We start from the raw sequence: 113454 nt of genomic DNA on the forward strand, positions 1-113454 counted from the left end.
AAGGCGGGTTTTTTATTGTCCGCACCATGCGAGTCGCCACGCCGGCATGTTGAACAACATCCGGGACTGGACGAGCTGCGTGGTCGGGCTCGTTTCCCTTTATCTCACCTTGAAGGGCCGCAGCCCTCGCCGCCGGCGTTGCCGGCGCGAGCGCTTTCGCTCGTTCAAAGGGTTCGGGATCGAGTGGACGAGCTTCGACCGCGACGACCGCCAATCCTAAAGCCGCGCCCTCCCCGCAGGGCTAAGCCTTCTTGAAAAGCGCTTTGCGGGACGAGGATTGCGCATGGGCCATTACTATATGATAATGTCTTTTATCACATACGTTAAAAGTGATTCGCCATGTCTGGCTTTTCGCCTTTTGTCATCAAGGCTCTCGTTGATGTCATCACCGGCGGGGCGGGCAACGACTCGACGCCGCCAGTCGGGGTCTATCGTTCAGGCCCGAAGATCGAACAGTTTTTCCTCGACTGTGGTCTCGACATGCGCATCGGCGCGACTTCGCGCGTACCAGCAACCACAGAATTCCTGCGGCAAGTCGCGCGCGGAGAAAACGGGGATGCAGTCTTGACCCGAGTTTTGCACCGGGTTGCTGATCCTCACGATTATTTGGCCGAACCGGAGAAGGCTCACGCCGTCGTCGAACATCTCAATAGGGCTCTTGAGGCGGATGGCTTCGCTCTGACGATTGTAGGAGGCAAGTCTCAGCTCGTCACGCGGCAAGCGTCAGGAGCCATTGTGGCCGCGATCATTGAAAAGACGACGCTGCTCGATTTCGATACGGTACAGCGCGATATCGCCCGGGCACAGCAGGGGTTGACCGATGATCCCGAGGACACAGTAACGGCGGCCTGTTCGCTGATCGAGTCCGTCTGCCGTTCGATTTTGATCGAACTGAATCTGCCCCTACCTCCGAAGAAAGATATTGATGGGCTGATTCGCGCCGTCCAAGAGCCATTGGGCTTGTCGCCCGGCAAAACCGATCTTCCTTCCGACATAGAAGCGGACGTTCGTCAGGTTCTCAGCGGCCTGACATCTGTCGCCAAGGGTATAGGCGCGCTGCGCACTCATGCCGGTGACGCGCATGGCCGTGAAAAGGGATTTAGGCGACTTGATGCTCGCATTGCCCGTTTGTCAGTCAACGCCGCTGGTTCCCTCGCATTGTTTCTGATCGAGACTTGGGAGCACCGCCAGAAGCGAGCATTGCCTTTGCGCGAGGTTGCATGAACCAGCTTGCCGCCTTCACCGACCGTGTGTCCCCGTCCTCATCGCCGCCGACGGTGTGCGCGCCTCCTACCGCTTCTTTGAATTCTTCACCGCCAACATCCGCAACCCGAATACGCGCCGCGCCTATGCGCGCGCGGCGGTCGAATTCCTCGACTGGCTTCAGGCGAAGGGCGTGACGCGGCTCGCGGCCATCGAGAGCGCGCATGTCGCCGCCTATGTCGAAGAGCTGCAAAGGGCGCGATCCGCGCCGACCGCGAAATTGCGCCTGGCGGCCTTGCGTCATTTGTTCGATTGGATGGTGATCGGCCAGATCATGCCGGTCAATCCCGCCGCCGCCGTGCGCGGGCCGCGCCATATCGTGCGGCGCGGCAAGACGTCGGTGCTCGATCCGGCCGAGGCGTGCCAGCTCATCGACGCGATCGACGCCTCGACCGTCATAGGCCTCCGCGACCGCGCGCTCATCGGGCTCATGGTCTATTCCTTCGCTCGCATCGGTGCGGCGATCGGCATGCGCGTCGAAGACGCATACCCGCAGAACCGGCGGCTCTGGGTGCGGCTGCACGAAAAGGGCGGCAAAGAGCACGCCATGCCGTGCCATCACAATTTAGAGGCCTACCTGCATGAATATCTCGACGGCGCGGGCCTCGCAGCCGATCCGAAGGCGCTCTTGTTCCAGAGCTACAGCCGGGCGACCGGCCAGCTGACCGGCAATCCCCTGCCCCAAGCGAACGCCTATGCGATGATCCAGAGACGCGCCAAGGCCGCAGGCGTCACGACGCGCGTTGGCAATCACACGTTCCGGGCGACGGGCGTCACCGCCTATCTCAAGAACGGCGGCACGCTCGAACGCGCCGCGCAGATGGCGAACCATGCAAGCACGCGCACGACGCAGCTCTATGACCGCCGCGCGGAAGAAGTCACGCTCGACGAGGTGGAAAGGATTTTGATTTGAGAGCTGAATCGGGCGATTGCGGAGGCTCACCACGCATCAAAAGTGCGTCGCACTTTTGAGATTATCGACGATCCCGACGTGTGTTCGGAGCAACTAAACCGGCCGCCAGTGATCAGGATTCTTCTTGTTATTCAAATGGCGGACGCGGGCCACATGCGGCTTATGGCCGTTTTGTTTTGCCCAATCGATCGCCTCTTTTTGGGTCTTGAAAGTGGCAAGGACATGATCCGCGTGGTCTTCAACGACATAATCAGTGATTGCACTTCCTTCTGGCCTACCCTTAGGGCGAGCCTCCACATAAACAGTCGTCATCGCCAATCCTTTAAAATTGAATCATAAAAATGTAGGGCCTCTCGATAGAGAGTGAACCCGCGTCTGGGAATTTTCAAGCGCAGCAAGGAGCGGCGTCCAAACCAAGGTTCCATATTGCCGCGTTATGCGAATGCGCGCCGTTAACTTTCGGTTGCGAAGCCGCGTAATGTTTTCAACTCCGGTCGTCGATAGCCGTGAGCGGACATGCTGCATCGGGGGCAGAAGACGACATTCAAACCACCCCCGCGACGGTCGCCGAAGATCGGTTCCTTGCGGCGCGGCTTGGGCCGCCTACCGCTCCGGCCCGAGCGCGCTCTCATGCCAGCGGCCGAGGAGCCAGGCCGACAGCGCCGAAAGCGCCGCGAAAATCGCGATTCCGGCGAGCGAGATCAGGGCGAGCCCCGCGAACATGCGCGGGATGTTCAGCCGGTAGCCTGCCTCCATGATCCGGAAGGCGAGCCCCGCGCCTTGGCCCGCGGCGCCGGCGGCGAGCTCGGCGACGATCGCGCCGATGAGCGCGAGGCCGCCGCCGATCCGCAAGCCCCCGAGGAAATAGGGCAGGGCCGAGGGCAGGCGCAAAAGCAGGAGCGTCCGCCATCGCGAGGCGCGATAAAGCTCGAACAGATCGACGAGGTTTCGATCGGCCGAGGCGAGTCCGAGCGCCGTGTTCGACAGGATGGGAAAAAAAGCGGCCAGAAAGGCGCAGACGAGCACCGCCGTCGCGGGTTCGAGATAGATCAGGAGCAGAGGCGCGATGGCGACAATCGGCGTGACCTGGAGGACGACCGCGACGGGCAGGAAGGACCGCTCGATCCATTTCCATTGCGCGAAAAGAAGCGCGAGCCCGACGCCGCCGAGCACGGCGGCGGCGAGCGCGGCGAAGGTGACCTTCAGCGTTTCAAACAGCGCCGGCAGGAGGATCGCGCGGTCGGCCGCCAGAGTCTCGAGAACGAGAATAGGCGACGGCAGGATATAGGGCGGCACGTCGTCGAGGCGGACGAAGGCTTCCCAGCCGGCGAGAAGGGCGAGCATGACGAGCGCCGGCGGGCCATAGCGCAGAGCCCATTGTGGCGCGGGCGTCAAAGATCTTCTCCATGAACGGCGTCCCGCAACGCCCCGGCGGCGCGCTTGCAGGTTGCGGCATAGGCCGCGCTCACGCGATAGGCCTCGTCGCGCGCGGCCGCGTTGTCGACGCCGATCTCAGCGGTGATCCGGCCGGGCCGCGCGGCCATCACTACGATGCGGCTGGAAAGATAGGCGCTCTCATAGACCGAATGGGTGACGAAGACGATGGTCGCCCCGAGCTCTTCTTGCAGCCGCAGCAGATCGTCGTTGAGGCGAAAGCGGGCGATCTCGTCGAGCGCGGCGAAGGGCTCGTCCATCAGCAAGAGCAAGGGGCGCAGCACGAGCGCGCGCGCGATGGAGACGCGCATGCGCATGCCGCCGGAAAGCTCGCGCGGATAAGCGGCGGCGAAATCGGCGAGCCCGACAAGGCTAAGCGCCTCCTCGACGGAGGGAGCGGCCGTCCGCCGGCTCTGGCCCTGAAGGCGCAACGGAAGGAAGACATTGTCGAAGGCGCTCGCCCAGGGCATGAGCGTCGGCTCCTGAAATACGAAGCCGATCTCCGCGCCGAGATTGTCGAAGGCGCGGGTCAGGACGCCGCCGGATGGCGCGTCGAGGCCGGCGATCAGCCGCAGGATCGTCGATTTGCCGCAGCCCGAAGGGCCGAGCAGCGTCAGGAATTCGCCGGCGCGAATGTCGAGATCGACGCCTTCGAGCGCGCGCGTTCCATTGGCGTAGGTCTTGCCGATCCCGCGCAGGGCGACGAGCGTTTGCGGTCTTGTCATCTCCAGCATGGCAGGATCGCCTCGCCGGTTGCGAGCGCCAATCTCACGGGCGCGGCCGCAGTTCGAGGCCGACGCCCTTGTTCACGAATTGCAGCGTGTAGGCCCGCTTGTAGTCGAGGTCGGGCTTGAAAAGGCCGGCCGCGGCCATCTTGGCGAAGAAGCTCTGCATTCGCGCGTCGGCCATGGCGCCGACGCCATGCTCGAGCGAATCGCCCGAGTCGACAATGCCATAGTCTTTCAGCTTGGCGACCGAATAGGCCAGCTGCCCTTCGGTAATGTCCGGGTTGTCGCGCCGGATGAGCGCATTGGCCTTCGTGTTGTCGCCGTAGATGTAATTATACCAGCCGATGATGGAGGCATCGACGAAGCGACGCACGAGATCCGGGTTCTTCTCGATCAGGTCGCGCCGCGCCTCGATTGTGGTCGAATAGGAATCATAGCCGTAGTCGGCGAGAAGGAAGACATTGGGCTTGAACTTGCCCTGACGCTCCACCTCATAGGGCTCGGAGGTGGCGTAGCCCTCCTCGATCGAGCCCTTGTCCGCGATGAAGGGGCCGGAATTGAAACTATAGGGCTTGATGTTCTCTTCCTTAAACCCGTAGGCCGTCCTCAGCCATTGATAGACCGAGACGATCGCGTCGCGGCCGACAAAGGCCCTCGCCTTCGGCAGGTCCTCGAACCGGTCGAGGCCGGCGCCGGGATGGGACATGAAGATGAACGGGTCCTTCTGGAACATGGATGCGACGACGACGATCGGCACATCCCGCGCTGCGGCGTCAAAAGCCTGGATCATGTTGGCGCCGAGATTGAACTCGATCTTGCCCGCGGCGAGCAGAAGCTTGTTGTTGGTCTGCGGGCCGCCTTGCAGGATCGTGACGTCGAGCCCGAATTTTTCATAAGTGCCGTCGGCCAGCGCCTGATAAAAGCCGCCATGCTCGGCCTCGGCGAGCCAATTGGTCGCGAAAGTCACCTTGTCGAGGGCGACGGCAGGCGAGGCGACGATGGCGAGCGCCGCGAAGAAAAGGGCGATGCTGGGTTTCAACGAAAATCCCTCAACGGGCTGAATTTCTTGTGCCTGGGTTGGCTCGAACTATAGCAGGCTTCTCAGAAGAAGGGGGAAGTTTCGGGATGCGTAAAGTGCACTATAGCGGGTTGGGGCAAAGACTCGGCCATGTCCCTACTTTTTGCCCGTCTCCTTGTGTCCTATCCAGCGGTCTGCGATTCAAGACGCCGGCGTTTAACAAAGAAAAATTTCCAATTGGACGCGCGCTCCACTCGGTCGATTCTACGGGCCTGTACTTCTTATGAATATTGATCTATTAATCAGAAAGAATTGCAATGAATACTTTAACAAGCCCTTTTTCAATTGAGATATTTCCATCGAATGGGAAGCGCTACAAGTCGATTAGCAACTTGTCGTGGGAGAACATTCCTAGTTTTGCGATCCTAACCGGCAAGAATGGCTCAGGCAAAACGCAACTGCTTGAGGTGCTCGCCCATCTATTCAGTGGGACCGTTCCGCCCAATCTACCCCATCTGCCGTTAGAGGTGCGCGTCACAGGTGTCATCTATAGTCCGGATGAAATCGGATATGTGCCAAGCGCCGGACGTTTTTCTGGAGGCACGCCTACTTCGCTTGCGAACATAGCTTCCTACCGTCAACAGGCTTTACAGCAGGCGGCTCAAATTTCTAGCTACAGGCATGACATCGCGTCGACGGTTCGCGCGCAAAAGATAAACAAGCTTCTTGCCAGATCCGCCGTCGGTCCGACAAATGCGAATATGACATCCACTACGAACTCTGACAACTTTGAGTTCGCGATCAGTGATATTGATATCACCACTGGCCTATGCCAGCTATTCGTGGCTCATCGGATCAAGATTCTCGAGAGTCTGGAGCGTAACGAGCCGGGCATTGGACCTGACGGCAAGCCGCTTGGCCCCCCTCCATGGCAAGTTGTAAATGAATCGTTGACGGCGGCGGGCTTTCCTTATGAGATGATCTCGCCCGAACGTACGCCACTCCTAAGCAATTACGAACTCCGCCTAAAGGATCGGAAGACTGGCGATGAAATTGGCGCTATCGATCTTTCATCAGGCGAGAAGGTGTTGCTCCAGCTTGTACTTTGGTTGTTTACTGCTGGAAGAGAAGGGCTTTTTCCTAAACTGTTGTTGCTCGATGAACCTGACGCGCATCTGCACCCATCGATGACTACGCAGTTTCTCGATGTGATCTCGGAAGTTCTTGTAAATAAATATGGCGTACGAGTGATCATGACCACCCATTCGCCATCGACCGTTGCGCTCGCCCCAGCTGGTTCGGTCTTTCAGCTCGAGCGAGGAGCGACCTCGATCGCCAAGGTCGAAGTCCGCGCAGACATTGTGTCGGTACTGACTGCTGGTTTGGTCACCGTCTCGCGAGCAACGAAATTCTGTTTTGTCGAGGACGAAGCGGATGTTGAGTTCTACGAAACAATTCGTGACATTTTGGTTGATTATGGACCCAGTCAAGATCCAATGGCGCTTCAGCCTTCCCCATCGATCGCCTTTATTCCTGTGTCCGTTGGAGCAGGAACGACGAAGGTGGCAGGTGGATCAACAGTTGTTACAAAGTGGGTTAATAAGTTGGATACTGATCCACTCGACCGGACTTTCTTTGGGATCATTGACCGTGATATCTCCAATTTATCCTCCGGGCGTGTCTACGCGATCGGCCGCTACAGCTTTGAAAATTATCTCCTTGATCCGCTCGTGCTCTTTGCGCTTTTGCTTGAAGAACGCAAGGCACCAACTATACCGGGTGTAACAATTAGTTCGGGAGACGAGCATCTTTTACGTTTACAGAAACAACCGGACTTGCAGGCAATCGCGGACAAGATCTGCGATGTGATGGTAGCCAAACAGCCGAGCCTCGCAACGACTGAGACAACAACTGTCACCTACAGTATCGGATTGAGCGTCCAAATACCAAAATGGGTTGTCGATCATCGTGGCCACGACCTATTGCCCATCGCCCAAGACGCCTTCGGCGGACAACGCATCGTCAACCGGCTCAGACTGCAGAAAGCCATGAGGCGCTGTAGGCTCGTTCCAAAAGAGCTAGCGGGCCTGCTTACTACCATTCAGATGGCGTAGATACAGCTACTTATTTGGCGAGGGCATCGATTACACATCTTGACCTCATCCCGCCGGCGGCGGCGCGACGAGGCCCTCGCGCAGGCCGAGATAGAGAAGCTCAATGTCGGAGCGCACCCCGAGCTTCTGCTTGATGAGCGAATGATAGTTCGCCACCGTCTTTGGGCTCAAGTTGAGCGCCGTCGCGATCTCGGCCGGGGGGCTCGCGTCGAGCAGCAGGCGCAAGATCTCGAATTCGCGGGGCGACAGGGCGTTCAGCGCCGAAGCGTCGCCGTCGAGCCGGCGCAGGGCGAGTTCCTGGCTGACGTCCGGCGAGATCGCCTTGCGTCCGGCGAAAACATCGCGGATCGCCTCCGCCAGCAACAGCGGATTGCTGCTCTTGGTGATGTAGCCTCTCGCGCCGGCCTGGAAGGCGTGCATCGCGTAGATCGCGTCGGCATGCATGGTGAAGACGACGATCCGCGCTGAGGCGTCCCAGGCGCGGATCTGCCCGATGAGGTCTATGCCGCCGCGCCCCGGCATGGAGACGTCGACGACTGCGACGTCCGGCTGAACCTCCTTATAGAGCCGATAGGCGGTTTTGCTGTCGGTTGCCTCCGCCGCGACCTCTATGCCCGCCTGTTTCTCCAGAAGGCGACGATAGCCTTGCAACACGATGGCGTGATCGTCGACGAGGATGACTTTGATCGGCGCCATCACGCGTCTCCTTGCGCGGCGGCGATCGGAAGCGTTACGGCGAGCCTGGCGCCGCCTGACGCGCCGCCGCAAAACTCCATGCGGCCCTTGAAGATCGCGACCCTTTCGCTGATCCCTGCGAGGCCTGATCCAACCCCGACTCTATCGTCCGGGGCGAGGCCTCGTCCGTCATCCTCGACGGTCAGCCGAACGGCGCCCTTGGTCGATGGATCTGGCTCGTCCGCAAGCCGCTCGAGAGTGAGATCGACATTGCGGGCGCTTGCATGCCTCGCGGCGTTGGTCACGCCTTCCTGCGCGATGCGAAAAAGGGTGATGGCCAAGGCGTCGGGCAAATCATGTAAATCGCCACGATCCGTAAAGGCGAAGCGGGTCGTCGTCCCCAAGCGGCCGTTCCAGCCGGCGACGAGATCTCTGAGGCTCGCGACGAGGCCGAGTTCGTCGACAATGGCCGGGCGCAGTCTCGCCATCGTGTTGCGCAGCTCGTTCATCATCTTCATGGCGATCTGCGACAGGCTTGCGGCCTCCGGCATCAGCTCCGGGCATACGGCTTTAGCGGTCGCCCCGACGGAACCGGCGATCGCGTTGATCGCCGCCAGATTTTGCCCGAATTCATCATGGAGCTCGCGGGCCAAGTGGCGGCGCTCCTCCTCCTGAGCGACGGCGAGGCGGCGCGCGAGCTCCTCCCGTTCGGCCATGGCCGCTTCGAGGCGCGCGGCCATGCGATTGATCACATCGCCGATCCGCTGCAACTCTACGAGCGGGACTTGCGGAAGCCTGTAGGACAAGTCGCCGGCGCCGAGCCGATCTATGCCCGCCTGCATGGCCAGGGTCGGCCGCAAGGCGCGATCGATGGCGAAATAGACGACGACGCTCAGGAGCGCGATCGAGCCGACCGTCACCGACATGATCCGCCGCGTTTCGCTCCAGGCGCGCGTCTCGCCAAGCATGGGGTCGAGCGAGACTTCCACGGTCGCCGCAACGCCGCCGCGAGGTTCGATTGCTCGCCTCAGTGGGCCTAGGGGTGCGAAAAGCGTGCGGTAGAGCGTCGAGAACCACCGTGGCGTGGCGGCGTCGGAAGCGCCTACGCCGAGGCAGGTGGCATAGACTTGCTGGCGGTCGGCGTTCTCGAAGCGGATGCAAGATCCTTCGTCGATCAGCCTGTCCGCTATGAAGCTCCAATCCGGCAATCTTTCATCGCGATCAAATCCGGTTTGGAAGCTGATCGGCTGCAAACCGAGCTTGCCGGCGATAAGCTCCATCTTCGTCTCGAGGCCGTGGCTGAGCTCCATCCGCGTCTCCATGATGACGAATGTCGCGGCGGCCACGGCGCAAGCGAGCGCGCCCAGCGCAACCCTAAGCATGACGAAAACCTTGAGGTTGAGCAGACGGGCGGTCCTCATTGCGAGCCTCGAGCGCGGCGATTTTTTTAAAAAGGAGGAACATCGGCGTCGAGAAAGGTCGCAGCTTCCCGATTGCGGGTAAAGCATGTGCAAGGAGGGTCGGGAAATTTTCCCAAGTCCTGCCGGGACCGCATCCGATGCAGGCTCGGCGGTCGGCCCCTATTCTTTATCGGATCGAGGCGCCTTCGCTTTGATTTTCGTCGCTCGACCCGGCCACGCATAAGGCGATCCAATGCGCATGAAGCAACCCATCACGAAGAAGTTGAGCGCGCCCGCAGAGAAAGTTTGGGAGGCGATCAGCCGGATCGGACGGCTGGAGGTGTGGTTTCCTATCATCGCGACATGCGCCGTGGAAGGAGACGGCATAGGCGCTCGTCGGAGGATGACGACGCAAGACGGGGGTGAGATAACAGACATTATAGAAGAGATAGATCCGGCGAAAAGGCGACTCACTTATCTGCGAGCGACATCGCCATTTCCCGTGACATTTTATCGAGGAACGGTTGAAGTCTTCGATTCGTTTGACTTGCAGGCGGTCGTGGCCTGGACCATCGACTTCGAGTCCGCTCCTCAAGACGCCGCCGCTGTCGCCGAATTGGTGAAGGGAGCGATCGGCTCCGGTCTCGACGGGATGGAAAGGGACCTGCAGGCGGAGGCGGCCTCCCTAGAAAGGGGCTGAGGCGGGAGGCCAAGATTTTCGCGTGCTCACGCTTCGATCGGCGCGCGCGTCGCGCCACGCTGTCGACGCCCCTATCCACATATTCTTTGGCGCTTTAGGATCAAATCATGAAAACTCATCCATCGGCGGCGCCTCGTTGGAGTTGGCGGCTCATTGGAGCGGGCGCGCTCCTTGCCGCGTCGCTTGCGCCTCTCGCGGCGTCGCCCGAGCCGCAGCCGCGAATTAAGCTCGCGGTCTTCGACGTCGAGCTCGATGATTTCTCGGCGGGCGGTCCGCTCGCGGGCGAAAGTCCGAAAGAGACCGAGATGCTGCGCCACGCCACTGCGCTCGCGCGCGAGCGGCTTGCGCAATCCGGCCTTTTCGAGACCGTCGATGGGAGCGCTTCGACCAATGAAATGGTCAAATCGCACTGGCTGCGAAAGTGCAACGCATGCGAGGCGGCGATCGCGCGCGACCTCGGCGCGGACATGTCGTTCCTCGCCTTTTTTCGCAAGGTGAGCGTGATGGAGCAATATCTGGAATTTCGCATCCGGGACGCACGGACCGGCGAGCTCATGAATGTCTCGAAGACGGATCTGCGCGGCGAAACCGAGGAGTCGTGGAGCAGGGCTATGACCTGGCTGATCCGATATCAGTTGGTGGAGCCTGAACTCGCGCGGCGCAATCGCGAGCCGTCGCGCTGAGGGCGAGCCCGAGATGGATATGAACGCCGATGCAATCGGTGTTATAGCGCCGTCGGCGCCAGATAGTGGATCTTCCACGCTGCCACGAAGGATGACGCCATGCCGCCCACACGATTCTGGGCCGAGATGACCTGGACGGATTTCCAGGATGAGGACATGGCCAATGTCATCGCCGTCCTGCCCGTCGCCGCGATCGAGCAGCATGGGCCGCATTTGCCGCTCGGCGTCGATACATTCATCATGGAAGGCTATATCGCCAAGGTGATCGAGCGCCTGCCGGACGATCTGCGGGTCCTGTTCTTGCCCGTCCAGACCTGCGGCTGCTCGATCGAGCATCGGGATTTTCCAGGCGCGCTCAGCCTGTCGGCGAAGACGACCCTCCGCGTTTGGACGGAGCTTGGCGAATGCGTCCATCGCGCCGGCTGCCGCAAGCTCGTTTTGCTCAATTCGCATGGCGGCAATAGCGCCATCCTCAGCATTATCGCGCATGATCTTCGCGCCAGGCTCGGCATGCTCGTCGTGACGGCGTCCTGGAGTCGGTTCGGCGCGCCGGACGGGCTTTTTCCTGCGAAGGAGCTAACCCATGGCATTCATGCCGGCGACGTAGAGACCTCATTGATGCTCAGCTTCCGGCCCGACTTGGTGCGCCGCGACCGGGCGGAGAGTTTCGCCTCCGAAAGCCTGGCGATCGAGGGCGAGTTCAACTGGCTTCGCGCCGGCAGGCCGACGGGCTTCGGCTGGATGTCGCAGGATCTGTCGGCCTCGGGCGCCATGGGAGACGCCGCTGCGGCCGACGCGGAAAAAGGCGAGGCCTGCGCCGATTATGGCGCGACTGCTTTCGTCGAGCTGCTTCAGGATATTGACGGATTCGACCTCACAAGGCTCAAGGACGGGCCGCTTCGAGAGTAAGGCTCGCCGGAGTCCTTCGGATATTCGATCCCGTAGTCTGATGGCGCATTCTTATCCCGAGAAAGGAAGGATGCGTTCTGGGCAGGCGCGCTGCTTTGGAAGCGGCGCCGAGAACTGCAATGGCGCAACTGAAGTTTTCTTGAGCAATATCGCCGCTTCCTTGGCCTCGCGACAATCTTTTGCTACAGCCGCCCCTCACTCGAGGCACGCTTATTCAGACGTCGATAGAGCGTGCTGCGGTGGACTCCAAGCCGACGCGCGGCCTCGCTAAAATTGCCTTCGCACGTATCTACCGTGGCCCTCATGGCGGCATGCGCGGCGTCCCGCAATTTATGCTCGGCGAGATGCGCCGAAGGTCCATGACAGCGATCCTGCCAATCCCAAGGACAATCGGTCGGTCGGGCGTGACAATCCAACGGCAGATTCATGATCCCGTAGTAGCTGCCGCCGTCGACGCCGATAAGTTTGGTCGGCTGAGACATGTTGTTTGGAGCGGTTTCGAACAATTCCTCGAATGTCGTCGCGTCCAGGGCGCTCCAATCTCGTTGCACGAACGACAAGCCGCGACGGTTGGCCGCGATGAGGCGTTGGCGGTCGTCAAAGACCAGCAGGCCTTCTCGGGTTGCGCCGATCACAGCGGGATCGGTATGGAAACGCAGGACCGTGTAATTGTGAAAAGCGCCGCCGTTGAAAAAACGGTGCTCGATCTGCTCTACGGAGAGACGGATGAGGCCAAGCGCGTGGAGATGCGTCATGCTCGAGTGCGCCGACAAGTCGAGCGCGCCGATGACGACGCCGCGCGGATCGACGATGGGCATAGCGGCGCATGTGAGAACTTGGTGGCTCTCGAAGAAATGCTCTTTGCCGTGTAAGGTGACCGGTCGGCGTTCCGCCAGCGCTGTTCCGATCGCGTTTGTGCCGGCGGAGGTTTCGCTCCAAAGGGCGCCTGGCCGCAATGCGACCTCCGCCGCCTGTCCTGCGAAGGAAACGTCGCCAATCGTGTCGAGAACTATGCCTTGCGCATTGGTGAGAATCACAATGGCGCTTGTATCCCGCGCCTCGCCGTTTAGCGCGTCAAGCTCCGGTCGACAAAGGCGCCTGAGCTGACTGTAGCGTTCCAGCAACGCGTTTAGCTCTTGCTTGTTCGGCAGCTCGATGCCGGGCAGCCGACTTTGATCGAGCCCGAATTCGACACATCGCAGCCAGGATCTTAAGATAAGCTGGTTAACCTCATCGACAGGCAATTCGCCGCGTTCAAAGAATTTGGCGCGGGTCTCTTGCGTAATTGAAGCAGCAACCTCGTGCATTTCGCGCCATCATTTTTGCATGTTCACAAGAATTTTTGGCGCCGAGGGTCGTCGCCTAAAACTATTATCAAGAATTCGACGGACGCCAACTTTCAACTACGCTAATTGTCGCAGGGTCATAGCTCGCCAATTGACGCATTATTCGCGGCGTTTGTCGGTTCATTCAACGTAAGGCAAGTTTTATGCCTTCCGCTTACTGTCCCGGGCGTCAGAAGGTGAAAGTCGTTCCTAGGACCAGAGCATCCGAGCTTATGCCTTCCCCGATCAAATTGTGCGAAACTGAGTGGATATATTCGCTCTGCAGCGTGACCCAATCGCTGAACTGGTATCGGACAAAGCCAATCGCGGAGGCGTTCGATGCGACAAGCGTTCCGTCGCCGTGATAGCGCGGGTAATCGATGGCGTTCGCGTGAAGATAGCTGACGCCGTAACTGCCGCCGATGGTCAGACGTTCGAACAGCGTGTAAGCGGCTTCGGCATAGAAGCCGGACGATGCGCGTCGCTCGCCATCGATGCTGACGCCGTCGAAATAGAGGGCCGTCGTGCCGAGGCCGACGCCATAATATCCATAGGCGACGAATGTTGCTGGCCCGAAGTCCAACCTTGCGCCGCCGTCGACTGCCCAAGCGCGCACGGCCGCGCCTCTCGGCAACAGCACAGCGTCGTCAGCCTCGACGCGATGTTGCTGCGTGAGCCCATCGGTCCAGGCCGTCAGCTTCACATCCGGCGCGAGCCGGCCGACATATTTCACGCGCGCCTGAAATCCCGGCTGATCATGCCCGGTCAATGTGCCGGAATAGGGCGCGGCGCCCCATGGCGACTCAAACGAGCCGGCGTTGTTGAACTCCTGGTAAGGCGAGAAGGCGCCGACCGAGAATGTGACACCGTAGAAGTTCGGCGAGGTGTAGGAGACCTGCGGAATCCAGTCGGCATAGACATATCCGAAGCCGATCCGGCCTAGGCTGGTGTTGGCGGGGCTCGCGTTTCCTGCGATAGTGCCGGTCCCGAAGAGCGTGAAGTCGTTGAGAATTGCGTCGGAACCGAACAGCCCGATGTCGCGGCCGATCTTGACCGTTCCGATATCTGGCGTTCCGATCGTTCCGAAGACTTGGCGCACGTCTGCGCCCGGCGTGCCCATCGCGACCGAGGTCCCCGAGCTGTTGCCGTTGAGAAGGCCGACGTTAACGTTGTTGCCGCCGGTGTAGAGGCCTAGAGTGAAGCCAATGTTATATCCAGACTGAACGGTGGCGATGTTCAGCACCAATGAGCTCGGGAGCAGGCCGGAGCGAATTGAAGCTGAGTTGTTTATGGTGCTTCCGCCGGAGAGCCCGCCGCCCACCGCGACATTCCCGCCTCTCTGCTTGAATTGTTCCGCGCCGAAAAAGACGAGCTGACCCTGAAGCCCAACGTCGACGTCTCCGATACGGACGCCGATCCCTTTGTCTGCGCGTGTGACGAAGCGGTCGTATGGCGCGGCGCTAGGCTTGTCGCCCTTCGACGCGGGGCCGTCGGACTTGGCGACGGCTTGCTGGACGGCGTGCTGGGCAAGTTCGGCGGCATGACGCCGCTTCAGCTCTTGATACTCGCTCTTCGTCAGAATTCCCTTCGTCCGAAGCTGGTCAAGCAGCCGCTCGGTCGTATCGCCGCGCGCCGGCGCGGGGTAGAAAAAGGCGATGGCGATGGCCGTTGCCGGGATCAAGCCAACCGTCTTCCGACGAGCGCGGCGGTCAATGAAGTCGCTCGACGGCTTTCTTGTGACGTCCGACCTTGCCGCGTCGCCACTTTGCATTGGCATGAGAGGGCTCCTTGGGAAAGCCCCGGCCGCGTGCAGAGCCCATGGCCGGGGAAGTGACAAGTGAGATGAAGTCCGCTCACCAACGACCCAGCGGCACGGGTCATCCCGGAAGGGGATGCAGCGGGCGGCCGCGCGACGCCTGTTTAGGCGGGCGTTGGTCGCATCGTTTCGGCGGAAAAGGCGGCTCGGAATGAGCGCCGTCGGGCGTGGGATCTGAACGATCGTCAGCCGGTGAGATAAATCCGCGACATCAACTGGTGCTCCCTGGGCTGCAAGCGTGAGCTCCGCCTTCCGCAATTGGAAGCATTAGCCGTGGTTGGATGTCCGGCATCAATTGGAAACGACAGGAAATATCTATCTAATGGGGAGTATCTGTAAAATAAGACATCAAACGTTTGAGTGTCTTGTGGCAGAGTGCGACATCTAGTTTTGGGTTGTCGCAAATTACAACAGCGCGGCAATATGTCTCATACTAAATAATGCTATATAGTGTCGCGGTTCTATTACTCAGAGTGGAATGAAGACGCAATACCGCTTTGCGCTTTGGCTCATCCTGTTCCAGACGCCAGCGCCTTCTCAAAGCGCAAGGCGGGAGCGCCGTCCTGATAGTAATCGTTGATCATCGCAAAGCCGCGATAGCCGTTCAGCTGGTAGAGCTTGATCGCGGGGGCGTTGTCTATGCGCACCTCGAGGCGTAGCGCCAGCGCGCCGCGCGCCTTCGCCACGCGTTCGCTCTCCGCGAGCAACAGGCGGCCGAGTCCGCAGCCATGCGCGCTGGGATCTAGAGCGAGCGAGAAGAGCCGCGCGCGCGTGGAGTTCCGGCGAAAGGACACGAGGCTGTAGCCGATGACGTGAGCGTCGCTTTCGAGCACGAGCAGGATCGCGGTCCCCGACGTGAGATAATAGCGCAAATTGCGGCGCGAAAGCTGGTCGCAATCGAAGACCGCGGCCTCGATCGCCAGAATGGCGGCGAGATCTTCGAGCCGCGCCGGCCGAATCCGAGGCGATGCGCTTGGGCCTATTCGGCGCGCCACGGAAAGGTCCAGGTCTCCGTCAAGGCGCGCGATCCGGTTCGCAGAAAGGCCCGAAGATCGGTCGATTGGCCGGGCTCCAACTGGACGTCTATGGCGGCGCGAAAGCCGTTGATATGGGGATTTGGCGCGAGGAAGGAGCGCAGGATCTTGCCTTGGCTTGTCGAGGGGACGACCTCCACCAGGGAAGGGTCGAGCGCGTAATAGGCGAGATCGCCGCCGGTGAAATCGATGATGAAGCGGCGCGAGCCGGGCGCGATCGGCTCGGACGAGCCGAGTGCGGCCGCGGTCGTCTGATAGGTGTTGAGCGCGCGCCCATTGGGCGAGAGCCTTGCAGAATCGATGGTCGCAGTCAGCCTATAGGCGTAACCGTAGGGCTTATTCGGCTCGGGCGCGTCCTTGGGCAGGAACGAGGCGACGATATTGTCGTTGGTCTCATGCTCGGTCGGAAGCTCGACGAGCTCGATCCTGCCCTCTCCCCAGCTTCCTCTCGGCTCGACGAAATAGCCGGGCCGCATCTCATAGGCGAGGTCGAGGTCCTGGTAATGCTCGAATTCGCGATCTCGTTGCAAGAGTCCGAACCCGCGAATATTCGGATCGAGAAAGGTCGAGACCTCCGGCTGCGGCGGGTTGCGCAGGGGCCTCCAGATCCATTCGCCGGTGACGGAATGGATCAAGAGCCCGTCGGAATCATGTAATTCAGGACGGAAATCCTCGTTGAATCGGTGGTCGTTCTCGCCGATGAAAAACATCGAGGTGAGCGGCGCGAGGCCGAATTTGACGTTCGGCTTGCGCGGAAACAGCGTCGCGGAGATTTCGGCGGCCGTATCGACGCCGGGGTAGAGGTCGAAGCGGAAGGCGCCGGTCGTAGCCTCGCTGTCGAGCAGCCCGTAAATCGTCGCCCGATCAGCGCCGGACTCGGGCGCGTCGATCCAGAATTCGCGAAAGAAAGGAAACTCCTCCGTCGTGGTCCCTGCGCCGATCGCCAGCGCGCGGGCGGACATGCCATAGCGCTGATCGCGGCCGAGCAGGCGGAAATAGCTCGCGCCGAGAAAGGCGATCACCTCGTCGAACACTTTCGGCGAGTTCAACGGATAATGGAGGCGAAAGCCGGCGAAGCCGAGATTGACCGGCAAGGGCTTGTCGAGCTTGGTGCGGCCGTAGTCGAAGAGGTTGGCGGAATAAGGGATCGGCGTCGGGATGCCGTCGCGGATCGTGTTGATCGTGACAGGGCGTCGGTAGAGATGGCCGAGATGAAATAATTGCAGGCGGAACCGGCTGCCGTTTCCGGCGAGAAAGGCCTTGTCCGGGCGAAACCGCAAATCCCGCCAGGCGTCGAAGTCGAGTCTGTTCAAACCGTCCGGGAGCGCCGGCGCGGCGGCCTCGAAACGGGCGGCGGCGAGGTCGCGAGCGCGGCGCACCACATCGTCGAAGTCGAATTTGGGCGTCGCTGGGTCGGGTGGCGGGGGCGTGAGTTTCGACGGCTGAGCCGATGCAGAGCCGAGGCTCGACGCCATGGCGCCGCCCGATGCGACAAGGCCTTGAACGAGCATGCGGCGGTTCAGGTCGATCATGAGCTTGCACAAGGAATGAGAGAGGAAGAGCGGGAGGCTATCGGCGTTATGGGTTTTTCGCGACGGAGGCAAGGCGCGGCGACTAGGCGGCGGCGATCATCGCCTTTCGGCTTCGTGTCGACTGAGTGAGCTTGCGCCGCCCGGGGGCTTGTCCGGGCTGTCGCAGCCTTTTACGCGCAAAAATCCACGGCGCTTTCTTTAAACGAGCTTCGACAACCAGAGCTTAAACGCGACTTCTATTTTTACATTATGGAAAAAGCATGAAGCGCCTGGAGTTGGCGCTTCGCGCTTCCTCTCATCTTGGCGCAAGGTGAGCGAACCGCCGATTGTCGGCCCATCCATGTTGCCGATCTGACACAGGCAGTCGAGTTCGGGAGCGGCAAGTCGATTGCCCTCAAAAAATGCTTGAAAAGCGCGCCGAATCGCATATCTCTCGGTCTGCCCAATTTCGCACGTGCCTGTGGTCGTGTGTCGGTTGGTGGGGATCCGGACAAGAGGCCGGTCAACCGCCTGAAAAAAGGACCGACAGCCGGAGGCGAACCGGCGAACCCCGCCAAACGGGGGACGCGACTTAAAGCAACGACGGACCGGGCTTTTTCGTCTCTGTCGGCCTCCAAAGCCGACTTACCGAAGAGGCTTGTCTTTCTTGCCGGGCGTGCGGAAGGGGAACCAATCCCATTCCAAGCGAAGGCCATGAACGCTTTGAACCGCGGAATTCCGCGTGTTCACGGTGGGCATGTCCAACGGCGCAGCATCTGACCGCGCGCGGTCCTCGAGGCTTTGGCTTCGTGGAAACGATCGTGGTCGCGGATGGCGGGTCAACTGTCGCGGTCGCGTCTCCACAGCGCGGGCGTCGCTTAGCATCGCCATTCACCCCGAAGCTTATTCGTCTTGGCGCGGAAGTCCGCGCCCTTCGAAGGGATGCCGCGATGACTGATCGCATCTTGGAGTTTCTCCGCAATCGCCGTGAAGATGGGCCCTGCCTGGTGGTCGATCTCGAGGTCGTGCGCGATAATTACGCGGCCTTCGCGAGGGCGCTTCCGGACACGCGCGTTTTTTACGCCGTGAAGGCCAATCCCGACCCGCGCGTGCTCGAGCTTTTGGCGGCTCTCGGCTCTTGCTTCGACACCGCTTCGGTGGTCGAGATCGAGCAGGCGTTGGCGGCGGGCGCATCGCCGGACCGCATCAGCTTCGGCAATACGATCAAGAAGGAGCGCGACATCGCGCGCGCCTATGCGCTCGGCGTGCGGCTGTTCGCCGTCGACTGCGAGGCCGAGGTCGAGAAGATCGCCCGCGCTGCGCCGGGATCGAAGGTTTTCTGTCGCATGCTTTGTGGTGGGGCAGGCGCCGAATGGCCGTTGTCGCGTAAGTTCGGCTGCGCCGTCGAGATGGCGCCGCGCGTTCTCGAACATGCGCATCGGCTGGGCCTCGTCGCCTTCGGGCTGTCGTTCCACGTCGGCTCGCAACAGCGCAATCCCTACATGTGGGACGCCGCCTTGAAGGCGTCGGCTGCGATCTTTCGCGATCTCGCGGATCGCGGCATCGTGCTGCAGATGGTCAATCTCGGCGGCGGCTTTCCGACGCGCTATCTGAAGAGCGTGCCGGCGGTGAAGGCTTATGCGCAGGCGATCCTTCGCTCGCTGCACAAGCATTTCGGCAATCATATCCCTGAGACGATCATCGAGCCCGGCCGCGGCATGGTCGGCAATGCCGGAGTCATCGAGGCCGAGGTCGTGCTGATCTCCCGCAAGTCGGACGATGATGAGGTGAAATGGGTCTATCTCGACATCGGCAAGTTCAATGGACTCGCCGAGACGATGGACGAGATGATCCGCTATCCGATCAGGACGGCTTTCGACGGCGATGAGACCGCGCCTTGCGTCCTCGCTGGCCCGAGTTGCGACTCGGTCGACGTGCTCTACGAGAAGGAGCCTTATTTCCTTCCGATCAGTCTCGAGATTGGCTCGAAAGTGCTGATCGAGGGGACGGGCGCCTATACGACGACCTATTCTTCGGTCGGCTTCAACGGATTTCCGCCGCTGAAATCCTATGTGATCTGACCAGCCGCGTAAGGCTGGAGGTCGGGGTCGGGCGCCGTCCTTAGGCGCCCGATTTTTCGTCGTTGGACCAGCACGGAGCGAAGCTCCACTGCCCCATTTCTTGTCCCGGACGGCCGGCGTTGTCTCGATATTCGAGACCGCGCGCGGTGCGAGGGTCGTCGCGCATCCCGGCCCAGCGGCCGGCGGAGGCTCAGATGACCTTTCTCTTGAATGACATGCAAACCCTGTCGCCGATCGGGTTCCAACCTTTCGTCGCGCCCGAGATCGAAATCGTCGATGAGGGGCAATGCGATATTTTCGCGCGGGAAAGCCTTCTTGACGCAGCGTTCGGTCCGGCGCGCTTCGATAAGACGGCTCAGCGCCTGCGCGACGGGCGCTTGCCGGCGCCCGGCCTTGCGCTTGCTGCGAAGGCGGCTGGCGCACTGGTCGGCACCCTGCGGCTTTGGCCCGTCGACGCCGGCGGGGTCCAGGCTTTGCTTCTCGGTCCGCTCGCGGTCGCCAAGACATGCCGCTCGCGCGGCATTGGCCGCAAGCTCATGGCCGAGGGCTTGTTCCGCGCCTTCGCCGCGGGCCACAAGGCGATTTTGCTCGTGGGCGACGCGCCTTATTATGAGCCTTTCGGTTTCGCGCGCCGCCACACCTTGGGACTCGCTCTTCCGGGTCCGGTGGACGAGGCGCGCTTCCTTGGACTCGAGCTCGAGACGGGCGCTTTGACAAACGCCAGTGGCCTGGTCAAAGCCGCTGGGGCTTTCGATTTTTCGGCGCATCGAGTGGAGACCGAGTTCCTCTACGCCGCGTGAGCCGCGCTCGACCTCCGGCGCGGCGCTGGATCAGAAATGGCGCCGCCGCGCCTGCGTCGCTCTGACGTCACAAAATAAGACAAAGCAATGAACTGGAGCGCCGCCCGATCCAACGTTCGGGACGGCCTCCAGCGGCTCCATTCGCCTTTTTCATTGGCTCTGGCGAAGCCGCCCCCCAACTCGATCTATTGGAGATGAATCAATGTCGCAGCAATGGCCCGTGCATGGCGCAATCACCGGCCCGATCGTCCTGATCGGCTTCGGCTCGATCGGGCGCGGCGTGCTGCCGCTGATCGAGCGCCATTTCACCTTCGACAAATCGCGCTTCACGGTCATCGATCCCGAGGACAAGGACCGTCATCTTCTCGATGAGCGGGGCATCGCCTTCATCAAGCAGGCCGTCACGCGCGAAAATTTCGTCGATCTTCTGAAGCCATTGCTCACCACGGGCGGCGGCCAGCCCTTCATCGTCAACCTTTCGGTCGATGTCTCTTCCGCCGCGGTCATGCGTCTCGCTCATGAAGTCGGCGCGCTCTATGTCGACACCGTCGCCGAGCCTTGGCTCGGATTCTACACCGATACGCGCCTCACCTTGTCTGAGCGCTCGAACTACGCGCTGCGCGAGGGCGTGCTCGATGTTCGCCGCGCGCTCGGCAAAGGCCCGACGGCCATTTCTTGCTGCGGGGCCAATCCGGGCATGGTCTCCTGGTTCGTCAAACAGGCGCTCTTGAATGTCGCCGCCGATTGCGGGATCGACGCAGGCTCCCCCCAAACGCGGGAGGATTGGGCGCGGCTCGCGCATAAGGTCGGCGTCAAGGGCATTCATATCGCCGAGCGCGACACCCAACGCGCCAAGTCGCCGAAACCCATGGGGGTTTTCGTCAACACATGGTCGGTCGAAGGTTTTGTCTCGGAAGGCCTGCAGCCGGCCGAACTCGGCTGGGGCACGCATGAAAAGCATCTGCCGCCGGAAGGCAAGCGGCATCCTTTTGGGCCGGATTGCGCGATCTATCTGATGCGACCGGGCGCGGGTACCCGCGTGCGCTCCTGGACGCCGACCGCGCAGGCTCAGCATGGCTGGCTGATCACCCATAATGAGGCGATTTCCATCGCCGATTATTTCACCCTGCGCGAGGGCGGCGAACTGATCTATCGTCCGACCTGCCATTACGCCTATCGGCCGGCCGACGACGCCGTCCTTTCGCTCGACGAGATGGCCGGCGCGCAATGGCAAGTCCAGCCGAAGGCGCATATTCTCGACGAGAATGAGATCGTCGATGGAATCGACGAACTCGGCGTCCTTCTCTATGGCCACGCCAAGAACGCCTATTGGTATGGCTCGCAGCTCTCCATTGAGGAGACGCGCCGCATCGCGCCCTATCAGAATGCGACCGGGCTGCAGGTCACGTCCGCGGTTCTCGCTGGCATGGTTTGGGCTTTGGAAAACCCCGAGGCCGGAGTCGTCGAGGCCGACGAGATCGACTTCCGCCGCTGCCTGGAGGTCCAGACTCCCTATCTCGGGCCCGTCATCGGCCAATATACGGATTGGACGCCGATCAAGGATCGCGCGGTCCTGTTCCCCGAGGACATCGACGTGGAAGATCCGTGGCAGTTCAAGAATGTGATCGTGCGGTAGTGCATCATGCCGAAAAATTGCAGAGTTTTCGGACCAACATGATGAGTTGAAGGACGCGCGCCCGCTCATGCCGTGGACCCATTCACGGCATGGCTCGAAAAGGGCTCAGCGCTCCTCGAGCCAATCCTTCAGCTCCAGGAGATCGATCGCGCGCAGGGCTGTTTGCTGCAGAATGCAGTCGCCCGCGAGCGGACCTTGGATCGTCCCGTTGGGGAAAAGCTTTCGCGGCCATGCGCAGGCGAGGTCGCGGAACTCGATCCAGGCGAGCTGCGCATCCGTGAGATAGGCGCGGATCTCGTCGCTCTTCGCTAGATTTCTCGCGTCATAATAGGATTTGTTCAAAAGCTCGTCCCAGATCGTGATTTCCCGCGCGTCGCAATCGACCATCCCCGCTGTGCTGGCGCCAGCCGGGGTTTGTCGGCAAGGCTCCGCGACCTTCCCGATGCATTTACGTCGATCCGCGGCTAGCTCAGATTCGGCTAGGCAGCGCTCAATGATCGATTTTTCCGCGATGGTCGGATCCGGCCGATAGGCGTCGTCGGCGATCGCAAAGGCCGAGGAAGCGACGAGACAGGCTAAGGGGAAATGAACTTTCGCCATGGCGCGCGTCTCCGCGATCCCATGAAAAACCGTGCGACGAACGGCTATTCCGCCGCGAGCTTCGTCAAAGCCGGATCAGCGCGAAACTGGTCGAGCAGCATTTGCTCCTCCGCCTTGGCCGCTTCCAGATGCTTGGCCTTTACATGGCCGAAACCCCGGATCTTGTCCGGGATCGAGGCCAGCGCGACCGCGCTCGCATAATTGTCGCCAGATAGATTCGCAACAATTTCCTCGAGCAAAATTTGGTAGTCGACAATTAGCTTTCGCTCGATTCGACGTTCGCCCGAATAGGCGAAGAGGTCGAATGGGGTGCCGCGCAGGCCTTTCAGTCTGGCGAGCAGTTTGAACGCCCGCATCATCCAGGGTCCGAAGCTCGCCTTTAAGGGTTCGCCCTTTGCGTTCGTCCGGCCGAGGATTGGCGGCGCCAGATGGAACTCGAGCTCGAGTTCGCCGTCGAATGTCGCTTCGAGCTGGCGGACGAAGGCGCTGTCCGCATAGAGCCGCGCGACTTCATATTCGTCCTTGACCGCCATCAGCTTGAAAAGATTCCGCGCGACGGCCTTCGTGAGCGCCTCGCGGCCGTGCGTTAGCGCGCTCTCGGCCTCGGCGACCCGCGAAAGCAGGCGTCGATAGCGTTCGGCATAGGCGGCGTCTTGATAGGCGACGAGAAAACGGGCGCGGCGATCAATCAGCTCGGAAAGCGACTGCGGCTCGTTCCGCTCCGACTCTGGACGCCGCAAAGGCGCGACAATAGCGTCCACGGCGGTCGAGTCAGCGGCCATGCGCCGTCCCCAAAGGAAGGCCTGCTTGTTCATCTCGACGGCTTCGCCATTGAGCTCCAGCGCCCTCAAGATAGAGGCCTCGGCGAGCGGCACGGCGCCCTGCTGCCAAGCGTGGCCGAGCATGAACATATTGGCCGCGATGGAATTGCCCAGCAGCGCCGAGGCTATGCCGGTCGCGTCGATGAAGCGCGCGGACTCGCCCGCGGCCAGCCGGATCGCCCGCGAAAGAGATTCCGACGGCAAGGAATAGTCGGGGTTGTGCGTGAATTCGCCGGGGAAGATCTCGGCGGCGTTCACGACGACGGCCGTTTCGTTTTTGCGGATCGCGGCGAGAATGGTTTTCGAGCCGGAGACGACGAGATCGCAGCCGAGGACGAGGTCGGCCTCGCCGGCGGCGACCCTGATTGCATGAATGTCTTCGGGTTTGGCGGCGATCTTCACATGGCTAAAGACCGCGCCGCCTTTTTGCGCGAGTCCCGCCATATCGACCGTGCCGCAGCCTTTGCCTTCGAGATGCGCCGCCATGGCGAGTATGGCGCCGATCGTCACGACGCCCGTGCCGCCGACCCCCGTCACCAAGATCCCATAGGGGCGCGCGCCGATCGAGCGGATCGAAGGCTGCGGCAGGGCCGGAAAATCATGGTCCTTAGCGATGACCGCCTGTTTTGGCTTGGCGCCATGGACGGTCACAAGCGCCGGACAAAACCCCTCGAGACAGGAAAAATCCTTGTTGCAGCTCGATTGATCGATGACGCGCTTGCGGCCGAACTCGGTTTCGAGCGGTTGGATCGAGACGCAATTCGATTTGATTCCGCAATCGCCGCAGCCCTCACAGACGCGCTCATTGATGAAGACGCGCCGGTCGGGGTCCGGAAACTCGCCTCTTTTGCGGCGGCGGCGCTTTTCAGCGGCGCAGGTCTGGTCATAGATCAGAACGGTGACGCCGGAGACCGCGGCGAGCTCGCGCTGCGTCTCGTCGAGGTCCTCGCGATGGCGAATGTCGAGCCCTTCGGGCCAGTCGAGGCCGGTATGATATTTCTGCGGCTCGTCCGTCACGACGACAATGCGGCGGACGCCTTCGGCCGCGACCTGGCGCGCGATCTTGTCCACGGTGAGGCCGCCGTCGAGCCTTTGTCCGCCGGTCATCGCGACGACCTCGTTGAAGAGGATTTTGTAGGTAATGTCGACTCCGGCGGCGCAAGCGAAACGGATGGCGAGCAGGCCCGAGTGATTATAGGTGCCGTCGCCGAGATTTTGGATGACGTGCCGGCGTTTCGAGAAGGGCGCCTCGCCGACCCAATTCGCGCCCTCGCCGCCCATCTGCGTATAGCCTTCGGTGGCGCGGTCCATCATTTGCGCCATGTAATGGCAACCGATCCCCGCATAGGCGCGCATGCCTTCCGGCACTTTGGTCGAGGCGTTGTGCGGGCAGCCCGAGCAGAAATAGGGCGTGCGCACCGCGATGTCGGCGCTCGCGGCGAGATCGGCCTGCGCGCGCTCGAGCTTGCGCAGTCTCTGCTCAAGCGCTTCGTTCTGCGTGAAACGCAAGATGCGGCGGCCGATCGCGATCGCAATGTCATTGGCGTCGAGCGAGCCGGTGACCGGGAAGAGCCAGCGGCCTTGCTCGTCCTTCTTGCCGATGCAGACCGGCTGGCTCGGCGAGCCGTATAGCTCCTCGCGCAGCTGAAGCTCGATCAGCGAGCGTTTCTCCTCGACCACGATGATCAGCTCGAGCCCGCGCGCGAATTCGCGCAAGGCGGTCGGCTCGAGCGGCCAAGTGCAGCCGATCTTGAGAAGCCGAAGCCCGAACGCGTTGGCTTTGACCTCGTCAATGCCGAGATCGTCCATCGCCTGACGAACGTCGAGATAGGATTTGCCGGCCGCGATCACCCCGATCCTGGCATGCGCGCCGCCGGATGTGACGATCCGGTTCAAGCGATTGGCGCGCAGCCAAGCGAGCATGGCGTCGCGCTTGTAGTTTTGTAGGCGCTTTTCCTGCTCGAGCACGCTGTCGCGGGCCCGAATATTGAGACCGCCGGGCGGCATTGCGAAATCGAGGCGCGCGCGCATCGCCGCGCGCGCGAAGGAGACGTCGATCGACGCCGTCGATTCAATCGTGTCCTTCAGAAATTTGAGGCCGACCCAGGCGCCGGTGAAACGGCTCATGGCGAAGCCATAGAGCCCGAAGTCGATAATCTCCTGCACGCCGGCTGGGGAAAGAATCGGCATCATCACGTCGACGAAGGTGAATTCCGATTGATGCGCGGTCGTGGAGGATTCCGCTGTGTGGTCGTCGCCCATCAGGGCGAGCACGCCGCCATGCTTCGACGCGCCGGCGAGATTCACATGGCGGAAGACGTCGCCGGATCGATCGACGCCCGGCCCCTTGCCGTACCAAAGCGAGAAGACGCCGTCGAAGCGGCCCTCGCCGCGCATCTCCGCCTGTTGCGCCCCCCAGATGGCGGTCGCCGCGAGATCCTCGTTGAGGCCGGGCTGAAACCGAATGTCGTTGGCGTCGAAGACGCGTTTGGCGCGATGGAAATTATGATCGAGTCCGCCGAGCGGCGAGCCGGGATAGCCGGAAATAAAGCCGGCCGTATTGAGCCCCGCTTGACGGTCGATCTCTTTTTGCATGAGGAGGAGTCGGACGATCGCCTGCGGCCCGGAGACGAAAATGCGCTCCTTGGTCAGGTCGTACTTGTCGTCGAGCGTGACGGATTTGAGGGCCTCGAAGAGGTCGAGCGGGCCTTTGACCACGTCCGCCATCGTTCATGCCTCCTGCCGGGCGCGGGGCCACGGCTCTGCGGCCTCGTCCGCCGCATTCATTGGTATAAGCCGGCTAGGCTCGCTTTCCAAGGCTTGGCCCGGTTTTCCACCGCTCATGCGGAAAGACCGGCGCGGCCGCCCTTCGCGTGCTGGTGCAGGAGCGCTTGACGCGCCAAGTAACGCGAGATGCTCCGAGAATTGCTTCCTGGAGCGCGACCAGATCAAATCGACGTCATGGGTCAACAAGAAAGCAGCTCATAAACAAAGAGATGGAGCATGCCATGATCCAAGGAGGCGATCAACTTACTCTGAACGCGCTAATTGCCGACGCAGCTCGGATAGGGCGGCCCTTCGCCCTGCGTCACGCTGCACAACTTGATGGGTTGAAGCTTTTTGAGCCTATCATCCCATATAGAGCGGTCCAATGTTAACGGTAATTTCGACGCAGGTCCGCGCTGCGCCCATTGCACTGTGTAATAATCTTTTTCACCTTTGATGGTTATGATGAGAGCGGTCTCGCTATGCGGATGATTTGCTGCGGGAGCCGTTCCGCAACTCGCGACCACGACGAACGCGTCATAATCGCCGAGCTCGATCGCGCCCAGATCTAGAAGCTTAAACGAGCTAGGGCATGCCTTTTCGAAACCGTCGGCCATTGCAAAAGCGAGCGCTCGCGGCGACGCCTGCGGATTGGACGCCATGTCCTTCATTCCAGTGTCCGTAAGCATCTCGGTCCAAATCTCCGCCGATTCGCCCTCAGGCACGAACTCATGAATAAAAAAACTGCCGTTTTGGGTGAGATCTTCGAAAACCGGTTTGAAGCCCTTTGGGAAAGAACGGACGACCAGCTGGCTGAAAATCGGCGTCACCTGCGTGATCGTGTGGCCCTCTCGCCTCAATTTTTCGATCTCGCCTTCCGACGCCTTTTCAGCGCCGTAAGCGGAAGCGGCCCATGCGGCGTAGCCAGCTAGGGCCAAGACCTTAAAATTAAAGAACAAACGCCTATCCATAGGTGTCGAGGGAAAATCCCGCCAAAGAAATCTGCGGAAATTTATTGCGCCGGCTCGAAAAGCTTCATGCGCCGGTAGGCGTATTCAGGAATCTCGCTAGAAGCCTCCGCCGCGACGTCGGCCACTTTGCCGTGATGCGGCGAGAGATGGCACACGGGGTCGGCCTCACGCGCGTCGCCGGCGAGCGCGAGCGCCTGGCAGCGGCAGCCGCCGTAGTCAATGGTCTGACGATCGCAGGAGCGGCAAGGCTCGCGCATCCAATCGGTTCCGCGAAAGGCGTTGAACGCCGGCGAGTTGAACCAGATGTCTTCGAGCGAGCGCTCCCGCACGTTCCAGAATTCGAGGCCGGGAATCGTCTCCGCCGCATGGCAGGGAAGCGCCTTGCCGGAGGGCGTGACATTCAAGCCGCGCTTGCCCCAGCCGCCCATGCAGGCCTTGGGATAGCGCGCGTGATAATCCGGAATCACATGGTCGATCACGATGACTCCCGCATAAGTCTTGCGGAGCGCTTCGACCTCGGCGATGGCGGTTTCCGCCTGCGCCGCCGTCGGCATGAGCGCGGCGCGATTGATCATGGCCCAGCCGTAATATTGCGTGTGCGCGACCTCGACCCGGCGCGCCCCGAGCGCCACGGCGAGCTCCACCATCTTGCCGGCGCGCTGGACATTCGCGCGATGAATGACCGCGTTGACGGTGAGCGGCAGGCCGGCGCGGGCGATCCAAGCTGCGGCGGACTGCTTGCGCGCGAAGGCGCCTTCATAGCCGGCGATGCGGTCGGCGGACCCCGCCTCGGAATCCTGGATCGAGAGCTGAGCGTGGTCCAGTCCCGCTTCAGCGAGCGCATTGACAAGCGCCTCGGTGAGGCCGACGCCGGACGTGATCAGATTGGTGTAGAGGCCGACTTTGGCGCAATGCGCGACGATCTCGACGAGATCTCGCCGGGCTGCGGGCTCGCCGCCGGACAGATGGGCGTGGAGCACGCCGAGGGCCGCCGCTTGCGAAAAAACATCTTTCCAGATCGCCGTATCGAGCTCGTCCGAGCGCGGCTCTAGAGCCGGCGGGTTGGAGCAATAGGGACATCCGAGCGGGCAGCGATGCGTCAATTCGGCCAGCAGGCCGACCGGCGCTGGGATGCGTTTCGCGTCGGCGTTCATAGGTCCACCATCCTCTTGGCGGCGAGGTCGTCGAGCAGCGCGCGGACATCCGCCTCGACCCGCGCGCGGTCGGCCGAAAAAGTCGCGGCCAGATCGTCGACGATCGCATCGAAGGTGGCCTCGCCGTCGCAGCGCTGCAAGATGGCGACGGCGATAGCGTCGGCCTTGACCACGCGCTCGGGGGCGAGCAAAAGCCATTCGCCGCGCGTCTCGTCATGCTTCAGCCTCACCCCTCTGGGAAGTCGGGGCTTGGACGGAGCGGCCTCGCGAATTGGCTCATTCATGCGGCTTTGATCCTAACGCGCGATTTGAAATCGCGCCATGCTGGACAGGTCCGAAGGATGAATCCTGTCTTTAAAGGCCATTCCTCGCCGCCGTCCAATCGCAAATCGAGCCGCACGGAGAGGCTCCGGCGGCTCGAAGGAAATGCTGGCGCGGTCTTGCTGCGTGAAGATCGGGTTTGAGGGGACGCGGCGGAGATCTCGCTCGCGACCCTTGCCGGCCATGGGCCGGCGCCGAATTCGCACGGGCTCCGGAAGGACCCGGCCGCGCCGGACTATTCAGGCCCAGCCGTTAGATTTCGGCGGAGGCGTAGCTCGTCACTTCCATGCCGATGCAAACTTCAACGATGATGGGGGTCGTCCAAGCCATATTACCCTCTGTCTTTGATCAGTGTTGCGAATTGCCGGGCGCTTTTCGTTTCCATACCCTGAACGGATCGTGCCCGTTCGGGGCCGGAGACTAGCACCAAGCTTCGCGCGGCGCCATGGCTTTTTTTGCGCGATTTGACGCGCAGCCGCGATCTAGCGCAGCCCCCGATCGGAGAATTAAATTCTTGCTTTCAAGGAACAATCCGCTTCGGCGTGACGACGCTTGCGATTCAAATCAAAGCCAGCTGCGTTCGGCTGCTGTCTTTGCTTCGTAGCTTTCAATTTTCTTGGCCTTTTCCATGGTCAAGCCGATGTCGTCGAGGCCGTTCATGAGGCAATGCTTGCGGAACGGGTCGATGTCGAATCGAATGACCCCGCCATCGGGGCCGCGAATCTCCTGAGATTCGAGATCGATTGAGAGCGTGGCATTGGCGCCGCGCGCGGCGTCGTCCATGAGCTTGACGAGATTTTCGCGCGAGACCTTGATCGGCAGGATGCCGTTCTTGAAGCAATTATTGTAAAAAATATCGGCGAAGCTCGTCGAGATAACGCAGCGAATGCCGAAATCGAGCAGCGCCCAGGGCGCATGTTCGCGCGACGAGCCGCAGCCGAAATTATCCTCGGCGACGAGAATTTTGGCGTTGCGATAGGCCGGCTTGTTCAGGACGAAATCGGGGTTCTCGGAGCCGTCGTCCTTGTAGCGCATCTCGGAGAAAAGGCCTGCGCCGAGGCCCGTCCGCTTGATCGTCTTCAAGAATTGCTTCGGGATGATCATGTCGGTGTCGATATTGGTGATCCCGAGAGGCGCGGCGACGCCGGTGAGCGACGTGAATTTTTCCATTTGGGCGGGGTTCCAGGTCTTAGGAGCGTCGCCGTCGAGCAGCTACGAGACGCTTGTATTGCCAGATTGGCCGAGATCACCATGCTTTTGGACGGAAAGGTCCACAAACATGCAATGTGATCGGGTTTTGAAGACGAAAGCGGGCTTTTACGCCGCCGAGCGCGTGTTCTAGCAAGTGCGCCGACCCGGAGCAAATGAAGCCGACCCGGCCGAACGAAGACGTCCGGCCGGGATGAGCGCGAGCTTTGGGGTCGACCTTGTTCGGCTCGATCGATGGGTTGCGATCCGGTCAGGTGGGTAGCGCCCCACCGTCGGAGCAAATCGATCCACCAGCTTATTGATTTTATGGGCTGGCCGACCCCAACGCTCGAAAACCGAGCGTCGGGGTTTGACCACTATCGACGGACCAATTCGCCGCCTGCGGGCTGGAGGTCGATTTCGATCTTTTCGACCCTTCCGGTGAAGGCGAAGGGCGTTTCGTAGCTCTGCGAAACGGCGGAGCCGCTGTCCTTGCCGACGTCGAAGGGCTCGGTGATGGCGCTGCCGAAGCTGCCGAATTTGCTGAAACGCCTTTGCGCGACCTCGACCCCGTCGACAAAGAGGCGTCCGGTTCCGGGAGCGTTTTTCGGCGCCAGCAGAGGCGGCAGCCCCGAAGCCGGCCGAGGATCGGCCTCGAAGACGAAATCGATGCGCGCCTTGCCCAATGGCAAAGGTTGCGCCGATTCCAGGGTCTCGTGGATCTTGCCGAAAGTGTTCGCTTCATAGATGAGCTTGCCGTCCTTCACGAACAGGCTATAGCCGCCATAACGCCCGCCTTGCGCGACGATCACCCCTTCGACCGGCCCTTCCGACGCATCGATATAAGCGGTCAGCCGATGCGAGCGTCCGCCGACGTCGGGCACGGCATGGCCCGGCAAGCGCTCGACCCCAGAGAGATAGACGAAATGCGATTTTCCGGCGACTGGCGAAGGCGCTCCCACGGGCAGGGGCACCAAGGGGTAGACCCCATTGCGGCGAGCCTCCCAGTCGAATTCGGCCTTGAGTTCCCGCAGCTTCTCGGGGAATTTCTCGGCGAGGTCATGCGCCTCGCTGAAATCCTCGGCGACATTGTAAAGCTCCCAGCGATCATTCTCGAAACCGCCGCGGAACACTTTTGAGATGTCGGTGAATAATTCCCAAGGCGCATAGTGCCGCGCGCCGGCCACCCAGCCGTCCTTGTAGATCGCGCGATTGCCGAAGATCTCGAAATATTGCTTCGTGTGCAGGCTCTTCGCCGCCGGGTCCGCAAAGCTCGCGACCAGGCTCTTTCCCTCGAGCGGAATTTGCGCCGCGCCGTCGACCTTGTCGGGAAAGACAATTCCGGCGGCCTCGTAGATCGTCGGCGCGACGTCGTTGACATGGCTGAATTGGCTGCGAACGATGTCGGCGTTTTTCGTGTGGCCGGGCCAGGAGATCACCAGTCCGTCGCGCGTGCCGCCGAAATGCGAGGCGATCTGCTTCATCCATTGAAACGGCGCCGTCGTGGCCCAGGACCAGCCGGCGGCATAGTGATTGTCGTAGAGCGGGCTGCCGAGATCGGACAGATGCGAGAGCATCTCCGGAGCCTCGTCTCGCGAGCCGGTCAGCGTCGCGAAATTCGCGTCGGACCCTTCGAGGCCGCCTTCGGCGCTGCCGCCATTGTCGCCGACCACATAGATGACAAGCGTATTGTCCGCCTTGCCGGAGTCGGCGATCGAGCGCAACAAGCGGCCCACTTCATAATCCGTCTGAGAGAGGAAAGCCGAGTAGACTTCCATTTGATGCGCGTAGAGCTTCTTCTGATCGGCGGTCAACGAATCCCACGCCGGCAGGCCGTCGGGCCGAGGGGTCAGCTCCGTATTGGCCGGAATGACGCCGAGCTTCTTTTGGCGGGCGAAAGTCTCCTCGCGCAATCGGTCCCAGCCCTGGTCGAACTGGCCGCTATATTTGGCGATCCATTCCTTGGGCACATGGTGCGGCGCGTGCGTCGCGCCTGTCGCGAAATAAAGGAAGAAAGGCTTTTCGCTCGCGACCGCGTCATGCTGATGCAGCCAATGAATGGCGTCGTCGACGAGATCGGTTGTGAGGTGATAGCCCTGCTCGGGTTTTTTCGGCGCATCGACCGGCGTCGTGTTGCGATAAAGGGTCGGCTCCCACTGGCTCGTCTCGCCGAACATGAAGCCGTAATAATATTCAAATCCGAGTCCCGTCGGCCAATGATTGAAAGGCCCCGCCGGATTGATCTCCCAATCGGGCGTGTTGTGCCATTTTCCGAAAGCCGCCGTGCTGTAGCCGTTGAGGCGCAGGATCTCGGCGATCGACGCCGTCTCCTTCGGCCAGATGGAATTATAGGCGGGATAGCCCGCCGCGACGTCGGCGAGATTGCCAAACCCTGTTTGATGATGATTGCGGCCGGTCAACAAGGCCGCGCGGGTGGGCGAACAAATCGCAGTCGTGTGGAATTGATTGTAGCGCAGGCCGCCGGCGGCGAGCCTGTCGAGTTCCGACGTGGCGGCCGGTCCGCCAAAGGTCGCCGCAGCGCCGAACCCCACGTCGTCGAGCAGGATCAGAACGATATTCGGAGCGTCGGCCGGCGCGCGCGGCGACGCAGGAAAGGCGGGAACGGATTGCTCCCGCGTGTCCGCGATCTTGCCCTGAAACGGCGTTGAAGGCTTTGGCAGGGTCTCTTCGGCCCGGCTGGCCGCGTCGGCGAAAGGGATAAGGCCAAGCGCCAGCGCCATGGCCCTGAAGCACAGGAACTTTTTCATTTTCAGCATGCCTCGAAAGAAGAACGGTCGAGCGGAGAGCGGGCTCGAGAGCGCGATAGCGCCGAAGCATCAGCGCTCTCAGGCCATGGTGGAGGGCCTGGCGGGAGTTGGCCGAGAGAAGCTGTCAAAAGCACGCCGCCGGGCGGCGTTCTCGACGATGGGCCTTGAAAGGCGGCGACGGATTTCCGGTCGCGCGGCGCGCAATAGGCGGATCGGCCGCGCTGACGGGGAGAGAGCCGATCCAAGATCATTGTGGTCCGCTACGTCGGTTTTCGCGCAACTCGGGAATCGCCCTGCGCCGCGGCGGCGCCACTTGTTCGGCGGCGCCGCATGGGATGACGTTAGACCATAAAAATATTTAATGTCTATAGATTTTATGCATTTTAAGCGCGCCGACGCCTACGTGGAAGCGCGCTTTCGCGAGACGCGAGATTAGGCTTACGCAACGCTTTCCTCGATCGCCTGCATATCGTCGTCGGAGAGGCCGAAATGATGGCCGATCTCATGCACGAGGACATGGGTGATCACGGCGCCGAGCCCATCCTCCTGGTCCGCCCAGAAATCGAGGATTGGTCGCCGATAGAGCCAGATCATATTGGGAAACTGGCCGGTCACGGGCGTTGCTTCGGATTGCGCCCGGCCGCGGCCGCGGAACAGTCCCAAGAGATCATATTCGCTCTCGCATTGCATATCGTCGAGCGTTTCGTCGTCGGGAAAATCTTCGACCTGGATCACGAGGCCCTCGCAAAGGCGGCGAAAATTGTCCGGAAGCGCCGCGAAAGCCGCCTCCGCCAGCCGCTCGATGTCGTGGAGCGCGGGCGCGGTCAGGTCCGATAGGTTGCTGGTTTCAAGGGTCATTTTATGGGTTTCCGCGCGGCGCCCGATCGCGCCGCCTCAACCGAACGTAGAGGGCGCCTGCGCCGCCATGCGGGCGAGCGGCCTCCTCGAAGCCGATGACAATGGCATGATATTCGGGCCCGCGCAGCCATTGCGGCACGTTCCGCCGCAGCACGCCGGAATCGCCGTCTTCCGCGCCGCCGCGCTCGCCCTTGCCGGTCACCACGAGAACGAGGCGCGCGCCGTCTCTTTGCGCGCGGGATAGGAATTGGCGCAGGGCGACAAAGGCCTCCTGCCGGCGCATGCCATGAAGATCGATCGCGGCATCGGGCGCCGCCAGGCCGCGCGACAGCTTTTGCCGAAGTCGCCGCTCGAGCGGCGCCAGCGGCGGCGGCTTTTGCGAGCGGGGCGTCGCCGCGGGGGCGGCCGGGGCGATCTCCGCAGCGACGGCGGGCGCGGGGTCGACGGAGGGAGCAGCCATGCCTTCGACCGGCGCGGGCTTCGGCAAAAGATGGCCGCGCCGCGGCTCCACAGTCTTGGCGACGGTGAGCCAAAGCTCGATCTCCTCGGCGGTGAGCCGGCGCGCGCGGGCCCTGCCGAAAGACGACATGCTTTCCTTCACCGTGAAAAACCTTCTTCCGTCGGAAGAAAAACGATAAATTCCCCCGCGTCGCGAATATCGCCTGCGCGCGCGCCTGCGTCATCCCCCGAGCCGAAAAAAATATCCGCCCGCGCCGGACCGATGATCGCCGAGCCGGTATCCTGCGCGACCATGAGCCGCCGGAACGGCGAAGGCGCGGAACTGGCCCAGGGAATCTTTGCATCGATCCAGACCGGCGAGCCATAAGGCCAAATCGTCCGGTCGACGGCGATGGAGCGGAGCGGCGCGAGATTGACGCCTTGCCCGCCAATCGGGCCATCGGCCGGATCCAGCGTCGGGTCGAGCGCGAAGAACACATAGGATTTGTTGCGCTGCATGAGCGCGCGCCCGGCTTGGCCCGGCTCTTGGCCGTGGTCGCGCACCCAGGCCTTGAGCCGGGCGAGGGACATTTCAGCCTCGGCGATTTCGCCCGCCTCGATCAGAACGCGGCCGATCGACGTATAGGGCTGGCCGTTGCGTCCGGCATAGACGAGACGAAGGAGCCGTCCATCGGGGAGGCGGACGCGGGCTGAGCCCTGCACCTGGATGAGAAAAACCTCGATTGGATCGCTGAGCCAAACGATCGGCGCGGCATGGCTTGCGATCGCGCCGGACTCGATTGCGGCGCGGTCGGGATAGGGGGCTGCGCCATCGGCGGCGGCGGGCAGATCCGCGGGGCGCGAAAGAAGAGGCGCGGTGAACGCCGCGGTCCGCGTCAGGGAGCCTTTGACGACGGGCTCGTAATATCCTGTGAAAAAGCCGAGCTTATGCCCTTTCGAAGCGCGCGTCTCGACCCGGTAGGGCCTGAAATGCGTCTCGAAGAAACGCCGCGCTCGAGCGCGATCCCCCAAGGGCTCGGTCAAGGCGGCCCGGCAGACCGCGAGAAGAGCAGGGGAGGATGCGACCGCCTGGCGTAAAACAGGGCGAGCCGCAACCATCGCCGCACAAGAACGCCGGAAGACCGAGAAGGCTTCGATATGATCGTCAACGGCGAAGCCGTCGAGATCCGCGAAAGACAGTTCGCTCAGCGCGAAGTCTTGAGTCGCACGGCTCATGCGATGATAGACCGACACCGGCGGGCGGCTCTCATCGGAAGTCGCCGCGACCCTCGCGCCAGATGCTCAGGAGACATCGGATTCCGATGCCTGAATGTCGAAAAAGGCGATCAATTTTTTTAGAATATTGCTTAGGACCCGGTTCTGGTCGCGGTCAGTCGCCAATTTGGATCGCGCGAGCCGACGTCCCGAGAATAGGTCCATATATCTTTGATCTCGATGACCTTATCGGCGCTTCCCTCGATCACGGCGCCGTCCTGGCCGCGCGTCGCGGTGATGATCTGCGCGGCGTAGCGCAAGGTAATGAGCGCGGTGCGCCCCGAAAGCTCGGCGTCGTCGATGACGGCCTTGTCGATCGAGACAAAGGTCGTCTCGACCTTCTCGCCGCGCTTTTCACGTTCGCCGATCGCCGCTGAGAAGCTATCGTAGACATCCTTGGCCAGGAGATTCTCCAGCACCGGACGATTGCCTGCGGCGAAGGCGGAAACGATCATCTCATAAGCGGCCTTGGCCCCGTCCAGAAAGGGCTGAACCGCGAAGGACGGATCGGCCGCCGCGATCGCGTCGAGCCCGGTCCAGGTCTTAGACCCGGGCTCGGCAAAGCCCTTCCAGCGGTCGTCCGGACTGGCGGGCGCGCCCTCGCGCGTCGCGACAGGAATATCAGGCGCGCCCGGCAGAACCACGATGTTGTCGTCACGCCGCGGCGGCGCGGCGACGCGTTCGGGAGCGCGGCTCACGAAGGGATTGCTCGGCGGCTTTTCTGTTCCGCTCCGCGTCCCGAGAATGGAGCGCAGCTTCCAGATCACAAAAACTGCGAGGAGCGCGAATATGATCGTCGTAGCGTCGAATGAATCTTGCATCGCTCTACTTGAGGTCTGATTTTCGCTCAGGGCGGGTTCGCCATAATACGAACTTTAACATATAATCCTATTTTGGGAGAGAAAGGCGGAAATCGGGGCATGGCGACGGCCGTGCCGTGGCTCTTGATCGGATGGTGCGCGCATGCGTCTCCCGACTCAGCTTATGCTCGGCTTTGCGATCTGGCTGATCGCGGAGATCGTTGTCTTCGGCATGATCGTTGAAATTCTAAGTTTCAGCGGCGCTGTTCTTCTCTGCCTCATGACGAGCCTCGCCGGCGCGGCCATGCTGCGGCGGCTCGGCCTCTCGGCCGCTTTTCGGTTGCGCAAGGCCCTCGCCAATCGTTCGCAGGAGCAGGCCGGCCTTTCGCGCGAGGCTCTCCTCGACGGGACCCTCGCCGGGCTCGGCTCGATCCTGCTGATCTTGCCGGGTTTCGTCTCGGACTTCATCGGTTTGGCTCTGACCGCGCCATCGATCAGATTCTGGGTGACGGAGCGGATTCGGGTCGGCAAATATGCAGCCCCGCCCGACGGCCGTCGTCCCGCCGCGCCGAAAGTCATCGATCTCGCCGCAAAAGACTGGACCCGCGTCGAGGAGCCAGTTTCACAACGGCGGCGCACCCCTCCTGATCCAGCTTAGAGCGATTTATCCGACATCTTACGAGAACTCGCTCCAACTCGTTGATCCGGAACGAGTTCTCGTCGATTGGACGGATCCATCCAATGAGCGCGCGTTCTAGGAAGAGGCGCGCTCCTCCCGCGCCTCGCCGCGTTCCTTATCCACCGTTGGGCGGCGATGGTCGAACACCGCGCGGGCCAGCGAGAAGAGAGGAGAAGCGAGCCGGTTCAGATCTTCCGCCCGTTCGACGAATCGGCCGCCGCGCGTCAATTCTCGGTCGAGCGCGGCCATGGTCGCGGCCAATCCCTTGTCCTCGTCGCGGAACCAAACCCCGAGAACCCGGGTCCAGGCCAGCGCCAATCCTTGCAGCTTGAGGCCGCCGACGACGCCTTCCGAATCGACGCCCGCCGCTTCCAGCATGAAGCGCATCGAATTGACGAGGACGCCGTTCAAAGCGGCGGCGCCGAGCGGATCGCGCCGCGCCCAATCCCAAACGCCTTCGAGCCCGAGCTTATAGGGCGCCAAAGCGTCAAGCCGGCGCATCAGCACGTCGAACAGGCGCTCCTTGGCCGGCTCGCCGAGAAGATCGTCGCCTGTTCCTTCGAGAACAATTCGGTCGATCTTGCGCGAGAAGGCTGCGAGCGCGGCCCCTTTGGATGGAAAGCAATCGCGGAAAGTTGAGAGCGAGACATTCGCCCGGGTCGCGACGTCCGAGATCGTGATATCTTCCCAATTGCGCTCGCCGGCGAGTTCGAGCAACGCATCGACGATGGCGGCCTTGGGATCTTGCGGCGCAGGCGCGATATCCTTCGCGCCGAGCGCTCCGAACGCGGCTGTCGCGTCGTCGTCATCCTTGTCGACCATCTCCGCCTCCGAGGTCCTTGGCCATTGTCGCTGTCGCTTATCTAGCGCCTCGACGCCTCAGTTCCAAGGCGCCTGGCCAGGGCGCGCCCTCGCTTATTCGGCCGTCAGCGCCTTATGGGCGTCGGCGCAGGATTCCTCCACCGGAATGAATCGGGCGTTGCGCAAGGCCATGTTGCAGCCGGACCGATTGGTGCCTCGCAAGCTCGACACGAAGCCGGGAAAAATGAACACGCTTCCGAATGGCGAGGTGAAGGCGACAAAGCCGAATTGCTTGGGGTCGCCCGCGATGGAGGCGCATTTTTGCCAGGCCCGAAGTTCCTCTCCATTGGTCAGGACGAGCAGGCATTTGGATTGATTGAGATCGACCAGGGCCTGGACTTCGGAGGCGCGGACATAATTGACGACCCCCTCGACATGGGTCGACAGCGCCAGAAAAGGGTCATGATCCGCGGCGGCGGCTTCCCCGGCGAGAAATATCTGCGCCGCCGCGGCCGCGTAGCGACGGCGCCGACTCAAAAGCGCTTTCGGGCCGCGCGTCATCCAGAGAGGGCCTCGCCGCGCCGCCGCGCCGCCGCCGCGGCGCGCTCGATCAGCGGCGCAAGGCCGTCTTCAGCCATCAGCACTTCGAGCGCCGCAGCCGTCGTTCCGCCGCGCGAAGTCACGCTCTCGCGCAATTCCGTGGGCGTACTGTCGGGGCTACGGAACAGAAGCTCGCCCGAACCCTCGACCGTCGCACGGGCGAGCCGGGCCGAGACATCCTCGGGAAGGCCCAAAGCCGCTCCGGCTCGGGCCAGGCATTCGGTCAAATAGAAGACATAGGCCGGGCCCGAGCCTGAGACGGCCGTGACGGCGTCGATCAGGCGCTCGTTGGGGAGCCATTCGAACCGGCCGGCGGCGCCGATCAAAGCTTCCGCCAAAGCCCGTTGCGCCGGGCTCGCCGAATCGCTTGGGCAGAGCGCGGAGATCCCGCGCCCGACCGCGGCGGGAAGGTTGGGCATGGCCCGGACGACGGCCCCGGCGCGCGGAAAACGCGCCGCGATATTGGCGATGGTCTTGCCGGCGAGGATAGAAACGACGAGCGTCCCCGCGCCGGCCAGCGGCTCGAGCGCGCCCGCCTCGTCGAGCGACTGCGGTTTGATCGCAAGGACGAGAACCTCTGGCGGCTCCGTGGGCGCATCGAGCGCAAAACCTTTCTCGGCGGCGAGCGCAGCGATGAGCGGCGACGGCTGCGGATCGAGCACGGCGATGCGGCGTGGATCGATCCCCTGGTCGAGCCAGGCGCGCAACAAGGCTCCCCCCATCTTGCCGGCGCCGGCGAGGACGAGCGACGAGGGGAAGCGATCCGCCGTGGCCTCCGCCATCTCTAGGCTTCGCCCTTGGTCTCGAGCATGACCGTGTCGATCGCCTCGCGGCCGGTCTTGCCCGCCCAGACCACGAATTGAAAGGCCTGGTAGTAGCGCTCGCAGGCGCGCACCGCGCTCGCGAGAACGGTCTGGCATTGGGGGCCATTCAGCGCAGCGCCGCCGGCGAGAAGCAGCGCATGGCGGAACATCACGACCCCTTCATTTGGCCACATGTCGAAATGGCCGACCCATAATTGCTCGTTGATCAGCGAGATCAGGCTCGTGAGCTCGACTTTGCGAAGCGTCGGCGCCTTGAGGTCGAAGGCGCAGGCGACGTGCAAAGCCTCGAGGTCGGAAAGCCAAGTGAAGGCGATATTGTAATCCGTCCAGCTTCCCGCGACAGAAATCGAAATCTCATCCTCGTCGTCGCGATCGAAAGGCCAACGGTTATGCGCCGCGAGTCTTTCGATCAGGTCGACAGGATGTTCCGTGCGCGTGGCTTCGAATTGTAAAAGGGACATTCCGGGACCTTTGGGACATTGCGGATTCGAAGCAAGCGCTTCGAGGGACGCGGCGAGCGGCGAGACGAAAAGATCCGAATCACGCGCTAGAAGCGCGACTCACATGAATTTCAATCGGTCTTTGCTTAAGGAATCACAACGTGGCGGCTCTATGCAACAGGTCCGCGGGATATTGTCCCCAATAGAACGGGTTTCTGACTCGGGAATGGATTCCGCGATTGTGCTGACGGGCCGCGAACCGTTCGGCGCGATCCGAGCAAGGCCAACGATTTCCGCGTTCAACGCGTATTGCGGGGAGGCGCGCGCATCGGCATAGTGTCGGCCATGAAACCGCCGCCCCGGACACTCGTCTTTTGGATCGCGACTCTCGTCATCGTCTTCGCGGCGGTCGTGCTGTTGCGCGAAATTCTGCTGCCCTTCGTGGCGGCGATCGCCCTCGCCTATCTGCTCTCCCCGGTGGTCGACCATCTTGAAAGGCTCGGCCTGAACCGCGCGGTCGCGACGCTTGCGATCATCGGGCTCTTCTTCGGCTCGGTCATCACGGCGATCCTCTTCCTCACGCCTGTGCTCGGCGCCGAGATCGCTCTGTTCATCGATAAATTCCCGGCCTATGTCGCGCAGCTGCAGGCCTTCGCCGAAGATCCGAGCCGTCCCTGGCTGCGCAAGATCGTCGGCGAAGGGCTGACCGAGGCTGAGCAGGCGACGGGACAGATCGCGCAGCTCGGGGCCGGCTGGGTCACGAGCATACTCGGCTCCTTATGGTCGGGCGGGCAGGCGCTGATCTCGATCTTTTCGCTCCTGGTCGTCGCCCCCATCATCGCCTTCTATCTGATCCAGGATTGGCAAGGCATTCTCGCGACGCTCGACCGCGCGGTTCCGGCGGCTTATCGCGAGGAGGTCCGCCATCTGGCCGGCGAAATCAACGGCACGATCGAGGCGTTTCTGCGCGGCCAGGGGACGATCTGCCTCGTTCTCGCGATCTATTACGCCTTGGCCTTGTGGCTGATCGGCCTCAACCACGGCCTGCTGATCGGGCTAGCCGCTGGCTTCGTGAGCTTCGTGCCCTATCTCGGCCTGCTGACTGGACTCGTGCTGTCGGTCGTGGTTGCGATCCTGCAATTTTGGCCGAGTTGGAGCGCCATTCCGGTCGTGGTCGGTGTTTTCGTGGTTGGCCAGGCCGTCGCTGATTACGCGCTTTCGCCCTATCTCGTCGGCGCGCGCATCAAGCTTGATCCTGTGTCCGTGATCTTTGCGATTTCGGCTTTCGGCTATCTTTTCGGCTTCGTCGGCCTCTTGATCGCCGTGCCGTTGGCGGCGGCGATCGGCGTTGTCTTGCGTTTCGCCGTCGCGCATTATTCGACCGGTCCGGAAGCTGAACTCGGCGTGGCCGCGCGTATGGCGCATGGCGGCGTGGCGGCGAAAGCCCTGGTCCAAGGTCCCGCGGATCCGAAATCGCGCTGAAAAGCCAGATTTTCAAAAATCCGCTTTTGGGGCCATCGGCCGCTCTTGCCCGCTCGATTCAAGAGGCTCGTCACCGCGGAAAAGCGGGCGCTTCTTTTTATCGGGTCGAGCCGCGCGCGCCGTTCTTATCGGGAGGGGCGCCGGCCCCATGACAAGAAGAGCGCTGCGATCGCGACCAGGACCATGACGCCGAGGAGAATGAGCAAGGTCGATTCCTCCAGCCAGGCGATCGCCGGCACGCCGAGCCCGAGTATCGCTCCGACCAGGCAAATGCGCCATGACGAGACATGAATTCCCGCCGTGAACGTGCCGAGCGCCAAAACGGTGAGCGCCATGAGGGCGCTCGCGTCGGAATTCATGATCTTGCGCACATCGGCGACGAAAACGAGATCCATCGCCAGGATGACGGCGATCCAATGGAGGACCTGCGTCCGGATCAACCGCCAATGCGCCGCGCGGCCCTCGACCTCGGGCCAATGCGACGCCACGCAAATCGCGGCGAAGCATGGGACCAGGATCATCCAATAGGTCGTCATGGACTGGCGGCCGACGCTCGTATAGGCGACGCCGAACAGAGTAAGAATCAGCATCGCGAAATAGGGCCATTCACGCAAAAGCGCGCGCAAGCTCCAACGCGATGCGGCCTCGTCTTCCATATCGTAATCCGCCATGGCGCGGCTCCAGGGGCTCTAGTTGCGCCGACCGCCTGTCTTCAAAAAAGGCCGACGGCAAGAGAAACGAAAGGAAGCGCGCTCAAAGGCCGCGCTCGGGCCATGGAGGGCGCGAAACATTGCGCCGGCCTTGCCGCCCGGCGCCCCTATTTTCTTGGGGGCTTTTCCTTGGCGGCGAGCTCGGCCTCGATGACCGCGAGCCTACGGCTCAGCTTCTCGTTTTCGTCGCGCGCCGTCGCGGCCATCTGCTTGACCGCTTCGAACTCCTCCCGCGTCACAACGTCCATGGTCGCGAGAAAACGCTCCATTTGACTTTTCATCGCGGTTTCGGCTTCGCGGCGGACGCCTTGGGCGACTTCGGTCGCGTCCGTCATGAGACGCGCAAAATCCTCGAAAACTCGGTTCTGCGACATAAATCGACTCCGTTGAGGCGCTCCCCGATCGCGGCGATTGACGCTCTCGGGCGGGACTCGTGCGATTTCGAGAAGCTTCCCTTCGGATCGCTTCATTCGATCGAAAAGGGACCGCTCAGCTTCAAAAAATTGGCGACATGTTCACATAGATAGAGCCCGTCGACCCCGTCTCGAACAGGCTCCTGAAAAGCGGGAGCAGGCCCACGCCGATAAAACCGTTCGATCCGTCGTGTTCGCGCTCTTATGCGCGCCCGTTTAGCATATCCGCCGTCCCGTGCGGGAATTTTTCTGACATAGGAAGGTAACGGTCTTGAGGCAGAATTAGGGGCCCCTGCTTGACGCGGTTTCGCCCGCATCGCATCACCGCGGGACATCGGAGCGCCCATGCTGAGCCTCATTGCCTATCCTGCCATCGATCCGGTTCTGATCACGATCGGACCTTTTCCGATTCGTTGGTATGCGCTCGCTTATGTCACGGGCCTGGCGCTCGGCTGGGCTTATGCGCGAGCCCTGGTCCGCAATGGCGCCTTGTGGCGCGGGACGCCGCGCCCAGACGTCGCCTGCATCGACGATCTTCTTTTCTATGCGGCGATCGGGGTCATTCTCGGCGGCCGCATCGGCTATGTCATCTTCTACAATCCGGTCTTTTTTCTCGAGCATCCCGAGGAAATCCCCGCCGTCTGGCATGGCGGCATGGCTTTTCACGGCGGGGTCGTCGGAACGGCGATCGCGGTCTATGTCCTCGCGAGGCGCAGAGGCGTGTCGGTCCTGAGCCTCGGCGATATTTGCTGCGCCGTCGCGCCCATAGGGCTCTTTCTCGGGCGCATCGCCAATTTCATCAAGCCGGAGCTCTGGGGCCGTCCGACCGACGTTCCCTGGGCCATGGTTTTTCCAGGCGCCGGGCCTTTGCCGCGCCACCCGAGCCAGCTCTATGAGGCGGGCCTTGAAGGGGTCGCCCTGTTCATCTTTCTCTTTATCGCGGTCCGGCTTGGCGCGCTGCAACGGCCGGGACTCGTCGTCGGCTTGTTCGCGGTCGGCTATGGTGTCGCGCGAATCACTTGCGAGTTTTTCCGCGAGCCGGATCCGCAGCTTGGATTTCTATTCGGGGGCGCGACCATGGGCATGCTTTTGTCTTTGCCTTTGATCGCGGTCGGCGCTTATTTCATCGTTCGAGCGACACGCCGGTCCTTCGCTTTGGCATGAACCTCCTCGAATCCCTCATCCATGAGATCATCGCCCAGGACGGCCCAATCAGCCTCGAGCGCTACATGACCCTCGCCCTCGCCCATCCGGAGCTTGGCTATTACAGGTCGCGGCAGCCGTTCGGGGCCGAGGGCGATTTCATCACCGCGCCGGAAATCAGCCAGATGTTCGGCGAGCTGATCGGCCTATGGAGCGTCGAGATCTGGCGCGGGATGGGCGCGCCGAATCCGGTTCGCTTCGTCGAGCTCGGCCCGGGACGCGGCGTCTTGATGGCGGACGCCTTGCGCGCGGCGCGGGTCGCGCCGGATTTTTTGCAGGCGATCGATCTGCGTTTCGTCGAGACGAGCGAGCCGTTGCGGGAAGTCCAAAGGCTGGCGCTCGCCGGCTCCGGGGTCGCCGTAGCCTGGCATGCGCGCGTCGAAGAGGTTCCTGCGGGTCCGGCGATCTTTGTCGCCAATGAGTTTTTCGACGCTCTGCCGGTGCGCCACTATGTTTGCGCCGAAGGCGGCTGGCGCGAGCGGCTCGTCGGCCTCGATTGCGAGGGAAAGCTCGGCTTCGGCCTTGCGCCAGAGCCCGAGCTAAAGCTCGCCGCAGCCGGCGAGCGGGGAGAGATTCTCGAGCTTGGCGTCGCCGCGATCGAGCTCATGAGCGCTCTGGCGCTGCGCATCGCGAGCCAGGGCGGGGCGCTGCTCGCTTTGGATTACGGCTATGACGCGCCGGCGCGCGGCGAAACCCTGCAGGCCTTGCGTCGGCATCGCTTCGCCGATCCTCTGCGCGATCCGGGCGAGGCCGATCTCACGACCCATGTCGATTTCCGCGCCCTGTCGCTCGCCGCGGCCGCCGCCGGCGCGCAGCCGCATGGTCCGGTGGCGCAAGGCGAGTTCCTCCGCAGGCTCGGTATTTTCGAGCGCGCCGCCGCCTTGCGCCGGAAGGCCGACGCCCGGCAGAGCGCCGGGATAGACTCCGCGCTGGAGCGGCTCGCCGGCGGCTCGGGCGCGCCGACCGACATGGCGAATTTGTTCAAGGCGCTGGCGGTGACGCCGCGCAGCTTTCCAGCTCCGGCGGGATTCGAGACGGGACAGGCATGACGAAAGATGCGTCGACGGCGATCTCGGCAGGCCTCTTGGAGGAGGCAGGCGTGGCGCATGGGTTCTTCACCCGCGCCGGCGGCGTTTCGACCGGGCTTTACGCCTCGCTGAACGGCGGCGTGGGGTCGAGGGACGACCCTGACGCCGTCGCCGAGAACAGGCGCAGGATGGCGGCGCATCTCGGCGTTGCCCCGACCCATTTCCTGGTGCCCTACCAGATCCATTCGCCGGACGCCGTGATCGTGACCGAGCCTTTTTCGGAGCGGCCGCGCTGCGACGCGCTCGCGACCAATGTTCCGGGCCTTGGGCTCGGCGTCACGGGCGCCGATTGCGGCATCGTCCTCTTCGCCGATGCTTCGGCGGGGGTGATCGGGGCCGCCCATGCCGGCTGGAAAGGCGCCTTGACCGGGGTGCTCGAAGCGACGCTCGCGGCCATGGAGACGCTCGGCGCGAACCGCGCTTCGACGATCGCTGTGCTCGGGCCGACGATCGGGCGGGAGAGCTATGAGGTCGGCCCGGAATTTTATGCGCGCTTCGTGGAGCTCGATGAGGAATATGCGGCGTTTTTCACCCCGTCGAGCGGTGAGGGGCGCTTCATGTTCGACCTGCCGGGCTTCATCGGGCTGCGCCTCGGCCGCGCCGGCGTTGGGCGTTTCGAGGATCTCGCCCTCGACACTTATGCGGACGCCGACCGCTTTTATTCCTACCGGCGGTCGGTCCATCGGCAGGAAGCGGATTATGGCCGCCTCGTCGCGGCGATTGCGCTGGTCTGAGCTTTCTCCGCCCGGCTATTCGTCGGCGTAATCCACCTGCATCAGATAGAGCCCGTCCGGCGGCGCGACCACGCCGCAACGGCTTCGGTCGCGGGCCTCAAGCGCGGCGACAAGCTCAAAGGCGCTCCATTTCCCGCTGCCGACATATTCGAGCGAGCCGACCATGGAGCGCACCTGCCGGTGTAGGAAGGAGCGCGCGCTGGCGCGGATCTCGATCTCGTCGCCGATTCGCTTGACGTCGAGGCGGTCGAGGGTGCGCACAGGGCTATCGGCCTGGCATTCCGAGGCGCGGAAGGTCGAGAAATCATGCCGGCCGAGAAGCCCCGCCGCCGCCTGGGCCATGGCGTCGGCGTCGAGCCTGCGCTTCACCAGCCAGGCGCGGCCGCGCTCGATAGTCAAAGGCGCGCGGCGATTGATGATCCGATAGAGATAATGCCGGCGGATGGCGGAAAAGCGCGCGTCGAAACTGTCGGAGACGCGTTCTGCTGAGAGAATGGCCACGGGCTCGGGCTTCAAATGCGCGTTCAAGGCGTCGCGCAGGCGATCGGGGCGCCAGTCCTTGGCGAGATCGACATGGGCCGCCTGGCCCTTGGCGTGGACGCCGGCGTCGGTCCGCCCGGCGCCGCGCGCCGCAGCCGGCTCGCCGCTGATCGCCAGAAGCGCGGCCTCGACCGCCTCCTGGACGGAAAAGCCATTGGCTTGCCTTTGCCAGCCGACATAGGGCGCGCCGTCATATTCGATGATGAGCTTGAACCGCGGCATGGTCTATTGGGGCGCGCCGAGCAGGGTCCCGACAGCGAGCTTCGCGCCGCGCAGAAAATCCTCCGCCTTCATCGGCGTCCGGCCTGCGCGCTGAAGCTCGAGAAGACGGATCGCGCCTTCGCCGCAGGCGATGGTCGGAGCGTCGTCAAGCACGCGCCCGGCCTCGCCGGAACCCTCGGCGATCGCGCTGCGTAAAATCTTGACGCGCTCCGGCCCCTTGCCAAGGTCGGCCTCGAAAAAGGCGGAGGGAAAGGGCGACAGACCGCGGATCAGATCATGGACCTCCCGCGCGGGCTTCGTCCAGTCGATCCGCGCCTCGGCCTTGTCGATCTTATGCGCATAGGTGACGCCCTCTTCGGCCTGAGGCTTGAAGGCGAGCCCGCCCTCCTCAATCCCCGCCAAGGCTTGCGCCATCAGCAAGGCGCCGGCTGCGGACAAGGCGTCATGGATCTCGCCGCCGTTCGCCTCTGGCCCGATTCTTACGCGCGCAGACAATGAGACGGGCCCCGTGTCGAGCCCTTCCTCCATTCGCATGACCATGACGCCGGTTTCTTGGTCGCCGGCCATGATCGCGCGCTGGATCGGCGCCGCGCCGCGCCAGCGCGGCAGCAGCGAGGCGTGCAGGTTGAAGCAGCCCTTTGCGGGAATATCGAGAATGGCGCGCGGCAAGATCAGGCCATAGGCGACGACGACCATGGCCTCGGGGGCAAAGCCGCGTAGCGTTTCGGCGGCTTCGTCCGTGCGCAAAGTTTTGGGCGTCAAAACCTCGAGGCCGAGCCGCCGCGCTGTCGCGTGAACGGGGGAAAGAGTCGGCTCCAGGCCGCGCCGTCCGCCGGGTTTTGGCGCGCGCGTATAAACCGCCGCGACCTGGTGGCCGCGAGCGACGAGTTCGGCGAGCACGGGCGCCGAGAACTCCGGCGTTCCCATGAATACAATGCGCAAATGCTCGGCCTATGGGTTGAGGCTCGGCCAAGGGGCCAAGGCGAGATCAGGCTCCGGCGTCGGCCTCTTCGCGCGCGCGGCCCGCGCCGCGCTTGCGGTCGGCGCCTTCGTGTCGCGCGGCCTTGCTGAATTTCTTGAGAATGCGCTCACGCTTCAGCCGGGAAATATGGTCGATGAACAAGACGCCGTTCAGATGATCGAGCTCATGCTGAAGGCAAGTCGCGAGAATGCCATTGGCCTCGATCTCCTGGCGCCGCCCCTCGCGGTCGAGATAGCCGACGCGCACCCGCGCGGGCCGAAAAACCTCTTCATAAAATTCCGGAACCGAGAGGCAGCCTTCCTCATAGCTCGAAAGCTCTTCGGACGCCCAGAGAATTTCGGGATTGGCGAGGCAGATCGGGTTCGCCGAGGCGGCTTCTTCCTCGCGTTTGGCGACGTCGATGACGATCACGCGCTTGGGCACGGCGATCTGGATCGCGGCGAGGCCGATGCCCGGCGCGTCATACATGGTCTCGAGCATGTCGTCCATGAGCGCGCGGATCGAATCGTCGACGCTCTCGACCGGCGCGCAAGTGAGGCGCAGGCGAGGGTCGGGCGGAGTGATGATGGTGCGGAGTGCCATGGAACAGAAATAATGTCGGGGCCGGGGAACGTCAATTTTGCTCCGTGGCAAAAATCCTGCCGGTCATGGCCAAAAATTTCATTAGAGCCGCCGGATGGAGGTAATTTGCGCGCCTGTCGAGGCGAGAATGCGGTCCCGCGCGTCGCGCAAGGGCTCGCTGGCGACCAGCATATGATGCGCATTGGCGTGCAAAAGCTCGGTCGCGCTGCGCATGATCCCGATATGGCCGCGCCAGAAGACGAGATCGCCGCGCTCAAGACTTTCGAGCGTCTCGTCGAAGGCGAGCGCGCGGCCAAGCGCCTTTTCCTGCAGATCAGTGTCGCGCGGCGCGCTTATTCCCGCCGCGTCGAGGCTTGCTTGCACGAGCCCCGAGCAATCGATCCCCAGGCTCGTCTTGCCGCCCCAGAGATAGGGCGCGTGCAGAAACCGCTCGGCGGCCGCGACGAAATCCGACTCTCGTTCGTCCGCGGCCCGAAGATGAGCGGCGAAGACATAGGCCGCCTCATCGATCTGCGCGAAGGCGCCGCTCGCGCCGCTGACCGCGACCCGCGCCCCGAGCGGCAGGGCTTCGAGCGGGGGCAGCTTCATGTTCGGCCCCGGATAGACGAAGCTGCGATTGACCGCCACCCAATGGGTCGGCGCGGAAAGGGCAGGGCCGACGGCGGTCATGGAGAGATAGCCGACATAGCCGTCGCGGGCGAGCTGGACCCAGCCCCAGCCTTCATGATCCTCGTAAAGCATCGCCGCCTCGCCAAAGAGAGCCTGCGTGTCGATCGCGGAATCGGGGCGCGGCTCGCGGCGCAGGTCGGCGATCCCGACCCGGATCTGGACCGGGCGGCCTTCGACGAATTCGTCGGCCGAGACTTGGCCGCGCAATTGCGCGGCCGCGAGATCGGGGCGGGCGGGGGTGAGGCGAGGGTCGGAACTGGGCATGGCGAGGATTAGCGATTCGTCTCCTCGGCCAGGAAAGCGGCTATGTCGCGCGCGACCTCCGCCTGCATGCGCACGCGCTCAGCGGCTCCCTCGCTCGGCTTCTCGGGGCCGTCGCCGTCTTCGGCCTTGTCCAGATTGACGGCGGCCTGATCCCTGAGCGCAGCATAAGCCAGCACGCGGTCGATGCAGCGCCTCCGCTCGGCGGCAATAGCGGCCTCGATCGCGGAGTCCGCCGCTTCACCGCGCTGGTGTTTTTCAGCCGTCGATTGAGCGCTCATGATGTTGCCTTTCCCTAGGCGCGCAGCGACCCTAGCGACCCTGATATCCATAAGGAGAGCCAAAGGAAGGCGCGAAAAAATCAGAGCGCTGGCTTGCCTGCGCCCCGGCGGGCCCATATTCGCCGCCCGGGCTGACGCCCGTCACCATCACCTGCGTGTTCTCCAAGCCGTTCTCCTTCACCAGCGCATAAAGCGCGGCGGCATTCTTGGGCGCGATGCGCACGCAGCCATGCGAGACCGGCCTCCCAAGATTCTTGACGTCGAAGCTGCCGTGGATGGCGTGGCCATCTTTAATGAAGAAAATAGAATGGGGCATGGGCGCGTTGTCCCACTCTTTACTGTACCAAATTTCATTCATCGAAGTGGCGTTAAAGGATCCGGACGGAGTTGAATATCCCGGCCGACCAGTCGAGACCAGCCATTGATATTTCGGCACGCCGCCTAAAAAAACCGTCATTGTTTGACTTGACTTGTCGATGTTGACGAGGACGGCGCTCTTCCTGAAGCTCGCCGCATCGGCGTCGATCGCTCTGCGGGATCCGGTTCCCGCGTGAGCCGTCGCCGCAAAAGAAACCGACGCCGCGGCCATGGCGGCCACAAAAAATGCAGTTCTGATTGCTTGATTTAAGAAAATCCGCATGCGCGCCTCCGAGGCCGGGCAATTGAGTATAGGTGAGGTTTAGAAGAGCTCCATCGACGGCGTCGCGCAAAAGTAGCGGCCGCCTATTTGTCAGTCGGCAAGCGAGTTCTAAATCGCCGCGAGCGGATCTTTCGTCCGATTGGCGTTGACCTGTTGCGCGGCGGCAGGCGGAATTCGGCTGATGCGTCGTTGCGGCCTCCGCTATGCGCGTCTCCCCATCACATGGTGAAGCTGCGCGGCTTTTTGTCAATGCGTCGCAAGGCTTCTGAGCCCGATTTGGGCCGAATGTCCGACGCCGTTCGCGCCGCAGACCGCGACTCGGGCGTCGAGCGGCAGAGCCTCGATGGGCGGAAGCCTCATGTCCGGCCCCTGATCGACGAAGCTCCGATTCGCCGCCACAAGATCAGTCGGCTCGGGGATAGCCAAGCCGAGCGCGGTCATGGAGAGACAGCCGACATAGCCGTCGCGCGCGAGCCGGACCGAGCCCCCGCCTTCATGATCATCGTAAAGCATCGCCGCCTCGCCGTAGAGCGCCTGCGTGTCGATGGCGGACACGGGGCGAGGGTCGCGAGGGGGCATGGCGAGGGGGCTACGGGGTGAGCGGATTGGGTTGGGCCTGGATTGCGCCACGAGCAGACTCCGCAAAATCGCGGCTGAGCAATGGCGTCGAGCAAAAGCGGTTCTTCGCGATAGTGGCTTTTTTGGAACTTCCCGGCGCACTGGCGTCATTCAGGTGGCGCGGACTATTGACCCACTTTCCATGCGTTGTGCTTGGCGGCGCCAGCGACCATGGAGCGACCGAAGCGCTCAATCCGCGCGATCCTAATCAGAATGGCATTGAGCTTTATTGGGATCACCCGGAAAAACAATGGCCACGAAATCCAGACGGCGCGTTTGCTACGACCATAAGTCGCTGGATCTCATGAATTTGATTTCAACATGAGAGGCGGTCTACTTTACCTGGTGCAGAGAACGGTGTCGCCTGTGAATCGAGAGGACGCAACCCAGAATGCCAGTCGAGGTCGAGCGGAAATTCCTCGTTGCCAATGATGCATGGCGCTCGGCTATTTGTGATAGCGAAAAGTTGCAAGATGGCCTTATCGGGGAGTTCGACGGATGCAAAGTTCGCGTCCGACTTGGTAAGAACAGGGCGTCTATCGCCGTGAAAGGCCCGCGATTTGGATCGCGTCGAACCGAATTTGAGTATGAAATCCCCGAAGCAGATGCCGAAGAGATGCTCAATACTGTCTGTGGAGGCCGGCGTGTCGAGAAAACGCGCCACAGCATCCCTCATGCTGGGTTCATATGGGCTGTCGATATTTACGAGGGCCTATTGGCAGGCATTGTTCTGGCTGAGATAGAGCTTGCGGATGAAGAGCAGGCCTTCGAGAAACCGGACTGGGTCGGAAAAGAGGTAACAAATGACCAGCGATTTCATAAGAGGACGCTGTTTCGTCTGTGCGCAGACGCGGGCCGTCCTCTCACTGTAGCCGAGTTGCTCGCCGCCGCGACGTGAGGGATGGCGCAATAGCACCTTTCGGGCGAACTGAGCGAATGACCGCTTCGTCTCAAAACCCGCCGCCGCCATCCACTCCAATCCCTATGGCGACTTGTCCTCCAGCCCGACCGCCGCGCCCTCAGCCAACTCCTCAGGCGTCAATTTCACCCGGCGGACGATTCTGCGCGTTTTCTCTTCGGGTTTCTCGACCGCCGCGCCGGCGCCGAAGCGGGCTTCCAGCAGGTCATAGAGGAGCCGCGCGCATTGCACCTCCGCGCCCTCCGGCCGGCCAGATTTCGCGCTCGGCGCCCAGGCGTAAATGTCGAAATGCGCCCAAGATTTCGCCCGCTCGACGAAGCGGCGCAGGAACAAAGCCGCCGTGATCGAGCCGGCGAAGGAGCCGCCCGAGACATTGTTGAGATCGGCGATCTTGCCGTCGAGAAGCTTGTCATAGGGGTCCCAGAGCGGCAGCCGCCAGACCGGGTCCTGCGTCGCCGTCCCGAAATGCGCGATCTCGTCGGCGAGATCATCGTCCATGGTGTAGAAGGGCGGCAGATCGGGGCCGAGCGCCGCGCGCGCCGCGCCGGTGAGCGTCGCGAAATCGAAGAGAAGCTCCGGCGCCTCCTCGTCGGCCAGCGCCAGGGCGTCGGCGAGAACGAGCCGGCCTTCGGCGTCCGTATTGCCGATCTCGATGGTGAGCCCCTTGCGGCTCGGATAGACGTCGCCGGGGCGGAAGGCGTTGCCCGAGATGGCGTTCTCGACGGCCGGCAGCAGCACCCTCAGGCGAATGGGCAGATTGCCCGCCATGATCATGGAGGCGAGCGCCAGCGCCGTCGCCGCGCCGCCCATGTCCTTCTTCATCAAGAGCATGGCGGCTTCGGGCTTGATGTCGAGGCCGCCGGAATCGAAACAGACGCCCTTGCCGACCAGCGTGACCTTGGGCTTTGTTGGATCGCCCCAGCTGAAATCGACGAGGCGCGGCGCTTTGTCGGAGGCGCGTCCGACAGCATGGATGAGCGGCAGATTGGTCTGCAAAAGCTTGTCGCCGCGCGTCACGGAGGCCTTGGCGTGATGATGCGAGGCGAGGTCCAGGGCGGCGGCTTCGAGCGCGTCGGGCCCCAGATCATTGGCCGGCGTGTTGATGAGATCGCGGCCGAAGGCGACGGCCTCGGAGATGCGCTCGACCCGGTCGGCGTCGACGCCCTCAGGCGCGCAAAGCTCCGGGAATGCGGCGTCGGCGCCTTTGTAGCGGGTGAAGCGATAGGCGGTCAGAAGCCAGGAAATCGCGGCCAGCGTCGGATCATGCGGCGCATTGGCGAAACGATAGAGCCCGCGCGGCAGCGAGGCGGCGAGCCGACCGGGCAGGAGGAGGTCGCGTTGGCGCGCGATTTCGGGCTCGATCCCGAAGAGCACCACGGCAATTCCACCCTGCGCGTCGGGGGCGATCTGGACCCGGCCGGGCTTTGGCTCGAATCCGCAGGCCGCGGCGAAGGCCTGGGCCGAGGCCGGCAGGTTCGCCTTGATCTCGGGCCAGGTCTCGGCGTTGACGAACCAAATCGGCGCGGCCCCGACGGCGGATTGACGATGAAGCGGCATCGGGTGCTCCTGAAATTTCAAGTCTGGCGCCCGAAGGCGAAAAAAGAGGGTCGATCCTAGTGCCCGGATGCGGGCGACGCCAGGGCGACGGGCGGGACTCGCCGAAAACAAAGGGAAGCTAGCCGTCGCCTTTCTTCTCAGTGCATAGCAAAGAAAATGCTAGCCTTTTGCGGCCTCGCGCGTTTTCGCGTCTAGGCCCCCGTTAGGGAGACAAAAATGGTCTCGCGCATTGTCAAGGTCGAGCCTTTCGATCTCGTCGTCTTCGGCGGAACCGGCGATCTCGCTCATCGCAAGCTGTTTCCAGCCCTTTATCGGCGCTTCCTCGACGGCCAGTTCTCGGCGCCGACGCGCATCATCGGCGTCTCGCGCCAGCCGCTCGAGCGCGAGGCCTATCAGGCCACGATCGCGGACGCTCTCGGGCAATTCGGCGCCGCCGCGCCCGGCGACGGGCTTCAGGCCTTTCTCGAAATGATCGACTACGTCCCGCTCGACGTTGGCTCGGACGAAGGCTGGTCCTTGCTCGAGACGAAACTGGCGGGCGATCCGACCCGCGTGCGGGCTTTTTATCTCGCCACCGCCCCGGACCGGTTCGGCGTGGTCGCCAAGCAGCTCGCCCGTCACGGGCTCGTCACCCCGGCCTCGCGCATCATTGTGGAAAAGCCCGTCGGCCGCGACGGCGCCTCGGCCGAGCGCATCAATGACGCGATTGGCGCGGTCTTCGCCGAAAGCCAGATTTTCCGCATCGATCATTATCTCGGCAAGGAGACGGTGCAAAATATGATGGCGCTGCGCTTCGCCAACGCGCTGTTCGAGCCCTTGTGGAACTCCGCCCACATCGACCATGTCGAGATCACCGTCGCCGAATCGATCGGGGTTGAAGGCCGCGCCGCCTATTATGAAAACGCCGGCGCCCTGCGCGACATGGTGCAGAACCATCTGCTTCAGCTTTTGTGCCTCGTCGCCATGGAGCCGCCGAGCTCGCTCGACGCGGACGCCGTGCGGGACGAGAAGCTGAAGGTCCTGAAGTCCCTTGCGCCGATCGACGCGAGCAATATCGGGGCCTTGACCGTGCGCGGCCAATATGGCGCGGGCGCGAGCGAAGGCGGCGCCGTGGCGAGCTATGCGAAGGACGTCGGCAATGACAAAAGCACGACCGAGACCTTCGTCGCGCTGAAGGTCAGCGTCGCCAATTGGCGCTGGGCGGGGGCGCCCTTCTATTTGCGTACGGGCAAGCGCTTGCCGCAAAGGGTTTCGGAAGTCGTCGTCGCATTTCGGGCGATCCCGCATTCCATGTTCAGCGCCGACGCGGGCCGAATCTCCAAGACGCGGCTCGTCATCAGGCTGCAGCCGGACGAGGGCATCAAGCTCTGGCTCATGCTCAAGGAGCCGGGCGCCGGCGGCATGCGGCTGCGCTACGTGCCGCTCGACATGAATTTCGCCGAGGCCTTCCAGATCTATGCGCCCGACGCTTATGAGCGATTGCTGATGGACGTGATTCGCGGCAATGCAACCCTGTTCATGCGGCGCGACGAGGTCGAGGCCGCCTGGCGCTGGATCGATCCGATCCGCGAGGCCTGGAGCCTGTCGAACGATCCGCCGCGTCCCTATTTCGCCGGCACCTGGGGGCCGGCGGCCTCGATCGCGCTCGTCGAGCGGGACGGGCGAAGCTGGACCGAGGAGGTTGTTTGAGCAAGGCCCGGTCGCATTCGAAAGAAGCTAAGCAAGGGAAGCAATCTTGGCCAAAGACAAGGAATTCGCGGCCCGCCAGTCGATCATCGACGCTTGCCTCAGGCTTGAACGCCAGGGCGTCAACCAAGGCGCGGCCGGCAATATCTCGCTGCGCTGGAAGGACGGGCTTCTCCTCACGCCGTCGGGCATGCCTTACGACGTGATGACGCCCGACGACATCGTCTTCATGAATATGGACGGAAGCTACGACCATGAGTTCGCGCCGTCGTCCGAATGGCGGTTTCACCGCGACATTTTGCATGCGCGCCCCGACGTGGGCGCCATTGTTCACGCGCATCCGATCTATTGTACGGCCTTCGCGATCTGCGGCATGGAGATTCCGGCCGCGCATTACATGATCGCGCTCGCCGGCGGGCCGACGGTGCGCTGCGCGCCTTACGCCACTTATGGCACGGCGGAGCTTTCGGAGCTCGTGCTCGAGGCGCTTTCCGGGCGCACCTGCGCGCTCATGGCCAATCACGGGATGGTCGCGACGGGCGTCGATTTGCGCGAGGCCCTGTGGATCGCCGTCGAACTCGAGACGCTTTGCAAGCAGTACGCGACGGCCTTGCAGGTGGGGACGCCGAAATTGCTGGACGAGGCGGAGGTCGCGAAGAACGTCGAGAAATTTAAGAATTACGGGCTGCGGCGCAAGACGCGGGCGGCTTAGCAGTAGGACTCGATCGGAACAGAGAAATTCTGGTCTACTTCCGGGAAGGATAGGTGCTTCTACCGATCAACGCGAACTCACGCGGAGTTTATGGTCTCAGCAAGAATGTTGATGAGGACGGGGGCTGATGGGGCGTTGGATACCAAATTCTGGTACGATGTATCGGACATTGATAGATCAATGTATCGAACTTTTCGGAATTCACGAGATTCCGGCCGATGATGCATTCATGTGTTACGGCGATCCAGGCGGTTACAATTGTAATTGCGTGTGGAAGAATGACGGGTTTATTTTTTGCATTAGGACTCCTCAGTTTCTTGAACGCAAAAAGCTTCCGAGGAATCTTCTCGAATTGCGCAATTGGTTATTCAATGGGCGCTATTGGAAGCAAACGACTGGCTTCTTGACGGTGAGCCGGCTGGTTCGAGTGTCATCGCCGCACTTCGAGTGGATAGACGTAATGTCAATAGCTCATGGCTTTAGAATTTCGGCCTCTCCAATCGAAATAGACTTGGCTACGACTAATTTAAAGGAGCTAACGACAAGGAGCGACTGGTTTTCCCCGCAGTTGCGACACGATGGCGCCTATGAGTTTGTTTTAACCTCGCCTGCAGACCCGAGAGCTGTTCGGTTTACTTCGCTTTTTCGAAACGAAAAGGGCCATGTCGTCATAGGGCAAGTATTAAATGTTGTGGGACTCGGCTATCTTTATTACAAACCGGGCTATCTGATCGGCGACATGGTTGTTCAAGTGTCAAATATGTCGGAAGCAGAGCGGTGTGAATTCTTAACTTACGAGTTCGAACTTGCCGGTAAAAGCAGCTATGACTTCTCTGTTGCTTAATGGAACGAAAAGCTCATTGAGCCTTGCCGATCTGAATTGCCGCGATGGAGCGAATCCGCTTGCAGATCAGTAATGCAATCAATGCTAGTGCAAAACAGCCTTTCGCCGGAATACCCAATCGCATATTGAGCATTAGCAAAAAGGCAGCCGAAGCCATTGCCTCGGCGGCGCGAAGCTGGAGCGGGCGAAGGGAATCGAACCCTCGTATGCAGCTTGGGAAGCTGCCGTTCTACCATTGAACTACGCCCGCGACCTCAAAAGATGGTCACGTGGAAAGCTTAGCCCGCCGCGTCGCCAAGTTCAACCGGCTGGATTCGGCGCGCTTTGCACATCCGCCTCAATTCAGGACGCAGGCCTTGACCCACCAGCCGGGATGGGCGCGCAGAATGGCCTTTTTGGCCCGCGCGGCGGAGCGGCAATCCTTGAACAGGCCGAAGCAGGTCGCCCCCGAGCCCGACATGCGGGCGAGGCGACAGCCGGGCGCGGCGGAAAGAACCGCGAGCACGTCGCCGATGATGGGGGCGAGCCGGCAGGCGGCGGCCTCCATGTCGTTGCGCCCCTTGCGCAACGCGGCCATCAGGGCGTCGATCGGCATATTGGAGGTGAAATTCGGATGCGCGCCGAAGTCGCTCTCGGTCCCCGGCGCGATGTTCATCTTGGCGAAGACGCTCTTGGTTTCGAGCGGCTGGCCAGGATTGACGATGAGGCCGATGAGCGGGGGCAGGGCGACCGGATTCCCGAGCTTCTCGCCCGCGCCCCGCATCATCCGCGCCTGGCGGCCGAGGCAGACGGGTACGTCGGCGCCGGTTTCCCGCGCGGCCTCGGCGAGGCCCGGCTCCGCCAGCGACATCCCGTTGGCGCGGGCGAGAAGCCGCAGGGCCGCCGCCGCGTCCGACGAGCCGCCGCCGATGCCCGCCGCAACGGGCAGGCGCTTCACGAGATGGAAGGCGCCGAGCTTCGCGCCTGCATAATGCTTGGAGAAATTGCGCGCCGCGCGCAGGACGAGATTGTCGTCGAGCGCGCCGGCGGCGCTTGCGGTCGGGCCGTCTACGACAAGAGATAAGGGCTCGCCGGCGGCCAGAGAGAGGCAATCGCCGCCGCGCGAAAAAACGACCAGGCTTTCCAGGTCATGCCATCCGTCGGCGCGGCGGCCGAGGACATGCAAGGTCAAGTTGATTTTCGCGGGCGCGCGTTCGGTGAGGAGGTGCAATTCGGATGCTGCGATCGTTCGTGAGGGCGTCGGACCTTCGATCGCCGACGCGGCGGCCGGACCAAAGCTCGCTTCGACGCAGGGGTCAAGCTGTCGCTTTGGCGTTTCCGGGCGCTCGCGCTTGAAGCCGGCTCATCCCCCGCTGCGTTCGGGCTGCGCCTCGGCTGCGGCCGGGTTGGCCTCGTCGCTGAGCCCATGCTCGATCTTTTGCAGGATCTTGGCCTTGTCGTCGGGCTCGGGGCCGAGGTCGCGCGCGTGGTTCCATTGGAAATGCGCCTCGAGCTTGCGCCCGACGCGCCAATAGGCGTCGCCGAGATGGTCGTTGATGACCGGATCGGAGGCCTTGAGGTCGATCGCGCGCTCGAGTTCCTTCACCGCCTCGTCATAGCGGCCGAGCTTGTAATTGGCCCAGCCGAGACTGTCGACAATATAGCCGTCGGTCGGATGCAGCTCGACAGCGCGGTGCAGCATGCCGAAAGCCTCGTCGAGATTGACGCCCTGATCGACCCAGCTATAGCCGAGATAGTTCAGGACCAAGGGCTGATCCGGAAAAAGCTTGAGCGCTTCCTTGAAATCGGCCTCGGCCTGCGGCCATTTCTTCTCACGCTCATAGGAAATGCCGCGGAAATAATAGAGCGGCCATTTGGCTTTTTCGCTCTTGGTCGTCTCGTTCAAGGCGCGCGTATAGGTCTCGATTGCATCTGCATATTGCTTGTGGGCGCGCTGCAGGTTGCCCAGCGCGGATAGCGCATCTTCGTCCTTCGGATGTTCCGCGACGATCCGTTTCAGGTAGGTGGCCGCTTCGTCCGTCCGACCCAGGGTTTCGAGGATCAGGCCGGTTTGAATATCGGCGGTCGTGCGGAGCGGATCGTTCTCGCGCACCAGCCCGTAAACGTCGATCGCCTGCTCGTTCTGCTTAATGCGCTCGTAAATATCGGCCAGCGTGATGATCGCGAGGCTGTTTTGCGGCGCAAGATAAAGCGAGAGGCGCAGATAGATCATCGCGGCGAGCTCGTCGCCTTGCCGGCCTCCGGCGGCGCCGAGGCCATAGAGCACTTCGGCCGCGCCTTGCTCGGCGTTCTTGACCAAGGGCTCGATCCGCTTGCCGGCCTTTAAATCGGCTTCGGCCGCGGTGATGATCGGATGATTGGGAAGGATCTGATCGAACGCCTCATAGACGCCGATCGCGTCGTCGCGGCCGCCGGCGTTGGCGATGAAGCGGGCATAGGCGTCGACGAGCCGCAATGTGTTCTTGTCGGCCTCATAAGCCGATTTCATCCGTTTCGCCGCCTCGGCGTTATTATTGGCGTTCGAGGCGATGAGGCCCGCGTGATAATCGCGGAAAACCGCGAAATTCTCGTCGCGGAGCCGGTCGACCAGCTCGATGGCGCGGCGGGCGTTGCCTTCGCCCGCATAGCACCAGGCCGTCAGCAGCGTGGCTGTGATGTCGCGCTGCTGGCCGGCGCCGCCCTTGGCGAAATGCGCGCGCGCCACGGCGAATTGCTTCGCCTTGATCGCCTGCACGCCGAGCGCGAGATGGGCGAGGCTGTTGTCGGGCTCGCGCGCAATCAGACGGTTCGCCAGGGCGAAGGCTTCCGGCATATTGCCGTTCGAGACGGCGGCCACGAATGCGCGTTCGATCAGGGGAGGGTTGCGCGGATCGAACCGCAAAGCCTCGCGGAAAAAGGTCGAGGCCGCCATGGTGTCGCGCTCGGCCCCGGCGACGAGCGCCGCGAGATAATTGCCAGCGGGACTCTCTCCAACCTCGAAGGGCGAAGCGATCGCAAGGTTTTCTCTTGCGCGCGCTTGCGCCCCGGCCAGCGCCGCCGGAAGGAGGAAGGCTGCGATCCCGGAGAGGGCGAGGCCGCGCAACGCGACGCGCCGCAAGAGGCTACCTTGACCTTTGCCGGAAATTAGGGATTCGAGCGACATGCGACCGCCTTTTATTCGAGGCCGCTCCCGCCAAGAGGAGCGCCGAATTCGCTGATTTTCTGCTCTCAACATGGCCGTTTTGAGTCCGTGGAGCAAGCTAAGGAATGGGCCGCCCATCCCGAAACGGATGGAATGATTCAGGCGAAGCCTGGATTTCTTGAGCAGCGGCGGCGAAATTCGTTCACGAGGCCGCCGGCTTTGCGCCGGGCCGCGCTTTACAAGGCGGATTTCGGCGTCAGGTTTGACCCGGCCGAAGCTTATAGAAGACGTGGCGTCCGATCACGTCCATTTTTTCAAGTCTTTTAGCCCAGCGCGGCCGTACATAATTGGCGTGATAATGGGTCGCGCCGCCGACGTCTGAGACATAGGTCTTTCCGGCCGTGACTTCGTCGGCGATCCTGACGGCGGCGCGCCACGCCTCTGGTTCTGTGACGCGCAGCGACTTGCCTTCGCAAGCGAAGGAGAATTGGCAGGCGTTGTAATGCTGCCGGTTTTGATAGACGACGCCGCAGATCGTCGGCGGATAAAGGCCGCTCGACACGCGGTTGAGGACCACCTGCGCAACGGCGGCCTGGCCCTCCTCGGATTCGCTGCGGGCTTCAAAATAAATGGCTTCGGCGAGGCAGCGCCTCTCCCGCGCCGATTGATCCTGCTCGATCAGGGAGGCGAAATTCGGCCGCGCGGCGGGCGAAAAGGCGCTTGTCCCCGGCGTTCGCGGCGCCCCGGCGATCGCAACGACCTCGACAGGGGTTGAATCCGCCGGGGCCGGCGTCGTCGAGCCGAGCGCGATGGCGCGCCGAACCGGCGGCGTCGAGCCTTGCAGGATGCGCTCATTGATCGCTGCCGGCCGCATCGTCACGGTTCCACCGTCCTGACGCGGAGAAGAGTCGGCGCCGGAATGAAGCGTCGTTGGGCTCTCCCCATCGGGCCAGGGCTCGAAGCTCGCCGCGCTCTCCGGATCGCCGGCCGCCTCGTCGAGGACAGTGAAGCTTCCGGTAGGGGAGGTCTCGTCGTGGTCGAAAATCAGATCATGCGCCCGCAGTGCGGCGAGCCCGCCAGGTCGACGCAGCTGCGTGTCGAAAGTGGGCCGCAGTCCGACGAAGGGGTCGCCTTTGTGGCTTCGGTCGAGCGTCGGAAATCTGCCTGCGCGCCGCTTCAGGTCGCTGCGCGGCTCGATCTCGTCGGGTAGGCGTTTGAATTCGTCTGGATCTCCGAGGGCCAGTCGCGCGTCGCGCCAGATCTTTCCGGCTTCGCCGCCGAAGCGCCTGTATTCGTCGTCTGGCGCGCCGCTTTGAGCTGGGATCAGGAGGGCGGGGGCTGCTGCGGTGCGAAAGACCAAGGGTGCGAGGGAAGATCCGATCGAGGCTTCCTGGCCGGCGTCCGCGGGAAGCGACGCCGCGAGCGCAATCCCGAGCCACCAGGGCGCGACGGCGCTGACCGCCCACTCAATTCGAGTCCTACCCATGCTCGTCTCATTCTGCGCGCGAGGCTGTTGGAGAGCATGCTAAGGGACGAAGGCTGAAGACTTTATCGTCTCCGGCATGCTCCCGTCCTTCGCCACCGAACGGGGCGCTTTCCAACGGATGCGTCGATCCGACCGAAAGGCGTTCGAGCGATGGCCTCGGCTCCGAACGACCGCGGCGACCGTCGGCTCCTCTCTAAATATTAGCGAGCAAGCTTGAGAACCTGTTACCTGCACGGCGTCCTCGGCCGTGCCAAAATAGGCCGGGTCGATAGCTAGAAGCGCCTCGGCGAGGCCGGCGGAGCTCCATAGATCGCGCCGATCCGCAGATCACTGGGCGTGGAAAGAAATTGGCGCAACAAAGTGGAACTGATTGCCGCTAATGCCCTCGGGCGGGGGAGGCACCGGACTAGCCAGCAGAATCATGGCGAGAGCGGATTTGTCGAGCGCTGGCGCGCCCGAGCTTCGGATGACATGCTCGCCTGTGATATTTCCTCGACGATCTATCCAAAATCCCACCACGACCGCGCCGTTGTCCGAGATCCCGTTTCTTGGAGTCACCCGGATGCGGAGAATCTTGGTTCGAACCGCGTTGCGCCACGTCTGAACGACCTCGGCGGCTGGTCGGGAGGGAGCCGGCGCGTCGGACGAAGCCGCGAATGCGCTTGCTCCGACGCAGTATAAAAGCGCAGCGCAGAATCCGCATGAAATGAATTTGGCGATCTGAATAGGCATAGCCATAATTAAAATGCTTAAGAGATTATGATTTACCTTAAGCCTTACACTAGTGAAGCGCAAGTCATGCACTTGGCCGGACCGAGGCGAATTTCGCCGCCGTCGGCCGGATGACGTTGCTCGATTGTTTTGGGAGAGATGGAGGGAAGGCCGGCGAACAGGCGCGAATTCGGTTCGAGGCAACGCTCGATCAGCGACTTCGATTGGCGAGCGAGGCCTGCCGCGACCTCTCCGGGTAGGCGGCGTGCGCCGCCTACCGACGTCAATTATCCGCGTTCCGAGTCTAAAACGTCCGATTGACGCAAAAATGGACGACGTCGCTCAACGCATATTTCCAGGGCGATGGTGGGAACAGCTCAAGCGCGTCTCTTGCCATAGCGCCGTAATGGCGCGCCCGCTCGATGGTGTCCTCGAGCGCCCGATGCTTATGCATCATCGCGATCGCGGCTTCGAGATCGCCGTCGGCGATTTCGCCCTTTTCCAGCGTACGGCGCCAAAACTCGCGTTGCGTCTGCGTGCCGCGCCGAAACGAGAGAACGACCGGCAGGGTGATCTTCCCCTCGCGGAAATCGTCGCCGACATTCTTGCCCAATGTCGAGGAGGCGCCGCCATAGTCGAGCGCGTCGTCGATGAGCTGGAAGGCGATCCCGAGATTGAGGCCATAGCCACGGCAGGCCGCCACTTCGGGCTTCGGCCTCTGGCCGAGGAGCGCGCCGACTTCGGCGGCGGCGCCGAACAGCGCGGCCGTCTTGGCGCGGATCACCGCCAGATAGTCGTCCTCGCTCGTCTCCGTGTCCTTCGCGGCCGAAAGCTGCATGACCTCGCCTTCGGCGATGACCGCGGCGGCGGTCGAGAGAACGTCGAGGCAGGCGAGCGAGCCGACCTCGACCATCATCTTGAACGCCTGGCCGAGAAGGAAATCGCCGACGAGCACGCTCGCCTCATTGCCCCAGAGCTTCCGAGCGGCAAGCTTGCCGCGCCGCATGTCGCTTTCGTCCACGACGTCGTCATGGAGGAGCGTCGCCGTGTGCATGAATTCGACCGAGGCGGCGAGCTTGATATGACCCGCGCCCCCATAGCCGCAAAGCCCGGCGGCCGCCAAGGTCAGCATGGGCCGCAGGCGTTTGCCGCCGGACGAGATGAGATGATTGGCGACTTCGGGTATCATCGAGACATCGGACGCCGCGCGCGACAGAATCGTCTGGTTGACGCGCTCCATGTCCGCGGTCACGAGGGCGAGGAGCCCTTCGATGCCCGGTTCCTGCGCCTTTTCTTCTAAAGGGATGACAACGCCCAAGATGGAAATCTCCGAATGCCGGCGCGCACTTCTTAGGGCTCTGCTTCGCGCTTCGCAACTCGCGGAGGCGATTCAGCGGTCGTGCCGGGCGCTGATCTCCGGGGAGGAGGCGTCGGCGCGCGCTTCTGAACGCGGCTCTATTGAACTTCTTCGCACCAACGACCTTGTGCTGATTTCCCGGATTGAAGCAATCCTCTTCGAAACCGGAATAGCCGTCTTCGTCGCCGATCGGCACATGAGCGCGGTCGAAGGATCGCTCGGTTTTCTGCCGCGCCGGCTCATGATCGACGCCGCCGACGCGGCCCGGGCGCGGGCCGTTCTGACAGAGGCGGGTCTCGGCGAGGAATTGCCGAATGGATGAAGAAGGCGCGCATAAAGCGCCGGCGGACGAGGCGGATGCGTTTCTCGATGGCCGGTTGAAGCTTCTTCAACCGAAGCGCGGACATCGCGCGGGCACTGACGCCTTGCTGCTCGCCGCAGCCGCGCCGAGAGATTTTGCGGGCTTCGCGCTCGATGTCGGCGCCGGAGTCGGCGCCGCCGGCCTGGCGCTGGCGCTGACCCGACCCGCGGCGCGGATCGGCCTTCTCGAGTTGGATCCCGATACGGCGGCTCTTGCGCGCGAAAATGTTGCGTTGAACCGGCTTTCCGATCGAGGGCGGGTCTTCGAGGCCGATCTTTTATCGCCGCGGGCGCGGCGCGGAGCGGGGCTCGTGGATGAGGCGGCCCAGCTCGTGGTCACCAATCCGCCCTTTCACGATCCCGGCCGGGCGCGACTTTCGCCCGACGCGGCGAAGCGCCGGGCTCATGCGATGCCGGCGGGAGGGACAGAGTCGCTCGTCGATTGGCTCGCGGCGTCATTGGCGCTCGTCGAGCCTGGAGGATCGATCGTCTTGATCCATCGGCCGGAAGCTTTGCCGGCGATTTTCGAGGCTTTGGGCGGGCGCGCGGGAGCGATCGTCGTGCTGCCGATCTATCCGCGCGACGGGGCGGCGGCGATCCGCGTGCTCGTCCGCGCCAAGAAAGGAAGTCGCGCCCCGGTTTCTCTGGCTCCGGGCCTCGTTCTCCACGAAGGGATGAGTTTCACCAAAACGGCCGAAGCTATTCATCGCGGCGCGGCGGCGATTGAGTGGTGATCGCCGCCGCTGCTCAAATGATTAGGCGTCGTTCCGGCGCATGGCCGGCGGCTCGCGCGGCCTCAGCCGTGATGATGGTGATGATGATAATGGTGGTGATGCGTGTGCGGATGGCCCGTGTAATGCGCTTTCTCCACCAGCGGCCGGTCGCTCGCCGGTTGCGCGGCTTCGATGGCCGAGAGGCCGGCCACGGGCGCTGCTTGGCTGGCGCCCGCAAAGGCGAGAGAAGCAATCAGGGCCGCGCTGGCCAGACCAAGTTTCAGTTCAATGCGCATTCATGTCTCCTCTGACGGTTTCGTGATCGACGCATTGGCGCGCCGCCATTCGTCGGGATCCCTGACGCAGTTCATGATCGAGCCACGCCGGTAGCGCTACATGATGGAAAAGGCTCGTCTTTCCTCGAGAAAGCTGCAGCCGCTTCAGCACGCAACACAAGCAACATGGATTGCCTCCCCATATGGGTCAAGCTGCCCGCTCAAAGAATGTGCAGCTGTCCGCGTCGGCGATCTTTGCGAAGAAGATCGGCCTATCGATCGACCGATCTTCCATGCGTGGAGCGGCGTCGAGCCGTTCTTGTCGCTAGGTCACCAATAATGCCTGTGCCACCGATGCCAGCGGTGCCATCTGTGCCAGCGGTAGGGATGATAATAGTGCCAGCGATGGTAATAGGGATGATAATAATGCCATCTGTGCCACCGGTACGGATGATAATAGTGCCAGCGGCGATAGTACCAGTAGGATTTTTCAACCGGGAAAACGCCGGCGGTAGGCTGTTCGAGACTACGGACGGTTGGGGCCGCGAGCGCGAGCCCCGCGGTCGGGGCGGCTTGAGCCGGCCCTAGGGCGCCTACAATTGCGCCAAAAGCGGCGCAAGCCGCCAGAAACAATATTCTTGCAAGTTTCATTTTTCCCTCCTCCGGGGCAATGAAAAATTACATTGGAAACGTGCATCCAAATTACTTGGAGCGCAACGTGAAACCGGCAAGCGCCGCCAACAAGTGACGGCGTCGTTAATCGCGCCCTTTGGGTTTTTTCGGCGCGGTTCTCGTCCGGCGAATCTTCGCTCGTCGCCGATCGAGGTGGAAAAACCTCGCTGCTTATTGTAGCAGGGCCGCACGTCGAGCCTGCGGGGCCCGGACGACGCGAGGAGGCAGAAAGCCGATGACTGACATGGCGACGGAAATCGCGCCTGGGGCCGATGGAACGAAAGGCGGCTCGCTCGATCCGGCGCGCTCTTTCCAGGGCCTGATCCTGACCTTGCAAAAATTCTGGGCCGGGCAGGGCTGCGTCATCCTTCAGCCCTATGATTTGGAGGTCGGCGCCGGCACCTTTCACCCGGCGACGGCCTTGCGCGCGCTTGGGCCGAGGCCTTGGCGAGCCGCCTATGTCCAAGCGTCCCGCCGGCCGAAGGATGGCCGCTATGGCGAAAACCCCAACCGGCTGCAGCACTATTACCAGTTTCAGGTGATCGTGAAGCCATCGCCGCCGGATCTTCAAGCGCTTTACTTGGCGTCGCTCGATGCGATCGGGATCGACCTGCGGCTGCATGACGTCCGCTTCGTCGAGGATGATTGGGAAAGCCCGACGCTCGGCGCCTGGGGCCTCGGCTGGGAGTGCTGGTGCGACGGGATGGAGGTCTCGCAATTCACCTATTTTCAGCAAGTGGCCGGCGTCGAATGCGCCCCGGTCGCGGGCGAGCTCACCTATGGCCTCGAGCGACTCGCCATGTACGTTCAGGGGGTGGAGAGCATTTACGACTTGAATTTCAACGGTCGCGACGGCGCCGAGAAAATAACCTATGGCGACGTCTTCAAGCAGGCCGAAGAAGAATATTCACGCCATAATTTCGAGGCGGCCAATGTCGACATGCTTTTCCAGCATTTCAAGGACGCCGAGGCCGAATGCCGGGCGCTGCTTGCCCAGGGCGACAAGGGCGCGCGCCATCTGATGGTCCTGCCGGCTTACGACCAGTGCCTTAAATGCTCGCATATTTTCAATCTGCTCGACGCCCGCGGGGTGATTTCCGTCACGGAGCGACAAAGCTATATTCTGCGCGTGCGCGAGCTCTCAAAGGCCTGTGGCGCCGCCTGGCTCAAGACTGAGGCGGGCGGCGCCTGACGCGCAAGCGACGATCGGGCCTATGGGGCGGCTCAGCGGCGACCGCCGCCGTGGAAGCCGCCTCCATGGAAGCCGCCTCCATGGAAGCCTCCGCCGTGGAAGCCGCCTCCGCCAAAGCCGCCGCCGTGGAAGCCGCCTCCGCCAAAGCCGCCGCCATGGAAGCCGCCTCCTCCGAAGCCAGGGTGGAACCCGCCGCCGAAACCGACGCTGCGCCCCGTATAGAGGCCGCCGCCATAGCCGGCGAATTGGCGTCCATGCCATCCGCCGCGCCAGCCAGCGTAATGAGATCCCCCGCGCCAGTGGCCGTAATGGCGCCAGCCCCTATTCCAATAGCCGTATTGGCGATAGGGCCATCCGCCATAGCCGTAGCCATAGGCGTAAGGCCAACCATAATCGCCATAAGAGCAGGACCCGTAATAATAGGGGTCGCACCAGTCATTCGTGGCCGCCAAGAAAGGAAGCGACAGCAAGCCGAGCGCAGTTCCGGCCACCGCTGCGCCCGGGTTCCAGCCGTAGTAGCGATGATGACGCCAGTGGCGCACGTAGCGATGATGATGATAATAAGCCCGATGCCGGTAAACGACTGGCTCGATCTGCGTTTGCGACGGCGCGAGGACATTGGCGCTCGCCACGTTCATGGGACCTGCCGAAGCGGTTGTCGCTGCTGCAAGCAAAGCGACGCCCGCGAATGCCGAAACCCTTGCAATATCCATGGCTTTTCTCCATCCGCGCCTCAGTCCGTGCGGGCGAAACTCCGGCGCCGCCATGGGGTTCCGGCGTGATCGTGAATAGGCTCGGAAACGGCCTGCCACGCCGAAGCTTTCGCTCAGCTGTTCCTTCTTGCGAAAGCCGCGTCTATAGAAGACGGCGCTCGCTTGCTTGACGGTCCCCGCGGAAGCTCGAGCCCCCGCGTTGAAACGAGACTATGCCCGATCTTCTTCTCGAACTTTTCTCCGAGGAAATCCCCGCCCGCATGCAAGCGCAGGCCGCCGAGGATTTGAAAGGCCTCGTCGTCGAGGGCCTGCGCGAGCGTGGCCTCGCCTATGAAGGGGCGGCGAGCTTCGCCACGCCAAGGCGCCTTGCGCTTCATGTCGCAGGCCTGCCGGCCCGCCAGCCCGATTCGCGCGAGGAAAAGAAAGGGCCGCGCGTTGGCGCGCCGGAGGCGGCGGTTCAGGGCTTCTTGAAAAGCGCCGGCCTCGCCTCATTGGATCAGGCCCGGATCGAGAAAGATCTCAAGAAGGGCGAGTTCTATGTCGCGGTGATCGAGCGGCAGGGCCGGGAGACCCTTGACGTCCTGGCCGAGCTTTTGCCGGCCGTCATCCGCCGTTTTCCCTGGCCGAAATCGATGCGATGGGGCGCGGCTTCGGCGCGGACCGATTCCTTGCGCTGGGTGCGGCCGCTCCATGGCCTCCTCGCGACCTTCGGACCGGAGACAGAGGAGACGGAGGTCGTTCCCTTCTCTATCGACGGGTTGGAGGCGAGCAATTTTACCTTTGGCCACCGGTTTATGTCGCCTAGCAAGATCAAAGTCCGGCGCTTCGACGATTATGTTCCGGCTCTGGAAAAGGCCAAGGTCGTGCTCGATCCGGCGCGGCGGCGCGACATCATCCTCTATGACGCGCGCGACCTCGCCTTGGCGCAAGGCCTCGAGCTGGTCGAGGACGAGGCGCTTTTGCATGAGGTCGCGGGGCTCGTCGAATGGCCGGTTGCGCTGATCGGCGAATTTGACGCCGCATTTCTCGATATTCCGCCGGAGGTGATCCGCGCCACGATCCGCGCCAATCAGAAATGCTTCGTGCTGAAAGACCCTTCGACTGGATCGCTCGCCAATAAATTCGTGCTTGTCGCGAATATCGAAGCGCGCGACGGCGGCGCGGCGATCGCCGGCGGAAACGCCCGCGTGGTGCGGGCGCGGCTCTCCGACGCCAAGTTCTTTTGGGAGACCGATCTTAAGATCAGGCTGGAGGACCGGCTTCCCAAACTCGACCAAGTCGTTTTTCACGAGAAGCTCGGAACGCAGGGAGAGCGCGTTCGAAGGCTCGTGCTTCTAGCCGGCGATCTTGCGCATCATGTCGGCGCGGATCCTGCGCTCGCAGCTCGCGCCGCGCTTCTCGCCAAGGCGGATCTCAGCTCGGAAATGGTCGGCGAATTCCCCGAGCTGCAGGGGCTGATGGGCCGCTATTACGCGCTGGCTCAAAGCGAGGCGCCGGCGGTCGCGGAGGCGATCGGCGACCATTACAAGCCGCAGGGGCCGAACGACCGCATTCCGTGCGAGCCCGTCTCCGCTTGCGTTGCGCTCGCCGACAAGCTTGACACGCTGGTCGGCTTCTGGGCGATCGACGAGAAGCCGACCGGCAGCAAGGACCCTTTCGCCTTGCGCCGCGCGGCCCTCGGCGCGATCGCCATTATTCTCGAGAACAAACTTCGGCTGCCGCTGCGCGCCATTCTCGAATCCGCCTTGGCGCATCAGGTCGCGACGAGCGAAGCTGCGCCCACATTCGTCTTGCGGCGCCTTTGGGAAGAGGAGGCGACCGACGACGCCGAACTCGCAGCGCTGGCCCAGGGCGGACGCTGGGCCTGGGAATTCGCCTTCGAGCCGGGCAAAGGCATTTTGGCGGCGCTCCGGCGCTATCTCGAGGCGCGCTTCTCGGGCGAGGCGGAGCCGCGCGCCGGAGATGGCGCGCGCTATGACGACTTGCAGGCGCTCTTGAAGCCTTATGAGCGGCTGCACGAAAAATCGCTCGCGCGCCACGGCGTGACCGAGCCGGAGATCGCGACCGAACTCGAAGCGGATTTCGCTGGGGAGCGCCAGGTCTTCCTTGCCTCTAGGGGTGAATTGATCGATCAACTGCTGAGCTTTTTCGCCGATCGGTTGAAGGTTTTCCTGCGCGAGCGCGGCGAAAGACATGATCTCATCGACGCCGTTTTCGCTCTGCCGGGACAGGACGATATCCTCTTGATCGCGCGTCGCGTCGAGGCTCTCGGCAATTTCCTGGATTCGGAGGAAGGCAAGAACCTTCTCGTCGGCTATCGCCGCGCCGCCAATATTTTGCGCGCGGAGGAGAAGAAGGCGGGGGCGGACGAAGCCACCTCCTATAGGGAGGATCATGCGCCGGATGCGCTTGTGGAGCCAGCGGAAATTGTGCTCGCCGAAGCTCTGGCGCCGGCGGCCGGGGAGGCGAAGGCGTGCGTCGCTCGCGAGGATTTCGAAGGCGCGATGGGCGCGCTCGCGCGGCTCAGGGCGCCGGTCGACGCCTTTTTCGATAAGGTCACGGTGAATGCGCCGGATCCGGTGCTTCGGCTCAATCGGTTGCGGCTGCTCAACGAATTGCGTCGCGCCGTGCATGAAGTGGCCGATTTTTCGAAGATCGCGGGGTGATCCCTGATGACGCGGAACTGGCTAAGCGGGTTTCGCATTGATCCGAAAATCAGCCTGAACTTATGCGGGTCGGCCTATATGTTTCCTTAACTTCCCGTCGTCGCGCGCCGTATCGAACTTTTATGCGGTTTTCATCAATCTCCCAGTATTGGCCGCTTGATGCGGCAGATCGGAGAAAGCGATGAAAACACGATTGAGAACCAGAATGCCGCGCCTCTCAAACCGGCCGGATTTTGTTTACGCCGGCGTGGTCGCCCTGATCATTTGCGTCGGCTTAATCGCGCGGGGAACGGGGCTCCTCCCCCTCGCACCGCAGTGATGGAGACATCTTTGAGTTTCGTGTTAAAAGAAAATGATGCGGCCCAAATCGATGGGGATCCGCAACAGGAGCCTCCTAGTTTCATCGTCGGCCGCGACGGGGATGATCACTGGATTGTGGTCGAGACCCATGGCCTCTGCGGCGGCATATTTGTCGATGAGGCGGCGGCGATGCGCTACGCCCGCGCGGAAAGTCGAGGGCGCCCCGACGCCATCCGTCTCGCGCCCTCCCTACTCGTCTTGAATATGGAAGCGCGTTCGGGACTGCGCGCCCGCCGATAAAATTCAGCCGATCTCGATCAGGAGAGGCTCCAACCCCGCGATGGTCGCCTCGATCTTGTCGCCTTTGACGACGGGCCCGACGCCCGCCGGCGTCCCGGTGAAGATGAGATCGCCCGGCATGACTTCCACAAGCTGCGAAAGATAATGCACGATCTGGGGAACGTCCCAGATCATGTCGCCGAGATCCGCGTTCTGGCGCAACTCGCCGTTCACCTTGCACTGGATCTTCCCCTTGGCGACAACGCCCGTATACATTTCGGGCGTGATCGAGGAGCAGGGCGCAGAGAAATCGAAAGCCTTCGCCATCTCCCAGGGCCGGCCCTTTTTCTTCGCCTCGTTCTGAACGTCGCGTTTCGTCATGTCGAGGCCGACGGCATAGCCGAAGACCATGTCGTTGACCTTTTCGGGCGGGATGTTCTTGCCGCCCATGTTCATCGCGACCACCAGCTCGACTTCGTGATGAAGATCGCTGGTGCCGGGCGGATAGGGCATGGTCTCGCCATTCTGGAGAATGGCGTCGGCTGGCTTCATGAAGAAGAAGGGCGGATCGACGTCGGGATTGGCTCCCATTTCCTTGGCGTGGTCCCGATAATTCTGGCCGACGCAATAGATGCGCCGAACCGGGAACGGCCTGGTCGACATCGACATGAGCGAAATGATCGGCGGCTCGGCGAAAGCGTAGTCACCCATGGGATAGGACCTCGGTTCGAAATGCGGGGGCAAAGGATCGCGCCGATGGATGTCGAAGCAAGCGCCCTGCCAATCCGCATTTTCAGCGCAGGCTCATTCGACGTCGAGCGGCTCCGTTCCGCTCGGCCGCCCGTCCGGGCCGAGGGTGATTTTTTCGATCCTTTGCTCGGCGTCGCGCAGCAGCTTCTCGCAATGCTTCTTCAGCGCCTCGCCGCGCGCGTAGATTGCAATGGATTCCTCGAGCGCCACGGAGCCTTTCTCGAGCTGATCGACGATTTGCTCAAGCTCCGCGAGCGCGCGCTCGAAGGGGAGCGCGGAGACGTCTTCATTCTGATCGGGCACGGCCTGTGTTCCTGGGAGGAAGAAGCGTTTCGCCTTCCTCCTAGACTCCGTCCGCAGTCAGTGCAAATCCAGCGCGAAAGGGACGCCTTCGTCGCACTCATAGCCGCGGCCGATCCCTGCGATCGCCTCCGCCATTCGTCCGCTGCGTCCGAGCATGGCGTCGGCGAGGGCGACGAGCCGCGCATTAGGCGTCGCCGTCGGCGACCGGCTCCGGATCGCCTGGGCGATCTCATGTTCGTCACGCTTCGGGCTGAGCGCGCAGGCGGCGATGAAAGCCGCAGCGGTTGAACGGCTGATTCCCGCCCAGCAATGGATCAGCATCGGCTCCGCCCGGTCCCACTGCCTCACGAAAGCGAGCAATTCGTCCACATGGCGATCCGCCGGGAGAATATGCCCTTCGATTTCCTCGACAATATCGGAAATAGCGACATGAAGATGCCGATCCGGCGCGATTTCCGGCGGCCGGGAGACGGTCGTCTCCTGATTAATCAAGGTAACGAGACTTCGAGCGCCCGTCGCGCGGATCGTCTCGGGCACTTTCGCCAGCGAGCAGACATGGATGTGCGGCATCGATCCCTCCTTCGCCGTCCCGCGCTCGGCGCATCGCCGCCTTGTCGCGCGCGGCGTCCGATTCGATTGGTCGTCGCCAATTCATAAGCATCTTTCATGACAACCGATGCGAAAATCGCCGCGATCGACGGGATGTCCAGGCCGAAATGCGCGGAGGCGTGAGCATGACGGCGCGCGTTCGCCGATCGGCCCCGGCGAGGGTCGCTTTCCCGGGCGAGGGCCGGAGCCGACGCGTGAGTGGAGGATGGTGATCGAAAGGACGGACGAAGGCCGGAACCGCGCCCGGTGAGGTGGAGCCTAGAAAAAGACAAGGCGAAGCTGAGGTAGCTTCGCCTTCGGTCTGGCCTACCGACTTTATCGGAGCTTTCGCCCGAGTCCAATTCGTAAATCAACCAGCTGTATGGCGGCGATGCGCCCAAAAGGATCTGGGTGGAAATATTTCATTCCGCTGCAACTGCAACCGCTTCGTAAGGTAGGAGACCCGTCTTGGCGCGAACCGACGCCTCGAGCTCTCGGGAGATATCGCATAGAGCAAAATGCAAAGCGCCATGCTCTTCGCTTCTGTGCCGGCCGAGGATGATGTGATCCAGGCCGCATTTCGTGAACATGCGCGCGAGGGGAGCCTCATAGATGGCGGTCATTTGCGAAACGCCATGTTCCAGGCCGAACAGGCAAATTCCGAGAAGGAGTTCGCAAGCGGCGCGAGAGACGCCGTTCGGCTGAAGACGGCGATCGTCCGGCACGGCGAATCGCGTGATCTCCCAGATCGTCGGGGACCGAATCATCAAGCCGGGGAACATATTCTGAAAAACGCTGGCCGCCATATGGTCCGTCGTCGTATTCAGAAACCGAGCCGAGCCGGCGAGCGATCCGTCCGGCAAGAGGCTGCAGACATAGACAGCGTCGTCGCGGTCGAATTCGTCATATTCAAATTCTCCGTCGATCGGCTTCAGGTCCCATTTCTTCTGATCGATGAAGACTTTCTTGCGCTGGCGAAACATTTCATCGAAGAGCGCAGGCCGCTCGGCGCGCTCAAAGCCGTGAACAATGCTTATCATGTTGGGCTCCATCGTTAGGATGATGCCCAGATTTGATATGGATTTTGGATTATAGATATTCCCCCAAACGGGGATTGACCGGCGCCTAAATACCTGCCGAGCATCGTCGTATGCGGGCGCTACCGATCGGATGCACGCAGGGCGCGATCCTGGCGAGATAAAAACAGCGTTTCAAGCGGTCCGATATTCCCGAAGCTTGGATGGCCGCCAGACTTTCTCGACGCCGAAATTTGATACTCCAAACCGATAATCTGATCAATAACAAAAAACGAATTTCGTCATAAAATTATTCTTAGCTAGGCCCGGGCAATTCAGCGGATCAGACCGGCCCGGATCGCCTTCGTGACCGCATGCACGCGATTAAGCGCGGCCAACTTATGGCGCGCCGAATCGAGATGGGCCTTAACCGTCACCGCGGAGATTCGCATCAGGACGGCAATATCTTCAACAGATTTGCCGTCGGCGGTCCATTCGAGCGCCTCGATTTCGCGCCTGGTTATGGCGTTGAGGTCGACTGGTCGTTCCTCGACGTGCAGTTCATAGGCGCGCTGATGCACGTAATTTGCGACAAGGACGAGATCTCGGATGAGCTCATAGCGTCGGTTGGACCATTCGGCGTCCCCGTCATGGGAATTCGCGACGAAGATTCCCCAGAGACCATTGATTGGGCCGCGGACAGGAATGGTTAGACCTTGTTGGCCGACCCCTGCGTCGGTGGCCTCGCCGAAGATGCGCTGCACTTTTTTGTCCGTCCGCGGCAGTCGAGCCCAATCGATCGGGAGCAACGATCGAGCTGCGATCGTCCAAGCAGGATCGATGAACATATATTCCTGCGTTCTGTAATGCTCGACCCATTCCTTGCTATATGTCAGAGTGATAAAGGGATTTGTCAGCGAGTATCCACGAAAAGAGGGGCAAACATAGGCAATATTGGACAGGCCATAGCGGCGGCAAACAAGATCGATAAAATGTTCAAGGCTCTGATCCGTGAGTTCGCCTTCGAGCTGAAGCAAAGCGCGTAGGCCTAGGTCGTCTAGGGGCATCTTGAGCTCACCGCCATGGCCAAAGGAATTCGAGCCGCAATTAAAAACATATCACATTTTTGGGAAAAAAATCGGTTCGGCCAGGTCCGGCGCATTGTTGGATAGGAGCAAGCGACGACGTCATATTGGCGTCAAAGCGGGGCAGGGCGAAAGAGCTAATCGCTTCGATAGTGAACCAGCAAGTTAAATTTCGTCTTGACCCAACATTCGACTGGCCCGCATATCTTCAAAAAAAATCTTATATCATCATGTATACTACGACGGCGTGGATACGCATCTACGGTTTTGGCTACCAAGCGAGTGCAACCTATGTGGGTAAGTATCCTCGATCGATTGGCCGAGACGAGCGACGGCTCAGACATTTTGATCGAGGCGGGCGCTCATGGGCCGGAAGAAATTTTGCCGCGCCGACGCCTTTTCGACTTGGCGTGTTTGACGGCTCGGTATTTTCGCAGTCTTGGCGTCAAGCCCGGAGACCGAATTGCTGTGCTTTTGCCGAGCGGCCGGCATTTGCTTCAAACAATTTTTGGGGCATGGGCCTCCAATGCGGGAATCTGCGTTCTTTCCCCGTCTGTCGACGCCGGCCGGTCGTCGCTCTCGCGCGAGCGACTCGACGGGATGCTCCGCATCGTCGCCCCGAAAATCATAGTGGCCGGCGGCGGCGACGCGCCGGTCCTCGGCGAAATGGCGCGCCGACTCGGAGCGGTTTTGCTTTCCGAGATCGATCTTCCTTCTGAGGGAGAGCCTTGCGAGCCGACGCCGAACCAGCCGGAAGATTTGGCTTTCGTGCAATTCACGTCGGGCAGCACCGGCGAGCCGGACGCCGTCGCCATTACTCACCGGCAGTTGACAATGAACGTCGAGCTCACTGCTGAGAGAACAGGATTTAGCGCCGACGACTGTATGGTCTCCTGGCTTCCAATCTACCATGATTTCGGCCTCGTCGTTGGAACGATGATGCCGATTTACTGCGATGCTCGGCTCGTGCTCGTCCCAACCGAGGCATTTACTAAAAATCCGTTGATTTGGCTGCGGATCATGACTCGCGAGAGGGCCACCTATTCCGCTGCGCCTCCGTCGGCGGCGGCCGTCGTGCTGAAGCCGGTCTTCACGCGCCGCCTGTTGGGTGTCGACCTATCTTCGCTTCGCGTCGTGTTCTTTGGCGCGGAGCCCGTATCTTCCAGCGGGGTGGATGAGTTCGAAACTTTTTTCGCTCAGCATGGATTGGCGCGAGGGGTTATCTCGGCGGGCTACGGCTTGGCGGAGGCGACCTTGACCGTTGCGGTTCGGGCGGCGGGAACGGCGCGACGCCTCGCCTGGATCGATGCGGAGGCGTTCCATAATGCCGGCCGGATCGATCTGACAGCCCCCGAAAGCTCGGGGTCTTTTCCTTTGCTCTCCAACGGCCCGCCCCTGCCGGGGGTCGTCGTTCGAATTGCCGATGAGTCTGGCGGCGATCTCGGAGACGGCGTGCAAGGTCGAATTCTCATATCGTCACCAATGGTGACGAAGTGTTATCTCGGTTCCGATGAAGATCCCCAACCAGGGGGCTGGCTGGATACGGGCGATCTCGGATTTGTTCTCGACGGCGAGGTCTATGTCGCCGGGCGTGTGAAGGACGTCCTGATTCGCGCCGGCGCGACAATTCACGCGCATGAGTTCGAGGAGGCTGCATCGAGAGCCTTTCCGGATCTCGTACAGCGAGCGGTCGCTTTTTCTGTGCCGCGGGTCGATAATTTGCGGGACATGATCGTGCTCGGCGTCGAACTGCGCCGTCTTCCGCCTCCAGAGGTCTTCACATCCGAATTGCGAGCTGTTATTCAGCGCGATCTCGGCTTCCAAGTCGACGAAGTTGTCTGTCTTCCAAAAGGCTCAATCCCTCGAACAACCTCCGGCAAAATTCAGAGGGGTCGCGCGCGCGAACTTTACCGTATCGGCGAGCTCGCCCTCGGATCAACTGAGAATTCGCCCATGTCGGCTTCAGACGTCCTAACGAACGACATCATAGCGCTCATTCGCGCTTTGGCCCAGCAAGGCGAATTGCCTCGCGACCTCAAGACAGCGACAATAACAGCCGAAACGACGCTCGAAGGGTTGTCTCTCGATAGCCTCGGACGAATGATCCTTTTGTCAGCTCTGGACGAAAGCCGGGGAATACTGATCCCCAGCGACATTTTGGCGCCGGGGATGACGCTGGGCGAACTCGCCGCCAAGATCGTCAGCCTTCAAGGCGCGCCGGCTTAAACCCGAGCCGGCTTGGCGAATATTTAGCCCGGAAGGTCGCGCGGGCGGCTTATTGAATCAAACCAGCCCGGATCGCTTTGGCGACGGCGTGGGCGCGATTGAGCGAATGCAGCTTGAACCGCGCCGAATCGAGATGCGCTTTGACGGTCTCCGCCGAGATCCGCATCAAGAGGGCGATGTCCTCAATGGATTTTCCCTCTGCGGACCACTCAAGTGCTTCGATTTCGCGCTTGGTGATGGCGTTGAGGCCGACTTGCGCCTCTTCGCCATGGAGATCGTAAGCGCGCTGATGTACGTAATTGGCGATATGGACAAGGTCTCTCGTCAGCTCGTGACGGCGACCGGCCCAACTCTGATCGGTCTCGTTCGACGTGGCGATGAATATCGCCCAAATCCCATTGGTGGGACCCCGCACCGGAATGGTCAGGCCTTGCTGGCGAGCGCCCGTTTCCCGTTCGTCGCCGAAGAGACGGCGCACTTTCTTATTGGGCGTCTGCGGAAGCCGAGCCCAGTCGATCGGCAAAAGCGCACGCGCGCCGATCGTGAACGCCGGATCTAAAAAGAGATAATCTTCCGGAGTGTAATGAGCTTTGCCGTCTTCCCCGCGCGTCACGGCGACAAAAGGCTCCGCAAGCGAATAGCCGCGGAACGAGGGACAAAAATAGGCGACGTTGGCGAGCTCATATTGTCGCCGTACTTTCTCGATGAACTCCTCAAGCGATTCTCCGGAGAGATCCGAATCGAGTTGCAGGAGGGTGCGCAGATCTACATCGTCAAGGGACGGCATTAGAGCCTCTGTCGTGCCTTAGGAGGGCCAAGCGAATAAACAATTACCTTCGGATATCACTTTAAATGTGTGAATGCGCACTTTCAGCAGGATCGCCCTCGGGCGATAGACGCGTCAAGTCCGAGACGACATCGGGAAAGCGTCGCTTTTCAGCGCATCAGCGGCGAAAGATCAAGCCCACGATTTCCTTTTATTCCTGCAGCCGACGCCTAACCATGTACATTAGTCATGATATGTGGCAGAAGCGACATAAAATTTTTGAGGCAGATCAATCAGGCTGAACTATCAGGCCCAGCCTGATGGGTTTAAGCCGCAATTCGTCGATTTGCCGGTCTAGCCAAAGTCGATCCCGGCAATGCCGTTTTCGCAATGGGCGGCCAGGGATTTGGACGTTGCTTCGATGAAGGGCCCGATTCCCTTCGGACAGAGGGACAAGAGGTGGACCTTTGCGCCTCGGTCCGACGCAAAAGCATGGCTTAATTGACGCGCCGGCTTCATAACGACGACGCGAAACCCATTTGGGGGAAGCAGGATTAACTAAAGCTGGATATATTTGTTTATCAGTTTAGAATTGGTGTAGGATGAAAATCTTGAGCGCACAGAGAGAAGTCGATACGCACCTCAGCATTATAGAGGTGGCGGAACGTCTTTTTCGCCAGATCGGCTTTCAAAAGACAACGGTTGCGGACATAGCGCGCGAGCTGCAGATGTCGCCGGCGAACGTCTATCGTTTTTTCGCGGCGAAGGCCGAGATCAACGAAGCGGTCGGACGCCGCATTCTCCAGGAGATCGAAGCTGGCGTCGCGGAGATCGCGAGGTCGCACGGTCCCGCGGGCAAGAAGTTGCGCAATGTTATCGCGCTCATCGAGAAACTTAACGCTCAGCGCTTTCTTTCCGATCGCAAGCTGCATGAATTATTTGAGACGGCCTATGATGAGAATTGGTCGATCATGCGCGAATATTTCGATTCGCTCGACAAGATCCTGATTCAAATTATCCGACAAGGGATGGCGTCGGGAGAATTTCGTTCCGGAGACGCGGAGCTCGATGCAATTTTGATTCGAAGCGCCTGCACCCGTTTCTGCCACCCTCGGCTTATGGCGGAATGCGCGCAGGATCCGGAGCCTACCGTCGATCAAATGATGGATTTTTGCATTGCGGCATTGAGGGCCGGTCAAAGTTGACGGCCCTTTGAAGCCTAGACTCGAGCCTTAGCGTCCTCGCCCAAACTCGGTCCGCCAATTTATTTCAAGGCCGGCCTTACGCTGGTACGTCGAGTGGGCGGAGGCGAGACTGCCGACATGGCGGATGCCTGTCGAGCCTATGCCAAATGGATATGGCGCCGGCGAGCCGATCCACAGGCTGCGAGGGTCCGATCACCTATCTGCGAAGCGCCGCCCAAGCCGCCGGTCAATTAGGCTTACGCGGGTCGCTTGCGATCATCTCGACAGATAGGTACGACGATCCTGCGTCTATTGACGAACCGCCAGACCGTTACTGACTCATTTAAAGATTTGACGAGCATTGTTTTAAGCTATTCGTTTATCGGCGCCTTTGTTTCCAATTGTTCGCGTCATTCCGTTCGTCACGTCTCTCGGCAATATCGAACCGAGTCTTGATTTGCGCCGCCTCGATGGAGATTGGGTCTCAAGAGAGAATCGCGATTCGTCGGGGACGACCGTGCGAATTTTGCCACAGGTTCAAATATACTGCGCCTCTAGTCTGCCAGTAGCCAATGGATCGGCTAGCCCTTCTCGCCGAGGCGCGTTATCTGTGCGGGACGGCAGTGGAGGGTTGCATTCATGTTGAGTTTTCGATCGGCCTGGGCCTTTGTCTTCAGCGCCGCGCTTCTCAATGTCGGCGGCTGCTCCTATTTCCCCGTCAATGGCCCCGTCACGCCCGACATCCAAAGCGGCTCCTCTGCGCTTCTTCCCTACGCCCTGATCAGGCTCACGCCCGAGGCGGTCGACATTCTCGCAGCCTATGAGCCGAAAGGTCTCGCTGGCGCGTTCACCGACCGCAAGCCAGCCTCCAACATCAAGTTCGGCATCGGCGACATTATCTCCGTCACGATTTTCGAGGCCGCTGCCGGAGGCTTGTTCATTCCGCTCGAAGCCGGCGTCCGCCCCGGCAATTACGTGGCGCTCCCGGACCAGCCCATCGACAATAATGGCAATATCACGATTCCCTTCGCCGGCACGATCAGGGCAGCGGGCCGAGACAATGTTCAGGTCCAGAATGAAATCGTCGAGAAAATTAAGAACCGCGCCATCGAGCCGCAAGCCGTCGTGACATTGTCGCAGCAGCGGACCTCGCTCATCAGCGTGGTCGGCGAAGTGAATACGCCGCTTCGTTTCGCGGTTCCGGCGACGGGCGCCGGAGACCGCATTCTTGACGCTCTCACCCGCGCGGGCGGCATCAGGGGGCAGGGCTATGAGACATGGGTCATGCTGGAGCGCGACAATCGCCGCGCGACCGTGCCCTTTGAAAATCTGGTGATGAACCCGTCCAATAATATTTACATCCAGCCCGGCGACCGCATTTACGTCTATCGCGAGCAGCAGAAATTCATCGCCTTTGGCGCGACGGGGTCGGTCGACGTCCTCGGCTCTCAGGCGGAATTCACTTTCGACGCCTGGCGAATCAATCTCGCCGAGGCGGTCGCCAAGGCTGGCGGCCTGCAGGACGCGCGCGCCGACGCCGGTGCGGTCTTCCTCTATCGCCGGGAGCCGCGCGAGGTTGCGGCGCTGCTCGGCGCCGATGTGGCGCGGTTCAGGGAAGATCTCGTCCCGGTCATCTTCTGGGTGAATTTCCGCGACCCCGCGGGCTATTTCCTGGCCACCCGGATGCAGATGCGCAATCAGGACATTATCTACGCGGCCAATGCCGGTTCGATCGAAAGCCAGAAGGTTCTGGAGTACGCCAACCTCGTCGCCTCGACAGCGGGCCTGACGGCGAGTTCCGTGACCGAGAGCGCCACCGCGCGCGCGGCGCTCCAGGGCAAGACGCTTGTGACGCCAACGGCTTCGTCGACGTCGACGACGATCTCACAGGGCATCACCACAGTGACGACAGTCCGGCCCTAATCGCGGCTACAACTCCGTTTCTACTTTAAACTAGGGCGCGTGACGGCGGGCAATGGCGCTCCGACTCAAGGATCCGAAGCGTCGCTTTTTCGGAAAGCGACGCTCTGGCATCCGTTATTGCCATTCCTGTTCAAGAGGTTGGCGGCGAAGCAGCCGTCGCTGCGGTCGGGACTTGGTTTTCTCGCGCCAATTCCTCCTGCCCGAAGCGTCTCGGCCGCGCAAGCGGGCGGCTCGCCCGCCGCCCGCTTGTGACGGCTGTTATTGTAATGCAATAATCATTTGGCCAATGATCGGCCTCGACTTCCTTCCCTCGTGAGCTTCTAGGATATTCATGCCGCATCCTTCCGCCCCGAGCGAAACCAAGCGCAAAATCTTGATTTACGGCATTAATTATTCGCCCGAAATGATCGGCGTCGGCCGGTTCACTGGCGAGATCGGGGCCGATCTCGCCGCGCATGGCCATGAGGTGATCGTCGTCACCGCGCCGCCGCATTATCCAGGTTGGCGCGTCCCGGAACCTTATAAAGCCTTGCGATACGCGCGCGAGATTCGCGACGGCGTCTCCATTTGGCGCTGTCCGATTCTGCTGCGGTCCGAGATGCGCGGCCTCTGGCGCGTCATCGCGCCGTTGAGCTTCGCCGTCTTCTCGGCTCCGGCGGTCCTTTGGCGCATCGTCGCGTCGCGGCCAAATCTGGTTCTCTGTGTCGAGCCCACCTTGTTTGGCGCCCCGATCGGGCTTCTCGCCAAGCTTTTCGGCGCTCGCCTCGTTCTCCATGTTCAGGATCTCGAGATCGACGCCGCCTTCGCCGTTGGCCATCTCAAGGGGCAGGGCCTGCAAAACCTTGTCATGAAAGCCGAGTCCTGGTTGCTTCGACAATTCGCGAGCGTCATCACGATCTCGGGACAGATGCGCAAGAAGCTCATCGCCAAGGGCGTTGAACCGCAGCGCATCGGCGTCGTGCGGAATTGGGTCGATCTCGCCAAGATCAAGCCGCTCGATGAGCCAAACGGCTTTCGCAGCGAACTGAATCTGACTGATGCGGATTTCGTGGTCCTTTATGCCGGCAATGTCGGCGCGAAACAGGCGCTAGAAGTCGTCCTCGACGCGGCGCGGCGTCTGGCCGGCAAGCCCCGTCTGCATTTTGTCATTGCGGGAGACGGGCCGGAAAAGCAACGGCTCATGCGCGAGAGCGGAGATCTTCCAAACGTCCATTTTCTCCCGCTGCAGCCCGAGGTGCGGCTATGCGAACTGCTCAACCTCGCCAATCTGCATATTCTGCCGCAAAGCCGAGGTGCGGCCGACTTGGTGCTGCCGTCGAAGCTCGGCGGCATGCTCGCGAGCGGCAAGCCGGTCCTTGCTACGGCCGACGCCGGAACCGAGCTTTTCGAAGTCTTGAAGGGAACGGCGATTCTTGTTCCAGCTGGCGATGCGGCGGCGGTTGCCGCCGAAATCAGCCGCCTCTTGGGTGAAGGCGCGCATCCGGCCCTGGGAGACGGTCGCAAGCTGGCGGACATCTTCGAGCGCGACGCCTGCCTCGAACAATTTCGGGCGCTGCTCACGGGACCCGACGCCTGACACTTTGCGCCGAAAGCAGGAGCCTGATTTCAAAACGCTTTGAAGGCGATGATCGTGCGCGTGTCGACGACGCCCGGGATCACATGAACCCGCTCGCCGACGAAATGGCCGATATCGACGCTCTTGCCGACGTAAAATTTGGCGAGAATGTCGTAATGGCCGGCGATCGAATAGATTTCGGACGCGATCTCGGCCTGAGCCAAGGCGTTGGCGACTTCATAGGTGCGGCCGAGCGCGCATTTGATTTCGACGAAGAAGGTCTGCATCGGCTCCTTTCTGAGTGAATGTTCGAAAACGCCGCTTGCCTTATCCTGAGGAGCCATTGGTGCGAAATGGCGTCTCGAAGAATGAAGCCAGCGCCCGAGCTGACGCCCCCGCGGGGTTCGAGAGGGCCACGTAGGCCTCCTTACCGTGAGGGCGTTCGAGAATTCTCACGGTGTCTTAGAGCAAGTCGGGGACGAAGTTGATCCGGTTTTTCGACTAGGACCAGCTATGAACCGTCGTGGCCGAGGGGGCTCTCCCTGTACCATCGCTCCTGGAGCTGGATCATGTGCGGGCGTTACGCAATCACCTTGCCGCCGGAAGCGATGAGGCAATTTTTCCACTATGCCGAGCAGCCGAATTTTCCGCCGCGCTATAACATTGCGCCAACAGAGCCCGTGCCGATTGTGATCGGGCGACGCGACGCCGACGGCCGCGCCATGCGCCATTTCATGCTCGTTCGGTGGGGATTCCTGCCGCATTTCGTCAAGGACCCGAAGGCGTTTCCCCTGATCTTCAATGCGCGAGCGGAAACGCTGCTCGTGAAGTCGAGCTTCAAGGCGGCCTTCAAGCGCCGGCGCTGTCTTTTCATCGCCGACGCCTTCTACGAATGGCGCCGCGCGCCCGCGGCCAAAGGACAGACGGGCAGACCCTATCTTTTTCGTCGCCGCGACGGCGCGCCGCTGGGTTTCGCTGGGTTGTGGGAAACCTGGGCGGGACCCAATGGCGAGGAACAGGACACAGCCTGCATCATCACGACCGCCGCTAATGGCGCGAGCTCGGCAATCCATGATCGACTGCCGGCTGTTCTCGAGCCTGGGAATTTCGAACTTTGGCTCGACGCGGATGAATCGGCGGCCGATGCTGCCTTTGTGCTCCTGCGGCCGCCCGAGAACGACGTCCTCGAATTTTTCGAGATTGGCCCCGTGGTGAACAAGGTCGCCAATGACTCGCCCGACGTGCAAAAGCCCATCGCGGCCGAGCCGGTCCCTCGCTCAACGGCGCAAGGCAGCCTGTTTTGAGAGGCCGGTCGCGCTCGCAAGCGGCGCTGGCGCGCGGCTCTTCGGCGCCGCTGCGGATTTTCTTCCTACCCGCGCTTGATAGCGGTCGCTTGGTGAACCGATAATCGGCTAAGCATGAAAGGCGCGTGTTGACGCGCCGAACGAAAAATTAGTGACGGTAATGGCTTGAGCTTAATGGTCACAAGCGAGATCCCTGTGGTCAGTCCGTTATGTTGATTGCTCATCCAATGTTGGATTGATGTTGCGTATCGAAATTGCTGAACGACCGCGCGGATAGCGCGCTGGAAACGCCGCGCGGCAAGGTCCGCATCATCCTTTTGGCGGAGTGGAAGGCGACATATACGCAGCGCACCATACGCCGCCCTACCTCTTGCTGAATCGGCCTGCTCTCCGCATTCTGCCCTCCATTCTTCCGATCAGAATTGCCGATCGGACATATGCAGGCATTTTGCTCAGGTATTTCAGCAATGCGATTTTTCCACAGCCCGTCTATTCAATCCGCGCATCATCGCGCGGCCTCGACAACGGCTAGGTCTCTCACGCTCGAGGGGCGCGTTCCGCCATCGTCGGTTGTGGAGAGTAAGGCCAAGCGCATGCTCGACGTCGTGCTGGGGTGTCTGGCCATTCTGGTCTCGGCGCCGATCCTCATCATCGCCGCGATCGCCATCAAGCTCGACAGCCCTGGTCCGGTCATCTTTCGTCAGCGGCGAAACGGACTCAATGGAGTTCCATTCGTCATTTTTAAGTTTCGCACCATGACGGTGATGGAAGAGGGCGCCAATTTTAGGCAAGTTCGGCGCGGCGACAGCCGCGTGACGCGCATTGGCCTTTTGCTTCGCCAGTCGAGCATCGACGAACTGCCGCAGCTGTTCAATGTCCTCAAGGGAGACATGTCGCTGGTTGGGCCGCGGCCGCATCCGCTGGCGCTGGATGACGAGTTCAGAAACAAGATCTCGACATATGGGTGCCGTTTTCACGCCGTTCCAGGAATCACCGGCTGGGCGCAGGTCAACGGCCTTCGAGGCGAGACCAGTCGCTTCGAGCAGATGTCGGGTCGCGTCGCGCATGATCTTTGGTATATAGAAAACTGGTCGTTCGGGCTCGATATCTACATTATCATCAAAACCTTTTTTGAAGTCGTTCGTAGCCGAGCCTATTGAGACCCTGGCATATTGTAGGCTAGGGCCGGAGGCGTGATGTGGGCCCCGCCGCTTCACTCGCTCTCTTGATGTCGGCGTGCAGCCTCCGTCGCGCGGCGAGCGCCGAATTCCTTTCTTTCCGGTTGCTTGAGTTGCGTCATGGGCTCGAGCTTGCGCGCGGATGGCGGACACGTTCAAATGAATTTGATTGAGCAAGAGATCGACGATCGCCCTGTGTTGATGTTGACGCCCGGCGGTCTCGAGAACGGCGGAGGCATCGGCCGGCTCGTCGGCTATGTGGTTGGCGCATGGCGGGATAAAAAGCTGCCTCCGATGACGGTCATCGACACCCGAGGACCGAAAACTGTTCTCGCTTGGCCGTTTTTCATGACGGCGTGCCTCGTGCGCATCCTTCTGTACGCGCCCCGCCGCCCACTCCTTCATATTCATTTGGCGAATGGCGGAAGCACGCTTCGCAAGATCATTATCATGCGCTTCGGGCGATTGTTGGGGCTGGATATGATCATCCATCTCCATGATCCCGACTACGGCGGCTTTTATTTGCGGTTGCCGCCCTGGGCGCGCGCGGTCGTGCGCGCGATGTTTCTCAGCGCGACGAAAGTCATCGTGCTGGGCGAGGCGGCCAAGGTTGCGACGACGGATCTCCTTCTCGTTCCCGCCGAGCGCGTCGAAATCGTAGCCAATGGAGTGCCAGCTCCGTCCGCTGTCTCGCCGCCGAGGAATTCGGCGCAGCCGCGTATTTTGTTTCTGGGCTATTTGTGCCGACGCAAAGGCGTTCATGATCTGATCGAGGCGCTTGCCCGCCCGCAGCTGCGCGCGCTGGATTGGCGTGCGGTGCTCGCTGGCGGAGGAGCCGAGGAGGATAAGTTCGCCGCGCAGGCCGCCGGCGCGGGCCTCGGGCAGCGCATAGAATTTCCGGGATGGGTCGATCGAGCGAAGACGCAGTCGCTGCTCGCGGAGGCGGACATCCTCGTCCTTCCGTCTTATGCGGAAGGCATGGCCATGTCGGTGTTGGAGGGAATGGCCTTCGGCCTTTGCGTGGTCTGCACGCCGGCAGGCGCCTTGGCCGAAGTGGTGGAGGATGGCGCGTCAGCGCTCGTGGTCACGCCGGGCGACGTCGAGGGATTGGCGGCGGCGCTCGCCGCAGCGATCACGGATCTGGAACTGCGCCGCCGTCTCGGGCGCGGCGCGCGCGAGGCCTTCTTGCGCGGTTACAACATAGCCGACTACCCCGAACGGATCGTCGCCGTCTACCGCCGCGCGCTGGCTCATAAGAGCGAAGTTGCGAAGAGCGTCGCTGGTTAGAGGGAATTCAAGCGAATCAGGTTTGACGAGCCTTTTGCGCGGCGCGCCTCGTCAAGAAAAGGCGAGACCATCTCGAAGAAGCGCGCGACGCGATCGGGCCAAGAAAACGCACGCGCTCGCGCCAGGGCGCCGAGCGATAGCGCCTGCAGAGTCGCGGGCTCGGCCAACACATTGGAGATTGCAGCGGCGAGCGCCCGAGCGGTTTCGTCCGTCCCGAGGCCCGTCGTTGCGACCACGACGCCGCTTGTTTCCGTCACAATTTCCTTCGGCCCGCCGAGGTCGAGGCAGACGACAGGAAGCCCATGGCACAGCGCTTCGAGCACGACATTGCCGCTACTGTCGTGCAGGCTCGGAAAGACAAAGAGGTCATGCTCTCGATAGAGCTCGAAGAGCTCCGCCTGAGGCATCCATGGAACGAAGTCGGTCGCGTCGGCAAGGCCGCTTCGTTCGGCTTGCGCGCGGAGCGCTGGCTCCTCTGGCCCCCGGCCGACGATGGTCAAGCGCGCAAGCGGCGAGGTTTCGCGCAATGCGCCGAGAGCGGCGAGCGCGAGGTGAGCGCCCTTCCAATACAATAAGCGCCCGACGAACAAGAGTCGTGGGGGGCGTTGGTTGAATGTGCGCGGCGACTCGATACGATCCGGCGAAACGCCGAGCTCGAGGAAAACCGCGGTCTTGCTGCGCATCCGCGACGGGACGAGCTCGCGCGTCTCCTCAGTTTTCGCCACGATGACTGCGGCCTCCTCCAACATGCGGCGCACAAGCGGATTGAAGGCCAAGGTGCGATTGGAGACGTCGCGCAAGCGCTCAGTCCACAGGTTGCGACGCGTGAAACTGTCGCGCAACTGAGGCGGTGAGGTTTCTCCGCCGCCGACAGGACCCAGAATGAAGGGCGCGTCCAGTCGGCCGAGAAAGGATGGATAGCGGATGCCACCCCAAGTGACGTGATGAATGGCGTCGAACTGCACGGACTGATGCAGATCGCGCGCGGCTTTCAACGCCGCGATCTGCCAAAGGAGGTTGTGGCGCCGTTCGGCTTTCGGCTTCTCGCCGGGCTCGAGCCGCCAGAACGGGCTTTGAGGAAAGATCCAGTTGACGCTGGCCGCAAGCTGATCGCTGCGGCAGCCTTGCATGATTTCGTCAGCATAGGTAGGGGCGGCGAGAGCCCAGACCTCATGTCCGAGCCGCCGAGTTTCGCGAACCCAGTTCCAGCCGACGCCACTTTCGGAGCCGCGCACCGGCGAGCATTCGTAACAAGACATGAGAATTTTCATGCTGCGGCGCCATCGCTAGACGCATGCCGCCGCAGCGACCATCGCGCCGCGGAACGCCCGGAGGCGCATCCGCCAGGCCGCAGCTCGCGCCTGCTTTTGGGATGGATCGCCGTTTCCGAGGGATTCATCTGAATTCGTTGCGTGGTCACTATGGTTCCTATCGACCGTAGTATCGTGATCATTGGCGTTATTCGCATTATATCAGATTTCACAGCGGCAAGCGTCGCCTTGTCAATGCCGTTTGCCCGCCCGGCCCAGACCGCGGCCTAGGTCCTGGGCCGCCGGGATCCTTGTATGCAAGCGGCTATTGAGATATGTTGACGCTATTAGCATCCCCGATCCGTAATTCGTGGACGATGCGCGTTTTGGTTAATTTATTCAATGCACGCCCAATATCACGGGCCTCAATTTAATCGACCTGCGTTGTGGACTAACAACGCTGGCAGCCAGTAGAAGGCGTAGAGCTTTCATGCACATCGAATCAATCGCCTCGAGCGGCGGCGCGCCGCTGTCGACGGCAGTCAACGCGGAGGCTTGGCCGCACCGCGCCAACATACTCGGCGTCGGGGTCAGCGCTTTGAACATGGGGAGCGCGCTGGGGACATTCGATCGGTGGATTGCGTCGGGCGCGCGCCACTATGTTTGCGTCGCCGACGTGCATTCGATCATGCAGGGCCAGTGGAGAGCGGGACAGCGCGACATCCTCAACAAAGCCGGGATGGTGACTCCCGACGGCATGCCTTTAGTTTGGCTGTGTCGGGCAGAGTTCGGTGCCTCGGTCAACCGCGTTTACGGCCCCGACTTGTTGATGGCCGTTTGCGAACATTCCATTGGCCGGGGGTACAAGCATTTCTTTTACGGCGGCGGCGAGGGGGTGGCGGAGAAGCTCGGCGAAATACTGCAGCGCAGTTTTCCAGGCCTTGAAGTCTGCGGGAGCTATTGCCCGCCGTTCCGTCCCCTGTCCGTCGAAGAAGAAGACGAGGTCGCCGCGCGGATCAACGCCGCTGATCCTCATTTCATCTGGGTCGGCCTCAGCACGCCAAAACAAGAGCAGTGGATGGCGAGAATGCGCGATCGGCTCAACGCTCCGGCGCTCATCGGCATTGGCGCAGCCTTCGACTTTCACTCGGGCGCGAAGCCCCAAGCTCCGCTCTTCGTCCAGCGCTCGGGGCTAGAATGGCTTTTCCGGCTCGTCACCGAGCCGCGTCGGCTGTGGCCGCGCTATCGCAAGGTGATCCCGGGCTTTATCGGCCGCATTATTTTGCAGAAGACAGGTCTCGTCCGCTTCGACTTAAATTGATGGACGCGACCAAAAGATCGCGTCGGCGGTTGGCGCGCCAGGCCTGCCTGCATGATATAGAGCTTGGGGGCCGCATTTTTTCGCCGCAAGATCGGCCGAAGGGCATGGCAAGTCAGTCTCGCCCGTCTCGACAATTGAAAAGCTCTACGCCAAATGATCACTGTTTCTGGCATGCGCAGATTGCCGATTGGAGGCGCCGTCAGGCCAAGTCCGATCGCGGCGCCGAGCAAACGACATGGCCTCGCGATCCAACTATTACTCTATATTGTCTGCGCGGTTTGGACAGGTCTGGACATTCCGATCAATCAAATGTTTTTCGAGTCGCGTAGCCTCGGAGACCCCGAAGTCTTCAGCGAATCAAATTGGTTGGCTTCCGGGCTCAATTTGCTCATCGCTCTGTCGGGGTTTGTGTTGCTTGGCGCGTCGATCGTCAGACGCAAAATCAGCTGGGTGAAATATCATGGATTATTATTGATCTGTATCATCGCGCTCGGGTCTATTTTGTGGTCGGTCGCGCCGACCTTTAGTTTGAAGAGAGCGCTGACATTTGTAGGATCAATTTTTTTACTGATCTATTTCGTTGAACAATTCGGCGCGGACCGCGTGTTTCAAATTATTGTCAGCCAGCTTTTGATTGTCGCGCTCATTTCATTCGCGGGGCGAATCGCCTGGAAGCAATATGTTCTCATGCCCGGCACGCACGCGCTGCAAGGCGTATACTCCCATAAAAATGTTTTTGGCGCAGCAATGGCTGCAGGCGTATTGGCGGCGTCTTATCTCTATATAAGGTATGATCAGAGGAAAAGATTATATATTTTGGCTGCGGCTTTTTTTCTATTTTGTGATTTTCTTTCGACGTCGGGAACGGCAATTGTTCAAGGACTGATATATTTTTATGTTCTGGGGTTATATTTGTTGGGCGCCAAGCGCGGCGTCACCCGAATTGTTGCTTTCCTGGGCTTGATTCCGTTGGGCGGAACAATCGTTCTGGCCGCTGTTGCGCCTGACGTGTTGTTTGGATTGATCGGCAAGGATGCGACGCTGACCGGACGGACGGATCTTTGGGTCTATGTGATCGAGTTTATTCGCGAGCGGCCGTGGCTCGGATGGGGATTTCGCGCCTTCTGGCAGTCTGAAAACCCCCTCGCTGTCGACGTCTGGAACGCGCTCGGATGGATGATGCCGGAATCGCATAACGGCATTCTCGAGCTTCTATTGAACGTGGGCTATATTGGTTGCGCGGCCTTTCTCTACGTGTTTTTTGGCGTGCTCGTTACAGGCGTGCGCAATCTCAAGGCGGGCAATGGCGCAATTGGAATTGCTGCGCTCACGGCTTGCCTCGGCGTCGCATTTTATGGGGTGTCCGAAGACGTCCTGATCAACCCGGACATGCGCTCAATTATATTCTATTTGATTGCGGTCTCCGGCATCCATGAATATTGCCGGACTCGGGAAGCAGCTAGGGGCGTTTTGCGCAGACCGAGACCTGTAGGTTTCAGCGGAAACAGCTCGGTTCGCTCAGGCCGGGCTTTCGGCGGCCTCCCTTCGCCTGTCAGGACAAGTTATGACGCCGATATTTCCACTCATTAGGATCACGTCATCCTTGTTAAGATAATGTTGTTTATGTTATTCTTCATGAAGATTATCTGCGCGTATAAACTTGTCCCCGCAGGGCTGATGAATGTATTTTTTTGATTAGCATAAATGATTATTCAAAGCGGATCTGTCTTTTCCTGCGAATGCGCCATTGGACATGCGGGCGCAGTCCTGGCGTTCGCATCGCCGACCCGCCGACGCCTAGAACACCGGTTCCCCGTGAACGCTGACCTCGTTGAAGAGCGTGCGATACGGCTTCGGGTCGAACCGATTGGCGCGACGAAATATTGCAAATCGAGATTCACGCCGCGCCGTTGAAACATAGCGGCCTCAGCTTTCGCAACGAGTGGCCGCCGAGCGCGGGCGGCGTGGTTTAGGTATTTTCCATTTGGCGCCGTTTTGAAGGAGATCAGACGGTGAATACGATCGAAGACGCGACGCGACTTCACAATAATCTCATCGCGGATAAGCTGATTGAGATTTGGCAGAGGTTGCTGCAACGTTCGCCTATTTCTCCCGACGATGATTTTTTTGATCTTGGCGGCGATTCTTTGATCCTGACGCGCCTGTTTCTCGACATCGAGCGGGAGACCGGGCGGAGCCTGCCGATCACCACAATCTACGAAGCGCCCACCGTGGCGAAGTTGGTCGCCGTGGTGAGCAGCGCCGCCGCGCCGAAATTTTCGCCTCTCGTCCTCTTGAAGGAAGGAAACGATGGCGCCCCGTTGTTCATCGCGCATGGGCTAGGCGGCAACGTCATGGAGCTCACCCAGCTTGGAAAGCTCATAGACTCGCCCCACGCGGTCTATGCGATCCAGGCGCGCGGGCTCGACGGCGAGAGTGAGCCTTGCGACACGGTCGAGGAAATGGGGCAGGTCTATGTCGAGGCGATACGTGAAATTCAGCCGCGGGGGCCATATTTTCTCGCCGGCTATTCCTTTGGCGGCTTGGTGGCCTTGGAAATAGCTCAACGGCTAGCGGGGGCGGGCGAGAAAATCGGGCTTCTCGCTTTTTTGGACGGCTATCCGCACAAGAATTTTTGGCCGTTGATGTCTAAGCTGACGGTTATGCGGCGTCTCGCTGAGCACCGCCTTTCGGCCTTGTCGAAAAAGTCAATGCGGGAGATCGCCTTGGAGGTCGCGGACCGATTCCGCGGAGCTGCTCTAAACAAGAGCGTCGGGTTCGACCGTGCGGAACAGCAAGAGTCCAATGGCGCTCCTTTGCCGCTTCCAGTGCGACACGTCTTCCAAAGCGCTCTGCGCGCGTGGCGATGCTATGAGCCTCGCTACTATCCGGGGAAAATCACGTTTCTACGGGCCGAGCGCTTTCTCATCTATCCGGAAAACCCCGGGAGGCTTTGGCGTCACTTGGCCGAGGAATTCGAGCTTAGCATTGTGCCAGGCGACCATCGGGGCCTCGTGCGTGACCATGTGAGCTCCCTCGCACAAGCGCTCTCCGTCGGCTTGAGCGCCGCGCGCGCTGGGGCTTGAGCGGGCGTCGCAGGGTCGCATGACATGCGCTCCTGCTCGCGTTCTGGCGGCGTTCGGCCTCCGCACGACGCACGTAGCTGCGGCGGGACCTTTGGTCTATATTCGCCGGGTTGGCGCGATCGGCTGGGCGGGATCCTCGAAGGGGCCGAGCCTAGCGGGGAGAATGGCATGAGCACTGTTTTTGATTTTGCCGCGAACCTTCTGGGCGGCGGCGAGAAGCCACTGGCGGATTTCAGCGGTCAAGTGCTCCTCATCGTCAATACAGCGAGCAAATGCGGTTTTACGCCGCAATATGAGGGGCTTGAAGCGCTTTATCGTCAATATGGCGCGCGCGGCTTTTCGGTCTTGGGCTTCCCCTGCAATCAGTTCGGAGCGCAAGAACCTGGCGATTCGGCCGCCATCGCTCAGTTTTGTTCCCTGACCTATGACGTGACATTTCCCATGTTCGCGAAGGTCGACGTTAACGGCGCGGACGCGCATCCGCTCTTCAAATTTCTCAAAGGCGAAGCGAAGGGCATCCTTGGCACCGAGCCGATCAAATGGAATTTCACCAAATTCCTCGTCGATCGGAAAGGCGAAGTCGCAGGCCGTTTCGCGCCGACGACGACGCCCAAGGATCTCGAGAAGGAAATCGAAAAGCTGCTTTGAGTTTCAGGCCTCAGGAGCAGATTTCAGGCCAAAGAGACCTCTGGCCATTTAAGCGCCTGGATGCAAAACCGCCCTAAGCGCTAGCGGGCGCGAGGCGGTCGGAGGCCGACGCCCAGGCGGAGCGAAGTCACGCCCGCTGCGACGGTCCGGCGGAGCCGTCCTTGAAAAAGAGGATCGACTTTTTCGCAGACATGGGGCAACCCGCTGTCTCATGACCGATTCCGGTTGGTCCTCCAAGCCGGCCATGAAGCGGGGCCTCGGTCGCGGCGTGCGCCGGATTTCATCGCAAGGAGACAGGTTTATGCCCTCGTGGCTCGATACGAGAAGCCCGGATTTCAGCGTTGCGTTCAAGGCTCTTCTCGCCATGAAGAGGGAAGCCTCGGAAGACGTTGATCACGTGGTGCAGGCGATCATCGCGGAGGTGATCGCGAGGGGCGACGAGGCTCTGATTTCCTATTCGAAGAAATTCGACCGCGTCGATCTCTCGGCGCTCGGCCTGCGCGTCCCAGCGGAGGAGATCGACGACGCCGTGTCGCTGTGCCCGCCCCAGGCGGTCGCGGCGCTCGAGCTAGCGCATCAAAGGATCGTCGCTTTTCACGAGAGGCAGATCCCCCAGGATCATCTTTTCACGGATTCGCTCGGCGTTGAGCTCGGCTGGCGCTGGCGTCCGATAGAGTCGGTTGGGCTTTACGTTCCGGGCGGCACGGCTAGCTATCCCTCCTCGGTTCTGATGAACGCAACTCCGGCCAAGGTCGCTGGCGTCGCCCGCGTCGTCATGGTGGTGCCTGCGCCCGATGGCGAGATCAATCCGCTCGTCTTCGCGGCGGCGAAGCTCGCGGGCGTCGATGAAATTTACCGCGTCGGCGGCGCCCAGGCGATTGCGGCCCTGGCTTTTGGGACGCAGACGATTCCGCCGGTCGCCAAGATCGTCGGTCCGGGCAACGCCTATGTCGCCGCCGCCAAGCGGCGCGTGTTCGGCACGGTCGGCATAGACATGATCGCGGGACCTTCCGAAGTTCTGATCATCGCTGACGCCGGCGCCAATCCCGAATGGATCGCGGCCGATCTTCTCGCCCAGGCCGAGCATGACGCAGCGGCGCAGTCTATCTTGATCACAGATAACGCCGATCTCGCCCGCGCGGTCGAAGCCGCCGTCGAGAGACAATTGACGACGCTCCCGCGCGAGCGGATCGCCGCCGCGAGCTGGCGGGATTTCGGCGCCGTCATCATCGTCTCGGAGCTGCGTGAGAGCATCGCGCTCGCCGACCAGCTGGCACCCGAGCATCTCGAGATCGTCACGGCGGACGCGGACGAGCTGAGCCAGGAGATCCGCAACGCGGGCGCCATATTCATTGGCCCGCACACGCCCGAGGCGATCGGGGATTATGTCGGCGGCTCGAACCATGTCTTGCCGACTGCCCGCTCGGCCCGGTTTTCCTCCGGCCTCAACGTTCTCGATTTCGTCAAGAAGACGTCGATCCTGAAATGCGGGGCTGCAAGCCTCGCCGCGCTCGGACCGGCCGCGGTGGCGCTCGGCGAAGCCGAAGGACTAGACGCCCACGCGAGATCCGTCGCCTTGCGTCTCGCGCCTCGGCCGTCATGAGCGGAGCGGACCCGCATAGCCGCAATCGCCTCGTATCGGTGACTCTCGATGAGGCTTCGATCGGCCGCAGCACGGCCGACAAGGAGCACGAACGCCAAATCGCGATTTACGATCTGCTCGAGGAAAATTGCTTCGCTTTGCCGGGAAGAGACTCCGGTCCTTACGGATTGAAAATCGCTTTGCAGGAGGCGAAGCTCGCGCTTGAGATCCATGACGAGGGCGGCGAGCCGCTCGTCGTCCACATTCTTTCGCTAACGCCCTTGCGGGGCCTGCTGAAGGATTATTTTTTTATTTGTGAAAGCTATTACGCCGCGATCCGCACCGCCATGCCGAGCCAGATCGAGGCGATCGATATGGGACGTCGCGCCCTCCATAATGAAGCGGCGCAGCTTCTGATGGAGCGGCTCAAGGGAAAGATCGAATTCGACGTCGACACGGCGCGGCGAATTTTCACGCTGGTCGCCGCCCTGCATTGGAAGGGGTGACGCGGGTTTTATCAGTTGGGCGCATCTTCGGAAACATTCGGCCGCCGGTAGCTCGAATGAGCGTCGTCGCGGCGTTGGCTTGACTGCATCAATCATTTTTCGCGCTCGTTCCGACCGGCCGAGCGATGCTGAGGCGCCCGGAGATGAAGACCCTCGTCAGGGACCGGCCTCAATCCGTGCTCTTCGCCTGCACGCTGAACGCCGTGCGCTCGCCGATGGCGGAGGCGCTGGGCAAGCATTTTTTTGGAAACGAGGTCTATTTCGCATCGGCCGGCGTCAAGCGCGGCACGAAAGACGCCTTCGCCATCGCCGCGATGGAGGAGATCGGGATCGACATCTCCAGGCACAAACCGCATATGTTCGAGGATCTTGAGGACTCGTTTTTCGATCTCATCGTCACGCTGTCGCCCGAGGCGCATCACAAGGCGCTCGAATTCACCCGAAGCCTCGCTGTGGAGGTCGTCTACTGGCCGACGCTCGATCCGACCGTCGTTGAAGGCGGCCGCGAGCGCATTCTCGAAGCTTATCGCAATGTCCGCGACGGGCTGCTGGCGCGAATTGAAGGGCTCATGGAATATCGCCCAATGAGCAACCCATAGGCCGTCGCCTCGCGCTCGCGCCATAGTTGCAGCCAAAACGCCTCAAGGCGAAGGCGGTCGGACCTGCTTCGCGCTGACGCGCGCCGCTACAATTCGACACTTGGGCCACCCTCCGCGCCAATCCTGATGTCCGCGTAGCGACACGCGCCGCGACGCCGCTGGAAGGGCGTGACCGCGAGCAGCCAGACATGGCTGATCGCTTGAGCCGGCCCGCCGATATGCGCTGCATAATCAGCGGCCACGTCGCGCTCGAACGCGGCCCAGGCGCCGAGCCCGCCCGCGCCGGTTGCGACGACCAGATGCGTTTCGATTTTATTCCAACCGGCCAGCGGACAACGAAACACCTTGCCGGTCGGCAGGGCCGCGCTCCAGATATAGGTGAGGTCCTGTCCGTCCTCGAATTTCACGCCGATCGAGAGATAGTCGTGGAATGGAGCCTGATCCTCGGCGACGGCAGAAGGCAGTTGATCGATCTTCCAGCGCCAGCCGAGCTTGGGGCGCGTCGAGAAAGGCAGCGCCAGCGGGCGCTCGATGATCGACGCTGAACGGGCGCTCTCGCAGACGATTTCGCCATTCTCGGCGCGGGAGAATATCTCGGCGCCGCCGCCGAGACTGAAATAGTCCGACCAACCCTCTGGCAGCTTTCGGCCTCGCTTCAACCGGGCGATCTCGCTTGCGACGAGACCGTCGACGTCGCCATAAGCCGCGAGACTGGCGAGGCCGGCGGCGGCGTCGCCTTTCCAAAGCAGGGCGACGCCCACGATTTTCGCCTCCTGTTTTCGATACTCGTCCAAGGGAGTCCAGAGCGTTCCGTCCTCATCGGAAAACTGCGCGGCGGCGCGGGCGATTTCGAGCGGGCCGTCATGGGCGACGGCCATGGTGCCCGTGTCCGTTCCCGGATTGAACATGGGCCGTAGGCCGCGCGTGCGGGCATGAAAAGCGAGGCCCGGGGAGAACCAGAGGTCGAATTGGCGCGCGATCCACATGCGTCCAGTGAGGAGGAAGGTAACCTGTTGTCCCTTCGCGGCGTCGAGGCCGAGATCATTCCACGGTAGATCGGGGCCGTCTATTTCGAAGAGGCGGTAGGCTACGAGCTCGGGCGATTTCGCACGCGCGATCAGATCGTTGACGCTCGTCTTGAAGTCTTCAGAGGCGGGCAGGCCTTGCTCCGCGCCAGACGCGTTGTTCGAGGCGCCGACGGCGAAGGGCAGCGCAGCTCCAAGAACAGCGGCGCAACGCAGCAATTCGCGCCTGGAGCGGGTGCGCCGGGTCGGGTTCGGGGCCAAAGAGTCCAAGCAATAGAGGCACATCGCATTCTTCCCGATTTCGCGCCGCAACCAACCCGAACCTTGTAGACTCCACACTCGGGCTCTAGGCGCGACGATAGCCGCTTTTCCTCGTGGTTGATTGGGAGCAAAGCCCAACACAAGCTGGGAAGATTTCCCGATGTCGACGCTTTTTTCGATCTGCGGATTTGAGTCTCGCGCCGCAAAAGTTCATCGCAATTCAGACGGGGCAGAACTGCAATATCGTCGCGCAGGATAGTTACGGCGAAAGCGTCGTACTTAGATTTGCGCGATCTCCAATCCGAGCTCCACGCGCTTCTTCCGCGAGAGCCCTCGCGCAATGATGGAATGCGACTCGCGGATGTAGTCGCGCAGCACCGCGTCCGGGAGGCCAGGCTCCTCGAAATGCTGGATCCACTTCAAGCCGCGCGAGGCGAGATAGGGCGCGGGACGCAGGCCGGGTTGTTCCTTCAGCATCTCATAGGCGATGTCGCTGACCTTGAAGGTTAAGCGCGGCGCGCCCTCATCCCAGCCGCCAATCGCAAACACCTTTCCGCCGACCTTCCAGACGTGCGATCCGCCCCATTGGACGACATGGCTCGTCGCCGGCAGCGCGCCGCAGAAGGCGTTGTACTCGTCATAGGTCATGGGCGTCGCCTCCGAGTGGGTCAAAGCGATCCACCGGCTCACCGCCATCGTGAAGCAGATGGGCCAGCAAAGGTCCAGACGCGATGGGCGGCGAAATTCCACAGCATGACCGCGCCGGTCGTCACAACCTGTGCGGGCAAATAGGGAAACCCCGCGACAGAGACGAAAAGCGACATGAGGAGATAGGTGAGGCCGAACCCGACCGAGACCACGACGGCGAAGCGCCAGGCGGCCTCGTCATGGGGCCGCGCGGAGTGAAAGACGCAGCGGCGCGAAAGACCATAAGAGACGGCGCCGCCGGCGCTATAGCCGGCCAAGGCGGCCACGACGGGCCCAAGCCCGGCGAATTGAACAAGCCCGATCAAAACGCAATAGTGGACGGCCGTGGCGATGAAGCCGACGCCGGCGAAAGATGAAAACTGGCGGAGCAGGGCGGTCATTGCTAGAGTCTAGGCCTCGGCGGCATTAGCACGGCGGACGGCTTTCTTGCCGAAACCCGCGCAGGGGTGACTCGGCGCGACGCTGATCTCCGGACCGAGCCAGATAGCGATGGAGTAAATTTTCATGCACTTGCCTTTTTGCTCGAAGCTGCCCGCGTGGCTGTTTGGCGCAGCCCTTGTCGGCGCAGCCATGACGGCACCGGCGACCGCGGCGGTCCGTACCGGAATGCTCGATTGCAGGGTATCCCCAGGCATTGGATTCGTCATCACTTCGAGCAGGGCGCTCTCTTGCGTCTTTCGTCCGCGCCATGGTCGGCCTGAGCGCTATGTCGGGACGGTTCGTCGGTTCGGCTTGGCGCTCGGCATCAACGGACCGAGCCGTTTTGCCTGGGGCGTCGCCGTCGCCGCTCCTCATGGAACGCCATTTCCGCTGGCCGGCGAATATGCCGGGGTTGGAGCGGGGGCGTCCTTTGGCGCAGGAGTTGGTGCCAATGTCCTCGTCGGCGGCCGTGGAAACACCGTGACCTTGCAGCCTCTTTCGATTGGCGTCCAAACCGGAATCGCCGTATCGGCGGGCGTCGGCGCCATGTTCCTGGAACCCGCTCCCTAACCGATAGCGCTCGTGCTTTGGCTGGGGCGTCTCCCAGCCGGCGGCCGCGCCGGAGATCTTTGGTGGAACACCCCCGAAGATCTCCTCGGACGCGCGGGCTCGAGGGCGCAAAAATTGCTGTGACCGACGCGCGCGGCTCCCCGGCTCGATCCGAAAACCGCTTCCCGGCCGCAGCTTCAATTCGCAAGAGGCCCATCATGTCAACGAGTTCGTCCGCGGCGAATGACCGCCATGCAAAGCTGATCATCGTCGGGTCGGGGCCGGCTGGCTATACGGCGGCCATTTACTCAGCGCGGGCTTTGTTGGAGCCGCTTTTGATTTCCGGCTTCGAGCCCGGCGGCCAGCTCATGATCACGACGGATGTCGAGAATTATCCAGGCTTCGCCGCGCCGATCCAAGGCCCCTGGCTGATGGAGCAGATGAAGGCCCAGGCCAAACATGTCGGCGCCCGCATGGTCTCCGACCATATCGTGTCGGTCGATCTCGGACGGCGTCCTTTCGAATTGAAAGGAGACAGCGGCGCGACCTATTCCTGCGACGCAATGGTGATCGCGACCGGCGCCAAGGCGAAATGGCTCGAGATCCCCTCCGAGACCAAGTTCAAGGGCTATGGGGTATCCGCCTGCGCGACCTGCGATGGATTTTTCTACCGCGGCAAGCCGGTCGTCGTCGTCGGGGGAGGCAATTCTGCCGTTGAGGAGGCGCTCTATCTGAGCCATCTCGCGAGCAAGGTGACGGTGGTTCACCGCCGCAGTTCGTTCCGGGCCGAGCGCATTCTGCAGGAGCGCTTGCTCAATAGGCCCAATGTCGACGTCATTTGGGACCATGCCGTGGACGAGATCGGCGGCGACGCCGATCCTTTGGGCGTCACCCATGTGCGCCTCAAGCATGTTGAGACGGGAGCCACGCGCGAGATCCAGACGCATGGCGTCTTCGTCGCGATTGGTCATAAGCCGGCCTCGGATCTTTTCATCGGTCAGCTCGAGGTCAAGCCGAATGGCTACATCAAAACCGCGCCCAACTCGACCGCGACGAATGTGCCTGGCGTCTTCGCTGCAGGCGACGTCGCCGATGAGGTCTATCGTCAGGCCGTGACGGCTGCGGGCCTCGGCTGCATGGCGGCTCTTGAAGCCGAGCGCTGGCTCGCGGCGCAGGCCGACGCGCGGGCGGCGGCGGAATGAGCGGCGGGCTCTGAAAGTCCGTGGTTCTTCCTGAACATTCGCGGATGGTCGCGCCTGTCATTTATCGGTAAATTGCATTCAATAGACATGAGCGCCGACGCGATTGACGCGGGTTGCGCTTCCGTTGCGGTCCGCGCGCCTGTCCGGCGTTGGACACGCCCAAAAATAGTCTGCTCTTTAGTTCATTGCCGGCGCGATTGATTCGTCTGATCTGGGGAAAGCTGCGCGCCGCGAACCTTTGAGCAGGCCGGCGTCTTTCTGTGGGGAGTGGAATGGGGATTTTCCGCATTCCCGTATAGAGCATATTCTGATCGACTTTTCCGATCAGAATATGCTCCAACCCTTTGATATAAAGCGAGTTCTTGTCGATTGGACGTCCAGTCGGAACGCGCTCTAGATGATCGTGATTCAACAGGGTTCGGCGTCCGCCGACCTTCGAGCTCTTGAGGAATGGAAATCATGTTTCCGAAGCCCGCGCCACAACTCGACGCCAACACCTACGCCTATGAGACGCTTCCCATGGTGAAGCCGACGGGATTTCGTGAATATGACGCGCGCTGGATCTTCGAGAAGGAGATCAACCTCATGGGCGTGCAGGCGCTGGGCTTGGGGCTCGGAACCTTGCTTCGCGACATGGGCGTCAAGCCGGAGCTCGTGACGGGCCACGACTTTCGCGCCTATTCGAGCTCAATCAAATACGCCTTGATCAATGGCTTGATGGCGGCGGGCGTCAAGGTTCATGACATCGGGCTCGCGCTTTCGCCAATGGCCTATTTCGCCCAGTTCGAGCTCGACGTTCCGGCTGTCGCGATGGTGACGGCCTCTCACAATGACAATGGCTGGACCGGCGTCAAAATGGGCGCGCAACGACCCGTCACCTTTGGCCCTGATGAAATGAGCCGGCTGAAGGAGATCGTGCTTGAGGGAAAATATCGCTACGCCGAGGGCGGCTCCTACCGATTCGTCGAGGATTTTCCGGCTCGCTACATCGCCGACCTGACCAACCGCCCGAAAATTGCGCGCAAGCTGAAAGTCGTCGCGGCCTGCGGCAATGGCACCGCCGGGGCCTTCGCGCCGAAAGTGCTGGAAATGCTCGGCTGCGAGGTCGTCCCGCTCGATGCGGAGCTCGACTACACCTTTCCCCACTACAATCCAAATCCAGAAGACCTGCAGATGCTGCACGCGATGGCCGATAAGGTGCGGGAGACAGGCGCCGACGTCGGCCTCGGCTTCGATGGCGACGGAGACCGCTGCGGCGTCGTCGATAATCGCGGCGAGGAGATCTTTGCCGATAAAATAGGAGTCATGCTGGCGCGGGATCTCGCCAAGCTGCATCCCGGCGCGACATTCGTTGTCGACGTCAAGTCGACAGGATTGTTCGCGACTGATCCCGAACTGCTCGCGCGAGGCGTCAAGGCCGATTATTGGAAGACCGGGCATTCCTACATCAAGCGCCGGGTCACTGATCTGGGCGCGCTGGCCGGGTTTGAGAAATCCGGCCATTTCTTCTTTAACGCGCCGGTCGGGCGCGGCTATGACGACGGCATCCTCACGGCCATCCATGTCATTGAGATGCTCGACCGCAATCCGCAGAAATCAATGGCCGAGCTCTATGACGAATTGCCTAAGACCTGGGGATCGCCGACTATGTCGCCGCATTGCGACGATGAGAAGAAATATGGCGTCGTCGAAAAAGTGCTCGCGCGCTTCAAGGGCATGGAAGCGAATGGCGAGTTGCTGATTGGACAAAAAATTCGTGACCTTGTGACCGTCAATGGCGTGCGCGTGACCGCGCAGGACGGCACCTGGGGGCTGGTCCGCGCATCGTCGAACAAGCCCGAGCTGGTCGTCGTTGTCGAGAGCCCGGTGTCGGAGGCGAGAATGCGCGAAATGTTCGCGGCGGTCGACGGCGTCTTGCGCGAAAGCCCCGAGGTCGGCGCCTATAATCAGACGATTTGATCCGCGGGGCGTTCATAGCATCGTGCGTTGGGCTTTCCCCGACGGCACGCAAGTAGCGAAAAACTGAATCGGGTTTATCGGCATTGAGACATCGGATAATTCGATGTCTCATCAGACCCTGTTACGACGTATCGATCTGGAGCGCGCTCCTGTCGATTGGATGATTGCATCCAATTGAAACGCGCTCCAGGCGCCGGAGAGAGGGACAGGGCGCGATCAAGGGCCGACAAGCGTGCCCGTCGATGCTTGCGTCGTCGTCTTCCAGATTTTTGTGTCGGCAACGAGCTTGGACATATTGCTCGCATTGATAAGCGCGATTGTCGAGCCCGTCGTGATGGTCGAATTCCAGATCACGGTATTGAGGTCGCCGGTGCTCAAGCCAAAATTGATTGGGCAATTCACGCAGATGTCGTTCTGGAAAATCGTTCCGACGACTGGCTTGACGCTTTGCTCGACATAGTCTGCTGTGGGATTCTGATAGACTGTACTGTTGAGATAACCCTCATTAAAGTCGCGCCACGGCGTATTTGTCCGCGCGGTGATCTTATTGTTGCGAATTTCGACGCCGTCGACGGCCAAGCCCCAGAACTGATTTGGCCGAATTAGAGCGAAGTTCACCACGATATTCGAGCCGAACAGACTTTTCGTGTTGGTCAAGGTATTATTGTATATTTAGATGTTGTGCACCCTACCGAAATGGAATTGCGCGCCATTCGTCCCATTCATCGCCCGCTGGTCTGGTCGCACGATGACGCCGCCGTTGTCGGTCATGGCGTTCGAGAAGATTGATGTGTTGAGAAACGTGCCTGCCCATAGCACGATGCCTCGTGGATTGCCAGACATGGTGTTGGAGCGAATGAGCGCGTTCTCCAGAGACGGCACGTCGATTGCAAAGCGATCTCCAGGCGATGGAATGACGTCCCAGGGCTGGTCGATCGTGAACGTGTTGTTGTTGCGAGATACAATGTGGCGAATCTGGCCAGCGCCCGCGCCGCTGACGATGCTCACCACCGAATTGGGATAATAGTTCCAGGAGCAGACGCCGGTGCACCGCGAATCGTCGGCGATGGACAGGGCCGTCGCCGAGGTCGCCGTGCCGCTGTCCGTCCTTGGATTAGGTCCGCCGCCCTCGCTCAGGACAGTCTCGCCATCGTCCCAGTTATATTTCAGCGCATTGCCCGCAGTATCGAAAATATTGCTGTTAATTACGAGATTCTTGCCGAAATTGACGCTGACTTGCCGGCCGGGCGTGCGCTCGACGACGGCGCCGACAGTGATCGGATTCGTGCCATATGGATAGGGCCAGCTTGTCTGGGCCGAAGTCGCGACCATTAGATCGGCGTTGCGGGTGAAATGATTGCCTTCGATGACGGCATTGGTCAAACTATCCATTTGGTTTTGGCCGCTCGACCAGGACACCATATTTTGGAAAAATAGAAAATTGCTTGCTTGTTGAATTATAATAGGACCAACGCCGCTAGCGCCATTTGCATTGGGGTTTTGGCTATTGGGCGACTGTTTGATCGTGCAGGTCACGATCGCGATTTTGTCGCCCTGGAGATTAATGGACTGGCCGCTGCCGAGATCCCAATTGACGCGCAGAAGGGCGATCTTGCTCGCCGAACCATGGTTGACGGTCGAGCTTACGACGATCTGGCTCGTCTTGTCGACATTTTGTAGGGAGAGGTCCGTGATGCCGGAGAGATTGGTCCCGGGCGGCCAGTAGATTGCGAAGAATTGGTAGGACGAGCCTTGCGGCGTCGTCGGACCATAGACGATCTTGGTGTCGGCGGCGCTGTGGCCTTTCAACATGACGCCGGATTTCAAGGTTAGCCCAACGCCTGCCGGAGAGGCCAGGCGATAGGTCCCGGCCGGAAGATAGACGAGGCCGCCGCCATGCGAGGCGGCAGTGTTAATCGCGAGCTGGATCGCCCAGGTCGCGTCGGTCACGCCGTCACCCTTGGCGTGAACGTTTAGGGACGGATCGCTGGTCACGTCATAGACATGGTGGTCGTTCTCGTTGGTTCCGGCGACGCCGGCCTTGTAGCCTGGCCCGTTCTGATAAATAAAATCGACGCCCCATGCCTGGCGTACTCCAAAATGATCGACGCCGATTGCGCGCCCAAGAACAGTGTTGTCTGCCGTTGTGGATCCATATCCATTGTCGACGACAAGTTTGTAGGTTCGCCCTGCGGCAATGCCGCTCGGAGCGATCAGGTAGAGCTGATACGCGTCGTTCGACGCGCTTGTGTTCACCGTAGCGGCGAGGGACGTATTGGTCTGAGTGTCCACAAAGGCAACCTTTGGCGTCGTCCCGTTGACATAAAGGTTTCTACCGAAGATTCGAAAAAGCATGCCGCCCATGACTTCTTGATCGCTGAATTGCATAGGATGAGGTGCATTGATGAGGACATGGGCGCTCGTCGTCGAGCCGTCGGACACCCAGATCTCATAGACGTCGAAGACTTGGCCTTTCGGCACCTGAAATGCGACTGAGGTGCTTTGACCCCGCAAGGTCGGGATGGCTAGAGGCTTCGTTTGGTGCGCTGGCTTGAGGAAGATCTGCGGCGCAGCGCCGAAGCCAGTTCCCGTGAGGCTGATGACGTCGCCCGCCTTTGCAGAGAAAGGCTGATTAAAGATGACCGGGGTCGCTGAGGCGGCGACCGCAGAGGCGAGAAGGAACAGCGGCGCTACAGCAACCCGGCTGACCCATTGCGCGATCCGCTCCGCTGGCGACGTGATAATCGCGCGTGACCAATTGTTTGACATTCTCATCAACCGCTCCAATCAACACTGAGAGTTTTACTCAACAACGCTTCGTCACGCGTAGAATAACGCTACGTCAGCGACGAGGTGACGTTAATGGAAGCATCCAGCTCTGTAGGTTGCGTTGACACAGTGAGTCGAATTGAAGAGTAGTTTTTCATAAACCTTTAGGCGTCGAGGAACAGCTTCCTCGCGGCATAGAGAGTCCGCCGGCAAATCTGTCGCGGAAGCCGGTCGATCAATGCGTCGCGTCCGTCGTCATGGCCTGAAGCGACGGTGTGATCCGCAATGGCGACGGATCGAGGAAGCGGGGATGGGCGTCGGGCCAGAAGGCGCTATGCGCGGCCGCGTTTTTCGGCGGCGCTGGCGCGCATCTATTGGAAGCTTGGGTCAGGAATTCCTAAAGAGCGTGACCCGAATCGCTCGGTGCAAATTAACGCTTTGGCGATGTGGGGCAATGTGAGTTGGATCGTCGAATTCTGGATCAGCGCTGAATGCGTTCCGCCTTGTGGCGCGCGGCTTGTTGATCCACTCGGTTGCGTTGGTTTGGATATGCAATTATCGGCGGCGTTTGCGATTGCTCTATGCGAGCGATCGTCGGTCGCTGTAGGTTTGACGGAGGAGGCGCTTGCGTGAGTTCTTCTATATTGCCGCCGACCTAACCAGGTCTTGGTTCGATCCCTCGGTCACGGCGAGCCGAGCGCCGCTGATCGCGTCGGTTCTTCGTCGCGGCCGGCGTCGAGGATCCATGTGCGTCCGCAAAACGCCACATAAAGCCGTTCCTGGCCGAGTGCGGCGCCGAGCTCTACCGCAAGTTCATTCAGCATAGCCTCGATGTCGCTATCAGACAGATGACCGAGATAGGCATGGACGGCCTCGCCAGCGAAGATTGCGACCGGCTCGCGGTCGGAGCCGACGGAGCCATCAGGCCGAGGCCAAGCATAGGTCACTTCCGCGCGCGCGAACATGCCGGAGAGCGCCGGCAGTCCCGCGCCGACCCGCCGCCTCATCCAGGCCCGTGCGGTCCGCACGGCTTCGGAAATGTCAAAGACGCGGCCTTCCGGATCCCAGCCTTCTCGAAGGCCGACGGTGATCCTGAAATCGCGGCGCGGCCCCATGGAGCCGGCGACGACTCTATAATCTTCCCGCCGGGGCGGCGCAGCCGCGGAGTTCTCGTCGTTCGGCAAGCGTTTAGCTCCCATGTCACGCGCATTCCGGCCCGGCCACGCGGTTTGCTCAATGGGGCTCTCGCCGAGGCCTTAAACCTCTCAAGATAGCGAATGGCGTTCCATTATCTTCGATGCGAGGCGTCGATCGGGTGTTGAAACGATGCTCTCAGTCAGATCAGCCGGTTTATTTTTGCAAATTCGTCAATGTGCCGTGCAACCGCTTGCGGCGTGCGCGCCGCCGCATAGGCCTCGATGTTCCGGCATAGCGCATCGCGCTGGGCCAATACGCTTGTGATCGCGTCAAATATTTCGGACTCATCTGTAAATAGAGCTCCGATCTGAATAGGATTTAAAACTTGCTTTCGAAAGACTGGGTAATCAGGACAAACAATATTTGCGCCGCATTCGATGGCGTTCACGATGACCCCACTCGATCTATAGTAGTAATTATCATAGCTATAATTTAAAATTACGACATCACAGCTAGAGAGTGCTTTTGCATAGGCTTCTGGCGTGGACGTATCGACAATTTCAATTGTGTTTACAATACAGTCGAGAGCCTTCTCGAGTTCTGCGCTATTCGACGAACCGAGCATAATGTCGATGTCGGCATGTTGCTGTAGGGCGATCAGATAGGGAATCAGCTTTGCGATCCCTTTCTCCGGCCGATATTCGCCGATCGCGCCCACCCGCCTTTTTTGCCTCGACGTCGGCGCAGTTCCGGGAGCGACCGGAACCACGACGTTTGGCAAATAGAAGAATTGCTCTCGCCTGATTGGAACGCCTAATTTTTCCAGGCCGTCCATTCCTTCAAGAAAGACGAATTTGAAGTTCATTCTGCAGAGGAGGGTCAAAGCGAATCGTTGCGTCTTGAGCGTCAGCGCTTTCTGCAAATTATGATTGACGATGAAGCAAATTTTTTTCCTGGCCGGCGCGGCAAGAAGCGCGACGCAAATCAAAGGGACGCTCAGAAACTCTCGCGCTATAATGAGGTCATGGGTTCTCGATGCGCGCACAAGCGACAAAACAAAGAGTATATGCTGATAAATGACGATAACGGGACGCAATAATCGTCTGGGTTTTCCGCGCAGAAATGTAAAAAGCAGCGTAACATCGGGCAGCCCAATGACGTCGAACTTCGTCTTCGTAAATGAACGGGCCAGCAAAATATGGTCGAGGACCTCATGAAAGCTGTAGGTGCGCATGCAGTCGCCTTCTTTTTATTGTTAAATAACCTGACGGCGCGTCGCGGTTGGAAAGCCGGTGCAATTGCCTTGTGATTTCAAGAATCGATCCGTCCCAAGGACGGGAGACTGACTTTACCGCCTCGGCGAGTCCAGGCCGAGCCCGATGCTGCAAGCTCATAGCATGAAGCACAGGGCTGTGCATCGCGCCTGGACAAAGGGCGGAGAGCTGCGCTCGAGGCGATGGCCTATCATTTCAAGACAATAAGGACACTCTGGAGATGAAATCTCCGACAGGTTTCGTCAAGCCTTAAATGGCGGCGCGAAACCGTTCGGACGACACTGTTGGCCTGGTCTCTTGCGAAGGAAATTCGGGCCGGCGCGGTTTGGCGTCGGCCCGAGGCTTGGGAATGGTTTTGGGCCTTCAAGCATGTTCGGAAAAGGCGATCGACGTTCTTGGCGCTCAGACATTCGGATCTATCCGAAGTCTCATGAGAACCTGCTCGAGCTTATTGATCTGGCGCGCGTTTTGGTCGATTGGACGCGCCCGTCCAATCGGGGCGCGCTCGAACTCAATAGGCGCCGATATTGGGCGTCGTATCCGTCAAAAAGCCTTCGGGAAGGCCTGAGCCCTGAGCCGGGCTGGACGAGGTCAGCGTGAAATTCCCGCCCGTCGGCGCGACGAGGCCCGGGTTTTTCGAGAAATTCATCGACGAGCTGATCGATGCGCCGTTCCAGACCGCGACGCCCGCGCCCCAGTAGATGTTGTTGTTCCAGGTCACGCCGGTTCCCGGATAGGTGACGCCGGATATGCTCATCTTTCCTTCGTCCAACAGGGGCACGTTTTTCGCCAGGACGCCGGCGCCCGGCGTGGCCCAGGCGATGTTGTTGACCCAAGTCGTGTTGGTTCCGGCCATATTGCCGAGCTCGCCGCGCGCCGTGCCGTAATTGTTCACGTCGGTGAAGTTTCCGTAGGACGTGTTGTTCGCGACCACGACATTGCTCGACCGTCCGACCTGGATCCCATTGCCGCCATTGCCATAGACGAGATTGCCGACCACCAGGGTTCTCCCCGTATAGACCCCGACGCCGCTGCAGTCGAAGCAATCAACGATGATTCCCTCGCCGTCGGTGTGGCATCCGGCGCTCATGCCATAGGTCGAGCAGGCGAAGGTCTCGACATTGTTATAGGAGATATTATTGGCGACGATGTTATGGTAGTAGCTGCTGTCGGTCGAGGTCGCGGTGAAGCCGGTCGCGTTGACCGCAGAGGCGAGGCTGATGCCGCTGGTCTGGTAGCCGCTGGTTCCGGCGTTATTGTTCGAGGTGTTGCCGGCGATGATGTAATAGTCGCCGCTATTGACCGATATGCCGCTGCCGCCGCAATTATGGGCGTGGTTGTTGATGATCGTCAGGTGATGGGCGTGGTTGGACGGCACATTGTAGCCGCCGTCGATGCAATGGCCGGCGTTGGCGCCGCCGGACACGTCGAAGCCGTCGATGACGGCGTAGCTCGCCGGAAGCGTGACCGCCGAATAGCCGTTCGAGCTCGGCCCGACGATCTTGGCCGCTAGAGCCGTCGTCGAGCGCAACACGACGAAGCCGGTCTTGCTGTTCAGATTGCCGGCCTTGCCGGCGGAATTCGTGACGGTCACGAATTCATTATAGGTTCCCGGCGCGACATTGACGCAGCCGCCGGCCGCAAGGGAGGCGTTCTTCGTCGTCGCGCGGGCGATCGTCCTGAACGGAGCGCCGGAGCTGGTTCCAGCGTTGCTGTCGCTGCCGCTCGACGCGTCGACATACCAGTTCGTGGAGCAGGAATAATAGGGCGTAGCCTGCGCAGCCGCAGGCAGGTTCGCGCCAGCAGTGCTCGAGGAAAGAGGCGTTCCCGTAGAGCCCGTCGATCCAGTGGTTTGGCCGCCGGTCGTTCCTGCCGAAGCCGAGCTCGTTACTGTTACGCTCGTGGATGCGCCCGTGCTCCAAACCCAGTTCGAGTTCCAGACGCCAGCGAGAATTGTGTAGGTTCCGGTGGTCGCATTCGCCGGCACGGTCCAATTATACCGCTCGGTCATGGGACTGCTCGTCAGCGTCAAATTCTGAAAGAATTGGCTTACGATGACTGTGTTGTTGAAATAAACCTGAATGCCGACCGTATAGTTCGATATGGTTGGGCTCGCCGTAGCCTGTGTGGCGATTTGGACGGCCCCGCCTTGCTTGACGGTGCTGACATTTACGCTCGGCGCTGAGATGGTTGTGGTCGCGCGCGCTGCTGTTCCCGCAATAAGAGCCGCGCTAATCGAGCTTACCACGAAAAGATGTTGCAGCTTTCTTGACACACCCGGTTCCCCTTGGATGGCGTGTGATATTGATCATGCATGATGTGATGTCACACGACCGAGGGATTGTGGTTTTGATATAAGACAAAATCATATTGAAAATCATAAATTATATGCTGAAAGTTCTTAGTAGTTATACAATATGCGTTATTTCGCCGCGCCGGCGCGGTCGCGTCCAGCTCGGGTAGGCGCGAGCGATCTCAGGTTCCGAGATGGCGCGTCTGTAGTCGGGCGGAGGCTCGTCGATGCTGAATGCGACAGTTCGGTGCGGCGTGGCGTGGTCCGGCGCCCGCGCGCAATTGCTATCCGGAAGCTGATCGCGGCTGAGCGGTGGCGTCCCGGAAGGGATTCGAACCCCTGACCTACGGTTTAGGAAACCGTTGCTCTATCCTGCTGAGCTACCGGGACTTGCCGCCCTGGACCGGTCGGCGCCGTCGCATTGTCGCCGCTGCTGGGGCTCGGCGCCGCGTGGATTTAGCATGTTTGGGCGGTCGCGCCAATGGTGCGATGCGCGGTTGGTTTGAGGCTTTGCGTTGCGAAGACCGCGGCTTTGACGCTGGCAAATAGCTCCAACGCCAAGTTGCGCCAGGGTCCAGAGCAAGTGCTCGAAATATGCTTCAATCGGATAATCTGGCGCGAGTTCTTGTCGCTTGGATGACGCGATCCGATCGGAAGGCGCTACGGGATCACGATTATTGACTTTTCGGCTTCCGCCCAGTTACAAATGCCATAAGCCTTCGCTAGAAGGGCGTCCATCGCGATCGAGCCGCTTTAGCCTCTATTGGAGGCGCGGTTAACGTCCGGCAGCGCGTTGCGCCCCCGGGCGCGTTTTGCGTTGAACGCCTCATTGAATTGCTCGTTCTTAGACATGGCGGGCGCGAAAATGCTGCAGCTTGAGTCTGTTCCGATCAGATTGATTCGATCTGATCGGAACAGACTCAAGCTTCTGAAATTCAAGCGATGTCTTGTCGACCGAATGATTTCATTTGATCGATAGGCGCTGCAAAGCTTGGTTCTCGATCGTCGGGGAGAGCCGAGCCTATGGTTCGGGGGCTCTTCCCCAGATTTGGCCGCTGCGGCCGCCCTCCGCCGCCGGAGGGATTATCGACAGGACGGTTGCGCATGTTTGAAGGGCTTTCGGAAAAGCTCTCAGGAATTTTCGACACGCTGACGCGGCGCGGAGCCCTTTCCGAGGCCGACGTCAATGTCGCGCTGCGCGAGGTTCGCCGGGTCCTTTTGGAGGCGGACGTCGCGCTCGACGTCGTGCGCTCTTTCGTCGACAAGGTGCGCGCGCGGGCCGTCGGCGCCAATGTCATCAAATCGGTGACGCCCGGCCAGATGGTCGTCAAGATCGTCAATGACGTCTTGATCGAGACCTTGGGTTCGGAAGCCGATCCGATCAATCTCGACGCCGCGCCGCCGGTCGCGATCATGATGGTCGGCCTGCAAGGCGCGGGCAAGACGACGACCACGGCCAAGATCGCCAAGCGGCTCGTCGAAAAGATGAAGCGCAAGGTTCTCATGGCCTCGCTCGACGTCAAAAGGCCGGCGGCGCAGGAACAGCTCGCGGTGCTCGGCCGCCAGATCGGCGTCGACACTTTGCCGATCGTCGCCGGCCAAACGCCGGTGCAGATCGCCAAGCGGGCCGAGCAGGCCGCGCGCTTGCAGGGCTATGACGTCGTCATGCTCGACACGGCAGGACGCACGCACATCGACGAAGCGCTGATGGCCGAGATGGTCGAGATCAAGGCCGCTTCGGGGCCGCATGAAATCCTGCTCGTCGCCGACAGCCTCACCGGCCAGGACGCCGTCAATCTGGCCAAGAGCTTTGACGAACGGGTCGGCATCACCGGCATTGTGCTGACGCGCGTCGATGGCGACGGCCGCGGCGGCGCAGCTCTGTCCATGCGCGCGGTCACGGGCAAGCCGATCAAGCTGCTGGGCGCCGGCGAAAAAATGGACGCGCTGGAGGATTTCCATCCCGCCCGCATCGCCAACCGCATTCTCGGCATGGGCGACATTGTTTCGCTGGTCGAAAAAGCCGCCGAGACGATCGATGCTGAAAAGGCGCAGCGCATCGCCGAGAGGATGCGCAAGGGCAAGTTCGATCTTGAAGATCTCGCCGACCAATTGGCGCAGGTCGAGAAAATCGGCGGATTGGGCGGCATCATGGGCATGTTGCCGGGCGTCGGCAAGGTGCGGGAGCAACTCGCCTCCGCCAAGATCGACGACCGCGCCATCAAGCGTCAGCGCGCCATCATTCTATCGATGACCGGGGCCGAGCGGCGCAATCCGGATATTCTCAAGGCGTCGCGCAAGAGACGGATCGCCGCCGGCTCGGGCGTGAAGGTCGAGGACGTCAACAAGCTCCTGAAGCAGCATCGGCAAATGGCCGACATGATGAAATCCATGGGCGGGGCCAAGCGGGGCGGGCCGATGAGCAAGATGGCCTCGATGTTCGGCTTGCCGGGCGGCGGAATGCCGCAGCCCTCTCCGGAGCAGCTCGCGGCCTTGCAGCAGCAGCTCGGGCAAAAGCAAGCGGGGTCAGGCGGTCCGAGCAAAGGCGCGCCGAAGGCCCCGTCTGGCCTTCCCTCTACGCCGCCGCCCGGCATTTTGGCCAATCCGCCGAAATTGCCGGGGCTCGGCGGCGAGAAGCTCCCGGGCCTCGGCGGTGGGCTCTTGAGCGGCCTCAATCCGTTCGGGAAGAAGAAATGAGCGCGAAATTGCTCGGATCTGTCGAGAGCCCGCGCCTCGTCCAAGAATAACCCGCTTAACCAAGTTCAATTGCCAACAGATAAGGAAAAGCAATGCCCCTGAAAATTCGTCTGTCGCGCGGCGGCGCCAAGAAGCGTCCCTTCTACCGCGTCGTTGTTGCCGATTCGCGCATGCCGCGCGACGGTCGTTTCATCGAGCGCTTGGGCGTCTTCGATCCGTTGAAGGCGAAGGACGCCGCCGATCGGCTCGTGCTCGACGCAGAGAAGGCCCAGGCCTGGATCGCCAAAGGCGCGCAGCCGACCGACCGCGTCGCCCGTCTGCTCGACGGACTCGGCGTCTTGAAGCGCGAGCCGCAGAACAATCCCAAGCAGGGCCAGCCGAAGAAAAAGGCGCAGGAGCGCGCCGCCGCTGCCGTCGCAGCAGCCGAAAAGGCTGCAGCGGCCGCGGGCTGATCCAGAGTCTCATCCAGTCGCGCGGGCGGCGCGGAGCCATTCAGGCTGGCGCGCGCGCGGGCAAGATTTTGACTGTGCTGCGTCCATTGCCGCGCTTTTCGACGCGCACCTGCACAGCGATGCGGTCGATCATGGCGGCGACATGGGTGACGACGCCGACCTTGCGGCCCTGTCCGTGCAGCGATTCGAGCGCGTCTATCGCGATGTCGAGCGTTTCCGCGTCGAGCGAGCCGAAGCCTTCGTCGATGAATAATGTGTCGACGAAGGCGCTGCGCCCCTCGAGCCCCGAGAGGGCGATCGCGAGCGACAGCGACGCCAGAAACCGCTCGCCGCCGGACAGGCTGCGGGTCGCGCGTTTTTCGTCGCCCATATCGCGATCGATGACGTGAAGTGAAAGATCGCCCGCCGTGGCGCGCGTGAGCCGATAGCGCGGCGCGAGCGCGGCGAGGTGACGATTGGCCAGCGCGACGAGATGGTCGAGCGTCACGCCTTGCGCGAATTTGCGGAATTTGTCGCCCGACGCTGACCCGATCGCCTCATCGACGTCGCGCCAGACGGTCGCTCCCGCCCGCGCCGATTCGATCTCGCGATTTAAGGCTTCTGCGTCGCCGCGCGCCGCATCATCGCGTGAAACTTGGCTGTCGATCGCGCCGAGCCTGCGTTGCGCCGCGCCGGCTTTTTCCTGCAGGTCCAGGATCTCGGCGCCGAGCGCGGGCGCATCCTCTTCTTCAGCGCCCTGCGCGAGAATGTCGTCGAGGTCGCGTCGTCTCTCAGCGAGGCCCGTCGCCGCTCGTGACAAGACCTCGTCGATCGTGGCGATTTTCTCCCGAAGCGCTTCGCGCGCGGCGGGCGCCTCGTCGAGCAGATCCCATGCGCGTTCGATCGTGAACCCGGAGGCTGCTGCGGCGGCGGCGAACGCCCCTTCCGATTGCGTCAAAACCAATTCGGCCTCGGCCATTCCGGCGCCCAAAGAGCTTTCGCTTTGAGCGGCCGCCGCGAGCGCTTTCACCGCTTCTGATTCCGCCGCGCGCGCGGAATCGAGCGCTGCGCGCGCGCGAAGCCGGATTTCATTGCAGCGCGTGCGGTGCGCGCCCGTGGGCTCGCCGTTGAGCAGAGCGGCTCGGGCGTCGCGCGCGGCGTCGAGATCCGTCGCCCGGACCGAGGCGTCGGACGTCGCGCTTTCCAAAGTTTTGATGGCGCCTAGATGCGCTTCGGCCGCCGCGGCGCGCTTTGGCTCGAGTGCCTGCAGGGCCGCCTCGGCCTCGGCGAAGGCCGCTTTCACTGTTCGACGCTCATCGGCGAGGCGTCTCAATTGCCGGCGGGCGGCGTCGGCGTCGGCGTCGCGATCGAGATCCGCCGCGCTTATGTCGCCCGCGCCGAGGTAGGGCGCGAGCTCGCGATCGATCGACGCCAGTCTGTCGTCTAATTCTCGGAGACCCCTTGCTGCGCCGGACCGCTCGATTTGGGCGGCGTGAAGCGCTTGGGTCTGCGCAGCCAGCGCGGCTAAGTCCTGGTCCAGCGTTGCAGCGGTCTTTTGTTGCGCCTCGCTCAGATCGTCGAGGTCGGCGCGAAGATTGGCCGCTCGGCCGAAAGCTTCGGCGAGGGTCGCTCTTTCGGCGCCGACGATCGCGGCAAGCGTCAAGACCGGGGCCAGAGCGGCTTCGGGCGAGGCTGGGAGCGCGGCGCTGATCGACAAGGCGGCTCGGCGCGGTTCGAGATCCTGGACCAGAACCGCATCATATTCGCTCGCGCAAGATTCTTGGGCGGCAAGCGCCGTTTTTCCCAGGCGCAGCGCCGAGTCGCGGCGCGACTCGGCGGCGGCGCGGGCGCGCTCGCCGGCCTCAATGGCGCTGGCGGCGCCGGCGATTAATTGGTCGAGCTCGGCGCGCCGCGCCTGGACGCGCGCGACGAATGCGGCGCCAATGTCGCTGCGTTCTTCGATTGGATGATCCAGCGCGCCGCAGACGGGGCAGGGCGATCCTGCGACAAGACTCGTGCGAAGCGAAGCAGCCTCCGGCGAGAGGGCGGCGTCGGCGAGATCGATCAGGCCGATGATCTCGGCGCGCGCCGCTTTATGGGTTGCGAGCGAGATTTGCGCGGCCGCGCATTCCGCTCGCGCCTGCTCGATGTCGCGAGCCGATTGGGCCGCCGCCGCCGCGTTTTGCTCTATTTCGCCTTGCGCCTGCGCATGACGTTCGAGAACGTTGGCGGCGTCGCGGAGCCCGGCGAGAAGCTCGCTGAGCGCGTGGTCTCGCCGTCGCAGCGCGTCCTCCCCAATCGCGGCAAAGGCGCTGCGACGGGCCTCGCATTCGGCGCCGAGGCGATCCCGCTCGGTCCGCGCCTGATCCGAAGACGCTTTCAACGCCGCGACATGCGCCGCGAAGCGGCGCTCATCCTCGCCGGCGCGGACATTAATCGCCTGCGTTTCCAGGCTGCGGCTCTTGAGCTCGACGCGCTTTTGCAGCAGGTCCTCAATGTCCAAAATGCGATCGCAGAGAAGCGTTCTTTCCGGGCGCTCCTCGAGGCTCGCCGCCGCTCGCGCGCGCGAAGCGCCGGCTTCGGCGCGAAGCGCATCGAGGCGTTGGAATTCGGCCACAGCATCTTTCGCGCCGCGCTCGGCGGCGACGCGCTTGGCCTCGGCCATCTCATGTTCAATCGCTGCGCGCTTGATCGCTTCGTCGAGTTCGCCGCAGCGAGTCCAAATGGGCCCGAACGCCTTGAATTGGCTTTCGGCTTCGAGGTCGGCGGCTTGCGCCGTCTCTCGCTCGGCCGTTGCGCTCAGCGCCGCATCCCGCGCCCGCGCGTGAAGGAGGCTCGCGCCGGTGAGGGCTGTTTCGGCGCGGGCGCGGCTTTCCTTCGCCCGCGCGAGGGCCTCGGCCTTTGGCCGTAAGAATTCGGCTTTGTCGAATTCGGCGAGCAAGCCGCGCTCGGGCGCGACGCCAGCTGACGCCGCAAGGGCGGCTTCATGGACTTTCGCGGCTTCCGCCCATTTTTCGCGGGCGGCGCCGATGCGGGCGTGATGTTCGAGACGCGCCTTCAAAGCGTCAGTCGCGGCGCCGATCGCCGTGACCTCCTGGGCAAGGCTCTCGCGCTCTTGCGCCAGGGCGACGCGCGCGGGCGCGTCGAGAAGGCCGATGCTCGCCAGCCTCGTTTCAAGGATTTCGACGGACTTTTTCCGTCGTTCAGCTTCCTCATGTGCGCGCACCGACAGCGCAGCGT

The 113454-nt window shown here is 61.6% G+C and carries 104 protein-coding genes, 2 tRNA genes and 1 pseudogene (1 of these 107 running past the window's edge); 44 read left to right on the forward strand and 63 right to left on the reverse strand.

Features of this window, described 5'->3' with window-relative positions:
* The first annotated feature begins 46 nt into the window (after nt 1-46).
* The 3 genes from METAC_RS26650 to METAC_RS0120525 all read left to right on the forward strand — a co-directional run bounded on the left by METAC_RS26650 (nt 47) and on the right by METAC_RS0120525 (nt 2176).
* A complete protein-coding gene (locus METAC_RS26650) occupies nt 47-220 on the forward strand; it encodes a hypothetical protein (protein WP_156898294.1) in 174 nt (57 codons plus the stop codon).
* A 119-nt stretch (nt 221-339) separates the two neighbouring features.
* Complete coding sequence (locus METAC_RS0120520) at nt 340-1224, forward strand: abortive infection family protein (protein WP_026608456.1); 885 nt, start codon at nt 340-342, stop codon at nt 1222-1224.
* Nucleotides 1225-1279: 55 nt separating this feature from the next.
* Nucleotides 1280-2176 (forward strand): tyrosine-type recombinase/integrase, encoded by an 897-nt coding sequence (locus METAC_RS0120525; protein WP_245257533.1) that lies wholly within the window; start codon nt 1280-1282, stop codon nt 2174-2176.
* 93 nt (nt 2177-2269) lie between these two features.
* Here METAC_RS0120525 and METAC_RS26065 read toward each other — a convergent pair whose 3' ends face one another.
* From METAC_RS26065 to METAC_RS0120545, 4 genes are all read right to left on the reverse strand, one after another.
* Nucleotides 2270-2488 carry a hypothetical protein gene (locus METAC_RS26065; RefSeq protein ID WP_084143836.1) on the reverse strand — a complete coding sequence of 73 codons (219 nt, stop codon included), beginning with the start codon at nt 2486-2488 and terminating at the stop codon, nt 2270-2272.
* Nucleotides 2489-2779: 291 nt separating this feature from the next.
* The gene (locus METAC_RS0120535; protein WP_084144071.1) at nt 2780-3520 is read right to left on the reverse strand and encodes an ABC transporter permease; all 741 of its coding nucleotides are present in this window, start codon (nt 3518-3520) and stop codon (nt 2780-2782) included.
* A 47-nt stretch (nt 3521-3567) separates the two neighbouring features.
* Complete coding sequence (locus METAC_RS0120540; protein ID WP_036255758.1) at nt 3568-4344, reverse strand: ABC transporter ATP-binding protein; 777 nt, start codon at nt 4342-4344, stop codon at nt 3568-3570.
* A gap of 34 nt (nt 4345-4378) precedes the next feature.
* Nucleotides 4379-5377 carry an ABC transporter substrate-binding protein gene (locus tag METAC_RS0120545; protein WP_026608461.1) on the reverse strand — a complete coding sequence of 333 codons (999 nt, stop codon included), beginning with the start codon at nt 5375-5377 and terminating at the stop codon, nt 4379-4381.
* Between the two features lie 296 nt (nt 5378-5673).
* On the opposite strand from METAC_RS0120545, the gene METAC_RS24755 reads away from it, so the two are divergent.
* Nucleotides 5674-7470 (forward strand): ATP-binding protein, encoded by a 1797-nt coding sequence (locus tag METAC_RS24755; RefSeq protein WP_051335731.1) that lies wholly within the window; start codon nt 5674-5676, stop codon nt 7468-7470.
* 45 nt (nt 7471-7515) lie between these two features.
* Here METAC_RS24755 and METAC_RS0120555 read toward each other — a convergent pair whose 3' ends face one another.
* Complete coding sequence (locus tag METAC_RS0120555; protein ID WP_026608462.1) at nt 7516-8166, reverse strand: response regulator; 651 nt, start codon at nt 8164-8166, stop codon at nt 7516-7518.
* Entirely contained in the window at nt 8166-9566 is a 1401-nt protein-coding gene (locus tag METAC_RS0120560; RefSeq protein ID WP_026608463.1) for a sensor histidine kinase, read from the reverse strand. The genes METAC_RS0120555 and METAC_RS0120560 overlap by 1 nt, the downstream gene beginning before the upstream one ends.
* A gap of 238 nt (nt 9567-9804) precedes the next feature.
* On the opposite strand from METAC_RS0120560, the gene METAC_RS0120565 reads away from it, so the two are divergent.
* The 3 genes from METAC_RS0120565 (at nt 9805) to METAC_RS0120575 (ending at nt 11837) form a co-directional block, all read left to right on the forward strand.
* Entirely contained in the window at nt 9805-10245 is a 441-nt protein-coding gene (locus METAC_RS0120565; protein WP_198017256.1) for an SRPBCC family protein, read from the forward strand.
* A gap of 107 nt (nt 10246-10352) precedes the next feature.
* The gene (locus tag METAC_RS0120570) at nt 10353-10928 is read left to right on the forward strand and encodes a DUF3280 domain-containing protein (RefSeq protein ID WP_084143840.1); all 576 of its coding nucleotides are present in this window, start codon (nt 10353-10355) and stop codon (nt 10926-10928) included.
* A 99-nt stretch (nt 10929-11027) separates the two neighbouring features.
* The gene (locus METAC_RS0120575) at nt 11028-11837 is read left to right on the forward strand and encodes a creatininase family protein (RefSeq protein ID WP_026608466.1); all 810 of its coding nucleotides are present in this window, start codon (nt 11028-11030) and stop codon (nt 11835-11837) included.
* Nucleotides 11838-12019: 182 nt separating this feature from the next.
* On the opposite strand, the gene METAC_RS0120580 is transcribed toward METAC_RS0120575, so the two are convergent.
* The 4 genes from METAC_RS0120580 to METAC_RS0120595 all read right to left on the reverse strand — a co-directional run bounded on the left by METAC_RS0120580 (nt 12020) and on the right by METAC_RS0120595 (nt 17544).
* Nucleotides 12020-13144 carry a sigma-54-dependent Fis family transcriptional regulator gene (locus METAC_RS0120580; protein WP_026608467.1) on the reverse strand — a complete coding sequence of 375 codons (1125 nt, stop codon included), beginning with the start codon at nt 13142-13144 and terminating at the stop codon, nt 12020-12022.
* Nucleotides 13145-13352: 208 nt separating this feature from the next.
* Nucleotides 13353-14843, reverse strand: a complete 1491-nt coding sequence (locus METAC_RS0120585) for a porin family protein (RefSeq protein WP_051335894.1) — start codon at nt 14841-14843, stop codon at nt 13353-13355.
* 644 nt (nt 14844-15487) lie between these two features.
* Nucleotides 15488-15973, reverse strand: a complete 486-nt coding sequence (locus tag METAC_RS0120590) for a GNAT family N-acetyltransferase (protein WP_245257534.1) — start codon at nt 15971-15973, stop codon at nt 15488-15490.
* Nucleotides 15958-17544 (reverse strand): OpgD/OpgG family glucan biosynthesis protein, encoded by a 1587-nt coding sequence (locus METAC_RS0120595; RefSeq protein ID WP_026608470.1) that lies wholly within the window; start codon nt 17542-17544, stop codon nt 15958-15960. The genes METAC_RS0120590 and METAC_RS0120595 overlap by 16 nt, the downstream gene beginning before the upstream one ends.
* Nucleotides 17545-18473: 929 nt before the next feature.
* Between METAC_RS0120595 and METAC_RS0120605 the strand changes: the two genes are divergently transcribed.
* The 3 genes from METAC_RS0120605 to METAC_RS0120615 all read left to right on the forward strand — a co-directional run bounded on the left by METAC_RS0120605 (nt 18474) and on the right by METAC_RS0120615 (nt 22040).
* Entirely contained in the window at nt 18474-19604 is a 1131-nt protein-coding gene (locus METAC_RS0120605; protein WP_026608471.1) for a type III PLP-dependent enzyme, read from the forward strand.
* Between the two features lie 194 nt (nt 19605-19798).
* Nucleotides 19799-20404, forward strand: coding sequence for a GNAT family N-acetyltransferase (locus METAC_RS24760; protein ID WP_051335732.1), 606 nt, complete (start codon nt 19799-19801; stop codon nt 20402-20404).
* Between the two features lie 202 nt (nt 20405-20606).
* A complete protein-coding gene (locus METAC_RS0120615) occupies nt 20607-22040 on the forward strand; it encodes a homospermidine synthase (protein WP_036255760.1) in 1434 nt (477 codons plus the stop codon).
* A gap of 105 nt (nt 22041-22145) precedes the next feature.
* Here METAC_RS0120615 and METAC_RS0120620 read toward each other — a convergent pair whose 3' ends face one another.
* The 12 genes from METAC_RS0120620 to METAC_RS0120685 all read right to left on the reverse strand — a co-directional run bounded on the left by METAC_RS0120620 (nt 22146) and on the right by METAC_RS0120685 (nt 36021).
* Nucleotides 22146-22640: a lysozyme inhibitor LprI family protein gene (locus METAC_RS0120620; RefSeq protein ID WP_026608473.1), complete on the reverse strand. Its 495-nt coding sequence runs from the start codon at nt 22638-22640 to the stop codon at nt 22146-22148.
* Nucleotides 22641-22684: 44 nt separating this feature from the next.
* Nucleotides 22685-26188, reverse strand: a complete 3504-nt coding sequence (locus METAC_RS0120625) for an indolepyruvate ferredoxin oxidoreductase family protein (protein ID WP_026608474.1) — start codon at nt 26186-26188, stop codon at nt 22685-22687.
* Between the two features lie 317 nt (nt 26189-26505).
* Entirely contained in the window at nt 26506-27186 is a 681-nt protein-coding gene (locus METAC_RS0120630; RefSeq protein WP_156898295.1) for a hypothetical protein, read from the reverse strand.
* 53 nt (nt 27187-27239) lie between these two features.
* A complete protein-coding gene (pqqE, locus tag METAC_RS0120635) occupies nt 27240-28352 on the reverse strand; it encodes a pyrroloquinoline quinone biosynthesis protein PqqE (RefSeq protein WP_026608476.1) in 1113 nt (370 codons plus the stop codon).
* Nucleotides 28349-28636, reverse strand: a complete 288-nt coding sequence (gene pqqD, locus METAC_RS0120640; protein WP_026608477.1) for a pyrroloquinoline quinone biosynthesis peptide chaperone PqqD — start codon at nt 28634-28636, stop codon at nt 28349-28351. The genes pqqE and pqqD overlap by 4 nt, the downstream gene beginning before the upstream one ends.
* A gap of 289 nt (nt 28637-28925) precedes the next feature.
* Complete coding sequence (gene pqqA / locus METAC_RS27515) at nt 28926-29003, reverse strand: pyrroloquinoline quinone precursor peptide PqqA (protein WP_084144072.1); 78 nt, start codon at nt 29001-29003, stop codon at nt 28926-28928.
* A 234-nt stretch (nt 29004-29237) separates the two neighbouring features.
* Entirely contained in the window at nt 29238-29843 is a 606-nt protein-coding gene (gene leuD, locus METAC_RS0120650; RefSeq protein WP_026608478.1) for a 3-isopropylmalate dehydratase small subunit, read from the reverse strand.
* A gap of 395 nt (nt 29844-30238) precedes the next feature.
* Complete coding sequence (locus tag METAC_RS0120660; RefSeq protein WP_036256907.1) at nt 30239-32629, reverse strand: arylsulfatase; 2391 nt, start codon at nt 32627-32629, stop codon at nt 30239-30241.
* A gap of 438 nt (nt 32630-33067) precedes the next feature.
* Nucleotides 33068-33487, reverse strand: coding sequence for a metallopeptidase family protein (locus METAC_RS0120670; RefSeq protein ID WP_026608481.1), 420 nt, complete (start codon nt 33485-33487; stop codon nt 33068-33070).
* A gap of 1 nt (nt 33488) precedes the next feature.
* Nucleotides 33489-34076, reverse strand: a complete 588-nt coding sequence (locus METAC_RS0120675; protein WP_026608482.1) for a Smr/MutS family protein — start codon at nt 34074-34076, stop codon at nt 33489-33491.
* Between the two features lie 8 nt (nt 34077-34084).
* Nucleotides 34085-35179: a murein transglycosylase A gene (gene mltA / locus METAC_RS0120680; protein WP_245257535.1), complete on the reverse strand. Its 1095-nt coding sequence runs from the start codon at nt 35177-35179 to the stop codon at nt 34085-34087.
* Between the two features lie 113 nt (nt 35180-35292).
* Nucleotides 35293-36021: a Tim44/TimA family putative adaptor protein gene (locus METAC_RS0120685; protein WP_026608484.1), complete on the reverse strand. Its 729-nt coding sequence runs from the start codon at nt 36019-36021 to the stop codon at nt 35293-35295.
* 142 nt (nt 36022-36163) lie between these two features.
* On the opposite strand from METAC_RS0120685, the gene METAC_RS24765 reads away from it, so the two are divergent.
* A complete protein-coding gene (locus tag METAC_RS24765; RefSeq protein WP_084143842.1) occupies nt 36164-36658 on the forward strand; it encodes an FxsA family protein in 495 nt (164 codons plus the stop codon).
* Between the two features lie 96 nt (nt 36659-36754).
* On the opposite strand, the gene METAC_RS0120695 is transcribed toward METAC_RS24765, so the two are convergent.
* From METAC_RS0120695 to METAC_RS0120710, 4 genes are all read right to left on the reverse strand, one after another.
* Complete coding sequence (locus METAC_RS0120695) at nt 36755-37501, reverse strand: TetR/AcrR family transcriptional regulator (RefSeq protein WP_156898296.1); 747 nt, start codon at nt 37499-37501, stop codon at nt 36755-36757.
* Nucleotides 37502-37594: 93 nt separating this feature from the next.
* Nucleotides 37595-38017, reverse strand: coding sequence for a hypothetical protein (locus METAC_RS0120700; RefSeq protein ID WP_156898297.1), 423 nt, complete (start codon nt 38015-38017; stop codon nt 37595-37597).
* 20 nt (nt 38018-38037) lie between these two features.
* Nucleotides 38038-38862, reverse strand: a complete 825-nt coding sequence (proC, locus tag METAC_RS0120705) for a pyrroline-5-carboxylate reductase (RefSeq protein WP_026608487.1) — start codon at nt 38860-38862, stop codon at nt 38038-38040.
* A 2-nt stretch (nt 38863-38864) separates the two neighbouring features.
* Nucleotides 38865-39365 carry a type III secretion system chaperone family protein gene (locus tag METAC_RS0120710; protein ID WP_026608488.1) on the reverse strand — a complete coding sequence of 167 codons (501 nt, stop codon included), beginning with the start codon at nt 39363-39365 and terminating at the stop codon, nt 38865-38867.
* Nucleotides 39366-39689: 324 nt separating this feature from the next.
* On the opposite strand from METAC_RS0120710, the gene METAC_RS24770 reads away from it, so the two are divergent.
* The gene (locus METAC_RS24770; RefSeq protein ID WP_156898298.1) at nt 39690-40826 is read left to right on the forward strand and encodes an AI-2E family transporter; all 1137 of its coding nucleotides are present in this window, start codon (nt 39690-39692) and stop codon (nt 40824-40826) included.
* 125 nt (nt 40827-40951) lie between these two features.
* Here METAC_RS24770 and METAC_RS0120720 read toward each other — a convergent pair whose 3' ends face one another.
* Both METAC_RS0120720 and METAC_RS0120725 read right to left on the reverse strand, forming a co-directional pair.
* Complete coding sequence (locus METAC_RS0120720) at nt 40952-41497, reverse strand: hypothetical protein (protein ID WP_026608489.1); 546 nt, start codon at nt 41495-41497, stop codon at nt 40952-40954.
* A 146-nt stretch (nt 41498-41643) separates the two neighbouring features.
* Entirely contained in the window at nt 41644-41910 is a 267-nt protein-coding gene (locus tag METAC_RS0120725; RefSeq protein ID WP_026608490.1) for an accessory factor UbiK family protein, read from the reverse strand.
* 384 nt (nt 41911-42294) lie between these two features.
* On the opposite strand from METAC_RS0120725, the gene lgt reads away from it, so the two are divergent.
* Genes lgt through pgeF form a run of 3 tightly spaced genes read left to right on the forward strand, consistent with a single transcriptional unit; the run spans nt 42295 to nt 44974 of the window.
* Nucleotides 42295-43113: a prolipoprotein diacylglyceryl transferase gene (gene lgt / locus METAC_RS0120730; protein WP_026608491.1), complete on the forward strand. Its 819-nt coding sequence runs from the start codon at nt 42295-42297 to the stop codon at nt 43111-43113.
* Nucleotides 43110-44201: a class I SAM-dependent methyltransferase gene (locus METAC_RS0120735; protein ID WP_026608492.1), complete on the forward strand. Its 1092-nt coding sequence runs from the start codon at nt 43110-43112 to the stop codon at nt 44199-44201. Before lgt ends, METAC_RS0120735 begins: the two co-directional genes overlap by 4 nt.
* Nucleotides 44198-44974, forward strand: a complete 777-nt coding sequence (pgeF, locus tag METAC_RS0120740) for a peptidoglycan editing factor PgeF (RefSeq protein WP_051335736.1) — start codon at nt 44198-44200, stop codon at nt 44972-44974. The genes METAC_RS0120735 and pgeF overlap by 4 nt, the downstream gene beginning before the upstream one ends.
* A gap of 15 nt (nt 44975-44989) precedes the next feature.
* On the opposite strand, the gene truA is transcribed toward pgeF, so the two are convergent.
* From truA to METAC_RS24785, 7 genes are all read right to left on the reverse strand, one after another.
* A complete protein-coding gene (gene truA, locus METAC_RS0120745) occupies nt 44990-45736 on the reverse strand; it encodes a tRNA pseudouridine(38-40) synthase TruA (RefSeq protein ID WP_026608494.1) in 747 nt (248 codons plus the stop codon).
* Nucleotides 45737-45739: 3 nt separating this feature from the next.
* Complete coding sequence (gene fmt / locus METAC_RS0120750; RefSeq protein WP_026608495.1) at nt 45740-46678, reverse strand: methionyl-tRNA formyltransferase; 939 nt, start codon at nt 46676-46678, stop codon at nt 45740-45742.
* A 46-nt stretch (nt 46679-46724) separates the two neighbouring features.
* Nucleotides 46725-47300 (reverse strand): peptide deformylase, encoded by a 576-nt coding sequence (gene def, locus METAC_RS24775; protein ID WP_051335737.1) that lies wholly within the window; start codon nt 47298-47300, stop codon nt 46725-46727.
* A gap of 81 nt (nt 47301-47381) precedes the next feature.
* Complete coding sequence (locus METAC_RS0120760; RefSeq protein ID WP_026608496.1) at nt 47382-48233, reverse strand: C40 family peptidase; 852 nt, start codon at nt 48231-48233, stop codon at nt 47382-47384.
* 8 nt (nt 48234-48241) lie between these two features.
* Nucleotides 48242-48511, reverse strand: a complete 270-nt coding sequence (locus METAC_RS0120765) for a hypothetical protein (RefSeq protein ID WP_156898299.1) — start codon at nt 48509-48511, stop codon at nt 48242-48244.
* Between the two features lie 31 nt (nt 48512-48542).
* A complete protein-coding gene (locus METAC_RS24780; protein ID WP_198017257.1) occupies nt 48543-49100 on the reverse strand; it encodes a L,D-transpeptidase in 558 nt (185 codons plus the stop codon).
* Nucleotides 49101-49397: 297 nt separating this feature from the next.
* Nucleotides 49398-49781: a hypothetical protein gene (locus METAC_RS24785; protein WP_156898300.1), complete on the reverse strand. Its 384-nt coding sequence runs from the start codon at nt 49779-49781 to the stop codon at nt 49398-49400.
* Nucleotides 49782-49915: 134 nt separating this feature from the next.
* On the opposite strand from METAC_RS24785, the pseudogene METAC_RS27255 reads away from it, so the two are divergent.
* Nucleotides 49916-50077: pseudogene (locus METAC_RS27255) on the forward strand (VOC family protein); the annotation flags it as partial.
* 83 nt (nt 50078-50160) lie between these two features.
* The gene (locus tag METAC_RS0120785) at nt 50161-50667 is read left to right on the forward strand and encodes a CYTH domain-containing protein (RefSeq protein WP_026608499.1); all 507 of its coding nucleotides are present in this window, start codon (nt 50161-50163) and stop codon (nt 50665-50667) included.
* A gap of 84 nt (nt 50668-50751) precedes the next feature.
* Here METAC_RS0120785 and METAC_RS24790 read toward each other — a convergent pair whose 3' ends face one another.
* Nucleotides 50752-52245: a leucyl aminopeptidase family protein gene (locus METAC_RS24790; protein ID WP_051335739.1), complete on the reverse strand. Its 1494-nt coding sequence runs from the start codon at nt 52243-52245 to the stop codon at nt 50752-50754.
* Nucleotides 52246-52461: 216 nt separating this feature from the next.
* Here METAC_RS24790 and zwf point away from each other — a divergent pair, with 216 nt between their 5' ends.
* From zwf to METAC_RS26655, 3 genes are all read left to right on the forward strand, one after another.
* Entirely contained in the window at nt 52462-53934 is a 1473-nt protein-coding gene (gene zwf, locus METAC_RS0120795; protein WP_026608500.1) for a glucose-6-phosphate dehydrogenase, read from the forward strand.
* A 46-nt stretch (nt 53935-53980) separates the two neighbouring features.
* Nucleotides 53981-54643 carry a class II aldolase/adducin family protein gene (locus tag METAC_RS0120800; RefSeq protein WP_026608501.1) on the forward strand — a complete coding sequence of 221 codons (663 nt, stop codon included), beginning with the start codon at nt 53981-53983 and terminating at the stop codon, nt 54641-54643.
* 460 nt (nt 54644-55103) lie between these two features.
* Nucleotides 55104-55487, forward strand: coding sequence for a hypothetical protein (locus METAC_RS26655; RefSeq protein ID WP_156898301.1), 384 nt, complete (start codon nt 55104-55106; stop codon nt 55485-55487).
* 176 nt (nt 55488-55663) lie between these two features.
* On the opposite strand, the gene METAC_RS0120810 is transcribed toward METAC_RS26655, so the two are convergent.
* The 6 genes from METAC_RS0120810 to METAC_RS0120840 all read right to left on the reverse strand — a co-directional run bounded on the left by METAC_RS0120810 (nt 55664) and on the right by METAC_RS0120840 (nt 62123).
* Nucleotides 55664-55737: transfer RNA gene (locus tag METAC_RS0120810), tRNA-Gly, on the reverse strand.
* A gap of 87 nt (nt 55738-55824) precedes the next feature.
* Nucleotides 55825-56697 carry a 4-(cytidine 5'-diphospho)-2-C-methyl-D-erythritol kinase gene (locus tag METAC_RS0120815; RefSeq protein ID WP_036255763.1) on the reverse strand — a complete coding sequence of 291 codons (873 nt, stop codon included), beginning with the start codon at nt 56695-56697 and terminating at the stop codon, nt 55825-55827.
* Nucleotides 56698-56829: 132 nt separating this feature from the next.
* Complete coding sequence (locus METAC_RS0120820) at nt 56830-58629, reverse strand: tetratricopeptide repeat protein (protein ID WP_051335740.1); 1800 nt, start codon at nt 58627-58629, stop codon at nt 56830-56832.
* Between the two features lie 235 nt (nt 58630-58864).
* Complete coding sequence (locus METAC_RS0120825) at nt 58865-60094, reverse strand: cell wall hydrolase (protein ID WP_026608505.1); 1230 nt, start codon at nt 60092-60094, stop codon at nt 58865-58867.
* A gap of 327 nt (nt 60095-60421) precedes the next feature.
* Nucleotides 60422-60832, reverse strand: a complete 411-nt coding sequence (locus tag METAC_RS27520) for an energy transducer TonB family protein (RefSeq protein WP_084143844.1) — start codon at nt 60830-60832, stop codon at nt 60422-60424.
* Nucleotides 60833-61109: 277 nt separating this feature from the next.
* On the reverse strand, nt 61110-62123 hold the full coding sequence (locus METAC_RS0120840) for a polyprenyl synthetase family protein (RefSeq protein WP_026608508.1): 1014 nt from the start codon (nt 62121-62123) through the stop codon (nt 61110-61112).
* Nucleotide 62124: 1 nt separating this feature from the next.
* Here METAC_RS0120840 and METAC_RS27525 point away from each other — a divergent pair, with 1 nt between their 5' ends.
* Complete coding sequence (locus METAC_RS27525; RefSeq protein WP_084143846.1) at nt 62125-62484, forward strand: putative signal transducing protein; 360 nt, start codon at nt 62125-62127, stop codon at nt 62482-62484.
* Nucleotides 62477-63256, forward strand: coding sequence for a tRNA1(Val) (adenine(37)-N6)-methyltransferase (locus METAC_RS0120850; RefSeq protein ID WP_026608510.1), 780 nt, complete (start codon nt 62477-62479; stop codon nt 63254-63256). Before METAC_RS27525 ends, METAC_RS0120850 begins: the two co-directional genes overlap by 8 nt.
* A 62-nt stretch (nt 63257-63318) precedes the next feature.
* Here METAC_RS0120850 and METAC_RS0120855 read toward each other — a convergent pair whose 3' ends face one another.
* Both METAC_RS0120855 and METAC_RS26080 read right to left on the reverse strand, forming a co-directional pair.
* Nucleotides 63319-63531 carry a hypothetical protein gene (locus tag METAC_RS0120855; RefSeq protein ID WP_026608511.1) on the reverse strand — a complete coding sequence of 71 codons (213 nt, stop codon included), beginning with the start codon at nt 63529-63531 and terminating at the stop codon, nt 63319-63321.
* 309 nt (nt 63532-63840) lie between these two features.
* Nucleotides 63841-64161, reverse strand: a complete 321-nt coding sequence (locus METAC_RS26080; protein ID WP_084143848.1) for a hypothetical protein — start codon at nt 64159-64161, stop codon at nt 63841-63843.
* Nucleotides 64162-64426: 265 nt separating this feature from the next.
* Here METAC_RS26080 and METAC_RS0120865 point away from each other — a divergent pair, with 265 nt between their 5' ends.
* Nucleotides 64427-65374 carry a glycine--tRNA ligase subunit alpha gene (locus METAC_RS0120865; RefSeq protein WP_051335741.1) on the forward strand — a complete coding sequence of 316 codons (948 nt, stop codon included), beginning with the start codon at nt 64427-64429 and terminating at the stop codon, nt 65372-65374.
* 32 nt (nt 65375-65406) lie between these two features.
* On the opposite strand, the gene METAC_RS26885 is transcribed toward METAC_RS0120865, so the two are convergent.
* Complete coding sequence (locus METAC_RS26885) at nt 65407-66087, reverse strand: hypothetical protein (RefSeq protein ID WP_198017258.1); 681 nt, start codon at nt 66085-66087, stop codon at nt 65407-65409.
* A gap of 212 nt (nt 66088-66299) precedes the next feature.
* Here METAC_RS26885 and glyS point away from each other — a divergent pair, with 212 nt between their 5' ends.
* Together glyS and METAC_RS24800 are read left to right on the forward strand one after the other, a co-directional pair.
* A complete protein-coding gene (glyS, locus tag METAC_RS0120875) occupies nt 66300-68753 on the forward strand; it encodes a glycine--tRNA ligase subunit beta (protein WP_026608513.1) in 2454 nt (817 codons plus the stop codon).
* Nucleotides 68754-69083: 330 nt separating this feature from the next.
* Nucleotides 69084-69353: a hypothetical protein gene (locus METAC_RS24800; protein ID WP_425338926.1), complete on the forward strand. Its 270-nt coding sequence runs from the start codon at nt 69084-69086 to the stop codon at nt 69351-69353.
* Between the two features lie 3 nt (nt 69354-69356).
* Here METAC_RS24800 and METAC_RS0120890 read toward each other — a convergent pair whose 3' ends face one another.
* The 5 genes from METAC_RS0120890 to METAC_RS0120915 form a co-directional block, all read right to left on the reverse strand.
* Entirely contained in the window at nt 69357-70043 is a 687-nt protein-coding gene (locus METAC_RS0120890; RefSeq protein WP_036255766.1) for a fumarylacetoacetate hydrolase family protein, read from the reverse strand.
* Between the two features lie 93 nt (nt 70044-70136).
* Complete coding sequence (locus tag METAC_RS0120895) at nt 70137-70385, reverse strand: exodeoxyribonuclease VII small subunit (protein ID WP_026608515.1); 249 nt, start codon at nt 70383-70385, stop codon at nt 70137-70139.
* 57 nt (nt 70386-70442) lie between these two features.
* Complete coding sequence (locus METAC_RS0120900) at nt 70443-70955, reverse strand: tyrosine phosphatase family protein (RefSeq protein ID WP_026608516.1); 513 nt, start codon at nt 70953-70955, stop codon at nt 70443-70445.
* A gap of 440 nt (nt 70956-71395) precedes the next feature.
* A complete protein-coding gene (locus METAC_RS0120910; RefSeq protein ID WP_026608518.1) occupies nt 71396-72013 on the reverse strand; it encodes an acyl-homoserine-lactone synthase in 618 nt (205 codons plus the stop codon).
* Nucleotides 72014-72324: 311 nt separating this feature from the next.
* Nucleotides 72325-73056, reverse strand: a complete 732-nt coding sequence (locus tag METAC_RS0120915; RefSeq protein ID WP_026608519.1) for a helix-turn-helix transcriptional regulator — start codon at nt 73054-73056, stop codon at nt 72325-72327.
* A gap of 309 nt (nt 73057-73365) precedes the next feature.
* Here METAC_RS0120915 and METAC_RS25435 point away from each other — a divergent pair, with 309 nt between their 5' ends.
* Nucleotides 73366-75300: a non-ribosomal peptide synthetase gene (locus METAC_RS25435; RefSeq protein ID WP_084143850.1), complete on the forward strand. Its 1935-nt coding sequence runs from the start codon at nt 73366-73368 to the stop codon at nt 75298-75300.
* 49 nt (nt 75301-75349) lie between these two features.
* Here the strand turns inward: METAC_RS25435 and METAC_RS0120925 are convergent, their stop codons facing one another.
* Nucleotides 75350-76087: a helix-turn-helix transcriptional regulator gene (locus METAC_RS0120925; RefSeq protein WP_026608521.1), complete on the reverse strand. Its 738-nt coding sequence runs from the start codon at nt 76085-76087 to the stop codon at nt 75350-75352.
* A 581-nt stretch (nt 76088-76668) separates the two neighbouring features.
* On the opposite strand from METAC_RS0120925, the gene METAC_RS0120935 reads away from it, so the two are divergent.
* The 3 genes from METAC_RS0120935 to METAC_RS24815 all read left to right on the forward strand — a co-directional run bounded on the left by METAC_RS0120935 (nt 76669) and on the right by METAC_RS24815 (nt 80749).
* Nucleotides 76669-77271: a TetR/AcrR family transcriptional regulator gene (locus tag METAC_RS0120935; RefSeq protein ID WP_026608522.1), complete on the forward strand. Its 603-nt coding sequence runs from the start codon at nt 76669-76671 to the stop codon at nt 77269-77271.
* 618 nt (nt 77272-77889) lie between these two features.
* A complete protein-coding gene (locus METAC_RS24810) occupies nt 77890-79173 on the forward strand; it encodes a polysaccharide biosynthesis/export family protein (protein WP_084143852.1) in 1284 nt (427 codons plus the stop codon).
* A gap of 331 nt (nt 79174-79504) precedes the next feature.
* A complete protein-coding gene (locus METAC_RS24815) occupies nt 79505-80749 on the forward strand; it encodes a WcaI family glycosyltransferase (protein WP_051335743.1) in 1245 nt (414 codons plus the stop codon).
* A 29-nt stretch (nt 80750-80778) separates the two neighbouring features.
* On the opposite strand, the gene METAC_RS0120955 is transcribed toward METAC_RS24815, so the two are convergent.
* Nucleotides 80779-81015 (reverse strand): Lrp/AsnC family transcriptional regulator, encoded by a 237-nt coding sequence (locus METAC_RS0120955; RefSeq protein ID WP_026608524.1) that lies wholly within the window; start codon nt 81013-81015, stop codon nt 80779-80781.
* A 282-nt stretch (nt 81016-81297) separates the two neighbouring features.
* Between METAC_RS0120955 and METAC_RS0120960 the strand changes: the two genes are divergently transcribed.
* From METAC_RS0120960 to METAC_RS0120980, 3 genes are all read left to right on the forward strand, one after another.
* Complete coding sequence (locus METAC_RS0120960; protein WP_026608525.1) at nt 81298-82032, forward strand: SOS response-associated peptidase; 735 nt, start codon at nt 81298-81300, stop codon at nt 82030-82032.
* 467 nt (nt 82033-82499) lie between these two features.
* Nucleotides 82500-83192 carry an exopolysaccharide biosynthesis polyprenyl glycosylphosphotransferase gene (locus tag METAC_RS24820; RefSeq protein ID WP_051335744.1) on the forward strand — a complete coding sequence of 231 codons (693 nt, stop codon included), beginning with the start codon at nt 82500-82502 and terminating at the stop codon, nt 83190-83192.
* A 177-nt stretch (nt 83193-83369) separates the two neighbouring features.
* Nucleotides 83370-84497 (forward strand): glycosyltransferase family 4 protein, encoded by a 1128-nt coding sequence (locus tag METAC_RS0120980; protein WP_198017259.1) that lies wholly within the window; start codon nt 83370-83372, stop codon nt 84495-84497.
* Here the strand turns inward: METAC_RS0120980 and METAC_RS0120985 are convergent.
* Entirely contained in the window at nt 84494-85768 is a 1275-nt protein-coding gene (locus METAC_RS0120985) for a glycosyltransferase family 4 protein (RefSeq protein ID WP_026608527.1), read from the reverse strand. The two genes, METAC_RS0120980 and METAC_RS0120985, sit on opposite strands and share 4 nt — an antisense overlap.
* Before the next feature lie 469 nt (nt 85769-86237).
* On the opposite strand from METAC_RS0120985, the gene METAC_RS0120990 reads away from it, so the two are divergent.
* From METAC_RS0120990 to METAC_RS0121030, 7 genes are all read left to right on the forward strand, one after another.
* Nucleotides 86238-87068, forward strand: a complete 831-nt coding sequence (locus METAC_RS0120990) for a WecB/TagA/CpsF family glycosyltransferase (RefSeq protein ID WP_026608528.1) — start codon at nt 86238-86240, stop codon at nt 87066-87068.
* Between the two features lie 153 nt (nt 87069-87221).
* The gene (locus METAC_RS0120995; protein ID WP_026608529.1) at nt 87222-88658 is read left to right on the forward strand and encodes an O-antigen ligase family protein; all 1437 of its coding nucleotides are present in this window, start codon (nt 87222-87224) and stop codon (nt 88656-88658) included.
* A gap of 422 nt (nt 88659-89080) precedes the next feature.
* Nucleotides 89081-90154: a thioesterase domain-containing protein gene (locus tag METAC_RS0121010; protein ID WP_026608530.1), complete on the forward strand. Its 1074-nt coding sequence runs from the start codon at nt 89081-89083 to the stop codon at nt 90152-90154.
* A 168-nt stretch (nt 90155-90322) separates the two neighbouring features.
* On the forward strand, nt 90323-90802 hold the full coding sequence (locus METAC_RS0121015; RefSeq protein WP_026608531.1) for a glutathione peroxidase: 480 nt from the start codon (nt 90323-90325) through the stop codon (nt 90800-90802).
* A 301-nt stretch (nt 90803-91103) separates the two neighbouring features.
* A complete protein-coding gene (gene hisD, locus METAC_RS0121020; RefSeq protein ID WP_026608532.1) occupies nt 91104-92405 on the forward strand; it encodes a histidinol dehydrogenase in 1302 nt (433 codons plus the stop codon).
* Nucleotides 92402-92890 carry a UPF0262 family protein gene (locus METAC_RS0121025; protein WP_026608533.1) on the forward strand — a complete coding sequence of 163 codons (489 nt, stop codon included), beginning with the start codon at nt 92402-92404 and terminating at the stop codon, nt 92888-92890. Before hisD ends, METAC_RS0121025 begins: the two co-directional genes overlap by 4 nt.
* 143 nt (nt 92891-93033) lie before the next feature.
* The gene (locus METAC_RS0121030) at nt 93034-93489 is read left to right on the forward strand and encodes an arsenate-mycothiol transferase ArsC (RefSeq protein ID WP_026608534.1); all 456 of its coding nucleotides are present in this window, start codon (nt 93034-93036) and stop codon (nt 93487-93489) included.
* Between the two features lie 86 nt (nt 93490-93575).
* On the opposite strand, the gene METAC_RS24825 is transcribed toward METAC_RS0121030, so the two are convergent.
* The 3 genes from METAC_RS24825 to METAC_RS0121045 form a co-directional block, all read right to left on the reverse strand.
* Nucleotides 93576-94799: a DUF3047 domain-containing protein gene (locus METAC_RS24825; RefSeq protein WP_036256944.1), complete on the reverse strand. Its 1224-nt coding sequence runs from the start codon at nt 94797-94799 to the stop codon at nt 93576-93578.
* A 255-nt stretch (nt 94800-95054) separates the two neighbouring features.
* On the reverse strand, nt 95055-95423 hold the full coding sequence (locus METAC_RS0121040; protein WP_026608535.1) for an MmcQ/YjbR family DNA-binding protein: 369 nt from the start codon (nt 95421-95423) through the stop codon (nt 95055-95057).
* Between the two features lie 38 nt (nt 95424-95461).
* The gene (locus tag METAC_RS0121045; protein ID WP_026608536.1) at nt 95462-95863 is read right to left on the reverse strand and encodes a GtrA family protein; all 402 of its coding nucleotides are present in this window, start codon (nt 95861-95863) and stop codon (nt 95462-95464) included.
* A gap of 124 nt (nt 95864-95987) precedes the next feature.
* On the opposite strand from METAC_RS0121045, the gene METAC_RS24830 reads away from it, so the two are divergent.
* The 3 genes from METAC_RS24830 (at nt 95988) to METAC_RS0121070 (ending at nt 99613) form a co-directional block, all read left to right on the forward strand.
* Nucleotides 95988-96473: a DUF992 domain-containing protein gene (locus tag METAC_RS24830; protein WP_036255769.1), complete on the forward strand. Its 486-nt coding sequence runs from the start codon at nt 95988-95990 to the stop codon at nt 96471-96473.
* Between the two features lie 197 nt (nt 96474-96670).
* Nucleotides 96671-97654 carry a thioredoxin-disulfide reductase gene (gene trxB / locus METAC_RS0121060; protein WP_026608537.1) on the forward strand — a complete coding sequence of 328 codons (984 nt, stop codon included), beginning with the start codon at nt 96671-96673 and terminating at the stop codon, nt 97652-97654.
* Nucleotides 97655-98113: 459 nt separating this feature from the next.
* Nucleotides 98114-99613, forward strand: coding sequence for a phosphomannomutase/phosphoglucomutase (locus METAC_RS0121070; RefSeq protein ID WP_026608539.1), 1500 nt, complete (start codon nt 98114-98116; stop codon nt 99611-99613).
* Between the two features lie 216 nt (nt 99614-99829).
* Here the strand turns inward: METAC_RS0121070 and METAC_RS0121075 are convergent, their stop codons facing one another.
* From METAC_RS0121075 to METAC_RS0121105, 6 genes are all read right to left on the reverse strand, one after another.
* Nucleotides 99830-100270 (reverse strand): hypothetical protein, encoded by a 441-nt coding sequence (locus METAC_RS0121075; RefSeq protein WP_026608540.1) that lies wholly within the window; start codon nt 100268-100270, stop codon nt 99830-99832.
* Nucleotides 100271-100285: 15 nt separating this feature from the next.
* Complete coding sequence (locus METAC_RS0121080) at nt 100286-102382, reverse strand: glycosyl hydrolase family 28-related protein (RefSeq protein ID WP_026608541.1); 2097 nt, start codon at nt 102380-102382, stop codon at nt 100286-100288.
* Between the two features lie 683 nt (nt 102383-103065).
* A complete protein-coding gene (locus METAC_RS24835) occupies nt 103066-103581 on the reverse strand; it encodes a hypothetical protein (protein WP_051335745.1) in 516 nt (171 codons plus the stop codon).
* 137 nt (nt 103582-103718) lie between these two features.
* On the reverse strand, nt 103719-104753 hold the full coding sequence (locus METAC_RS0121095) for a glycosyltransferase family protein (protein WP_026608543.1): 1035 nt from the start codon (nt 104751-104753) through the stop codon (nt 103719-103721).
* Nucleotides 104754-105304: 551 nt separating this feature from the next.
* A complete protein-coding gene (locus METAC_RS25440; protein ID WP_156898303.1) occupies nt 105305-106804 on the reverse strand; it encodes a right-handed parallel beta-helix repeat-containing protein in 1500 nt (499 codons plus the stop codon).
* A gap of 595 nt (nt 106805-107399) precedes the next feature.
* Nucleotides 107400-107476, reverse strand: a tRNA-Arg gene (locus METAC_RS0121105).
* A gap of 714 nt (nt 107477-108190) precedes the next feature.
* On the opposite strand from METAC_RS0121105, the gene ffh reads away from it, so the two are divergent.
* Both ffh and rpsP read left to right on the forward strand, forming a co-directional pair.
* On the forward strand, nt 108191-109783 hold the full coding sequence (ffh, locus tag METAC_RS0121125; protein WP_026608544.1) for a signal recognition particle protein: 1593 nt from the start codon (nt 108191-108193) through the stop codon (nt 109781-109783).
* A gap of 92 nt (nt 109784-109875) precedes the next feature.
* On the forward strand, nt 109876-110235 hold the full coding sequence (rpsP, locus tag METAC_RS0121130; RefSeq protein WP_026608545.1) for a 30S ribosomal protein S16: 360 nt from the start codon (nt 109876-109878) through the stop codon (nt 110233-110235).
* 40 nt (nt 110236-110275) lie between these two features.
* Here rpsP and METAC_RS0121135 read toward each other — a convergent pair whose 3' ends face one another.
* On the reverse strand, nt 110276-113454 hold the 3' portion of the coding sequence (locus METAC_RS0121135; RefSeq protein WP_026608546.1) for an AAA family ATPase. 589 nt of this gene lie beyond the right edge of the window; 3179 of the gene's 3768 nt are visible here — the last part of the coding sequence; its start codon lies beyond the right edge, outside the window; its stop codon occupies nt 110276-110278.

Origin of the sequence: Methylocapsa acidiphila B2, assembly GCF_000427445.1 — a bacterium.
Lineage (GTDB): Bacteria > Pseudomonadota > Alphaproteobacteria > Rhizobiales > Beijerinckiaceae > Methylocapsa > Methylocapsa acidiphila.

Bases quoted from the DNA above. Each gene is read 5' to 3' on its own strand.
- METAC_RS26650 (WP_156898294.1), top strand. From the start codon at position 47: ATGTTGAACAACATCCGGGACTGGACGAGCTGCGTGGTCGGGCTCGTT.
- METAC_RS0120520 (WP_026608456.1), top strand. From the start codon at position 340: ATGTCTGGCTTTTCGCCTTTTGTCATCAAGGCTCTCGTTGATGTCATC.
- METAC_RS26065 (WP_084143836.1), bottom strand. From the start codon at position 2,488: ATGACGACTGTTTATGTGGAGGCTCGCCCTAAGGGTAGGCCAGAAGGA.
- METAC_RS0120535 (WP_084144071.1), bottom strand. From the start codon at position 3,520: ATGCTCGCCCTTCTCGCCGGCTGGGAAGCCTTCGTCCGCCTCGACGAC.
- METAC_RS0120540 (WP_036255758.1), bottom strand. From the start codon at position 4,344: ATGCTGGAGATGACAAGACCGCAAACGCTCGTCGCCCTGCGCGGGATC.
- METAC_RS24755 (WP_051335731.1), top strand. From the start codon at position 5,674: ATGAATACTTTAACAAGCCCTTTTTCAATTGAGATATTTCCATCGAAT.
- METAC_RS0120555 (WP_026608462.1), bottom strand. From the start codon at position 8,166: ATGGCGCCGATCAAAGTCATCCTCGTCGACGATCACGCCATCGTGTTG.
- METAC_RS0120560 (WP_026608463.1), bottom strand. From the start codon at position 9,566: ATGAGGACCGCCCGTCTGCTCAACCTCAAGGTTTTCGTCATGCTTAGG.
- METAC_RS0120565 (WP_198017256.1), top strand. From the start codon at position 9,805: ATGAAGCAACCCATCACGAAGAAGTTGAGCGCGCCCGCAGAGAAAGTT.
- METAC_RS0120570 (WP_084143840.1), top strand. From the start codon at position 10,353: ATGAAAACTCATCCATCGGCGGCGCCTCGTTGGAGTTGGCGGCTCATT.
- METAC_RS0120575 (WP_026608466.1), top strand. From the start codon at position 11,028: ATGCCGCCCACACGATTCTGGGCCGAGATGACCTGGACGGATTTCCAG.
- METAC_RS0120580 (WP_026608467.1), bottom strand. From the start codon at position 13,144: ATGCACGAGGTTGCTGCTTCAATTACGCAAGAGACCCGCGCCAAATTC.
- METAC_RS0120595 (WP_026608470.1), bottom strand. From the start codon at position 17,544: ATGATCGACCTGAACCGCCGCATGCTCGTTCAAGGCCTTGTCGCATCG.
- METAC_RS0120605 (WP_026608471.1), top strand. From the start codon at position 18,474: ATGACTGATCGCATCTTGGAGTTTCTCCGCAATCGCCGTGAAGATGGG.
- METAC_RS24760 (WP_051335732.1), top strand. From the start codon at position 19,799: ATGACCTTTCTCTTGAATGACATGCAAACCCTGTCGCCGATCGGGTTC.
- METAC_RS0120615 (WP_036255760.1), top strand. From the start codon at position 20,607: ATGTCGCAGCAATGGCCCGTGCATGGCGCAATCACCGGCCCGATCGTC.
- METAC_RS0120620 (WP_026608473.1), bottom strand. From the start codon at position 22,640: ATGGCGAAAGTTCATTTCCCCTTAGCCTGTCTCGTCGCTTCCTCGGCC.
- METAC_RS0120625 (WP_026608474.1), bottom strand. From the start codon at position 26,188: ATGGCGGACGTGGTCAAAGGCCCGCTCGACCTCTTCGAGGCCCTCAAA.
- pqqE (WP_026608476.1), bottom strand. From the start codon at position 28,352: ATGAACGCCGACGCGAAACGCATCCCAGCGCCGGTCGGCCTGCTGGCC.
- pqqD (WP_026608477.1), bottom strand. From the start codon at position 28,636: ATGAATGAGCCAATTCGCGAGGCCGCTCCGTCCAAGCCCCGACTTCCC.
- pqqA (WP_084144072.1), bottom strand. From the start codon at position 29,003: ATGGCTTGGACGACCCCCATCATCGTTGAAGTTTGCATCGGCATGGAA.
- leuD (WP_026608478.1), bottom strand. From the start codon at position 29,843: ATGGAAAAATTCACGTCGCTCACCGGCGTCGCCGCGCCTCTCGGGATC.
- METAC_RS0120660 (WP_036256907.1), bottom strand. From the start codon at position 32,629: ATGAAAAAGTTCCTGTGCTTCAGGGCCATGGCGCTGGCGCTTGGCCTT.
- METAC_RS0120670 (WP_026608481.1), bottom strand. From the start codon at position 33,487: ATGACCCTTGAAACCAGCAACCTATCGGACCTGACCGCGCCCGCGCTC.
- METAC_RS0120675 (WP_026608482.1), bottom strand. From the start codon at position 34,076: ATGTCGTCTTTCGGCAGGGCCCGCGCGCGCCGGCTCACCGCCGAGGAG.
- METAC_RS0120685 (WP_026608484.1), bottom strand. From the start codon at position 36,021: ATGCAAGATTCATTCGACGCTACGACGATCATATTCGCGCTCCTCGCA.
- METAC_RS24765 (WP_084143842.1), top strand. From the start codon at position 36,164: ATGCGTCTCCCGACTCAGCTTATGCTCGGCTTTGCGATCTGGCTGATC.
- METAC_RS0120695 (WP_156898296.1), bottom strand. From the start codon at position 37,501: ATGGTCGACAAGGATGACGACGACGCGACAGCCGCGTTCGGAGCGCTC.
- proC (WP_026608487.1), bottom strand. From the start codon at position 38,862: ATGGCGGAGGCCACGGCGGATCGCTTCCCCTCGTCGCTCGTCCTCGCC.
- METAC_RS0120710 (WP_026608488.1), bottom strand. From the start codon at position 39,365: ATGTCCCTTTTACAATTCGAAGCCACGCGCACGGAACATCCTGTCGAC.
- METAC_RS24770 (WP_156898298.1), top strand. From the start codon at position 39,690: ATGAAACCGCCGCCCCGGACACTCGTCTTTTGGATCGCGACTCTCGTC.
- METAC_RS0120720 (WP_026608489.1), bottom strand. From the start codon at position 41,497: ATGGCGGATTACGATATGGAAGACGAGGCCGCATCGCGTTGGAGCTTG.
- METAC_RS0120725 (WP_026608490.1), bottom strand. From the start codon at position 41,910: ATGTCGCAGAACCGAGTTTTCGAGGATTTTGCGCGTCTCATGACGGAC.
- lgt (WP_026608491.1), top strand. From the start codon at position 42,295: ATGCTGAGCCTCATTGCCTATCCTGCCATCGATCCGGTTCTGATCACG.
- METAC_RS0120735 (WP_026608492.1), top strand. From the start codon at position 43,110: ATGAACCTCCTCGAATCCCTCATCCATGAGATCATCGCCCAGGACGGC.
- pgeF (WP_051335736.1), top strand. From the start codon at position 44,198: ATGACGAAAGATGCGTCGACGGCGATCTCGGCAGGCCTCTTGGAGGAG.
- truA (WP_026608494.1), bottom strand. From the start codon at position 45,736: ATGCCGCGGTTCAAGCTCATCATCGAATATGACGGCGCGCCCTATGTC.
- def (WP_051335737.1), bottom strand. From the start codon at position 47,300: ATGGCACTCCGCACCATCATCACTCCGCCCGACCCTCGCCTGCGCCTC.
- METAC_RS0120760 (WP_026608496.1), bottom strand. From the start codon at position 48,233: ATGCCCAGTTCCGACCCTCGCCTCACCCCCGCCCGCCCCGATCTCGCG.
- METAC_RS0120765 (WP_156898299.1), bottom strand. From the start codon at position 48,511: ATGAGCGCTCAATCGACGGCTGAAAAACACCAGCGCGGTGAAGCGGCG.
- METAC_RS24780 (WP_198017257.1), bottom strand. From the start codon at position 49,100: ATGGCCGCGGCGTCGGTTTCTTTTGCGGCGACGGCTCACGCGGGAACC.
- METAC_RS0120785 (WP_026608499.1), top strand. From the start codon at position 50,161: ATGCCAGTCGAGGTCGAGCGGAAATTCCTCGTTGCCAATGATGCATGG.
- METAC_RS24790 (WP_051335739.1), bottom strand. From the start codon at position 52,245: ATGCCGCTTCATCGTCAATCCGCCGTCGGGGCCGCGCCGATTTGGTTC.
- zwf (WP_026608500.1), top strand. From the start codon at position 52,462: ATGGTCTCGCGCATTGTCAAGGTCGAGCCTTTCGATCTCGTCGTCTTC.
- METAC_RS26655 (WP_156898301.1), top strand. From the start codon at position 55,104: ATGTCAATAGCTCATGGCTTTAGAATTTCGGCCTCTCCAATCGAAATA.
- METAC_RS0120820 (WP_051335740.1), bottom strand. From the start codon at position 58,629: ATGTCGCTCGAATCCCTAATTTCCGGCAAAGGTCAAGGTAGCCTCTTG.
- METAC_RS0120825 (WP_026608505.1), bottom strand. From the start codon at position 60,094: ATGGGTAGGACTCGAATTGAGTGGGCGGTCAGCGCCGTCGCGCCCTGG.
- METAC_RS27520 (WP_084143844.1), bottom strand. From the start codon at position 60,832: ATGGCTATGCCTATTCAGATCGCCAAATTCATTTCATGCGGATTCTGC.
- METAC_RS27525 (WP_084143846.1), top strand. From the start codon at position 62,125: ATGGAAATCTCCGAATGCCGGCGCGCACTTCTTAGGGCTCTGCTTCGC.
- METAC_RS0120850 (WP_026608510.1), top strand. From the start codon at position 62,477: ATGGATGAAGAAGGCGCGCATAAAGCGCCGGCGGACGAGGCGGATGCG.
- METAC_RS0120855 (WP_026608511.1), bottom strand. From the start codon at position 63,531: ATGCGCATTGAACTGAAACTTGGTCTGGCCAGCGCGGCCCTGATTGCT.
- METAC_RS26080 (WP_084143848.1), bottom strand. From the start codon at position 64,161: ATGAAACTTGCAAGAATATTGTTTCTGGCGGCTTGCGCCGCTTTTGGC.
- METAC_RS0120865 (WP_051335741.1), top strand. From the start codon at position 64,427: ATGGCGACGGAAATCGCGCCTGGGGCCGATGGAACGAAAGGCGGCTCG.
- METAC_RS26885 (WP_198017258.1), bottom strand. From the start codon at position 66,087: ATGGATATTGCAAGGGTTTCGGCATTCGCGGGCGTCGCTTTGCTTGCA.
- glyS (WP_026608513.1), top strand. From the start codon at position 66,300: ATGCCCGATCTTCTTCTCGAACTTTTCTCCGAGGAAATCCCCGCCCGC.
- METAC_RS0120890 (WP_036255766.1), bottom strand. From the start codon at position 70,043: ATGGGTGACTACGCTTTCGCCGAGCCGCCGATCATTTCGCTCATGTCG.
- METAC_RS0120900 (WP_026608516.1), bottom strand. From the start codon at position 70,955: ATGCCGCACATCCATGTCTGCTCGCTGGCGAAAGTGCCCGAGACGATC.
- METAC_RS0120910 (WP_026608518.1), bottom strand. From the start codon at position 72,013: ATGATAAGCATTGTTCACGGCTTTGAGCGCGCCGAGCGGCCTGCGCTC.
- METAC_RS0120915 (WP_026608519.1), bottom strand. From the start codon at position 73,056: ATGCCCCTAGACGACCTAGGCCTACGCGCTTTGCTTCAGCTCGAAGGC.
- METAC_RS25435 (WP_084143850.1), top strand. From the start codon at position 73,366: ATGTGGGTAAGTATCCTCGATCGATTGGCCGAGACGAGCGACGGCTCA.
- METAC_RS0120925 (WP_026608521.1), bottom strand. From the start codon at position 76,087: ATGCCGTCCCTTGACGATGTAGATCTGCGCACCCTCCTGCAACTCGAT.
- METAC_RS0120935 (WP_026608522.1), top strand. From the start codon at position 76,669: ATGAAAATCTTGAGCGCACAGAGAGAAGTCGATACGCACCTCAGCATT.
- METAC_RS24810 (WP_084143852.1), top strand. From the start codon at position 77,890: ATGTTGAGTTTTCGATCGGCCTGGGCCTTTGTCTTCAGCGCCGCGCTT.
- METAC_RS24815 (WP_051335743.1), top strand. From the start codon at position 79,505: ATGCCGCATCCTTCCGCCCCGAGCGAAACCAAGCGCAAAATCTTGATT.
- METAC_RS0120955 (WP_026608524.1), bottom strand. From the start codon at position 81,015: ATGCAGACCTTCTTCGTCGAAATCAAATGCGCGCTCGGCCGCACCTAT.
- METAC_RS0120960 (WP_026608525.1), top strand. From the start codon at position 81,298: ATGTGCGGGCGTTACGCAATCACCTTGCCGCCGGAAGCGATGAGGCAA.
- METAC_RS24820 (WP_051335744.1), top strand. From the start codon at position 82,500: ATGCGATTTTTCCACAGCCCGTCTATTCAATCCGCGCATCATCGCGCG.
- METAC_RS0120980 (WP_198017259.1), top strand. From the start codon at position 83,370: ATGAATTTGATTGAGCAAGAGATCGACGATCGCCCTGTGTTGATGTTG.
- METAC_RS0120985 (WP_026608527.1), bottom strand. From the start codon at position 85,768: ATGAAAATTCTCATGTCTTGTTACGAATGCTCGCCGGTGCGCGGCTCC.
- METAC_RS0120990 (WP_026608528.1), top strand. From the start codon at position 86,238: ATGCACATCGAATCAATCGCCTCGAGCGGCGGCGCGCCGCTGTCGACG.
- METAC_RS0120995 (WP_026608529.1), top strand. From the start codon at position 87,222: ATGATCACTGTTTCTGGCATGCGCAGATTGCCGATTGGAGGCGCCGTC.
- METAC_RS0121015 (WP_026608531.1), top strand. From the start codon at position 90,323: ATGAGCACTGTTTTTGATTTTGCCGCGAACCTTCTGGGCGGCGGCGAG.
- hisD (WP_026608532.1), top strand. From the start codon at position 91,104: ATGCCCTCGTGGCTCGATACGAGAAGCCCGGATTTCAGCGTTGCGTTC.
- METAC_RS0121025 (WP_026608533.1), top strand. From the start codon at position 92,402: ATGAGCGGAGCGGACCCGCATAGCCGCAATCGCCTCGTATCGGTGACT.
- METAC_RS0121030 (WP_026608534.1), top strand. From the start codon at position 93,034: ATGAAGACCCTCGTCAGGGACCGGCCTCAATCCGTGCTCTTCGCCTGC.
- METAC_RS24825 (WP_036256944.1), bottom strand. From the start codon at position 94,799: ATGTGCCTCTATTGCTTGGACTCTTTGGCCCCGAACCCGACCCGGCGC.
- METAC_RS0121040 (WP_026608535.1), bottom strand. From the start codon at position 95,423: ATGACCTATGACGAGTACAACGCCTTCTGCGGCGCGCTGCCGGCGACG.
- METAC_RS0121045 (WP_026608536.1), bottom strand. From the start codon at position 95,863: ATGACCGCCCTGCTCCGCCAGTTTTCATCTTTCGCCGGCGTCGGCTTC.
- METAC_RS24830 (WP_036255769.1), top strand. From the start codon at position 95,988: ATGCACTTGCCTTTTTGCTCGAAGCTGCCCGCGTGGCTGTTTGGCGCA.
- trxB (WP_026608537.1), top strand. From the start codon at position 96,671: ATGTCAACGAGTTCGTCCGCGGCGAATGACCGCCATGCAAAGCTGATC.
- METAC_RS0121070 (WP_026608539.1), top strand. From the start codon at position 98,114: ATGTTTCCGAAGCCCGCGCCACAACTCGACGCCAACACCTACGCCTAT.
- METAC_RS0121080 (WP_026608541.1), bottom strand. From the start codon at position 102,382: ATGTCAAACAATTGGTCACGCGCGATTATCACGTCGCCAGCGGAGCGG.
- METAC_RS24835 (WP_051335745.1), bottom strand. From the start codon at position 103,581: ATGGGAGCTAAACGCTTGCCGAACGACGAGAACTCCGCGGCTGCGCCG.
- METAC_RS0121095 (WP_026608543.1), bottom strand. From the start codon at position 104,753: ATGCGCACCTACAGCTTTCATGAGGTCCTCGACCATATTTTGCTGGCC.
- METAC_RS25440 (WP_156898303.1), bottom strand. From the start codon at position 106,804: ATGACCGAGCGGTATAATTGGACCGTGCCGGCGAATGCGACCACCGGA.
- ffh (WP_026608544.1), top strand. From the start codon at position 108,191: ATGTTTGAAGGGCTTTCGGAAAAGCTCTCAGGAATTTTCGACACGCTG.
- rpsP (WP_026608545.1), top strand. From the start codon at position 109,876: ATGCCCCTGAAAATTCGTCTGTCGCGCGGCGGCGCCAAGAAGCGTCCC.